The sequence below is a fragment of the Corynebacterium doosanense CAU 212 = DSM 45436 genome, from assembly GCF_000767055.1.
Classification (GTDB): domain Bacteria; phylum Actinomycetota; class Actinomycetes; order Mycobacteriales; family Mycobacteriaceae; genus Corynebacterium; species Corynebacterium doosanense.
The window spans coordinates 1066420-1181042 of sequence record NZ_CP006764.1 but is presented as its reverse complement, the minus strand read 5'-3'; the positions used below and the strand labels follow the sequence as shown (position 1 = coordinate 1181042).

General features: G+C 67.3%; 105 protein-coding genes, 1 tRNA gene and 1 riboswitch (2 of these 107 only partly in view). Of the genes, 48 read left to right on the top strand and 58 right to left on the bottom strand.

The window, feature by feature from the left end:
• The 5 genes in view from CDOO_RS05800 to rho are tightly spaced (at most 27 nt apart) and all read right to left on the bottom strand, a layout consistent with a single transcriptional unit that may run on beyond the window.
• Positions 1-552, bottom strand: partial view of an MraY family glycosyltransferase gene (locus CDOO_RS05800; protein WP_018022183.1) — the start only. The gene continues 591 nt to the left of window position 1, outside the view; only the first 552 of its 1143 coding nucleotides appear in the window; it begins with the start codon at positions 550-552; its stop codon lies off the left edge, out of view.
• On the bottom strand, positions 553-1203 hold the full coding sequence (locus CDOO_RS05795) for an L-threonylcarbamoyladenylate synthase (RefSeq protein WP_018022184.1): 651 nt from the start codon (positions 1201-1203) through the stop codon (positions 553-555).
• Positions 1204-1230: 27 nt separating this feature from the next.
• The gene (gene prmC / locus CDOO_RS05790) at positions 1231-2049 is read right to left on the bottom strand and encodes a peptide chain release factor N(5)-glutamine methyltransferase (protein ID WP_018022185.1); all 819 of its coding nucleotides are present in this window, start codon (positions 2047-2049) and stop codon (positions 1231-1233) included.
• On the bottom strand, positions 2046-3119 hold the full coding sequence (prfA, locus tag CDOO_RS05785; RefSeq protein WP_018022186.1) for a peptide chain release factor 1: 1074 nt from the start codon (positions 3117-3119) through the stop codon (positions 2046-2048). Before prfA ends, prmC begins: the two co-directional genes overlap by 4 nt.
• On the bottom strand, positions 3119-4957 hold the full coding sequence (rho, locus tag CDOO_RS05780; RefSeq protein WP_018022187.1) for a transcription termination factor Rho: 1839 nt from the start codon (positions 4955-4957) through the stop codon (positions 3119-3121). The genes prfA and rho overlap by 1 nt, the downstream gene beginning before the upstream one ends.
• Positions 4958-5242: 285 nt before the next feature.
• On the opposite strand from rho, the gene CDOO_RS05775 reads away from it, so the two are divergent.
• From CDOO_RS05775 to CDOO_RS05750, 6 genes are all read left to right on the top strand, one after another.
• The gene (locus CDOO_RS05775) at positions 5243-6949 is read left to right on the top strand and encodes a long-chain fatty-acid--CoA ligase (protein ID WP_018022188.1); all 1707 of its coding nucleotides are present in this window, start codon (positions 5243-5245) and stop codon (positions 6947-6949) included.
• Positions 6950-6956: 7 nt separating this feature from the next.
• Positions 6957-8060 (top strand): GTP 3',8-cyclase MoaA, encoded by a 1104-nt coding sequence (moaA, locus tag CDOO_RS05770; protein WP_018022189.1) that lies wholly within the window; start codon positions 6957-6959, stop codon positions 8058-8060.
• Positions 8061-8065: 5 nt separating this feature from the next.
• A complete protein-coding gene (locus tag CDOO_RS05765) occupies positions 8066-9238 on the top strand; it encodes a molybdopterin molybdotransferase MoeA (RefSeq protein WP_245616248.1) in 1173 nt (390 codons plus the stop codon).
• Between the two features lie 15 nt (positions 9239-9253).
• Complete coding sequence (gene moaC, locus CDOO_RS05760) at positions 9254-9718, top strand: cyclic pyranopterin monophosphate synthase MoaC (RefSeq protein ID WP_018022191.1); 465 nt, start codon at positions 9254-9256, stop codon at positions 9716-9718.
• Positions 9715-10275 (top strand): molybdenum cofactor guanylyltransferase, encoded by a 561-nt coding sequence (mobA, locus tag CDOO_RS05755; RefSeq protein ID WP_018022192.1) that lies wholly within the window; start codon positions 9715-9717, stop codon positions 10273-10275. The genes moaC and mobA overlap by 4 nt, the downstream gene beginning before the upstream one ends.
• Positions 10276-10351: 76 nt before the next feature.
• Positions 10352-11458 carry an HNH endonuclease signature motif containing protein gene (locus CDOO_RS05750; protein ID WP_018022193.1) on the top strand — a complete coding sequence of 369 codons (1107 nt, stop codon included), beginning with the start codon at positions 10352-10354 and terminating at the stop codon, positions 11456-11458.
• Here CDOO_RS05750 and CDOO_RS05745 read toward each other — a convergent pair.
• Positions 11455-11925, bottom strand: coding sequence for a molybdopterin-binding protein (locus CDOO_RS05745; protein WP_026159403.1), 471 nt, complete (start codon positions 11923-11925; stop codon positions 11455-11457). The two genes, CDOO_RS05750 and CDOO_RS05745, sit on opposite strands and share 4 nt — an antisense overlap.
• A 248-nt stretch (positions 11926-12173) precedes the next feature.
• Between CDOO_RS05745 and CDOO_RS05740 the strand changes: the two genes are divergently transcribed.
• The 8 genes from CDOO_RS05740 to CDOO_RS05705 all read left to right on the top strand — a co-directional run bounded on the left by CDOO_RS05740 (position 12174) and on the right by CDOO_RS05705 (position 23817).
• A complete protein-coding gene (locus CDOO_RS05740) occupies positions 12174-13511 on the top strand; it encodes an MFS transporter (RefSeq protein WP_018022195.1) in 1338 nt (445 codons plus the stop codon).
• Between the two features lie 9 nt (positions 13512-13520).
• On the top strand, positions 13521-17207 hold the full coding sequence (locus CDOO_RS05735) for a nitrate reductase subunit alpha (RefSeq protein ID WP_018022196.1): 3687 nt from the start codon (positions 13521-13523) through the stop codon (positions 17205-17207).
• Positions 17208-18818 (top strand): nitrate reductase subunit beta, encoded by a 1611-nt coding sequence (gene narH / locus CDOO_RS05730; protein ID WP_018022197.1) that lies wholly within the window; start codon positions 17208-17210, stop codon positions 18816-18818.
• A 1-nt stretch (position 18819) separates the two neighbouring features.
• The gene (gene narJ / locus CDOO_RS05725; protein WP_018022198.1) at positions 18820-19512 is read left to right on the top strand and encodes a nitrate reductase molybdenum cofactor assembly chaperone; all 693 of its coding nucleotides are present in this window, start codon (positions 18820-18822) and stop codon (positions 19510-19512) included.
• 15 nt (positions 19513-19527) lie between these two features.
• Positions 19528-20310, top strand: a complete 783-nt coding sequence (gene narI / locus CDOO_RS05720; protein ID WP_018022199.1) for a respiratory nitrate reductase subunit gamma — start codon at positions 19528-19530, stop codon at positions 20308-20310.
• A gap of 83 nt (positions 20311-20393) precedes the next feature.
• Positions 20394-21224 carry a molybdate ABC transporter substrate-binding protein gene (gene modA / locus CDOO_RS05715; protein ID WP_018022200.1) on the top strand — a complete coding sequence of 277 codons (831 nt, stop codon included), beginning with the start codon at positions 20394-20396 and terminating at the stop codon, positions 21222-21224.
• Complete coding sequence (locus CDOO_RS05710) at positions 21225-23123, top strand: ATP-binding cassette domain-containing protein (protein WP_018022201.1); 1899 nt, start codon at positions 21225-21227, stop codon at positions 23121-23123.
• A 16-nt stretch (positions 23124-23139) separates the two neighbouring features.
• Positions 23140-23817, top strand: a complete 678-nt coding sequence (locus tag CDOO_RS05705) for a helix-turn-helix transcriptional regulator (protein ID WP_018022202.1) — start codon at positions 23140-23142, stop codon at positions 23815-23817.
• Here the strand turns inward: CDOO_RS05705 and thrB are convergent.
• The 4 genes from thrB to argS form a co-directional block, all read right to left on the bottom strand.
• Positions 23814-24734: a homoserine kinase gene (gene thrB / locus CDOO_RS05700; protein ID WP_018022203.1), complete on the bottom strand. Its 921-nt coding sequence runs from the start codon at positions 24732-24734 to the stop codon at positions 23814-23816. The genes CDOO_RS05705 and thrB overlap by 4 nt on opposite strands.
• A 6-nt stretch (positions 24735-24740) precedes the next feature.
• Complete coding sequence (locus tag CDOO_RS05695; protein WP_020384637.1) at positions 24741-26069, bottom strand: homoserine dehydrogenase; 1329 nt, start codon at positions 26067-26069, stop codon at positions 24741-24743.
• Positions 26070-26151: 82 nt separating this feature from the next.
• Positions 26152-27480, bottom strand: coding sequence for a diaminopimelate decarboxylase (gene lysA / locus CDOO_RS05690; RefSeq protein WP_018022205.1), 1329 nt, complete (start codon positions 27478-27480; stop codon positions 26152-26154).
• On the bottom strand, positions 27481-29133 hold the full coding sequence (gene argS / locus CDOO_RS05685) for an arginine--tRNA ligase (RefSeq protein ID WP_018022206.1): 1653 nt from the start codon (positions 29131-29133) through the stop codon (positions 27481-27483). It lies immediately after the preceding gene.
• Between the two features lie 135 nt (positions 29134-29268).
• Here argS and CDOO_RS05680 point away from each other — a divergent pair, with 135 nt between their 5' ends.
• The 5 genes from CDOO_RS05680 to CDOO_RS05660 all read left to right on the top strand — a co-directional run bounded on the left by CDOO_RS05680 (position 29269) and on the right by CDOO_RS05660 (position 33999).
• The gene (locus CDOO_RS05680) at positions 29269-30054 is read left to right on the top strand and encodes a (Fe-S)-binding protein (RefSeq protein WP_018022207.1); all 786 of its coding nucleotides are present in this window, start codon (positions 29269-29271) and stop codon (positions 30052-30054) included.
• A complete protein-coding gene (locus CDOO_RS05675; protein WP_018022208.1) occupies positions 30051-31589 on the top strand; it encodes a LutB/LldF family L-lactate oxidation iron-sulfur protein in 1539 nt (512 codons plus the stop codon). Before CDOO_RS05680 ends, CDOO_RS05675 begins: the two co-directional genes overlap by 4 nt.
• On the top strand, positions 31589-32221 hold the full coding sequence (locus CDOO_RS05670) for a LutC/YkgG family protein (protein WP_018022209.1): 633 nt from the start codon (positions 31589-31591) through the stop codon (positions 32219-32221). Before CDOO_RS05675 ends, CDOO_RS05670 begins: the two co-directional genes overlap by 1 nt.
• A 67-nt stretch (positions 32222-32288) precedes the next feature.
• Positions 32289-33857, top strand: a complete 1569-nt coding sequence (locus CDOO_RS05665; RefSeq protein WP_018022210.1) for an alpha/beta fold hydrolase — start codon at positions 32289-32291, stop codon at positions 33855-33857.
• A 68-nt stretch (positions 33858-33925) separates the two neighbouring features.
• Positions 33926-33999 (top strand) — tRNA-Arg (locus CDOO_RS05660).
• Between the two features lie 130 nt (positions 34000-34129).
• On the opposite strand, the gene CDOO_RS05655 is transcribed toward CDOO_RS05660, so the two are convergent.
• The 3 genes from CDOO_RS05655 to CDOO_RS05645 all read right to left on the bottom strand — a co-directional run bounded on the left by CDOO_RS05655 (position 34130) and on the right by CDOO_RS05645 (position 35379).
• Positions 34130-34555, bottom strand: coding sequence for a DUF3995 domain-containing protein (locus CDOO_RS05655; protein WP_018022211.1), 426 nt, complete (start codon positions 34553-34555; stop codon positions 34130-34132).
• 12 nt (positions 34556-34567) lie between these two features.
• Positions 34568-34780 (bottom strand): PspC domain-containing protein, encoded by a 213-nt coding sequence (locus CDOO_RS05650; RefSeq protein ID WP_018022212.1) that lies wholly within the window; start codon positions 34778-34780, stop codon positions 34568-34570.
• 107 nt (positions 34781-34887) lie between these two features.
• Positions 34888-35379 (bottom strand): MarR family winged helix-turn-helix transcriptional regulator, encoded by a 492-nt coding sequence (locus tag CDOO_RS05645; RefSeq protein ID WP_018022213.1) that lies wholly within the window; start codon positions 35377-35379, stop codon positions 34888-34890.
• Between the two features lie 168 nt (positions 35380-35547).
• Between CDOO_RS05645 and CDOO_RS05640 the strand changes: the two genes are divergently transcribed.
• Entirely contained in the window at positions 35548-36066 is a 519-nt protein-coding gene (locus tag CDOO_RS05640; protein WP_018022214.1) for a YceI family protein, read from the top strand.
• A gap of 57 nt (positions 36067-36123) precedes the next feature.
• On the opposite strand, the gene CDOO_RS05635 is transcribed toward CDOO_RS05640, so the two are convergent.
• The 6 genes from CDOO_RS05635 to CDOO_RS05610 all read right to left on the bottom strand — a co-directional run bounded on the left by CDOO_RS05635 (position 36124) and on the right by CDOO_RS05610 (position 45704).
• A complete protein-coding gene (locus CDOO_RS05635) occupies positions 36124-36756 on the bottom strand; it encodes a response regulator (protein WP_018022215.1) in 633 nt (210 codons plus the stop codon).
• The gene (locus CDOO_RS13240) at positions 36744-37868 is read right to left on the bottom strand and encodes a sensor histidine kinase (protein WP_018022216.1); all 1125 of its coding nucleotides are present in this window, start codon (positions 37866-37868) and stop codon (positions 36744-36746) included. Before CDOO_RS13240 ends, CDOO_RS05635 begins: the two co-directional genes overlap by 13 nt.
• 132 nt (positions 37869-38000) lie before the next feature.
• Positions 38001-40631, bottom strand: coding sequence for an AAA family ATPase (locus CDOO_RS05625; protein ID WP_018022217.1), 2631 nt, complete (start codon positions 40629-40631; stop codon positions 38001-38003).
• Between the two features lie 4 nt (positions 40632-40635).
• Positions 40636-41766, bottom strand: a complete 1131-nt coding sequence (locus CDOO_RS05620; protein WP_018022218.1) for a metallophosphoesterase family protein — start codon at positions 41764-41766, stop codon at positions 40636-40638.
• A gap of 40 nt (positions 41767-41806) precedes the next feature.
• A complete protein-coding gene (locus CDOO_RS05615) occupies positions 41807-42613 on the bottom strand; it encodes an SWIM zinc finger family protein (protein WP_018022219.1) in 807 nt (268 codons plus the stop codon).
• 4 nt (positions 42614-42617) lie between these two features.
• Complete coding sequence (locus CDOO_RS05610; RefSeq protein ID WP_018022220.1) at positions 42618-45704, bottom strand: DEAD/DEAH box helicase; 3087 nt, start codon at positions 45702-45704, stop codon at positions 42618-42620.
• 176 nt (positions 45705-45880) lie between these two features.
• Here CDOO_RS05610 and putP point away from each other — a divergent pair, with 176 nt between their 5' ends.
• The 3 genes from putP to CDOO_RS05595 all read left to right on the top strand — a co-directional run bounded on the left by putP (position 45881) and on the right by CDOO_RS05595 (position 48657).
• A complete protein-coding gene (putP, locus tag CDOO_RS05605) occupies positions 45881-47452 on the top strand; it encodes a sodium/proline symporter PutP (protein ID WP_018022221.1) in 1572 nt (523 codons plus the stop codon).
• A 17-nt stretch (positions 47453-47469) separates the two neighbouring features.
• Entirely contained in the window at positions 47470-48102 is a 633-nt protein-coding gene (locus tag CDOO_RS05600) for an HNH endonuclease family protein (protein ID WP_018022222.1), read from the top strand.
• Between the two features lie 87 nt (positions 48103-48189).
• The gene (locus CDOO_RS05595; RefSeq protein ID WP_018022223.1) at positions 48190-48657 is read left to right on the top strand and encodes a hypothetical protein; all 468 of its coding nucleotides are present in this window, start codon (positions 48190-48192) and stop codon (positions 48655-48657) included.
• Between the two features lie 69 nt (positions 48658-48726).
• Here the strand turns inward: CDOO_RS05595 and CDOO_RS14290 are convergent, their stop codons facing one another.
• The 3 genes from CDOO_RS14290 to CDOO_RS05585 all read right to left on the bottom strand — a co-directional run bounded on the left by CDOO_RS14290 (position 48727) and on the right by CDOO_RS05585 (position 52566).
• Positions 48727-49371: a metallophosphoesterase family protein gene (locus CDOO_RS14290; protein ID WP_018022224.1), complete on the bottom strand. Its 645-nt coding sequence runs from the start codon at positions 49369-49371 to the stop codon at positions 48727-48729.
• A gap of 126 nt (positions 49372-49497) precedes the next feature.
• A complete protein-coding gene (locus CDOO_RS14285) occupies positions 49498-49995 on the bottom strand; it encodes a metallophosphoesterase (protein ID WP_018022225.1) in 498 nt (165 codons plus the stop codon).
• Positions 49996-50265: 270 nt separating this feature from the next.
• Entirely contained in the window at positions 50266-52566 is a 2301-nt protein-coding gene (locus tag CDOO_RS05585) for a DEAD/DEAH box helicase (protein ID WP_018022226.1), read from the bottom strand.
• 700 nt (positions 52567-53266) lie between these two features.
• Here CDOO_RS05585 and CDOO_RS05580 point away from each other — a divergent pair.
• Together CDOO_RS05580 and CDOO_RS05575 are read left to right on the top strand one after the other, a co-directional pair.
• Positions 53267-53878, top strand: coding sequence for a hypothetical protein (locus CDOO_RS05580; RefSeq protein ID WP_018022227.1), 612 nt, complete (start codon positions 53267-53269; stop codon positions 53876-53878).
• Positions 53879-54202: 324 nt separating this feature from the next.
• A complete protein-coding gene (locus CDOO_RS05575; RefSeq protein ID WP_155861347.1) occupies positions 54203-55051 on the top strand; it encodes a hypothetical protein in 849 nt (282 codons plus the stop codon).
• Between the two features lie 50 nt (positions 55052-55101).
• On the opposite strand, the gene CDOO_RS05570 is transcribed toward CDOO_RS05575, so the two are convergent.
• Positions 55102-55401: a hypothetical protein gene (locus tag CDOO_RS05570; RefSeq protein WP_020384640.1), complete on the bottom strand. Its 300-nt coding sequence runs from the start codon at positions 55399-55401 to the stop codon at positions 55102-55104.
• 22 nt (positions 55402-55423) lie between these two features.
• Entirely contained in the window at positions 55424-56701 is a 1278-nt protein-coding gene (locus CDOO_RS05565) for an MFS transporter (RefSeq protein ID WP_018022230.1), read from the bottom strand.
• Between the two features lie 111 nt (positions 56702-56812).
• On the opposite strand from CDOO_RS05565, the gene CDOO_RS05560 reads away from it, so the two are divergent.
• Positions 56813-57316: a hypothetical protein gene (locus tag CDOO_RS05560; protein ID WP_245616247.1), complete on the top strand. Its 504-nt coding sequence runs from the start codon at positions 56813-56815 to the stop codon at positions 57314-57316.
• Between the two features lie 40 nt (positions 57317-57356).
• Positions 57357-58169 carry a shikimate 5-dehydrogenase gene (locus CDOO_RS05555; protein ID WP_018022232.1) on the top strand — a complete coding sequence of 271 codons (813 nt, stop codon included), beginning with the start codon at positions 57357-57359 and terminating at the stop codon, positions 58167-58169.
• A gap of 48 nt (positions 58170-58217) precedes the next feature.
• Here the strand turns inward: CDOO_RS05555 and fmdA are convergent, their stop codons facing one another.
• The 4 genes from fmdA to CDOO_RS05535 all read right to left on the bottom strand — a co-directional run bounded on the left by fmdA (position 58218) and on the right by CDOO_RS05535 (position 62466).
• On the bottom strand, positions 58218-59474 hold the full coding sequence (gene fmdA, locus CDOO_RS05550; protein WP_018022233.1) for a formamidase: 1257 nt from the start codon (positions 59472-59474) through the stop codon (positions 58218-58220).
• 22 nt (positions 59475-59496) lie between these two features.
• On the bottom strand, positions 59497-59745 hold the full coding sequence (locus tag CDOO_RS14510) for a zinc ribbon domain-containing protein (protein ID WP_425389145.1): 249 nt from the start codon (positions 59743-59745) through the stop codon (positions 59497-59499).
• Positions 59746-59967: 222 nt separating this feature from the next.
• Positions 59968-60783: a hypothetical protein gene (locus CDOO_RS05540; RefSeq protein WP_018022235.1), complete on the bottom strand. Its 816-nt coding sequence runs from the start codon at positions 60781-60783 to the stop codon at positions 59968-59970.
• A 120-nt stretch (positions 60784-60903) separates the two neighbouring features.
• The gene (locus CDOO_RS05535) at positions 60904-62466 is read right to left on the bottom strand and encodes a carboxylesterase/lipase family protein (protein ID WP_018022236.1); all 1563 of its coding nucleotides are present in this window, start codon (positions 62464-62466) and stop codon (positions 60904-60906) included.
• A gap of 172 nt (positions 62467-62638) precedes the next feature.
• On the opposite strand from CDOO_RS05535, the gene CDOO_RS05530 reads away from it, so the two are divergent.
• The 3 genes from CDOO_RS05530 to CDOO_RS05520 all read left to right on the top strand — a co-directional run bounded on the left by CDOO_RS05530 (position 62639) and on the right by CDOO_RS05520 (position 71108).
• Positions 62639-63607 (top strand): hypothetical protein, encoded by a 969-nt coding sequence (locus tag CDOO_RS05530; protein ID WP_018022237.1) that lies wholly within the window; start codon positions 62639-62641, stop codon positions 63605-63607.
• A complete protein-coding gene (locus CDOO_RS05525; RefSeq protein WP_018022238.1) occupies positions 63604-67248 on the top strand; it encodes an ABC transporter ATP-binding protein in 3645 nt (1214 codons plus the stop codon). Before CDOO_RS05530 ends, CDOO_RS05525 begins: the two co-directional genes overlap by 4 nt.
• 92 nt (positions 67249-67340) lie before the next feature.
• Positions 67341-71108: a multifunctional oxoglutarate decarboxylase/oxoglutarate dehydrogenase thiamine pyrophosphate-binding subunit/dihydrolipoyllysine-residue succinyltransferase subunit gene (locus CDOO_RS05520; RefSeq protein WP_018022239.1), complete on the top strand. Its 3768-nt coding sequence runs from the start codon at positions 67341-67343 to the stop codon at positions 71106-71108.
• A gap of 160 nt (positions 71109-71268) precedes the next feature.
• Here CDOO_RS05520 and CDOO_RS05515 read toward each other — a convergent pair whose 3' ends face one another.
• Both CDOO_RS05515 and CDOO_RS05510 read right to left on the bottom strand, forming a co-directional pair.
• Positions 71269-72003 carry a type 2 periplasmic-binding domain-containing protein gene (locus CDOO_RS05515; protein WP_018022240.1) on the bottom strand — a complete coding sequence of 245 codons (735 nt, stop codon included), beginning with the start codon at positions 72001-72003 and terminating at the stop codon, positions 71269-71271.
• 64 nt (positions 72004-72067) lie between these two features.
• Positions 72068-72580 (bottom strand): general stress protein, encoded by a 513-nt coding sequence (locus CDOO_RS05510; protein WP_018022241.1) that lies wholly within the window; start codon positions 72578-72580, stop codon positions 72068-72070.
• 137 nt (positions 72581-72717) lie between these two features.
• Between CDOO_RS05510 and CDOO_RS05505 the strand changes: the two genes are divergently transcribed.
• The 3 genes from CDOO_RS05505 to CDOO_RS05495 are packed head-to-tail and all read left to right on the top strand — an operon-like array spanning position 72718 to position 75747.
• Entirely contained in the window at positions 72718-74043 is a 1326-nt protein-coding gene (locus tag CDOO_RS05505; RefSeq protein WP_018022242.1) for a magnesium transporter MgtE N-terminal domain-containing protein, read from the top strand.
• Positions 74036-74605, top strand: a complete 570-nt coding sequence (locus tag CDOO_RS05500) for a DUF1003 domain-containing protein (RefSeq protein ID WP_018022243.1) — start codon at positions 74036-74038, stop codon at positions 74603-74605. The genes CDOO_RS05505 and CDOO_RS05500 overlap by 8 nt, the downstream gene beginning before the upstream one ends.
• 14 nt (positions 74606-74619) lie before the next feature.
• On the top strand, positions 74620-75747 hold the full coding sequence (locus tag CDOO_RS05495; protein ID WP_018022244.1) for an Mrp/NBP35 family ATP-binding protein: 1128 nt from the start codon (positions 74620-74622) through the stop codon (positions 75745-75747).
• Here the strand turns inward: CDOO_RS05495 and CDOO_RS05490 are convergent.
• From CDOO_RS05490 to sigE, 3 genes are all read right to left on the bottom strand, one after another.
• A complete protein-coding gene (locus CDOO_RS05490; protein WP_018022245.1) occupies positions 75740-76273 on the bottom strand; it encodes a twin-arginine translocase TatA/TatE family subunit in 534 nt (177 codons plus the stop codon). The two genes, CDOO_RS05495 and CDOO_RS05490, sit on opposite strands and share 8 nt — an antisense overlap.
• A gap of 37 nt (positions 76274-76310) precedes the next feature.
• Entirely contained in the window at positions 76311-76739 is a 429-nt protein-coding gene (locus tag CDOO_RS14450; protein ID WP_018022246.1) for an anti-sigma factor family protein, read from the bottom strand.
• A 91-nt stretch (positions 76740-76830) separates the two neighbouring features.
• Positions 76831-77457 carry an RNA polymerase sigma factor SigE gene (gene sigE, locus CDOO_RS05480; RefSeq protein WP_051064068.1) on the bottom strand — a complete coding sequence of 209 codons (627 nt, stop codon included), beginning with the start codon at positions 77455-77457 and terminating at the stop codon, positions 76831-76833.
• Between the two features lie 160 nt (positions 77458-77617).
• On the opposite strand from sigE, the gene CDOO_RS05475 reads away from it, so the two are divergent.
• Entirely contained in the window at positions 77618-78274 is a 657-nt protein-coding gene (locus CDOO_RS05475) for an O-methyltransferase (RefSeq protein WP_018022248.1), read from the top strand.
• 66 nt (positions 78275-78340) lie between these two features.
• A complete protein-coding gene (locus tag CDOO_RS05470) occupies positions 78341-79729 on the top strand; it encodes an HNH endonuclease signature motif containing protein (protein ID WP_018022249.1) in 1389 nt (462 codons plus the stop codon).
• A gap of 70 nt (positions 79730-79799) precedes the next feature.
• Here CDOO_RS05470 and glgC read toward each other — a convergent pair whose 3' ends face one another.
• Positions 79800-81017: a glucose-1-phosphate adenylyltransferase gene (glgC, locus tag CDOO_RS05465; RefSeq protein ID WP_018022250.1), complete on the bottom strand. Its 1218-nt coding sequence runs from the start codon at positions 81015-81017 to the stop codon at positions 79800-79802.
• A gap of 124 nt (positions 81018-81141) precedes the next feature.
• Between glgC and glgA the strand changes: the two genes are divergently transcribed.
• The gene (gene glgA, locus CDOO_RS05460) at positions 81142-82314 is read left to right on the top strand and encodes a glycogen synthase (protein WP_051064070.1); all 1173 of its coding nucleotides are present in this window, start codon (positions 81142-81144) and stop codon (positions 82312-82314) included.
• A gap of 34 nt (positions 82315-82348) precedes the next feature.
• On the top strand, positions 82349-83809 hold the full coding sequence (locus CDOO_RS05455; RefSeq protein ID WP_018022252.1) for a GH32 C-terminal domain-containing protein: 1461 nt from the start codon (positions 82349-82351) through the stop codon (positions 83807-83809).
• Positions 83810-83811: 2 nt separating this feature from the next.
• Here CDOO_RS05455 and CDOO_RS05450 read toward each other — a convergent pair whose 3' ends face one another.
• Genes CDOO_RS05450 through dapE form a run of 7 tightly spaced genes read right to left on the bottom strand, consistent with a single transcriptional unit; the run spans position 83812 to position 88652 of the window.
• Positions 83812-84675 carry a methyltransferase domain-containing protein gene (locus CDOO_RS05450; RefSeq protein ID WP_018022253.1) on the bottom strand — a complete coding sequence of 288 codons (864 nt, stop codon included), beginning with the start codon at positions 84673-84675 and terminating at the stop codon, positions 83812-83814.
• A 39-nt stretch (positions 84676-84714) separates the two neighbouring features.
• The gene (locus CDOO_RS13570; RefSeq protein ID WP_081610366.1) at positions 84715-84885 is read right to left on the bottom strand and encodes a DUF3117 domain-containing protein; all 171 of its coding nucleotides are present in this window, start codon (positions 84883-84885) and stop codon (positions 84715-84717) included.
• 49 nt (positions 84886-84934) lie between these two features.
• A complete protein-coding gene (locus tag CDOO_RS05445; protein ID WP_018022255.1) occupies positions 84935-85216 on the bottom strand; it encodes a hypothetical protein in 282 nt (93 codons plus the stop codon).
• Positions 85217-85220: 4 nt separating this feature from the next.
• On the bottom strand, positions 85221-85949 hold the full coding sequence (locus CDOO_RS05440; protein WP_018022256.1) for a glucosyl-3-phosphoglycerate synthase: 729 nt from the start codon (positions 85947-85949) through the stop codon (positions 85221-85223).
• 8 nt (positions 85950-85957) lie between these two features.
• The gene (gene folP / locus CDOO_RS05435) at positions 85958-86770 is read right to left on the bottom strand and encodes a dihydropteroate synthase (protein ID WP_038573720.1); all 813 of its coding nucleotides are present in this window, start codon (positions 86768-86770) and stop codon (positions 85958-85960) included.
• A gap of 26 nt (positions 86771-86796) precedes the next feature.
• Positions 86797-87558 (bottom strand): LOG family protein, encoded by a 762-nt coding sequence (locus CDOO_RS05430; protein WP_018022258.1) that lies wholly within the window; start codon positions 87556-87558, stop codon positions 86797-86799.
• Between the two features lie 2 nt (positions 87559-87560).
• Positions 87561-88652 (bottom strand): succinyl-diaminopimelate desuccinylase, encoded by a 1092-nt coding sequence (gene dapE, locus CDOO_RS05425; RefSeq protein ID WP_018022259.1) that lies wholly within the window; start codon positions 88650-88652, stop codon positions 87561-87563.
• A gap of 89 nt (positions 88653-88741) precedes the next feature.
• On the opposite strand from dapE, the gene CDOO_RS05420 reads away from it, so the two are divergent.
• From CDOO_RS05420 to CDOO_RS13895, 8 genes are all read left to right on the top strand, one after another.
• Positions 88742-89659 (top strand): 2,3,4,5-tetrahydropyridine-2,6-dicarboxylate N-succinyltransferase, encoded by a 918-nt coding sequence (locus tag CDOO_RS05420; RefSeq protein WP_018022260.1) that lies wholly within the window; start codon positions 88742-88744, stop codon positions 89657-89659.
• A gap of 10 nt (positions 89660-89669) precedes the next feature.
• Positions 89670-91079, top strand: coding sequence for an amino acid permease (locus tag CDOO_RS05415; RefSeq protein ID WP_018022261.1), 1410 nt, complete (start codon positions 89670-89672; stop codon positions 91077-91079).
• A gap of 53 nt (positions 91080-91132) precedes the next feature.
• Positions 91133-92101, top strand: a complete 969-nt coding sequence (gene dapD, locus CDOO_RS05410) for a 2,3,4,5-tetrahydropyridine-2,6-dicarboxylate N-succinyltransferase (protein WP_018022262.1) — start codon at positions 91133-91135, stop codon at positions 92099-92101.
• A 52-nt stretch (positions 92102-92153) separates the two neighbouring features.
• Complete coding sequence (locus tag CDOO_RS05405; RefSeq protein ID WP_018022263.1) at positions 92154-92918, top strand: DUF3558 family protein; 765 nt, start codon at positions 92154-92156, stop codon at positions 92916-92918.
• Positions 92919-93238: 320 nt separating this feature from the next.
• Entirely contained in the window at positions 93239-94681 is a 1443-nt protein-coding gene (locus tag CDOO_RS05400) for a TrbL/VirB6 family protein (RefSeq protein ID WP_018022264.1), read from the top strand.
• Positions 94682-94774: 93 nt separating this feature from the next.
• A complete protein-coding gene (locus CDOO_RS05395; protein WP_018022265.1) occupies positions 94775-95026 on the top strand; it encodes a helix-turn-helix transcriptional regulator in 252 nt (83 codons plus the stop codon).
• The gene (locus tag CDOO_RS05390) at positions 95023-95499 is read left to right on the top strand and encodes a hypothetical protein (protein ID WP_018022266.1); all 477 of its coding nucleotides are present in this window, start codon (positions 95023-95025) and stop codon (positions 95497-95499) included. The genes CDOO_RS05395 and CDOO_RS05390 overlap by 4 nt, the downstream gene beginning before the upstream one ends.
• An 11-nt stretch (positions 95500-95510) precedes the next feature.
• Complete coding sequence (locus tag CDOO_RS13895; protein WP_018022267.1) at positions 95511-95675, top strand: hypothetical protein; 165 nt, start codon at positions 95511-95513, stop codon at positions 95673-95675.
• On the opposite strand, the gene CDOO_RS05385 is transcribed toward CDOO_RS13895, so the two are convergent.
• The 8 genes from CDOO_RS05385 to typA form a co-directional block, all read right to left on the bottom strand.
• The gene (locus tag CDOO_RS05385) at positions 95672-96268 is read right to left on the bottom strand and encodes a GtrA family protein (protein ID WP_245616246.1); all 597 of its coding nucleotides are present in this window, start codon (positions 96266-96268) and stop codon (positions 95672-95674) included. The two genes, CDOO_RS13895 and CDOO_RS05385, sit on opposite strands and share 4 nt — an antisense overlap.
• Positions 96269-96295: 27 nt before the next feature.
• A complete protein-coding gene (locus tag CDOO_RS05380; RefSeq protein ID WP_018022269.1) occupies positions 96296-97075 on the bottom strand; it encodes a pseudouridine synthase in 780 nt (259 codons plus the stop codon).
• 40 nt (positions 97076-97115) lie between these two features.
• The gene (dapC, locus tag CDOO_RS05375) at positions 97116-98222 is read right to left on the bottom strand and encodes a succinyldiaminopimelate transaminase (protein ID WP_018022270.1); all 1107 of its coding nucleotides are present in this window, start codon (positions 98220-98222) and stop codon (positions 97116-97118) included.
• 5 nt (positions 98223-98227) lie between these two features.
• Positions 98228-98560: a ferredoxin gene (gene fdxA / locus CDOO_RS05370; RefSeq protein ID WP_018022271.1), complete on the bottom strand. Its 333-nt coding sequence runs from the start codon at positions 98558-98560 to the stop codon at positions 98228-98230.
• A 47-nt stretch (positions 98561-98607) separates the two neighbouring features.
• Positions 98608-99000, bottom strand: coding sequence for a hypothetical protein (locus tag CDOO_RS05365; RefSeq protein ID WP_018022272.1), 393 nt, complete (start codon positions 98998-99000; stop codon positions 98608-98610).
• Positions 99001-99879, bottom strand: a complete 879-nt coding sequence (mshB, locus tag CDOO_RS05360; RefSeq protein WP_018022273.1) for an N-acetyl-1-D-myo-inositol-2-amino-2-deoxy-alpha-D-glucopyranoside deacetylase — start codon at positions 99877-99879, stop codon at positions 99001-99003.
• On the bottom strand, positions 99876-101459 hold the full coding sequence (locus CDOO_RS05355; RefSeq protein WP_018022274.1) for an ABC transporter family substrate-binding protein: 1584 nt from the start codon (positions 101457-101459) through the stop codon (positions 99876-99878). Before CDOO_RS05355 ends, mshB begins: the two co-directional genes overlap by 4 nt.
• 83 nt (positions 101460-101542) lie before the next feature.
• Positions 101543-103462 (bottom strand): translational GTPase TypA, encoded by a 1920-nt coding sequence (typA, locus tag CDOO_RS05350; protein WP_018022275.1) that lies wholly within the window; start codon positions 103460-103462, stop codon positions 101543-101545.
• Between the two features lie 314 nt (positions 103463-103776).
• Here typA and CDOO_RS05345 point away from each other — a divergent pair, with 314 nt between their 5' ends.
• Both CDOO_RS05345 and CDOO_RS05340 read left to right on the top strand, forming a co-directional pair.
• Positions 103777-104523 (top strand): Rv1157c family protein, encoded by a 747-nt coding sequence (locus CDOO_RS05345; RefSeq protein ID WP_018022276.1) that lies wholly within the window; start codon positions 103777-103779, stop codon positions 104521-104523.
• Between the two features lie 12 nt (positions 104524-104535).
• Positions 104536-105090 (top strand): ribonuclease FAU-1 family protein, encoded by a 555-nt coding sequence (locus CDOO_RS05340; protein WP_018022277.1) that lies wholly within the window; start codon positions 104536-104538, stop codon positions 105088-105090.
• 60 nt (positions 105091-105150) lie between these two features.
• On the opposite strand, the gene CDOO_RS05335 is transcribed toward CDOO_RS05340, so the two are convergent.
• From CDOO_RS05335 to CDOO_RS05295, 9 genes are all read right to left on the bottom strand, one after another.
• Positions 105151-106884, bottom strand: coding sequence for a dipeptide ABC transporter ATP-binding protein (locus CDOO_RS05335; protein WP_018022278.1), 1734 nt, complete (start codon positions 106882-106884; stop codon positions 105151-105153).
• The gene (locus tag CDOO_RS05330) at positions 106881-107864 is read right to left on the bottom strand and encodes an ABC transporter permease (RefSeq protein WP_018022279.1); all 984 of its coding nucleotides are present in this window, start codon (positions 107862-107864) and stop codon (positions 106881-106883) included. Before CDOO_RS05330 ends, CDOO_RS05335 begins: the two co-directional genes overlap by 4 nt.
• Positions 107857-108783: an ABC transporter permease gene (locus tag CDOO_RS05325; protein WP_018022280.1), complete on the bottom strand. Its 927-nt coding sequence runs from the start codon at positions 108781-108783 to the stop codon at positions 107857-107859. Before CDOO_RS05325 ends, CDOO_RS05330 begins: the two co-directional genes overlap by 8 nt.
• A gap of 106 nt (positions 108784-108889) precedes the next feature.
• The gene (locus CDOO_RS05320) at positions 108890-110491 is read right to left on the bottom strand and encodes a peptide ABC transporter substrate-binding protein (RefSeq protein WP_018022281.1); all 1602 of its coding nucleotides are present in this window, start codon (positions 110489-110491) and stop codon (positions 108890-108892) included.
• Positions 110492-110678: 187 nt separating this feature from the next.
• Positions 110679-111155: a nucleoside/nucleotide kinase family protein gene (locus CDOO_RS05315; RefSeq protein ID WP_018022282.1), complete on the bottom strand. Its 477-nt coding sequence runs from the start codon at positions 111153-111155 to the stop codon at positions 110679-110681.
• Entirely contained in the window at positions 111156-111911 is a 756-nt protein-coding gene (locus CDOO_RS05310) for an energy-coupling factor transporter transmembrane component T family protein (protein WP_018022283.1), read from the bottom strand.
• Positions 111908-113209, bottom strand: a complete 1302-nt coding sequence (locus CDOO_RS05305; protein WP_026159415.1) for an ABC transporter ATP-binding protein — start codon at positions 113207-113209, stop codon at positions 111908-111910. The genes CDOO_RS05310 and CDOO_RS05305 overlap by 4 nt, the downstream gene beginning before the upstream one ends.
• Entirely contained in the window at positions 113206-113820 is a 615-nt protein-coding gene (locus CDOO_RS05300; protein ID WP_018022285.1) for an ECF transporter S component, read from the bottom strand. The genes CDOO_RS05305 and CDOO_RS05300 overlap by 4 nt, the downstream gene beginning before the upstream one ends.
• Positions 113815-113927: riboswitch (TPP riboswitch) on the bottom strand. It overlaps the preceding gene by 6 nt.
• Before the next feature lie 10 nt (positions 113928-113937).
• Positions 113938-114285 carry a DUF2218 domain-containing protein gene (locus CDOO_RS05295; protein ID WP_018022286.1) on the bottom strand — a complete coding sequence of 116 codons (348 nt, stop codon included), beginning with the start codon at positions 114283-114285 and terminating at the stop codon, positions 113938-113940.
• 156 nt (positions 114286-114441) lie between these two features.
• On the opposite strand from CDOO_RS05295, the gene CDOO_RS05290 reads away from it, so the two are divergent.
• Positions 114442-114623 carry the 5' portion of a DUF808 domain-containing protein gene (locus tag CDOO_RS05290; RefSeq protein ID WP_018022287.1) on the top strand. Its footprint extends 805 nt past the window's final position, so 182 of the gene's 987 nt are visible here — the first part of the coding sequence; the start codon lies at positions 114442-114444; the stop codon falls past the right edge of the window.

Genomic DNA, 114623 nt, shown 5'->3' with positions numbered 1-114623 from the left:
GATCATCCCCAGGCCTGCGGCCAGGCCGTCGAGGCCGTCGACAAAGTTTATGGCGTTCATGAGCAGCACGGCGAAGACGGTGGTGACGATGGTCGACCACACCTGGTCCAGCACCAGGGTGGTGCCCTCCCCGAGGGGGACGTAGAGCAGTGTCCACGAGAGCCCCAGCAGGCTCATCACGAGCGCGGCGACGATCTGCCCGGTGAGCTTCACCACCGCGCCGAGCTCGATGAGGTCGTCGATGACCCCCACAAAGACAATCGCCGCGGCGGCCCAGAGCACGGCCGTCATCTCCGGGGTGACCGGCATGAAACCCCGGGTCAGCGCCGGAAGCTGGGAGGCCAGCAGCACGGCCGAGAGGAATCCGGCGAACATCGCCAGGCCTCCCAGCCGCGGGGTCGGCTGCGTGTGCACGTCCCGCAGCCGGATCTCCGCGACCTTCCCCGACCGCACCGCCGCGGACCTGACCATCCCGGTGACGAGATAGGTGATCGCGGCGGCGACGAGGATGGTGAGCAGCAGCTCCCGCAGGGGCAGCCCGACGGCGGCCATCTACCGCAGTTCCTGCGGATCGATCCCGAGGACCTCCCCGATACGCTCGGCGCTCAGCGCGCCCTCCCGCAGCAGTTTCGGGGTGCGTCCCGAGATGTCGATGATCGAGGAGGGCTCCCCGACGCTGGCCTCTCCCCCGTCGAGGTACACGGACACGGCTCGGCCAAGCTGGTCCCTCGCCTCGGTGACGGTCGTCGGAGCGGGCTGGCCGGAGATGTTGGCCGAGGACACGGCCATCGGCCCCACCTGGCGCAGCAGTTCGATGGCCACGGGCTGCAGCGGCATGCGCAGCATGACCGTGCCCCGGGTGTCCCCCAGGTTCCACGGCAGCGACGGCGCCTCGGGGACGACGATGGAGAGCCCGCCGGGCCAGAAGGCCTCCACGAGTGTCTGCGCGGTCGGCGTGAACTCGCGCACCAGGCCCTGGATGGTGTCCCAGGAGCCCACGAGCACCGGGACCGGCATGTCGCGGCCGCGCTGTTTGGTGGCCAGGAGGTTAGCGACGGCGTCGTTGTCGAAGGCGTCGCAACCCAGGCCGTACACCGTGTCGGTGGGCAGGACGACGAGTCGACCCGCCTTCACCGCGTCGGTGGCCTGGCGCAGCCCGGCCTCGCGGCCCTGGGCTTCGGCGCAGGAGTAGATCTTGCTCACTGGCTCATCCTTTACTCGTTGTTTCTCTCATGTCACCTTACGTGCGGTGACAAACCGGGCACGGCCACTGAGGTCGCGCAGGGGCGCCACATCCGTGAATCCCGCGTCCCGCAACGTGGCCTGGACCGCGTCGGAGGTGGTGTCGTCGTGTTCGATGCCGACGAGGCCACCCGGCTTGAGTAGCCGGTAAATCAAGGGTGTCATCTTGACTATGACCTCCATCCCGTCCTGCCCGGCAAAAACCGCCACGTGCGGGTCCGCGTAGACCTCGGGCTGCAGGCCCGCGTCCTCGGGGACGTAGGGCGGGTTGCTCACCACCAGATCCACCGTGCCGGCGAGCTCGGGAAGAATCGCCTCGGTGACATCTCCCTGCACAACAGTCACGGCAGGCGCATTGCGCCTCGCGTAGTCAAGAGCAGGGGCTTGCTTCTCGACGCCCGTCACCCGGGCCGCCGGAACCAGCGAGGCGATGTACTGGGCTATCGCTCCACTGCCGGTGCAGAGATCGACGACCACCGGGGAGGCGGCGTCGATAAGCGATAATTTTTTCACCGCCCAGTCCGCCAGCACCTCGGTCTCCGGCCGCGGGATGAACACCCCGGGGCCGACCGCGATGTCGAGGTGGCCGAAGGGGGCCGTGCCGAGCACGTGCTGCAGGGGCTCGCGGGCCTCGCGGCGGGCGAGCAGATCCCAGAAGCCTGCGGGAACGTCGCCGCGCAGGTCGAGGCCCAGCGGGCCGGTGCCGGCCAGGTGCGCGGCGATGAGCCGGGCGTCGACATCCGGGGAGTCGACGCCGGCCGCGGCGAGCCGGGCTGCGGCGTCGGCGAGTGCCTGGCGCAGCATCATTCGGACTCGAGGCGCTCCGCGCGTTCGGCCGCACGCAGCGCCGTGAGCAGTTCGTCCATCTGGCCGTTGAGCACGGCGTCGAGATTGTTGGACTTGTAGTTGATGCGGTGGTCGGAGATGCGGTTCTCCGGCCAGTTGTAGGTGCGGATGCGCTCGGAGCGGTCCATAGTGCGCACCTGGGCTGCGCGGCCCTCGGCCGCCTCCGCGTCCACCTTGTCGCGCTCCATCTGGTCCAACCGCGCCTGCAGCACCTGCATGGCACGCGCCTTGTTCTGGATCTGCGAGCGTTCGTTCTGGCAGGTCACCACCAGGCCCGTGGGCAGGTGGGTCAGGCGCACCGCGGAGTCCGTGGTGTTCACGCCCTGGCCGCCCTTGCCGGAGGAACGGTAGACGTCGACGCGGATGTCCTTCTCGTCGATGTCCACACTCTCCAGCTCGTCCGGCTCGGGGAAGACAAATACGCCGGCGGCCGAGGTCTGGATGCGTCCCTGCGACTCCGTCACGGGAACACGCTGGACCCGGTGCACGCCGCCCTCGAACTTGAACACGCTCCAGGCGCCGTCGCGGGACGGGGTCTTCGACTTGATGGACACGGTCATGTCCTTCACGCCGCCGAGATCGGACTCCGCGGCGTCGAGCACGTTCCAGGTGAAGCCGTTCTTCTCCACGAAACGCTGGTACATCCGGGCGAGATCGCCGGCGAACAGCGCGGCCTCCTCGCCGCCCGCACCGGCCTTGATCTCCATGATGATGTCCTCGCTGTCCTGCTCGTCGCGGGGGGCGAGCAGATCGGCGAGCTTCTCCTCCAGGTCCACGACCTCGACCTCGAGGCGCTTGGCCTCTTCGGCGAACTCGTAGTCCTCGTAGGCCATCTCGCGGGCGGCCTCGAGGTCACCGCGCGCCGTCTCCAGCGCGGCGTTGGCGTTGATGATCGGCTGCAGCTCCGCGTAGCGCTTGGAGAGCTTGCGGAACAGCGTCTGGTCGCCCGTGGTCTCCGGGTCGGCCATCTGGGCCTCGATGCCCTGGTACTCGGAGACGACGTCGTCGACGAGGGAAACGTCCTTGGCCATTAGCTGTACTCCTCGGTGTCCTCGTCGGCGGCCATCGGCGCGCTGGAGGCGACCTGCATGAGGAATTCACCGTTGGTCTTGGTCTTCTTCAGCTGCTTGATCAGTAGGTCGATAGCCTGCTGCGAGTCCAGCGCAGCGAGGATGCGGCGCAGCTTGTGCATGATGCGCGCCTCCTCCGGGACGATCAGCAGCTCGTCCTTACGGGTGCCCGACGGATTGACGTCGACGGCCGGGAAGACACGGCGCTCGGAGATCTTGCGGTCGAGCTTGAGCTCGGCGTTGCCGGTGCCCTTGAACTCCTCGAAGATGACCGTGTCGCCGGCGGAACCCGTCTCCACCATTGCCGTGGCGATGATGGTCAGCGAACCACCGTTCTCGATGTTGCGCGCGGCGCCGAGGAAACGTTTCGGCGGGTAGAGCGCGTTGGAGTCCACGCCACCGGAGAGGATGCGGCCGGACGCGGGCGAGGAGTTGTTGTACGCGCGGCCCAGGCGGGTGATGGAGTCGAGCAAGACGACAACGTCCTTGCCCATCTCCACCAGACGCTTGGCTCGCTCGATGGCCAACTCCGCGACGGCGGTGTGCTCGGACGGCGGGCGGTCGAACGTCGAGGCGATGACCTCGCCGTTGACGGAACGCTGCATGTCCGTGACCTCCTCGGGACGCTCGTCGACGAGCACGACCATGAGGTGGCATTCCGGGTTGTTGCGGGAGATCGCGTTGGCGATGTTCTGCATGATCGTCGTCTTACCGGCCTTCGGCGGGGAGACGATGAGCGCGCGCTGGCCCTTGCCGATGGGCATGACCAGGTCGATGACACGCGTGGTGAGGATGTTCGGCTCCGTCTCCAGGCGCAGGCGCTGGTTCGGATACAGCGGAGTGAGTTTGTGGAACTCCGGTCGACGCCTGGACTCCTCCGGGTTCATGCCGTTGATCGTGTCCACCCGGGTCAGCGCGTTGTACTTCTTGCGGTTGCGGCCGTTGCCGTGGGTCTGGGCGCCACCGTTCATCTTCACCTGGCCGGTGATGGCGTCACCGGAGCGCAGGTCGTAGCGCTTGACCAGGTTGTTGTTGACAAACAGGTCCGCCTGGCCGGCCTTGTAACCGGTCGTGCGCAGGAACGCGGCGTTGGCGTCGACCACGTCGAGGATGCCGGCGACGTCCTGGAGCTGGTCGTTCTGGTCGGCGTGCTGCTGCTGACCCTGGTTCTGGTTCTGGTGGTGGTTCTGGTTCTGTCCCTGGTTCTGGTTGTCGCCCTGGCCGTCACCACCGCGATTTCGCCGGTTGCGGCGGTTGCGTCGCCCGCGGCGCCCACCGCCACCCTGCTCGTCGTCGTCACCCTGGCGATTCTGCTGGTGGTTACGGTTGTTGCTGGTGCGGTCCCGGTCCCTGTCGCGGTCCCGGTTGTCCGAACCCTGGTCCTGGTTCTGGTTCTGCTGCTGCTGCTCAGAATCCTGGCCCCGATCCTGGTCCTGATCCCGACGTCCCTCGCCGTCCTCGTTCTGGCGGGCGCGGTTGCGCCGGGCGCGACGTGCCTGCGAGCGGGACTCGACATAACGCTCGTCGTTGTCCTCCGAGGTGGAGGGGCGGTTCTCCTGACCGGAGGGCTGTTCCGGCGCCCGCTCGGCGGAGCGCTCTGCGGGACGCTCATCCTCGGCGGCCGCGGCGGCCGCCGCAGCGGCCTCCCGGGCCTTGGCGGGGACGGATCCGGTCTGGATGGCGGTGATCAGCTCGCCCTTGCGCAGGGCGGAGACCCCCTTGAGACCTTTCTCCGCTGCAAGCTTGCGCAGTTCCGGCAGCTTGAGGGTGCTCAGGTCCCTGTTGTCCGTTTCGCTCACGGATTTCCTTTCGTTGCTTCGCCGCCGGCGATGGGTGTCAGCACAGCTCGACACGGCGTGCCTGGGTGCAGCGCGCGGGGAAGCGTTGGGTTCAATGATGTCTCTCTCCACGGGCGACACGTCACGTGTGGCGAGGGAGAAGAGGAATGCGGGCGACCGAGGGCCGGTGACGTCGACACCCGGGATTTCTTCGGGGCGTGCGACGCGGCGTCATCGTCGATCGCGGACAAGTGTAGCGCACCGGCCCCGTCGATCCGGCCCGAGGGGGAGGCTAGAGTGGGACGCATGCTTTCGACGATGCAGGACATCCCCTTGTCGATTGCCCGGATTCTCGACTACGGGGCAACCGTCCACGGCAACACGGTGGTGACCACCTGGTCCGTCGACGGCCCGCAGACCACGACGTTCCGCGAGATCGCCGCCCGCGCCGCCGCCCTGGCCCACGCACTGCGCGATGATCTGGGAATCACCGGGGACCAGCGCGTCGGCTCCTTCATGTACAACTGCGCGGAGCACCTCGAGGTGATGTTCGGGGTCAGCGCCATGGAGGCGGTGTTCACCCCGCTGAACAAGCAGCTGATGAACGACCAGATCAGCCACATCATCCGCCACGCAGAGATCGAGGTCATCGTCGCTGATCTCCGCCTCCTCGGTCAGTTGGAGCAGGTGCTGGTGGATACGCCGTCGATACGCGCCGTAGCCGTCATCGGCACCGGCGACGTCCCCGCGGAGATCGCCGGGGTTCCGGTGCACTCCTATGAGGCGCTTCTCGACGACCGTTCCACCGCCCTCGACTGGCCCGCCCAGGACGAACACGCGGCCGCCGCGATCTGCTACTCCACCGGCACGACGGGCCCGCCGAAGGGTGTCGCGTACTCGCAGCGCTCGGTGTATCTGCAGGCCATGTCGCTGCGCACGACGGACTCGCTGGCCGTGACCCACGGCGAGACCTTCCTCTGCGGCGTGCCCATCTATCACGTGCTCAGCTGGGGAATCCCCTTCGCGGCGTTTATGTCGGGCACTCCGCTCGTGCTTCCCGACGCCGACGTCTCCGCCCCCACCCTGGCCAAGATCATCGAGGCGACCCACCCGCGTGTCGCCCACGGCGTGCCCTCGCTGTGGACCCAGCTCATGGTGCACTACCTGCACGAACCACCCTCGCGCATGTCGCTCACGGAGATCTACGTGGGCGGCTCCCCGGCGTCGCCATCGCTCATCAAGATCTGGGAGGAGCGCTACGGCGTGGACATCGTGCACGTCTGGGGCATGACGGAGACCTCCACCGTGGGCACCGTTGCTCGGCCGCCCTCCGGGGCCTCGGGCGAGGCACGCATGGTCTACCGCAGCTCACAGGGCCGCTTCGCCCCCTCGCTGGAGTACCGCGTGGTGCACGACGGCGCAGTGGTCGCCTCCACCGACCGGAACCAGGGGGAAATCCAGGTGCGCGGCAACCTCGTCGCCGCCTCCTACCTGCGCTCCGACGCCGTCGACGAGTTCCGCGGCGAGAACATCCCCGACGGCTCCGGCGGGGACGAGAAGTTCACCGCCGACGGATGGCTGCGCACCGGCGACGTCGGCTCGGTCACCTCCGACGGCTTCCTGGTCATCTCTGACCGCGCGCGGGACGTCATCCGCTCGGGCGGCGAGTGGATCTACTCCGCCCAGCTGGAGAACGTCATCATGGAGGCCGACGAGGTCGTCGAATGCGCGGTGATCGGCATGCCCGACAAGAAATGGGGTGAGCGCCCCCTCGCCGTCACCGTGCTTCACGACGGCGTCCCGCCCACCGCCGAGACCGCCGAGGCGATCCGGGCAACCGTGCGCTCGCAGCTGCCCAACTGGATGGTCCCCGAGTACTGGTCGTTCGTCGACCACATCGACAAGACCTCCGTGGACAAGTTCGACAAGAAGGATCTGCGCTCGCATCTCGCCGGGGACGAACTCGAGATAGTGAAGCTCCGGGGGCCCGGAGAATCGAAGCAGCTACGATGAAGTGGCAATGAGTAAAACTGTCGTTCCCCTGACCCTGACGATGCCGGGCAGCTCCGCGCTCCCGGCCGACCTGCCCGCCGCCGCAGCGGACGGGACGAGAACCCTGGCCGACACCTACGGCCGCGTCGCCCGCGACTTGCGTGTCAGCCTCACCGACCGGTGCAACCTGCGCTGCACCTACTGCATGCCGGCCGAGGGACTCGACTGGCTGCCCACGGAACAGACACTCGACGACGACGAGACCATCCGCCTGCTCGCCATCGCCGTGGAGAAACTGGGCATCCGCCAGATCCGCTTCACCGGCGGCGAGCCCCTCCTGCGCAAGTCCCTGGAGAAGATCATCGCCGCGGCGAAGGGGCTGCGCACCGACGAGGGCAGGGCCCCCCAGCTGGCCATGACCACCAACGGCATGGGCCTCGCCCGGCGGGTGCACGCCCTGAAGGACGCGGGGCTGGACCGGGTGAACATCTCCCTGGACACCGTCGACCCTGAGCTCTACGCCCGCCTGACCCGGCGCGACCGGGTGACGGACGCCATCGCCGCCATCGACGCGGCGGTCGCCGCCGGCCTCTCCCCCGTCAAGGTCAACGCCGTGATCATGCCCGGGATCAACGACCACTCCATCGGTGACCTGGCCAGGTTCTGCCTGGAACGCGGCGCGCAGCTGCGGTTCATCGAACAGATGCCGCTCGGACCGCCCTCGCAGTGGAAACGTGCGGAGATGATCACGGCGCAGGACATTCTTGATGCTTTGGCGGAGGAATTTGAGCTCTCGCCCGTCGATAAGCCCCGCGGTTCCGCCCCCGCCGCGCTGTGGAACGTCACCGACGGCACCCGTTCCGGCGAGGTCGGCGTCATCGCCTCGGTCTCCCACCCGTTCTGCGGCGACTGCGACCGCACCCGCCTGACCACCGACGGGGCGATCCGCAGCTGCCTGTTCTCCGCCGCCGGCGACGAGGTCTCGCTGCGCGAGCTCCTGCGCTCCGGGGCCTCCGACGACGAGATCGGCGCCCTTTGGGCCGCCGCGATGTGGCGCAAGAAACCCGGCCACGGCATCGACGATCCCGGGTTCCTCCAGCCGGACCGCCCCATGTCCGCCATCGGCGGATAGTGGCCGTGCCCCGATCCATCGCCGAGCACGTGGCCTTTGTCACCTCGCTCGTCTCCCCGCTGCCCGCCCGGTCGATGCCCCCGGAAACGGGATTTGCGCTGGCCGTCGATGCCGTCGCGCGCCTGGCCGTGCCGCCCTTCGACAACTCCGCCATGGACGGTTTCCTCGCCCACCGTGCCGACCTGCCCGGTGAGCTGCGCGTGGTCGCCGATGTCCCCGCCGGCGGTCACCCCGTCCGCCTCGGACCCGGTGAGGCCGCCCGCATCATGACCGGTGCCCCGATCGGGCCCGACGGTGACTGTGTCATCCCCGTCGAGGACACCGACCACCCCGCCGGCCCCGGCCCGCTGCCCGCCACCGTCCGCGCGCCCGCGTTTTCCGGGCGCAGCCACATCCGCCCCCGCGGGGACAACTCCTCCCCCGGCGATGTTGTCCTCGCCGCCGGCTCGCCCATCGACGCCGGCGCGCTGGCCGCGCTCATCTCCGCAGGTGTCACCGAGGTACACACCCATCCCCGCCCCCGCGTCGCCGTCATCTCCTCCGGCGACGAGCTCATCCCCGCCGGCCAGCCGCTCGCCGAGGGCCATATCCCCGACTCCAACCTGCCCATGCTCGCCGCGCTGGCCCGCGCCAACGGCGCCGCCGACGTGCTGCAGCTGCACGCCTCGGACCGCGACGGCGACTTCCGCACCGTGCTCGACGAGGCCGCGACCGCCGCCGATGTGGTTGTCACCTCCGGCGGCGTATCGACGGGCGCCTTCGACGTGGTCAAGGCCGTCACCTCGGGCCATGACATGTGGTTCGGCTCCGTGGCCATGAGACCCGGCTCACCCCAGGGCGCCGGGCTGTGGAACGGTCGGCCGCTGCTCTGCCTGCCCGGCAACCCCGTCGCCGCCTTCGTCTCCTTCCACCTCTTCGTGGCGCCCGTGCTGCGGAGGCTCGCCGGGGATACCCGGCCGGTGTCGCGGGTGCGGCTGGCCGGGGGCGTCGATACGTTTCCCGCCGCGGGCGGCGTCACCCGGATCGTGCCGGTCCGGCTGACCCTCGACGGCGAGATCACCGCCGAGCCCTTCCATTCCCGCGGCTCCTCGCACCTGGTCGCCTCCCTCGCCGGTACCGACGGCCTGGCCGTGATCGCCGGCGGCGACACCATCGACATCATCCTCACCCGAAACTAGAAGGCGGTTCCCACCGTGAAATTCACCCACCTCAACGACCGCGGCTCCGCCTACATGGTCGACGTCACCGAAAAGACCCCCACCGTCCGCGCCGCCACCGCGAAGGGAGAGGTGGCCTGCTCCCCCGACATCCTCGCCGCGCTACGCGACGGCACCGTCCCCAAGGGCGACGTCCTCGCCGTCGCGCGCATCGCCGGCATCTCCGCCGCCAAACGCGTCCCCGAGCTGCTGCCGCTGGCCCACACCATCGGCGTGCACGGCGCCTCCGTCGAACTCACGCTGGCCGAGGACCACGTCGCCATCGAGGCCACCGTCCGCACCGCCGACCGCACCGGCGTGGAGATGGAGGCACTCACCGCCGTCACCGTCGCGGCGCTCGCCGTCATCGACATGGTCAAAGGCGTCGACCGCACCGCCTACATCCGCGACGCACGCATCACCGCCAAGTCCGGCGGGCGTTCCGGGGACTGGTCGCGGTGAGCGTCGACGTCATCATCCTCGCCGGCGGGCGCGGGTCCCGCATGGGCGGGCGGGACAAGGCCCAGGTCACCGTCGATGGGCGACGGCTCATCGACGTGCTCCTCGACTCCCTCGACGGGGCCGGCCGGGTCGCCGTCGTCTCCTCCCGGCCGATCACGCTGCGCCCCGGGGTGACCCTCGTCGCCGAAAATCCGCCCTTCGCCGGGCCGGTCGCCGCGATCAACGCGGGCCTCCTCGCGCTGCAGCCCGGCGCGTCGACGCACACCGCCGTCCTCGCCGTCGACGCCCCCGACTCCGCGTCCCTCATCCCCCCGCTCGTCGCCGCCCTCGACGCGTCGGTCTCCGTGGCCGCCGTCGAGGGCCAGCCCCTGTGTGCCGTGTGGAAGACCGCAGAGCTGCACCGGGTGCTGGGCAGCCTTGATTCCGTGGTGGACCGGGCGGCGAAATCCCTCTTCGACGACGTCCCGGTGGCCACAATCCCGGGCACGGGTGCGGAGCGAGACTACGACACCCTCGACGAGTTGACCGGCTACGGCGACGTCGCTGTGGACAACTAGCCGCAGCCGTCACGTTCCGCGGGTTGTCCACAGGGCTCCCTCGCTCTCTACCGGCGCGCTGGCTACCGTCTGGCCCATGAACATTGTGGACACGTGGCGCGAGAGCCAGGCCCAGGGGATAGCTTTCCTCCAGGGCCTCTCCGAGCTGTCCGTCCCCGAACTTGCCGGCACCCTCATCTCCGCCTCGACCGCGGGGCGGCTTCTCCAGACCGCGCGTGTCTACTGGGGGCCGACGAAGAACACCCGGAAGCAACGCCTCGCCCGGGACACGGCCGTCGAGTCGTCGATGCCCGTCGATGCGCTCGTCCTCATCGAGCGGCACCTGCGCAAACTCGCCGACGGCATCGACGAATGGGCCGTACGCACCGAACTCTGCGCCCTCACCGGGACCGTCGATGACATAGACCGGGCCGCCGCCGACATCGTCCGCCGGCACAACCAGGCGCAGGACTTCGACGCCCGCCCCCGTCGATCGCTCAAGGGCGGCAAGAACACCGACGCCGCAGGTTGCCGCACCATCTCCGTCACCGGCCCGGAGCGTGAGATGGTGGCGTTCCTCCGGGGGCTGGAAAAGAAGGCGTCGGCGCTGCGTGTCGACGGCATGACCTACGAGCAGGCGATGTACGACGCCCTGATGTCCGGCGACGGTACGCCGCAGGAGATCCTCACCCCGATGGTGGTCATCGGGCTTCCCGACTGGGCGAAACTGCTCCGCCACGAGGGTTCGGAATCCATCTTCGCGCTCACCGACGGCACCATCCTCACCGGCGCGGAGCTCATCGCCCGGCTCATGAGCGACCATCACCTCGTGGGCCTCTACGACCCCCTCACCGGCCCGGTGAACGCGTACCAGGCCAGCCGCCTGCCGTCCGCAAAACAGCGCCTGCTGGCCAGCGCAGAATCCATCCTCTGCGAGTGGCCGGGATGCACCACCTCCGCGGACTCCTCCAGCGACCACCACATCATCGCCTTCAAGAACGGCGGCCCCACCAATGTCGTCAACATGGCCAAACTGTGTCGGCTCCACAACGGCAGAAACGACGACGACCCGGAAAAACCAAGAAACGGCCGCATCGAGCGCATCAACGGCCTCCCCGTCTGGGTTCCGCCCGGCGGCGGCCCACCCCGACGCAGCCGTCATCCCATCAAGAAACTCTCCGCGGCCGAGCTAACCCGGCATTAAAACTTCTCGAAGATCACCGGCAGCAGCGGCACCAGAACCCCCAGGCAGTCGGCCACCCCGCCGACGCTGTGGGGGGCGTTGGCGATGAGCGTGCCCTCGCCGCCCCTCGCCGTGACCCCGACGATGCCCCTCGACAGCCCCGCGCGGGGCGTCGACTTCAGGCCCTCGATGAGGATCTGCATCTCCAAGCCGGTGAGCCGGGCGTCGATAAGCTCCATCGACACGTCGGGGGTGACGTTGTTGGTGCCGATGCCGGTCCCGCCGAGCGTGAGCACCACCTGCACCCCCTCGGCGATGGCTTCGACCAGTCGGCCGCGGAGGGGTTCCACCCCTTCGGCGATGACGAGTGGATCGGCGCAGCGGAGGCCGGCCCGTCGAAGAGTATCGACGGCGGCAGCACCCGCCGTGTCGCGTCGCTCTCCGCCGCAGACGCGGTCGGAAACGACGATTACTTGTGCTGTGTGCACCGTGTAGTCCTTTCGTGGGCTTGTTGGTGACGAGACAACCACCGTCGGGGCCTGCAACATCGTCTCACCAGCGCTTTTCGCAACATCTATGTTGCGTTATTATCTGCGGAATTACCCGGGTTTAAATGGACATTCTTGCATAGGTCCGATTAAATGAAGCTACAGCCGTTATTAATGGCCGAGGGTCTCAGGCCCTCATCACAACCGGATCCCGGCGCCCTCGGGGCGCCAGCACAAGGAGGACCACCTTGACCACGCTCGACACTTCCCAGAGAGTCCTCCACGGGTGGGATCCGGAAGATCCCGACAAGTGGGACGCCAAGATCGCCTGGAGCACCCTGGTGATCTCCACGATCACGCTCTTCCTCGGTTTCTGCACCTGGTACCTCGTCTCGGCCATTGCGCCGATGCTCAACCAGATCGGCTTCGGCCTCACGCCGGCCCAGCTCTACTGGCTCACCGCCATCCCGGGCCTGGCGACCGGACTGTTCCGCCTCGTGTTCATGTTCCTGCCGGCCATCATGGGCACCCGCAGGCTCGTCTCCCTGTCGTCGCTCCTGTTCGTCATCCCGCTGGCCGGCTGGTTCGTGGCGGTGCAGAACACGCAGACTCCGTACTGGGTCCTGCTCACACTGTCCTTCATGGCCGGTATCGGCGGCGGCGTCTTCTCCGGCTTCATGCCGTCGACGGGTTACTTCTTCCCCAAGGCGCAGGCGGGCACCGCCCTGGGTCTGCAGGCCGGCCTGTCCAACCTGGGCATGTCCTTTGTCCAGCTCACCGCCCCGTGGCTCATGGGCTTCTCGCTGCTGGGCATCGGTTTCCTGGCTCCGCAGCGCGGCGTCGACGCGGGGCAGGAGATCTTCATCTTCAACCCGGCGATCTTCTTCATCCCGTGGGCGATCCTCATGGCGGTCATTGCGTGGATCTTCCTCAAGGATGTCCCGGTGACGGCGAACTTCCGCCAGCAGATCGACATCTTCGGCAACAAGAACACCTGGATCATGACGGTGATCTACCTCGCGGGTTTCGGCGCCTTCGCCGGGTTCTCCGCGCAGCTGGGTCTGCTCATCAACAACACCTACGGCGCCAGCTCCGCCCTCGCCGCCGATACCGCGGCCGGGGATCTGGTCAAGGGCGCAACGTGGGCCTTCCTTTTCCCGCTGGTGGGCGCGGGCGTCCGTGCGCTTGCGGGCCCGCTGTGTGACAAGTTCGGTGGCGCCGTGTTCACCTTCGTCGGGCTGGTCGGCATGGCCGTGATGACCGCGGTGGCCACCTTCTTCCTCACCCCGGACAGTGTCAACCAGTTCTGGTGGTTCATGGGCACGATGCTGGTCATGGCCTTCTTCTCGGGCCTGGTCAACGCGGGCTCCTTCAAGCAGATGCCCATGATCCTGCCCAAGCGCCAGGCCGGCGGGGTGATCGGTTGGACCGGTGCGATGGGAGCGTTCGGCCCGTTCATCGTCGGCATCCTTCTGTCGATGATCACCCCCACCGTCTTCTTCTGGGGAGCCGTGGTGTTCTTCGCCGCCGCCGCCGTCCTCGCCTGGATCTACTACGCCCGTCCCAACGCCCCCTTCCCGGGTTAAGGAGTCACCATGACTAATCCCCTGTTCAAACTCGGCAACTACGTCCGCCGCGGCGAGATGACCGAAAGCGGCCAGCAGCTCTTCCTCACCGGCGGACGCGACGCCGATGTGTTCTACCGCAACCGCTGGTCCTTCGACAAGATGGTGCGCTCCACCCACGGCGTCAACTGCACCGGTTCCTGCTCGTGGAAGGTCTACGTCAAGGATGGCGTGATCACCTGGGAGTCGCAGGCCGTCGACTACCCGACGACGGGCCCGGACATGCCGGACTACGAGCCCCGCGGCTGCCCGCGTGGCGCGTCCTTCTCCTGGTACACCTACTCGCCGACCCGCATCCGCTACCCCTACGTGCGTGGTGTGCTCCTGGACATGTTCCGGGCGGCGAAGCAGGAGCACGGCGACCCGGTCCTGGCCTGGCGCTCCATCCAAGAGGACCCGGAGAAGCAGGACGCGTACGTCTCGCAGCGCGGCAAGGGTGGCCTGGTCCGTGTCAGCTACACCGAGGCGATCGAGATGGCTGCGGCGGCCCACGTCTACACCATCCGCCAGTGGGGCCCGGACCGTATCGCCGGCTTCACCGTGATCCCGGCGATGTCGCAGATCTCCTACGGCGCCGGCACCCGTTTCCTGCAGATGATCGGCGGTGTCGCTCTGTCCTTCTACGACTGGTACGCCGATCTGCCGCCCGCCTCCCCGCAGACCTTCGGTGACCAGACCGACGTCCCGGAGTCCGGCGACTGGTACAACTCCTCCTACCTCATGATGTGGGGTTCCAACATCCCCGTCACCCGCACCCCGGACGCGCACTTCATGGTCGAGGCGCGCTACAAGGGCACGAAGGTCGTCGTCGTCTCCCCCGACTTCGCCGACAACACCGTGCACGCCGACGAGTGGCTGCGCATCGACCCGGGCACCGACGCCGCGCTCGCCTTCTCCATGGGCCACGTCATCCTGTCGGAGTTCCATATCGGCAAGGCCGAGCCCTACTTCCTCAACTACATGCGCCGCTTCACGGATTCCGCGTTCCTCGTCGAGCTGGATCCGCGTGACGACGCCACCTTCACACCGGGTAAGTTCTACACCGCCTCCAACCACGACGATGAGGCCCTCGCATCGACGGAGAACGCCACCCACCGCCTGCTGGTCATGGAGGAGGACGGCCGAGTCGTCGACCCCGGAGGCACCGCCGCGGACCACTTCGGCAAGGACGGCGTCGGTAAGTGGAACCTCCGCCTCGACGGCGTTGATCCGGTGCTCTCCATCGCCGAGACCGACGGCTTCCGCACCGCCGAGGTACTCTTCCCCCGTTTCGACCTCGACGCCGTCGATAACGGTGACGGACCCATCGGCGCGGGTGTCGTGCACCGCGGCGTGCCCGTCCGTGAGGTCAACGGCCGCCTCGTCACCACCGTGTTCGACATCATGCTCGCGCACTACGGCGTCAACCGCCCGGAGCTGAACCTGCCGGGTTCGTGGCCGCGGGACTTCTTCGACGCGGAGGAGCCCGGCACCCCGGCGTGGCAGGAGGCGCTCACCGGCGTCCCGGCGAACGCGGCCATCCGCATCGCCCGCGAGTTCGCGCAGAACGCGGCGGACTCGCAGGGTCGCTCGCAGATCATCATGGGCGCTGGCGTTAACCACTATTTCCACGCCGACGCCATCTACCGCACGTTCCTCGCGCTGACGTCGATGTGTGGCACCCAGGGTGTCAACGGTGGCGGCTGGGCCCACTACGTCGGCCAGGAGAAGCTGCGGCCGATGAACGGCTGGTCTCAGTACGCCTTCGCCCTGGACTGGCAGCGCCCGGCGCGCCAGATGATCACCACCGGCTTCTACTACCTCACCACCAGTCAGTGGCGCTACGACAACACCCGGGCGTCGCGCCTGGGCTCCCCGCTGGCCAACCGTGGCGCCATCGGCGACAAGATGACCGCGGACACGCTCATCGAGTCGATGAAACGTGGCTGGATGCCGTCGTACCCGCAGTTCAACCGCAACCCGCTGCTGCTCAGCGAGCAGGCGGAGCAGGCGGGGATGGACGTCAAGGACTACATCGTCGCGGAGCTGGAGAGCGGCAACATGAAGTTCGCCGCGGAGGATCCGGATTCGCCGGAGAACTGGCCGCGCATCCTGCTCAACTGGCGCACCAACCTCATGGGTTCCTCGGCGAAGGGCACGGAGTTCTTCCTGCGTCACATGCTGGGCATCGACTCGGACGCGACGGCGAAGGAGCTCGAGCCCGGGGAGCGGCCGAAGTCGATCCGCTGGGTCGACGAGGCACCCGAGGGAAAGCTCGACCTCATGATGACCACGGACTTCCGCAACACCTCGACGACCCTGGTCTCCGACATCGTCCTGCCGGCGGCGACGTGGTACGAGAAACACGATCTGTCCACCACGGACATGCACCCCTTCATCCACTCCTTCAACGCGGCGATCAACCCGCCGTGGGAGGCGCGCACGGACTACCAGGTGTTCCGCGACCTTGCCAATGCGTTCTCGCAGATGGCGGTGCGTTGGCTGGGCACGCAGCGCGACGTCATTGCCGCTCCCCTGGGCCACGACTCGCCGGATGAGATCAACATGCCCAACGGCGTCGTCCCCGACCTCGCCGCCGAGGGCCTGCAGCCGGGTAAGAACATGGCCAAGCTCATCCCCGTCGAGCGGGACTACACCCGGGTGTTCGAGAAGTGGAACCATGTGGGTCCGCTGACGGAGAAGCTGGGCACGGGCGTGCACGGCACGCCGTACAACGTGGCCAAGCAGGTCGAGGAGCTGGGCAAGATCAACGGCCTGGGTGAGAACGGCCGCCCGCGTATCGACACGGATGTCAAGGCCATCGAGATGGTGCTGCACCTCTCGGGGGTGTCCAACGGCGAGGTTGCTGTCGAGGGCTTCCGCAACCAGGGCAACCGGGTGGGCGTCGACATGATGCCGCTGGTCGCCGGCCGGGAGTCGGACCGCATCAACTGGGACATGATCAAGGAGCGCCCGGTGGAGGTGCTCACCTCCCCGGAGTGGACCGGTGACAAGCGTGGTGGCAGGAGGTACACGGCGTTCTCCATCAACGTGGAGTTCGAGAAACCCTTCCACACGCTGTCCGGCCGCATGCACTACTACCTCGACCACGACTGGTACCTGGATTACGGCGAGGCGCTGCCGATCTACCGCCCGCCGCTGGACAAACGCCGCCTCAACGGGGAGATCAGCCCGGGTGAGTTCTACGACGGCGAGTCCCCGGAGGTGACGGTGCGGTATCTCACCACCCACAACAAGTGGTCGATCCACTCGCAGTACTTCGACAACCTGCATGTGCTGTCGATCTCGCGCGGTGGGCAGGTCATCTGGATGTCGGACAAGGACGCGGCGAAGGTCGGCGTCCGGGACAACGACTGGGTGGAGGCCTACAACCGCAACGGCGTGGTTTCGGCGAGGGCGATTGTCTCGCACCGCATTCCCGAGGGAACGGTGATCATGAACCATGCGCAGGAACGCACCGTCGGTACGCCGCTCAACGAACACACCGGCCGCCGCGGCGGAACGCACAACTCGTTGACGCAGATCATGATCAAACCCATTCATGTGGCGGGTGGCTACGGCCATCTGACCTACGGCTTCAACTACATCGGCCCGACCGGTAACAACCGCGACGAAGTGACCCGCATTCGTCGCCGCTCCCAGGAGGTGGAGTTCTAGATGAGAATCATGGCCCAGATCGGGATGATCATGAACCTGGACAAGTGCATCGGCTGCCATACGTGCTCGGTGACGTGCAAGCAGGCGTGGACCAACCGCCAGGGTATGGAGTACATCTGGTTCAACAACGTGGAGACCCGCCCCGGCGTCGGTTACCCGCGTGGCTGGGAGGACCAGGACAAGTGGGAGGGCGGCTGGGTGCGCACCGCCTCCGGCAAGCTCAAGCCCCGCGCGGGTGGCCGGGTGAAGAAGCTCATGACGCTCTTCCACAACCCCAAGCTGCCCAGCATCAACGACTACTACGAGCCGTGGACCTACGAGTACGACAAGCTGCTCTCGGCACCGAAGGGCCAGAAGACCCAGCCCACGGCGCGCCCGGTGTCGCAGCTGGACGGCCGGCCCATCGACAAGATCTCGTGGTCCTCCAACTGGGACGACAACCTCGGTGGCGCGCAGGAGACCATCGACGAGGATCCCGTGCTGCGGGCGGCGAACCTCAAGGTGCGCAAGGAGATCGAGGACGCCTTCATGTTCTACCTCCCGCGCATCTGCGAGCACTGCCTCAATCCGACGTGTGCCTCGTCGTGCCCGTCCGGGGCGATCTACAAGCGCGCGGAGGACGGCATCGTCCTCGTCGACCAGGACCGCTGCCGCGGCTGGCGCATGTGTGTCTCGGGCTGCCCGTACAAGAAGGTCTACTTCAACCACAAGTCCGGCAAGGCCGAGAAGTGCACGCTGTGTTACCCGCGTATCGAGGTCGGCCAACCCACGGTCTGCTCCGAAACCTGCGTCGGCAGGCTGCGTTACCTCGGCGTCCTGCTTTACGACGCCGACAAAGTGGCCGCGGCTGCCGCCACCGAGGACCCGCAGGACCTCTATGAGGCGCAGAAGGGTGTCTTCCTCGACCCTCACGACCCGGAGATCCAACGCCAGGCCGAGGCCGCGGGCATCCCGCCGTCCTGGATCGAGGCTGCCCAGCAGTCCCCGCTGCACGACCTCATCTTCAAGTACGAGGTCGCCCTGCCGCTGCACCCGGAGTACCGCACCCTGCCGATGGTCTGGTACATCCCGCCGCTGTCGCCGGTCGTCGATGAGGTGACCGCCTCGGGCGCGGACGGCGAGGATCACAAGGTGCTGTTCTCGGCGCTGTCGAACATGCGCATCCCCCTGGAGTACCTGGCCGGGCTGTTCACGGCCGGCGATACCGCGCCCGTCGAAAGGTCGCTGCGGCGCCTGGTGGCCATGCGCTCCTACATGCGTGACATCAACCTGGGCAACGAGCCGCAGGAGTCCATCGCCGAGGCGGTGGGCATGACCGGTCGCAAGATCGAGGAGATGTACAAGCTGCTCGCGGTGGCCAAGTACGACGACCGCTACGTCATCCCCACCGCGTCGCCGGAGACCCCGCGGGGTATCGCCACCCTAGACATGTACAACAGCCAGGACCCGGCGAAGGCCATGGACCAGTTCCCCGACCTGGGGATGGGTGCGCCGGAGGCCTGTTCCTCGGAGGGTTGCGGCTCGGGTTCCGCCGATACGGGTTCGAAGGTCTCACTGTTGAGCTGGTCGGGCGATCGCCCGGACGGCATGTTCCCGCCCAGGAGGGACTGACATGGCCAGGCGGACCCACGTGGGCGCCGTCCCGGCGCAGTTCGTTGAGCCGGTGAGTATCGACACTGAGCAGCGTCGTATCGTCGCCATGGCGGCGTCGGTGCTGCTGAGTTACCCGGACGAGCGGTTTGCGGAAAGCCGGGAGATCATCGGAGCGTCGCTGCCGGAGCTGCCGGCGGCCATCGCCGACGAGTTCCGGGCCTTCCTCGCCGCCACCGCATCGATGAGCCTGCGTGAGCTGGAGGAGCACTACGTCGAGACGTTCGACCAGCGGCGGCGCTGCTCGCTGTTCCTCTCCTACTACTCCGTGGGCGACACCCGTCAGCGTGGCACGGCGATCCTGGCGTTTCGCCAGCAGCTGCGCGGGCTGGGCATCGAGGAGCAGACGCAGGAGCTCCCCGATCACCTGTGTGTGCTGCTGGAGGCGCTCGCGCGTGTCGACGACGCCCACCACGCCGCCGCGGTCGAAATGATCGCCTCCCACCGCGAGGGCATCGAGGTCCTGCGCAGTGCGCTGGAGAACATCGGCTCCCCGTACGTCCACGTGATCGTCGCCGTCGCCAAGTCTCTTCCCCGGGTCGACGAGGCGACCGTGTTCCGCTACATCGACCTCATCAAGTCCGGTCCACCGGCGGAGATGGTCGGCATCACCCAGCTCCCCTTCCCGACCATGTCCTCCGACGTCAACAGGTAAAGGATCCTCCCCCTCATGAGCAACCTCGAAGTCTTCCTCTGGGTCGCGTTCCCCTGGCTGTGCATCGCGGCGTTTGTCGTCGGGATCATCTGGCGCTGGCGCTCCGACCAGTTCGGCTGGACCACCCACTCCTCCCAGATCTACGAGTCCCGCCTGCTGCGCATCTCCTCGCCGCTGTTCCACTGGGGCATGATGCTGGTCATCGTCGGCCACCTCATGGGCCTGGCCATCCCCAAGTCTTGGACCCGGGCGGTGGGGCTTAACGACGGCATCTACCACCTCATCGCCACCATCCCCGGCACGATCGCGGGCATCATGGTCATCCTCGGCCTCGCCGGGCTCATCTATCGACGCGTAGTCAACCGCTCCGTCTTCCTCTCCACCTCGACCTCGGACAAGACGATGTACGTCTTCCTCGCCGCGGCGATCATCTCCGGCTTCTTCGCCACCCTGTCGCTGCAAGTCTTCGGCGGCCCGCACGGTTACGACTACCGGGAGACCATCTCCCCCTGGCTGCGTCAGCTGCTCATCCTCAACGCCCAGCCGGAGCTCATGACCGACGTGCCGTGGCAGTTCAAGGTGCATGTCATCGGCGGCTTCACCCTCATGGCGGTGTGGCCGTGGACGCGCCTTGTGCACGCCTTCTCCGCCCCGGTCGGCTACGTCACCCGCCCGTACGTGGTCTACCGCTCGCGGGATTCGCGCACGTCGACCCACTTCACGGCCCGCGGCTGGGAGCCGGTGCGCTCGCACACGGAGCAGCTCGCGGACCGGGAGGCCCCGTCCCGCGGCGCGTAATTTCCGCAAATTCGCCGTGTTCCTGGAATAAGTGTGTAGAATACGGACTGATCCCGCAATTTTCCCCGCAGATCGGTTGACACATGTATCGGAAATTCACCCTCGCCACCGTCGCCACCGTCGCCCTCGTCGGCACCGCCACCCTCGTCGCGTGCTCGAACTCAGGCACTGACGAGGGCACCACGGTGACCACATCCGGATCCGCCTCGGCCGCGGACTCCGCCTCGGCAGCGGCCCCCGCCGAGGCCGTCGAGACGCAGCTTTTCGGCGCCTCCTCCACCCGTGTCATCAACGACGAGCTGACCCGCCTGGCCGGCGAGCTCGACCCACCGCAGGATGTCGCCTTGAACAACGACGGTTCCGGCACCCTGGTCACCCAGCTCAACGAGGGAGCGGATGCCGACGTCCTCATCACCGCCGACACGAAGTCCATGGACCAGGCCGAGGCTGACGGCACGGTCGGCGAGCCGCAGGAGCTGGCCGCCAATTCCATGGTCATGGTCGTCCCCGCGGGCAACCCCGTCGGCATCAGGTCCGTCGAGGACCTCGACGGCGTCGACCTCGTGCTGTGCGACCCGCAGGTGCCCTGCGGCGGCGTCTCCGAGCAGCTCGAGAAGCTCAACGACCTCGACCTGACCCCCGTCTCCCTCGAGGGCGCGGTGGGCGACGTGCTGGGCAAGGTCACCAACGGCGAGGCCGAGGCCGGATGGGTCTACCGCACCGATGCTCTTGCCGCAGGTGACGACGTCGAGGTCATCGACATTCCCCATGCCAACGAGGCCTCCACCACCCTCTGGGTCGCCACGGTGAACAACAGCCCGAACCCCGAGGCCGCGGAGGCCCTGGCGAAGCTCATCCTCTCCGACGAGGTCGCCACCAGGCTCGAGGAGGCCGGCTTCACGCCGAGCAACTAGATGGCCACGCCCCGCCCCATTCAGCCGCGCACCCCGGCGATCGTCATCGTCGCCGGGGTGTTCGCGGCCCTGTACCTCCTCTTTCCCGTCCTCGCGCTGGCGACGCGCGTGCCCTGGGCCGACCTGGGCGCGATCCTCTCCGAGCCGGACGTCCAGGAGCTCCTGCGCCTCACACTGACGGCGGCCGCGCTGTCGACGCTGATCACCATCGCCGTCGGTGTCCCCCTGGCGGTGTGGATGCAGTCGATGCGCCGCGGCTCCGGGTTCGCCCGCCTTCTCGTCCTGCTCCCCCTGGCCATGCCGCCGGTGGTCTCTGGCCTGGCGCTCAGCGCAGCAATCGGCAACAACGGACTGCTCGCCCCCGTGCTCGACGCGCTGGGCTGGCAGTTCGCCTTCGCCTTCGCCGGCGTCGTCGCGGCCCACGTCTTCATCTCCCTGCCCTTCGTCGTCGTCACGGTCGACGCGGCCCTTCGCCAGCAGGACCGCGAGGTCACGGCCTCCGCGGCGGGCATCGGCATGTCGCCGGGGCGCATCCTGCGCTCCATCACGCTGCCGACCATCGCCCCCGCCATCGCCACGGGTGCTGGCCTGGCCTTCGCCCGCTCCCTCGGCGAGTTCGGCACGACCATCACCTTCGCCGGCTCCATGCCCGGCAAGACACGCACCGTTTCGCTGGCGGTCTACCTGGAGCGCGAGGTCGACCGCGACGGCGCCTACGCGCTGGGCGCAGTGCTCATCATCCTGGCAATCCTCGTCCTCGCGCTCGCGGCGCTGCCGGGCCTGTTCAGGCGCGAGCCGCATCCGCGCCCCCGCCCCATCGCCCCGCTCGACCCCGCCCGGCTCCGGTGCCTCACTGCCCCCGAGAGCGGCGCGGAGGTCGAGGTGGAGGTCGACGGCGTATCAACGACGTTTCCCCGCGACCGCATCACCGCCGTGGTCGGCCCGAACGGCTCCGGCAAGTCCACCCTCGTGGGCATGATCGCCGGCAGGCTCACCGGCGCGCGGGTCACGGTAGGTGGACAGCGCGTCGATAAGCAGCCGGCCCATCGCCGTGGCGTGGTCCTACTGACCCAGAAACCTGGCCTGCCACGCGTGGCCAAGGTCTCCGGAGCCGTCACCATGGCCACCCGGGACCCCGCGCGCACCCGGGAGCTGCTCAATGCTGCCGGCCTATCCTCGCTTCACGACCTTCCCGTCGCCTCCCTCTCCGGCGGCCAGGCCGCCCAGGTGGCGCTCGTGCGCGCCCTGGCCACCCGCCCGCGCGTGCTCATCCTCGATGAGCCGCTCGCCGCCATCGACGTCTCCTCCGCCGCCCGGTGGCGCCAGCTGCTTCGCGCCGCCGCGGCCGACCGGACGACCCTCATGGTCACCCACGATCCCCTCGACGTGGCCGGATTGTCAGACCAGCTCGTGGCCCTGGAGGCGGGCCGGGTGAGCGCGGCCGGCGACACCGGTGAGTTGCTGCGGGTCCCGCCCAGCGACTTTATTGCGAGAATTTCCGGGTTAAACCGTCTGACCGGAGTTATTTCAGAAGTGAAGACTGATAGCGTTACAGTGTCCAATGATAATTTGACCATCACCGGGACCCTGCCCGAGGGAGTTAGCGCTTCCGTCGGGGACGGCGCGGTGGTGACGATCGCACCTGAGGCGACAGTGCTACGGTTGCCGGCGGCGACGGATCCCACGGAATCCGCGCGCAACGTCTGGCCGGGGACCGTGACGGCGCTCCAGGCCGCGGACGTGACCACCACGAGGGTCGCCGTCGATGTCGGCGACGGCGGACTCACCGTCCCCGTCACGTCGTCCTCCGCCCTGAGCATGGGGCTCGAGCCGGGAACGAAGGTCCAGTGCGTAACCAAGGCCCTGTCCGTCAGGGTCCACCCCCGGCCGACCTCGTGAAAGGAACCGCAAGCGCATGGGCGAGAACACCCCTCCCCGGCCAGCCACGGAGCTGTTCCCGGAATCGCTGAAACTCAGCCCCAAGCAGCGTGAGGTTCTGCGCACCCTGCAGCAGCTGACCGCCGGGGCGCGCGCCTCTGATGTCGCCGACGCGCTGGGCATGCACGTCAACACCGCCCGCGGCCACCTCGATGAGCTCGTCGCCCACGGCGCCGTGCGGGTGTTCCCCGCCCCGGCGCAGGGGCGCGGCCGCCCCTCGCTGATCTTCCAGGTCCGGGTACCCGACAACCGCACGGTCGCCGACGAATACGTCACGCTCATTGAGATGATGGCCGACTCCATCGACCCGGACAGCGCCCGCGACATCGGCCGCCGCTGGGCACGGCGCATGGCGGAAGAGGGCCATGAGCCCCATGACGTCGACTCCGCCGCGTCGCGCATTCACACGATGCTGCGGGACATGGGCTTCGACCCCACCCTGCCCGAACACCCGGACACCCCGGACAGCACCACGCTGACGCTGCAGTCCTGCCCCTTTGTCACCGCCACGGGCGGGCGGCCCTCCGACTTCGTGTGCCGGGTCCACGACGGGTTCCTCGCCGAGACCGTCAGCGACGGGGTGGACTCCCACGTCGAACCGATGGCTGCGGACGGCCAGTGCCTGGTCCACCTGTCCCGGCAGGCGAAGAACTAGCTGTCCACCCGGGTGGGGCCGGCGACGCTGAGCTCCAGCACCCGATGGCCGTCCTCGCGTGCCTCGCGGAGGAACCGCTCCTCCACCGGCTCCGTCGACAGCACCATAATCGTCGGCCCCGCCCCGGAGAGGTAGGCCGCGTAGCCGCGGTTGCGTAGCCGGTTGACCCACTCCGCGGTCACCGGCAGGACATCCGCACGGTAGGGCTGGTGCAGTCGGTCCCTGGTTCCCTCGGCGAGTAGCTCGGGGTAGTGCTGCAGGGCAGCCACCATGACGGCCACGCGGGAGACGTTGAAACGGGCGTCGAGATGCGTCACCTGCTCGGGCAGGACCTTGCGCACCGCGTGGGTGGACGCGTGAAAGTCGGGCACGATGGCCGTGGCGCGCATAGACTCGTGCACGGGGATGGGCACCGCGCGGTAGCGGGCCTCGCTGCGCCCATCGACGGGGATGTCCGTCCACGAGACCACAGCGCCGCCGAGCACGCTGGCCGCCGCATTGTCGGGGTGGCCCTCGAAGGCGGACGCGAGCTGGACCAGCTGGTCCGCGTCGAGCGGGCCGCCGGCCAGGGCGTTCGCCGCCACGACACCGGCCGCGGCCGCGGCGGCCGAGGAACCCAGCCCGCGGGACTGCGGAATGGCGTTGTGGCAGGTCACGTGCAGGCCGGGAGCCGTGACCCCCGCCGCGGCGAGGCCGGAGTGGATGGCACGCACCACGAGGTGGGAGCTGTCGCGCGGCAGGTCGTCCGCGCCCTCGCCGAAGATGTCGATCTCCAGGCCGGATGCGGTGACCTCGACCTCGACGACGTCGTAGATGCTCAGCGCCAGGCCGAGGGTGTCAAACCCCGGGCCGAGGTTGGCCGAGGAGCCGGGCACGGTCACCTTGACGGAGGTTCCGGGAACCAGTTCAGTGCTCATCGCGTCCTAGCCGTCCAGCCGGATGACGCTGGAGACCTTCTGCACGTCCTCGGAGGCCTCGAGCTCGGCCACCATGTCGCGCAGATCGGCCTCGCGGGCCTGGTGCGTGACCACGATGAGGCGGGCGTGGGAGTGCCGCTCCTGCTCCTCCTGGCGCACGGTGCGCAGGGAGATTCCCTTGGCGGAGAAACGCGTCGCGATGTCCGCGAGCACGCCGGTGCGGTCGTTGACCAGCATGTCGATGTGGTAGCGGGTGGGCACGTCGCCGAAGTCGGCCACGGCGAGGTTGGCGTAGGTGCTGTCGCCCGGGGCGCGGCCGCCGTGCACCTTGTTGCGCGCGGCGCCGACGAGGTCGCCGAGCACCGCGGAGGCGGTCGGGTCTCCCCCGGCCCCGTTGCCGTAGAACATCAGCGAACCCGCGGCCTCCGCGTCGACGTAGATGGCGTTGTAGGACTTGCTCACCGAGGCCAGCGGGTGGGAGCTGGGGATCAGGGTGGGGTGCACCCGGGCGGTGACCTGCTCCTCGCCGTCATCGCCGGTGATCTTTTCGCAGATGGCCAGCAGCTTGATGGTGTAGCCCACCTTGGTGGCCGCGTCGATGTCCTCGGCGGTGATCCGGGTGATGCCCTCGCAGTAGACGTCGTCGAAGTTCACCCGGGTGTGGAATCCCAGGGAGGCGAGGATGGCGGCCTTCGACGCGGCGTCGTGGCCCTCGACGTCCGCCGTGGGGTCCGCCTCCGCGTATCCCAGGCGGGTCGCCTCGGCGAGCGCGTCCTCGTAGGTCGCCCCCGTGGAGGTCATGGCATCGAGGATGAAGTTGGTGGTGCCGTTGACGATGCCGAAGATGCGCTCGATGCGGTCGCCGGCGAGCGAGCGGCGCAGCATACCCACCACGGGGATCGCCGCAGCCACGGCGGCCTCGAAGTAGAGGTCCACCCCGGCGTTGTCCGCGGCCTCGGAGAGTGCGTCGGCGTGGGCGGCGACCAGGGCCTTGTTGGCCGTGACCACGGACTTGCCGGCGTTGAGCGCGGCGAGGATGAGCTCGCGCGGGTAGTCGATGCCGCCGATGACCTCGACCACGATGTCGACGTCGTCGCGGTTGACGAGCGAGAGCGCGTCGTCGGTAAGCAGTGCCCGGTCGATGCCGGGACGGTCCTTGCCGAGGTCGGACACGGCGATGCCGCGCAGCTCGACGGGCCCGCCGATGCGGTGGGTGAAGTCGTCGGCGTTCTCGCGCAGCAGGCGCACGACCTCGGTGCCGACGGTTCCCATACCGAGAACGGCGACTCCGACTGGTTTGCCGGCGGGCTGGGTCGTGGTCTCTTGAGCCGTCATCGTGCTGTCCGTTTCTGTCTCGTGGTCTGTTCCGTGGCCTACTATAGACAAAGCTGTCTTGAACGCGACCCGGCACCCCGGCCTAAGCCTCGAGATGCAGCAGATCTTCCACGGTTTCGCGCCGCAGCATGGGGGTGACCTCCCCCGCCCGCACGGAGACCACGGCGGGGCGGGAGAAGAGGTTGTAGTTCGAGGCCATGGCGTAGCCGTAGGCGCCCGTGTTGGCGGTGGCGAAGAGGTCCCCGGTGGTGATGTCGTCCGGGTAGAGCTCGTCATTGATGAGGATGTCGCCGGACTCGCAGTGCGAACCGACGATGCGCGTCGCGGTCTCCACCCCGTCGACGAAGCGGTTGACCACGCGGCCGTCGTATTCCGCCTGGTAGAGCGCGGGGCGGATGTTGTCGCTCATGCCGCCGTCGACGGCGACATAGCGGCGGAACGCGTCGTCGCTGACGGAGATGGTTTTGGTGAAGCCGACCTCGTAGACCGTCACCGTCGAGGGCCCGACGATGGCGCGCCCCGGCTCGACGAGCACGGTGGGCGCCTCGATGCCCATCTCCTCGGCGGTCCGGGAGACCGCACTGAGCAGCTCCCCCGCCACCGAGAGCACGTCGAGGGGACGCTGATCGGCGGTGTAGGCGATTCCGTAGCCGCCGCCGAGGTCCAGCTTCGGGAGCCTGACCCCCAGCTCGTCATGGATGCGTTTGTACAGCCCCAGCACCCGCTCGGCGGCCAGGGAGAACCCGACGGCGTCGAACACCTGGGAGCCGATGTGGCAGTGCAGGCCGATGAGCTCGAGGTTCTCCGCGCGGACCGCGGCCTCGGCGGCGGCCCAGGCGGCCCCGTCGGCGAGCGAGAGGCCGAACTTCTGGTCCTCGTGCGCGGTGGCGATCATCTCGTTGGTGTGCGCCTCCACACCCGGGGTGACCCGGATGAGCACGGGCTGGGCCTTCCCGGCCCCGCGGGCGATGAGATCGAGCAGCTCCAGCTCTCCGTGGTTGTCCAGGACGACGTGACCCACCCCCTCACGGACACACGCCCGCAGGAAGGACGGGGTCTTGTTGTTGCCGTGCGCGGTGATGCGCTCGGCGGGGAACCCGGCGCGCAGGGCCACCGAGAGCTCGTTCTCGGAGGCGACGTCGAGGTTGAGTTCCTCCTCGTCGACCCATCGGGCGATCGTCCGGGTGAGAAAGGCCTTGGACGCGTAATGCACGTTCGCCGGCCCGCCGAAGGCCGCGGCCATGTCGCGGCAGCGGGTGCGGAAATCGTCCTCGTCGACGATGAACACGGGCGTGCCGTATTCCTCGGCGATGTCCGGGAGCGGCACCCCGGCGAGGGTGACCACGCCGTCCTCCTGCCGCGTGGCGTTGCGCGGCCAGACGTGTGGCGGCAGGCCGTTGAAGTCGCTCATCTACATCCTCTCGGGCGCGCTGACGCCGACGAGGCGCAGCGCGTTGGCCAGGACCTGACGCGACGCGCCGGCGAGCGCGAGGCGGCTGGCGTGGATGGGCTCGGCCTGCTCCCCCGCCTTGGGCAGGATCTGGCAGGAATCGTAGAAGCGGTGGAACACGCCGGCGAGCTCCTCGGCGTAGCGGGCCACGCGGTGCGGTTCGCGCAGCTCGGCGGCGGTGCGCACCACGGAGGGGAATTCCCCGAGGGTGCGGATGAGGTCACCCTCGCGCTCGTGGGTGAGCAGCGAGAGGTCGGCGTCGTCCGCCGTGACCCCGGCCTCGCGGGCCTTGCGGTCGATGGAGCACAGCCGGGCGTGGCCGTACTGCACGTAGTAAACGGGGTTGTCGGAACTCTGCGACTCCCACAGCGCCAGGTCGATGTCCAGGGAGGAGTCCACGGACGAGCGCACCAGGGAATACCGCGCACCGTCGATGCCGATCGCCTCGACCAGGTCGTCGAGGGTGATCACGGTGCCGGCGCGCTTGGACATGCGCACGGACTTGCCTTCGCGCAGCAGGTTGACCATCTGTCCGATGAGGACCTCGACCTGGTCGGCGTCGTAGCCCAGCGCCGCGGCGGCGGCCTTGAGGCGGGCAATGTAGCCGTGGTGGTCGGCGCCGAGCATGTAGATAGCCAGGGAGTGGCCGCGGTCGAACTTGTCCGCCACGTAGGCGATGTCGCCGGCGATGTAGGCGGCGTCGCCGTCGGACTTGATCACCACCCGGTCCTTGTCGTCGCCGTAGTCGGTGGAGCGCAGCCACCACGCGCCCTTGGATTCGTAGAGCGCGCCGTCGTTCTTCAGCTTTTCGACGGCCCGTTCCACCGCTCCGGACTCGAACAGCGAGTTCTCGTGGAAGTAGACGTCGAAGTCCACTCCGAACTCGTGCAGGGAGGTGCGGATGTGCTCGAACATCATCTCCACGCCCTCGGCGCGGAAGGTCTCCTGGGTCTCCTCGGGAGAGAGGTCGAGCACTCCCGGCTGCTGCTCCATGACGCGGGCGGCGATCTGGCCGATGTACTCCCCGCCGTATCCGTCCTCGGGGGTGGGCTCGCCCTTGGCGGCCGCGACGAGGGAGCGGGCGAAGCGGTCGATCTGCCCGCCGTGGTCGTTGAAGTAGTACTCGCGGGTGACCTCGGCGCCGTTGGCCTCGAGGACCCGGCCGAGGGAGTCGCCGACGGCGGCCCAGCGGGTTCCGCCGAGGTGGATGGGCCCGGTGGGGTTGGCGGAGACGAACTCGAGGTTCACCTTCTGCCCGGCGTAGAGGTCGGAGCCGCCGAAGTCGTCGCCTGCGGCGAGAATCTTGGCCACGATCTCGCCCTGGGCGGCGGCGGCGAGGCGGATGTTGATGAATCCGGGTCCGGCCACCGAGGCCTCATCGATGGCGTCGTCGGCGGCGAGGGTGTCTACCAGCCAGGTGGCCAGCTCGCGGGGGTTGACGCCGGCCTTCTTGGCCACCTGCATGGCGATGTTGGTGGCGTAGTCGCCGTGTTCCGGGTTGCGCGGGCGTTCGACGGTGGCGGTCTCGGGTAGGACGCTGACGTCGAGATCATGCGCGTCGAGGACGGCGTGCGCGGACTCTCGGATGAGGAAGGCTAGGTCACTGGGGGTCATAGCTCCGGGAGTTTAGCCGCCGCCGCCGATCCTGCCCGCGGGTGGGGCGACCGCGGCCACGAACCCCCATTACGCAACATTAATGTGCGCTAATACCCGCTGGCTAAGGGGCAAAAACAGCAGTAGGGTCGCAGTATGCGACTCGCACTCTTCCCTACTTGTATCGGTGACGCACTGTTCCCCGACGCCTCCAAGGCCACGGCGCTCATCCTGTCCCGCCTCGGCCACGAGGTGGTCTTCCCCGAGGGGCAGTCCTGCTGCGGCCAGATGCACATCAACTCCGGCTATCAGAAGCAGGGTTCGGACATCATCCGCACCTTCGTCGACGCGTTCTCGGACGACTCCATCGACGCCGTCGTCGCCCCCTCCGGCTCCTGCGTGACCACCGTGCGCAGGCACCAGGAGCACGTGGCCGAGCGCTACGGCAACAAGGCGCTGGTGGACGGCACCCGCCGCACCGCCGCGAAGACCTACGAACTCTCCGAGTTCCTCATCGACGTCGAAGGCGTCACCCGCCTGGGCGCCTTCTTTCCCCACCGGGTCGCCTACCACCCGTCCTGCCACGGCCTGCGCATGCTCAAGCTCGGCGACCGGCCGCTGTCCCTGCTACGCGAGGTCGAGGGCATCGAACTGCGGGAGATTCCCAAGAAGGAGGAGTGCTGCGGGTTCGGCGGCACCTTCGCCATCAAGAACGCGGACACCTCCTCGGCCATGGCCGCCGACAAGGCCCGCAACATCGTCGATACGCAGGTGGAATACGTCACCGGCGGCGACTCCTCCTGTCTGATGAACATCTCCGGAGCCCTGTCCCGCCAGCGCGCCGGCGTCCGCGCCGTACATCTGGCGGAGATCCTCGCCTCCACCAAGGACCATCCCTGGTCGCCCAATTCCGCCGCCTACTCCAAGGAGGTCATGCTGTGAGCCCCGTCAACCTGGGTCTGCCCAAACGCCCGCCCTTCGCCCCCGAGCACCCCGGCAACCTGCGCCACGGCACCCAGTCGTTCACCACGGCCGCGAAGTCGGGTCTGAACAACGCCACCCAGCGGCGCAACCTCACCCACGCCACCACCACCATCCGCGCCAAGCGGGACGGGGTGGTCGCGGAGATGGAGGACTGGCAGCAGCTTCGCGACGCCGGCTCCGCCGCCAAACAGGACGTCGCCGCCCGCATGCCCGAGCTGCTGGAGCAGTTCGAGCAGGCGGTCACCGCGCGCGGCGGGCACGTGCACTGGGCCCGCGACGCCGAGGAGGCCGGCCGGATCGTCACCGAGCTCGTTCGTGAGACCGGAGAGACCGAGGTGGTGAAGATCAAGTCGATGGCCACCCAGGAGATCGCCCTCAACGAGCAGCTCGCCGAGGCGGGCATCCATGCCTCGGAGACCGACCTGGCGGAGGTCATCGTGCAGCTCGGCGACGACTTCCCCTCCCACATCGTCGTTCCCGCCATCCACCGCAACCGCGCGGAGATCCGGGACATCTTCCGCAGCCACATGCCGGACACGGACGACTCGCTGACCTCGGATCCGGCGGATCTGGCGGAGGCCGCGCGCAAGTACCTGCGCCACAAGTTCATGACCGCCAAGGTGGCCATCTCGGGCGCGAACTTCGGCGTCGCGGACACCGGCACCATCTCCATCGTGGAGTCCGAGGGCAACGGCCGCATGTGCCTCACGCTGCCGGAGACGCTCATTACCGTCATGGGCATCGAGAAGCTCGTGCCCACCTTCGACGATCTCGAGGTGTTCCTCCAGCTGCTGCCGCGCTCGTCGACGGGCGAGCGGATGAACCCCTACACCTCTCTCTTCGCCGGGGTCACCGAGGACGACGGGCCGCAGAACTTCCACCTGATCCTGCTGGACAACGGCCGCACGGCCGCCCTGTCCAGCGAGGTCGGGCGCGAGGCACTCAAGTGCATCCGCTGCTCCGCGTGCCTCAACGTCTGCCCGGTCTACGAGCGCGCGGGCGGCCACGCCTACGGCTCCGTCTACCCGGGCCCGATCGGCGCGATCCTCACCCCGCAGCTCGCGGGCATGCACGGCGCGGACGACCTCACCGCATCGCTGCCCTTCGCGTCCTCGCTGTGCGGGCGTTGCGACGACGTCTGCCCGGTCAAGATCCCCATCACCGACGCGCTGCTGGACCTGCGACGCGCGAAGATCGAGCAGTTCTCCCCCCAGCCGGAGAAGGCCATGTTCGACGTCGTCGGCGCCGTCATGTCACACCCGAAGCAGTGGAACCGGGTCATGCACCTGGTCGCCTTCGGCCGCATCCTCGGTGGATTCAACGGTGTCATCGACGCCACCCCGCCCCCGCTCTCGGGCTGGACCAAGACCCGCGACGTCGCGGTCCCCCCGAAGAAGTCCTTCCGCCAGTGGTTCGACACCGACGAGGCCCGGGACCTGCTGGCCCATGCCCGCGAGACCGGGATCCCCTCCACCCCGAAGGAGAACAACTGATGCGCTCCGCCAAAGACGAGATCCTCGCGCGTATCCGCAATGCCCAGAAGCTCTCCCACACCCCCGACCGTGTCGAGGTGCCGCGCGAGTACGACCGCACCGGCGGGATCGAGGGCGATGAGCGGATCGCTCTCTTCGTGGAGAACGTCGTGGACTACCGGGCCGAGGTGCACGAGTGCGCGGTCGCCGACCTGCCCGAGTTGCTCGCCTCCGTGCTCCGCGATCGCGAATGCCACACCGTCACGTACGCGCCCGGGCTGGACGCCTCGCTGTTTACCCACACCGACGCCCACTGCCAGCCCGATTCCGCCGACTCCGACCCCCGCCTCCTCAGCGACGTCGACGCCGTGGTCACCGATTCCCACGTCTCCTGCGCCCTGACCGGCACGATCACCCTCGAGGCCGGCGCGCTGAGTGGGCGCCGCGCGCTGACCCTTGTGCCCGACCGCCACATCTGCCTGGTCCACGAGGACAGCATCGTCCACCGCATCCCGGAGATGATGGCGCGCATCAACCCCGACCACCCGTCGACGATGATCTCCGGCCCCTCGGCCACTTCGGACATCGAGCTCAACCGCGTCGAGGGTGTGCACGGTCCCCGCGACCTCATCGTCATCGTCGTCCGGAAGTAGGCGCTGCCGGACACTCCCGGCTGTTCTACCCTGAGGGGTAAGTCGTCGAAAACAAGAGGAGTGATCCGTGAGCGCCTTTCGTCCCACCACCGCCACGCTGGCAGTACTGATCCTCGGCGCCGGGCTACTCGGCCCTGCCCCGAGCGCCACCGCGCAGTCCGACCCTGGCGCCCCGGCGATCTCCTGGGAGCAGTGTCCCGCGCAGGTCACCGTGCCCGCTGCCGAGTGCGGGCGCATCGACGTCCCCATGGAGTACGCGGATCCCACCGGGCCAACCGTCTCGGTGGGTTTCGTGCGGATCCCCGCCGCCGGGCAGTCACGCGGAACGATCTTGGGCAATCCGGGTGGCCCGGGCGGTGACGCCTACGGGTACTTCGGCAACGACCAGGTCTTTTCCTGGCCGGACGCCCTCACCTCGGAGTGGGACCGCGTCGCCGTTCAGCCCCGTGGCCTGCCCGGCTCAACTCCCCTGCAGTGCCCGTCGACGGAGAACGCCGACCCGGTCCGTGGTCAGCTCAGCTCGGGCGCGGTCCTCCGGGAGAGCTGCGACGCCGACATGCCCGGTTACGCCGCGTCGCTGACCACCTCCAACACCGCGGAGGACTGGGAGATGGTGCGCCGCTCCCTCGGCCTGGAGCAGATCTCCATCATGGGCCTGAGCTACGGCACCTTCCTCGGCTCCCTCTACGCCTCCCGCTACCCGCAGCACACCGACCGCGTCGTGCTGGACTCCGCGATGTCACCCTCCCTCGCGTGGGCCGGGATCATGGAGTCCCAGCAGGCCGGCTACGAGCAGGCGCTGCACAATTTCCTCGCGTGGACCGCCGAGCGCAATGACACCTACGGCCTGGGCGACACTCCCCTGGCCGTGTATCAGTCCTGGTCGCGCAGGGTGGTCGAGGAATCGGGCACCAATCCCACCGTCGTCCCGCCCCCGGCCCAGATCGGCGATATTCCCCCGGGGCTCGAGTGGGCCGGGCAGTCGGGGGCACACCTGCTCACGGCCACCGGCAAGACCCGCGTCGAACTCGACGGCATCGTCTCCCGCGCGCAGAATCCCGGCGCAGTTCAGGCCACCTCCCCCACCCTCGGCATGACCCGGGCGCTGTTGCCCCGCCCGACGGCCTGGGACACCCTGGCCAAGATGATCGGCGGAGCGGACGCACCCGGGTCCCCGGAGCTGAGCGAGCAGGAACAGGCGGAGATGGCCGACGCGCAGGCCACGGCCGTTCTCATGCAGAACTCCATCATGTGCAACGAGAACACCGTCGCGGCCAACCCCGCCGACCTGCCCGTCTACGCCTGGTCCGCATTTGTCACCGGTGACCCGTTCACCGTGCCCAACGCGCTGTACACCTCCGGCGCCGGTTGCTCGGGCCTGCAGCCCAACCGCGGCCCGGAGCTTCTCGACGGCTCCTCGCTCGCCACCCGCCCCCTCCAGATCCAGGGCACCGGGGACCCGCAGACCCCCTACCAGTACTCCGGCGAACTGCACCAGCGGATGAACACCCAGCTCGTCACCGTCCATGGCCCCGGTCACGGCCACGTCGCCCTGGGCAACTCCGCGGTTGACGACATCGTGGTGGAGTACCTGCGCACAGGCGTCTCCCCGGCAACGGAAGCCCCGGGCATCTGACCAATTAGTGGCTCACGGGCGGACGGTGTTAGGATTTTGGGCGTTGAAACCGCACGGTTTCAGCTCTCGTCTCCGTAGCTCAGAGGATTAGAGCACTGGTTTCCGGTACCAGGGGTCGCTGGTTCGAATCCAGTCGGGGACACAGAATAAATGCCCTGTGATGATCGCTTCTCGACGATCACCGCAGGGCATTTTCGTGTGCCGTGGACCAGCCACTTTTCTTCTATTACGGCGAGAAAGCTACCGCCCCTGGTACCGACGTCGACGACGCATCAGCGTCCCGGCGCCTGCCGCGCACCCCGATCCGACGGGGCCATCGTCCCGGCGAACAGCGCAATCCCCCAGACCACAAACAGCGGATCCCACCACAGCAGGTGGCCCCAGAGCGCGGTGGGGTCGATTGGGCTGCCCGGCAGCCTGATCGCGGCACCGACCATGGACGCGGCACCCCAGACCACCAGCACGACCGCGCCCGCCCGGTAGATCCACCGGGCGGCCCGCGTGTCCGCAACGAGCGGCACCAGCGCAAACGCCAGCTTCGCCAGCCCCACCAGGAGGATGAGGAGCAGCGCCCCGTCAAAGGCGTCGGCGACGGACCCGACCGTGTTCAGCAGCCACGTGCCCCCGAGCCCCCAATAGACGCTGAAGCCACAGTGGATCACTCCAGCGGCGGCCGCGACGAGATATCCCGTGCGCATGTCAGTCAGCCCCTACCGCGGCATGATCACCCAGGCGGCCAGGTAGAGCAGGATCTGCGGACCGGGGAGCAGCATGGAGGCCACGAATAGCACACGCAGGAGGGTCGAGTTGATGTTGTAGGTCTCACCCACGCCGCCGAGGACGCCGGCGACCCACGTGTCGGTCTCGGAGCGGTGCAGGCGGCGTTCGAGGGCGGGCTCAGTGGAGGGGTTGTGGTAGGTCATTGTCTTCTCGGCTTCCTTCTCGGTTGGTGTTGCTTACACGCTCAATAAAAGCCGAACGGGCGTCCCCGCACATCCGGGGACGCCCTGATCTTTACCCTGAGACCAGGTCAGCTGCACCCGCTGGATCGCCCATGGGCACCCGGCACGTTGTCGGCCGCGAGGACTCCTTCGAGGTAGGTCCGCAGCGCCGACTCCTGCTCCCCCGTCATGTGGTCGAACGCCACCCGGCGCACGGATTCCACGTGTTCCGGGGCGGCGAGCTGCAGGCGTCGCATGCCGTCCTCGGTGATGCCCACCATGACCCCGCGGGCGTCGCCCTCGCTACGGTTTTTCACCACCAGCCCGCGGCGTTCCATCCGGGTGATCTGGTGGGAGGTACGGGAACGGTCCCAGTCGAGCCCGTTGCACAGGTCGCGCAGCCGCAGGCTCCCGTCCTCCGCCTCCGACAGGCTGACGAGGACGGAGAATTCCGACATGGACAGTTCACTGCCCCGCTGGAGGGTTTCGTCGATGACTCGGTCGAGCTTTCGCTGCGCGGCGAGCATGAGCCGCCACAGGGATTGTTCGTCGTCGGTCAGCCAGCGTGGTTCCTCGTTCACAAACCATGACATTACCGAGCAATATGACACATAAACAAACGGCTCATCCCCCGGCGAAGTGCGGGTATACCCCCGTCGATAATTATTTTAACTTTCAAGTTGACGTGTCACCAAAGGCGTGTAGAGTAGGTTCCAGTAACGACGACATCTACTTCACAGGAGACTTTCATGACTGACTACCAGGGCACCTACGAGATCGACCCCACCCACACCCGCATCGGCTTCATCGCCCGCCACGCCATGGTCACCAAGGTGCGCGGCAACTTCGACGAGTGGACCGCAGACGTCCAGGCCGACGGCAAGAACTCCTCCATCAAGGTCGTCATCAAGGCCGACTCCATCAACACGGGCAACGCCGACCGCGACGGCCACACCAAGGGCGAGGACTTCTTCGACGTCGCCAAGTACCCCGAGATTACCTTCGTCGCCACCGACGCCGACGTCGAGAACGGCAAGCTCACCGGCGACCTGACCATCAAGGATGTCACCAAGCCCGTCACCCTCGACGTGGAGATCTTCGGCACCGAGGAAGACCCCTTCGGCAACGTGCGCACCGGCTTCGAGGCCACCACTAAGATCAACCGCAAGGACTTCCACGTCGACTTCCAGGCTCCCCTGAACTCGGGCGGCGTGCTCGTCTCCGAGCAGATCACCATCGAGGTCGAGGGTTCCGCCATCAAGAAGTAGTCCTTCGCTTCTCGACGATCCCCTGCCCCGCCCTCGCGCGGGTCAGGGGATTTTCTGCTACCCGGAGGTGAGGTACGCGACCGCGACCTGCACCCGGTTGGTGGCGCCAAGCTTCTTCATGATGCGTGACACCAGAGTCTTCACCGTCGGCAGCGCCACAAAAATGCGCTCCGCGATCTCCTCGTTGCTCAGGCCCTCGGCGATGAGCGCGGCAACAGTGAACTCCCGATCGGACAGCGTCCCCACCGGCGAGCCCGGATCCCGGGCCACGGTCCTACCCGCCATGGAGACCAGGGTGCCCAGCACCTTCTCGCTCATCGCGGCCTGACCGCGCGCTGCGGTGAGCACCGCGTCCACCAGCTGCTCGGGCGGGGCGGACTTGAGCAGGAAGCCCTTGGCCCCGGCGTCGAACGCGGCCACCACGTCGCCCTCAGAGTCGAAGGAGGTGAGCATGAGCACGGTCGAGTCCCCGCCGATCAGCAGAGCGCCCTCGATCCCGCTGGTGCCGGGCATGCGCAGGTCCATGAGCGCCACATCGGCGCGCAGGGACCGGGCTTTCTCCGCGGCCTCCGCTCCGTCCGCGGCTTCCCCGACGACGCGAATGCCCCGGGTGCCGTCGAGAAGCAGTCGCAGCCCTGAGCGCACCAGCGCCTCGTCGTCGGCGATGACCAGCCTGATCACCTCGTCCACGGAACCTCCAGCTCGAGGGTGAAGTGCGTATCGACGCCCACCTCAAGGCGCCCGCCGGCGGCGCGCGCACGCTCTCGCAGGCCGATGAGTCCGGTGCGGGCCCCCTCGCCGGCCTCCCTGTCGTCGACGGGGTTGGTCACCGTCACCACCATGTCGTCGTCGACCTCCCGCAATTGCACCGTCACCTGCGTGCCCGGGGCGTGTTTGCTGGCGTTGAGCAGGCCTTCGCTGATCGTCCGGTTGATGGTGTGGGCGATGAGGGTGGGTTGCTTCGACACCTCGGCTGCCAGCGTCTCGGACTCCTCATCGATGAGCACGCTGATTCCGGCCCGCCGGGCCTCTGTGATGATCTCCCCTACGGGGCGTGCAGGGTCTGCGCCGGGTTCGTCGCCGTCGCGCAGGACCCGGAGGATGGAACGCAGATCGTCGTTGGCCTGGCGGGCGCTCTCCTGCAGCAGGCTGGCGGCGTTGGTCACCTCAGCGGCGGCCAGGTCGTCGCGGTACGCCAGCGCGCCAGCGTGCAGGGACATGAGGGAGAGCCGGTGAGACAGGGAATCGTGCAGGTCGCGGGCCATGCGAGCGCGTTCCTCGGCACGGACGGTGTGGATCTTGTTCTCGGCATTACGCAGACGCTCGGCAGCTGATTCCCGGTGCTCGCGGCGGCGGCCGATCCAGAGTCCCAAGGCTACACAGGCCGCCAGCACGGCCACCAACGCGAGGGCGTTTTCTCCCAGATCGTCCAGGGACGGATCCAGGGCCCAGTCCAGCGCGGTCGGCACGACCGTCAGCACGAGGGCAATGGCCGCCTCCCGCCACCGCAGCCGGGAGAGCACCCCGACGAGGGTGAGCAGCGAGGGAACGATCATCAGGGAGGAGAATCCCAGGGCCATGACGAGATAGTCGAGCACCTGGACCCGGTCCCGCCGGGTGCGGAAGACCTGGACCGCGTAGAGAATCAGCCCGATCAGCCCGCCGCTGATCTGCCATGCGAGGTAACGGTTGACCTCCGGGCTGTACTGGTCGACGGTGGTGTTCTCGAAGCCTGGGCCGAGGACGTACTCGAGGGTGGCCCCGAGGGTCACCAGACCAGCAAGGACACTGGCTGCGAGCATGAGGATGGATTGTACTGGGGTGAACCACTTCTGTGGTGTTGGCGTTGTCATGTTCCTGACGTTATGGGTCCCCGGGACGGCGAATTGTCATCCGAAAGTACCGATCTCCTTCCGGGCTGTCCTACTTTCGCCCTACCGCGCGCCCTTGAGCTGGGTGATCGAGTATTCCGTCTTGGGATTGACCCAGTCGAAGCGCTGCGGGAAACACGTCAGCACAATGACCTGGGTTTCCTTGCCCATCTGACTGAACAGCTGTCCCATCCGCTGCAGCCTCCGCGGATCCGTGGAACCCAGCGCGTCATCGACGATCACCGGCACCCCGACCTGGCCAGTACCCTCACCGGAGATCAACGAGGCGATGGCGAATCGGGTGAGGATGGCCAGCTGCTCTTTCGCGCCGCCCGACAGCGAGGCGAGCGGCACCGTCGCTCCCCCGACAGTGCGGTCACGGATGGTGAGGTTTTCCGTGAGGTCGAAGGCGACGTCCGGGCCGAACACGGTCTTGGCCAGGCTGGTGAGTTCATCCACGAACGGCTGGGCGTACCGGGCCCGGGCCTGGTCGCGGTGGCGGCGGAGGACCTCCCGCAGCCGGGCGGCGGCGTTGGCCTTGCGTTCCAGGCTGGCGAGCTGGCGCCTCATCGCCTCGTCGTCCGATCGTGCCAACTCCACTCGCTCGGCCGCGCCGGCTGCCTGGGTGATGTACCCGTCGAGACGCGCCAGCTCGACCTCGGCCTTCTTGATCCGTGCGGTGAGCGAGTCCACCCGGGCGAGGGTGGCGTCGACTGCGGCCTCCTTGCCTGACGGGTCGGCCTGCGCCACCTCGACCTCAGCGACGCGCAACTTCTCCTCGGCGGTGGCCAGCTGCTCGTCGGCCTCCTTGAGCTGGGCGGTCAGCTCTTCCTTCGGCTGACCCTCCTCCAGGGCGGCCAGCTTTCCGGCGACGATGACGGCACGCTCTGCGGTGTTGTCGTGATCGGCCTGCACACGAACGAGGTCACGCTCGGCGCCCGCGTCGCGCCACGTGCTCAACGAGCCCTCGGCCTTGTCCACTTCCTGGTCTGCGTCGTCCCGCGCAGTCTCCGCTGCGAGGACTTCGGCGCGGGCCGCACTCAGATCGCTGTCGGGGATGTCGGTGTCCTGCAACAGCTCGGCCAGGTTGGCCGCGCGGGCGCGGATGTCGTCCGCAGAGCGGCCGGCCAGCAGATCCGTGCGCTGTTCCACCAGCCGGGCCATGCCCTGCTCGGTCGAACGGGCCTCCTCACGCAGCTGTCGCACCTGATCCAGGTCCGCACAGCCCAGCTCGGCGAGCTGGTCGGCGAGCGCAGCCTCGGCGCGCTCGACCGTCTCGTCCGCGGAGGCGTCCGTCGAGTTGCCGGCGTGATACGTCGCCGTCACCTCGCCGATGGTCAGCTCGGTGCCCTCGCGCATGTCCACACGCAGGGACTGCCCGACCGTGGCCGGTTCGCCGTTGACCGAGACCGTGGCTTCTCCAGCGGAGGTCAGCTCCAGGTGGGGCACCGCCATGTCGCGGAAGCGGCGGGCCACCTCGACCTCCTGCACCGCCTGCTCTACCGCACGGACATCCCGGTCCGTGACCTGCTTACCAGCCGCCCGCGCCCGCACCGAGGCTATGTTCTCATCGAGCGCGTCCAGCTTCTCCACGACCCCGGCCAGCTCATCGCGGGCGGCAGCGTTCTCCAGAACCTCCAACATCTTCCGGGCGGCCTTCACACTGTCGACGGCTGCTGCGCGGCGCTGCTTGGCCTCCTCCCACAGCTTCCCGAGCGTGGCCACCTGCGCCGCCTGCTGCTCCGCCTTCTCCTTGGCCTGGGTCAGGCGGGTGGCCAGAGCGGCCTCGGCCGAGGAGAGCTCGGCTGCCTCCTCCTCGAGCTCGGAACGCTCAGCGAGCTGTCGCTGGGCCGCCGTCACCGCCTGCCTGACCCGCTCGACCTCCCCGCGTACGACCGCAGCGCCCGACTCCGCCTGGCGCGCTGCGACGAGAGCCGCCTCGGCTTCTTCCAGTTGCTCCCTGGCCGCCGGGAGGTCCGCTACGTCTCCGTCACGGGACTGCTCAAGGCGGTCCACCTGGTCCACGTAGGACTGCAGATCCCGAAGCTGCTTCTCGGCGTCCGCCAGTTCTTCGGCGGCCTTGTCCCGGTCCCGGCGCGAGTTGATCAGCGCCTTGTTCTCCTTGCCGGTGTTGGTGAAGAAACGGCCGTATTCCTTCTCCACGGCGGCCATGAGCGCGTCATCCTCGGTCGCGTCGACGGCTTCCTCCCCCTGCTCCCCCGCCAGCGCACGCTGCAGGGAGGGGATGCCGGCCGCCTTCACTGCCTCAGCGAAAGTGCCCTGGCGCAGGAACAGAGCCTCTATCAGGTTCTTGTCCAGGTGCTCGCCGAGGATCTCCTCCAGCTTGAGGTCCGCCTCCGCGCCGGTGTAGTTCCCCCGGCTCGGGGCGTGGACGGTGAGCTCCGCCGACTTCTTCTTCAGCCAGCGCTTGCGGATGGTCAACTCCACCGGGCCCACGCTCAACCGCGCGGTGACCTCGGGCGCCTCGTCGCGGTGCACCGGGGCGAGCTGCTTGACCTCCCCCTTGCCGGAGCTGTGCCGGTGGTTGAGGACCGCGTCCAGGGCATCCAGAATGGTGGATTTTCCCTGCTCGTTGTCGCCGTGCACGACGACCACGCCGGTGTCGGGCAGGCCCGTGATCTCCAGGTGCTCGATCGCCCGGACGTTGTCGATGGTCAGTGAGTGGATGCGCATGGTGTCAGGACTCCTTGGCCAGGCGGAACATGAGGTTCACCGCGTCGCGGGCGATGGGGTCGTCGGGGTCGTCGAAGAGCTCCGCCAGGGCACCCTGGGCAACCCCGCCGACGGAGAGGTGTTCGATCTCGTCGTCGCCGGGTTCGAGGTGCAGATCCATGAGGCGTTCACGCTCGTAGAGTGCGGCGAAGACGGGGCGGCGGGCGTCGATGCCCTGCTCGAGGTTCTGCGTGTCGGTGAGCGTGAGGGTGCCGGACAGCGCGTACTTGATCACCGTGCGTTCCTTCTCGGGGTAGGCGTCGAGGCGGGCGAGGAAGTCCTCGACATCCTCCGCGCAGTAGAGATCCGCGGACAGAGAGGCAAACATCCACTGGCCCACGGAGTGTTTCTCCACCTCCACCTCGCTGGTCAGGCCTTCCTTCACCACCGTCACCACCAGCGCATTGCCGGAATCGTTCTCCCCGCCCCCGGACTGCTCCGCGAAGTCGGTGGTCTCCGGCGCCCCGGAGAACCACACCCTGCCGGTGCTGCTCAGCGACGCCGTGGAGTGGGTGTCCCCCATCGCGAGGTAGTCGAGGGTGCCGACGGCAAGTTTCTCCTCCACGTACGCCAGGTCGATGAGCCCGGCGACGGCGTCACTCGAGCGGGATTCGATCTGCCCGTGCGCGAGCCCGATGCGGATCGCGTCGGTGGGCACAAGCGGCTCGAGCGCCACCCGCACCAGGTCGCCGACGGGGAACTTCGAGCGCCACGGGGCGCCGACGATCTCCACACCCTCGGACACCGGGACGGGCTCCGTCGACGTCACCACATGTACACCCTCGACGCCCTCGGTGCGGCGGAAGATGTTGTCCGCCACGAGCGGGTCATGGTTGCCGGGGAGCAGGTACACGGGCACGGGTAGGGCGCGCAGCGCCTCCAACGCCCGGCCGATGACCCGCTCGCTCAGGGAGTTGTGTTCGAACACGTCGCCGGCGACGACGATGAACTCGGAACCGGTCTCGGTGGCCAGCTCACCCAGGCGCCGGATGGCGGCCAGGCGGGAGTCGTCGAAGAGGGGCTGGTCCAGGCCGAGGAACCACCGGGTCATGCCTATCTGCAGGTCAGAGGTGTGGATGAATCGCACTCGTGTCATGGCTCCACTTTCTATCAGACGCCCCGGACACCCGCCCGGCTCAGCGGGTCAGGTGGTCGTACAGGTCTTCGATATCGGACACGGCCCGCAGCTGGTCGATGTTGGTGAAGGAGATGGACCGCATGGCCTTGTGCAGGATGTCCAGGTCCGAATCCTCCAACGCCGGGGCGAGCTTGGGCCGGGGCAGGTCGGGCAGCTCCCGCCCGCTCCAGAACTTGTCGCTGCCGTCCTCCGTGGACTCCGCCGAGACGATCTGCGCCTGGTCGAGCACCGCGCTCTCCAGGGAGTCCAGGGTCAGGCCACGCAGCTGGAAGGCGAGCGAGGGGTCGGCGTCGATCTTGGCGGCCAGCCGGTCGACCACGGCGATGGTGTGTTTGCAGATCAGCTGCGGGTCGGGGCAGTCGCAGCCGAAACGGATGTCGTCGGGGGCCTCGCCGAAGATGAGGTCGAGCACGCGGTCGTCGATACGCCCCAGCCGAGCGCGGGACATGCCGTTGGTGGTGCGCGCGAGGATCTCGGAGATCTCCCCGATCTCATCCGCGGTGCGGTACGGGAGGATGACGGAGACGGTGAAGGGCTCGTTCTGCGAGCCGGCCACGCGGCCGTGGGCGGCGCCGTTGCGCACCGAGAGGTCGACGACGTTGCCGGCCTGCGCGTACTGGCGCCCGCGGGTCACCCTGCCCTGATCCGTTCGCGTCGTAGCCGCGTTCCACAGCCGGTGCGCCGCCGGGGACAGTCGGGCGGCCAGGGGTCGCTCGGGGATCTCGGACGCCCGGGACACCCGCGTGCGGGCCCCGAAGTTGGCGTAGATGACGTTGTCTTCGCTCGGGCGGTTCTTCTCTGCCATGTTGTCAGCTCTCCCTCTCCCGGTAACTCATGAGCTGGGCGAGCTGCTCCGGATCGAGCTCGGTGATCCAGCCCTCCCCCTCGCCGACGACGGCACCCGCCAGCTGTGTCTTGCCGTCGAGAATGTCCTGGATGCTCTCCTCCAGTGTGCCCGCGGTGATCATCTTGTACACCGCGACGTTGCGGTGCTGCCCGATGCGGAACGCCCGGTCGGTGGCCTGATTCTCCACGGCCGGGTTCCACCACCGGTCCATGTGCACGACCATCGACGCCGCCGTGAGGTTCAGGCCCGTGCCACCCGCCTTGAGCGAGAGGATCATCGCCCGCGGCCCGTCCGTGGCCTGGAACCGGTCCACCATGGCGTCGCGATTGGTCTTGCTCACCCCGCCGTGGAGGAAGGGGATGTCCTCGCCGAGTCGTTCGGAAAGATACGGCCTGATGATGTCGCCGAACGCCCGGTACTGCGTGAAGATGAGCATGCGCTGATCGGTCTCCACGGCGACGTCGATGAGCCGCATGAGTTCCTGCACCTTGCCCGAGCGGTGTCTCCCCCGCAGAACCACACCGGAGCCGTCGCCGAGGAAGTGCGCCGGGTGGTTGCAGATCTGTTTGATGCGCGTGATGGTGGCCAGCACCAGCCCGCGCCGCGCCATCCCCTGGCGCTCCTCCAGCTCCTTCTGCACGGAATCGGTCAGCGCCTTGTACAGCGCGGCCTGCTCAGAGGTCATCTGCACGGTGATGATCTGTTCGGTCTTGTCCGGCAGGTCGTCGATGATCGAGGAGTCGGTCTTCAACCTGCGCAGGATGAACGGGGCGGTGAGCCGGCGCAGTCGTTCCGACATCTCCTCGTCCTGCTCGCGCTCGATGGCCTTGGCGAAGTGGTTGCGGAAGAAGCTCGTCGACCCGAGCACCCCCGGATTGACGAAGTCCAGGATGGACCGCATCTCACTCAGCCGGTTCTCCACCGGCGTGCCGGTGAGCGCGAGGCGATGCCGCGAACGGAGTGCACGGACGCTTTTCGACGCCCGGGTCGACGAGTTCTTGATCGCCTGCGCCTCGTCGAGCACCACATGGTCCCACAGCGTCTCCGCGAGTTCCTTGTGGTCACGACCGACCACGCCGTAGGAGGTGATCACCAGGTCGGCGTCGCCGATGGCCTCGGCGAGTTCCTCCCCGTGCAGGCGCTCCACCCCGTGCTGCACCACGGTGCGCAGGCCGGGCGTGAACTTGGCGGCCTCGCGCGCCCAGTTGCCCACCACGCTGGTGGGGGCGACCACGAGGGTGGGGCCGGTGGATTCGCCGCGGGCGTGTTCGACGGCGAGCAGAGTGAGCAGCTGCAACGTCTTGCCCAGGCCCATGTCGTCGGCGAGCACCGCACCCAGGTTGTTGCGCGACATCCAGTACAGCCAGTCCACGCCGCGCCGCTGGTAGGGGCGCAGGTCAGCGTGCACGGTGTCGGGGATGTCCAGGCGCTCGGGCGCGGGGGTCTGCGCGCCGCCGAGGAGGCTGGCGTGCCACGTCGAACCGACGAACTCGATGGGTTCCTCGGCCATGGACTCCAGCGCCAGCTCGCGCAGCTCGGCGAGCGTGACCTCGCCGAAATGGGCGAACTCGTTGTTGAACTCCTCCCGGAGGTTCTCCACCTCGGCGAGGAGCTGCTGCCACCCGGGTTCGTCGTTGGCGCGGGCGAGCTCCGCCGCCTTGGTCATCGCGTCGAGCTTCGCCCGCTGGCGCTTGCGGGAGGACTCGGTGAGCCTATCCATGTAGTTCTGGACCTTGCCCAGGGACGAGGTGTCCGCGAGCACCCACTCGCCGCGCAGGCGGATCAGGCCGGACTTGGAGGTGACCAGCTCGGCCATCTCCTCGTCCGTGAGCTCGGTGTCGCCGACGGAGAGCCGCCAGTTGTACTCCACCAGCTGGTCCATACCGATGTGCGACTGCGTGGCGGCGACCGCCGGGTCACGGGCCTCGGAGGTGACCAGCTTGGCCGAGGTCTCCGCGGTGGACCACGCCTTGGGCAGCATGACGGTGAAGCCGTTCGACCTCAGCTTCGGCGCGTCCTTGCCGATGAACGTGACGATGTCATCGGTGTTGAGGTACACGTCCCAGTCGCCCTCGTACTGGGGGTTTCCCCGCCGGTAGTTGGTCGCGCCCATGGGGTGCAGGTGATGATCCACCAGGCTGGTCAGCTCCACTGCCTTGCGCTGCTCCGCACGCAGGGTCTCGATGCTGCCGCGATCCAGTTCGGCCAGACGAACCGGTTTGGGGGCGTCCGTGCCGGAACGCACCTGCACCCGCACGGGCCAGGTGGCGTCCTGCGGGTCGGAGCTGTCCTCGTCCGCCGGGGGCTGTTCGATGATGAACACCAGCTGCAGATCCACCGCGGTGATGGACCCCCGCCACTCGTTGAGCGCGCGCAGAAGGCCCGCTCCCCCGCGCCGCAGCGGATGGCCGGTGAGCAGGGAGTCCGCAAAGTCGTGCCACGGGTACGGCCGGGGTTTGTCCCGCAGATCAGCCAGCTCGGCGGAGGCGATGAAGTGGGTGAGCGTGTCGCTGAGATCCTCGGTGAGGTTGCGGTTGTTGATACTGAGTATGCCGGGCGCGGCGGAGATCATCTCCGCCACCCAGCCGCGCTCACCGAGGCCGGTGGCCAGCTGCCACTGCGGCCACCAGGCGGAGTCCTCGTACGCCATGCGGATGGTCACCCGGCCGGCCTTGATGAACCTGCTCAGGCCGGTGTACATCCGGATGAGCCAGTAGAGGTCCGGGGCGATGGACTCGCGCTGGGAGGCGGTCGCCGCGGGCGAGGGGTTGTCTAGGAAGGAGAGGATGCTCAGCCATTCCACGGTCTTGCCCGGTGCCAGGGCCGCGGTGGGGATGGTGAGTTCCACGGCTTTGCCCTTGGGGGTCTGCAGCGTCACTCGCGCCCGGTGCCGGAACATGGAGTCCTCCAGCAGCCCCTCCACCACCGGGGGGAAGGTGCCCTTGGGTACCGCGGACGGCAGGACAATGCGGTGCCCCGCGATCTGTTCCACCCACAGGTTGAGACCGGACCCGGGCAACCAGAGTCCGTGCAGGAGGAAAGAAGGCATAGGGATAGTTCTACCATTCTCGGCGTTAATCGCCCGGCCCGCCTGTGGATAGCTGTCGGGCGGCTGCACAAAAGCACTATCCCCCGGGAATGTTCAACATTTTCAATGTGAGCTGTACCATAAGCACAGTTTGAATTGTCCGATCTCTCTCCTTAGTCTCCTTGAAGGAATTTTCCATGCAGGAATCCACGTGGTTCATCATTGCGATCGTCTTGTACCTGGGCGTCATGCTCGGCATCGGTTTGTGGAGCTACCGCAAGACCGACGGTTATGAAGACTTCTCCCTCGGCAACCGCGGCCTCCCCCCGTTCGTCGCCGCACTGTCCGCCGGCGCCTCCGACATGTCGGGCTGGCTGCTCATGGGCCTGCCCGGCGCCCTCTTCGTCGTGGGCCTGGCCGAGGCGTGGATCGCCATCGGCCTGACCATCGGTGCCTGGGCCAACTGGAAGTGGGTCGCCCCCCGCCTGCGCTCCTACTCGGAGATCGCCGGCAACTCCATCACCATCCCGAGCTTCTTCGAGAACCGTCTGAAGGACAAGTCCCACGCGCTGCGCATCGTCGCCGCCGTGATCATCATCTTCTTCTTCACCTTCTACGTCGCCTCCGGCATGGTCTCGGGCGGGCGTTACTTCGAGGCCACCTTCGAGGGCAACTACATGACCGGCATGCTCATCGTCGCCGGCGTGACCATCCTCTACACCTTCTTCGGCGGCTTCCTCGCCGTCTCCTACACCGACGTCGTCCAGGGCATGCTCATGTTCTTCGCCCTGATCATCGTGCCCACCATGGCGATCATCTCCCTGGACAATCCCATGGACATCTTCTCCTTCCCGCTGGACAACGCCTACGGCCCGCACCCCGACGGCAACCCCACGTTCTTCAACCTCATCGCCGGTGTCTCCTTCGCCGCCATCGTGGGCAACCTCGCCTGGGGCCTGGGGTACTTCGGCCAGCCGCACGTCATCGTGCGTTTCCTGGCGCTGCGCTCCCCCAAAGACGCCCGCATGGGCCGCTTCTGGGGCATCTCCTGGATGGTGCTCTCCATGATCGGCGCGGTCTTCGTGGCCATGGCCGCCACGGCCTTCTTCGCGCAGAACCCGGACATCACCATCACGGACCAGGAGAACTTCGAGACGATCTTCCTCGACATGACCCGCATTCTCTTCCACCCGCTGCTCGCCGGCATCATCCTCACCGCCGTGCTCGCCGCGATCATGTCGACCATGTCCTCGCAGATGCTCGTCGTCTCCTCCTCCCTCATCGAGGACCTCTACCGCATCTTCGCCCGTAAGGCCCCCAGCGAGCGGGCACTGCTGCTGCTCTCGCGCTTCGCCGTCCTGGGCGTCGCCATCCTCGCGCTGCTCATGTCGATCAACCCGAACGACTCGATCCTCGGACTCGTTGCCTTCGCCTGGGCCGGTTTCGGATCCGCCTTCGGCCCGCTCGTGCTCACCTCGCTGTACTGGAAGCGCCTCACCACCGCCGGCGCCCTGGCCGGCATGATCACCGGCGCGGTCGTCTCCACCGTCTGGAACCTCACAGGCCTGGGCGATGTCATCTACGAGATGGTCCCGGGCTTCCTCTCCGCCCTGGTCGCGCTCGTGGTGGTCTCGCTCATGACCAAGGAGCCGGAGGAGGCCGTGCGCATCGAGTTCGACAAGGCACGCCGTCTCTCCAACGCCGCCTCGGTCGACGAGGACGTCGACTTCCACACCGAGGCCCAGCGCATCGGAACCGCCGAGGCCTGAGCCCCGTCTAAGGCTGTGTGAGACTTCATCCCGCGCAGGTCTACGTCGCACTACTGACGCTGGCCACCCTGGTGGCCGGCGTCTTTCATGTCCTGCCCGCCCTCACCCCGGTGCGCGAGGAGGGCCTTCCCGGCTTATCGACGCTCCTTGCACACGTGGACACCCAGCCCCAGCGACGCCGCGTCCTGGGCTACGAGCGCGAGGAGTTCGGCCCCGGCTGGGGCTCCATCGGCGCCTGCACCACCCGCGAGGCCATCATGGTCTCGCATTTCGACGGCCGCGACTGCCATTCAGCCGGCTCCGCCCCCGACCTCTACACCGGCCACCCGATGAACGCCGACGACGTGGAGATCGACCACGTCATCCCCCTGTCCGCGGCCTGGGACCTCGGCGCCTACGCGTGGGACGACGCCACCCGCGTCCGCTTCGCCAACGACCCCACCAACCTCGTGGCCACCGCGAGCGCGATCAACCAGGACAAGTCCGACCAGCTGCCCTCGGCCTGGCTGCCGCCCGACGCCGGCGCGCGGTGCTGGTACTCCCGGCGAGTCGCCAGGGTCGCCGCCTCCTACGCGCTCGCGCTCCCGGAGGCCGATGTCTCCACGATGCGCAGGCAATGCAGGTTCGCCTTAGCTCGGTGGTCCGGGTAGCCGGCAGGTAACATCCGCCCTGAGCACCACCCTGAACGGGCGACGAGATTCGTGGCCCACTCAGATACCGGCGAAAGGTTTCCCCACATGTCCATTCTTCTCACCCTCCACGTCGTCACCGCGATCCTCCTCATGGGCGCGGTCATGTACGCCACCTCCGCCTTCCCCAACGCGGCCGTCCGCGCCGCCAACGGCGACGCCGGAAGCGAGGGCATCGCACGTGCCACCCACCGGGTCTCCGAGCTCTACGGTTACATCTCCCTGCTCGTGCCGCTGCTCGGCGTGACCATTCTGTTCACCCACTGGTCCACCTACAGCGACCAGTACCAGTTCCACGCCGCCATCCTGCTTGCCGCCGTGGCGTGGATCCTCCTGCTGGGCGTCATCGTGCCCAAGCAGAAGAAGATGGTCGGCGCCCTCGGTCTGCTCGCCCCCGGCGAGGAAGAGCCCGAGGACCGGGGTGCCGACACCACCAAGCTGAAGAAGCAGCTGTCCATGTTCAGCGGCATCTTCAACCTACTGTGGGTCATCACCCTGGTGCTCATGTTCGTCTAGACAGCCGCTGTTCCCGCCCCTCGCTGAGAGATCTCGGCGGGGGGTTTTCGCGTGCGCGGGCAGCCAGAGCTACGACGAACCCAGAGCCGAGGACAACCCGGACGACAGGTTCGAGGACAGTCCGGAGGGCACGCCGCCTGCCCCGATCGCCGACACGTACTTCGGGAAGGGTTCCGGAGCGGCGATCCTCTGCGCCGCCGGATCCATGTCGATGCCCAGATCCTTGGCGAACACCAGGAAGGTCCGCTCGTACACCCCCTCAGTGTTCTCGTTGAGATCAAATACCCGCGCGCCCCGCAGCGTGTGGGTGTCCAGGGTGCCGTCGTTAAGCCCGTACGTGCCGAATCCCGTGCCGGGGCCGTAACCCAGCTCGATGCCGTAGTAGTTGCCCATGTAGGTGTTGATGTGGTCGTGGCCGCAGTAGATGCCGCGGATGTCGCCGCGCCCGAAGGCGGCGGCGTAGATGCCGGAGTTGAACAGGCCGGTGTAGTTGTCCTTGTGGCGCACACCCTCGATGCCGTGGCGTCGGACCGCTTCCGCATGGCCGGCCTCATCGGGGGTGAACTGGCTGCCGAACCACATGTGGTGGTGCTCGTAGGTGGGGATGTGGAAGAACATCAGCCCGGGCACCTTGGCCCCGAAACGGGTCTCCGTCTCCTGCGAGAGGTCCTGGTACCAGCGGATCTGCTCGGGGCGCAGCCAGTCGTAACCCATGAGGCCGTCGCGCGACTGCCCCGCGGGGTTCTCGGGGGCGTAACGCCCGGAGTCGAGCAGCCAGATGGCAAACGCCGGCGCCTCACCCGTCGAGCTCTCGACCAGCAGCTGCCCGTTCGAGGAGCCCTACAGCCCGTCCGCGTCCGAGGGGTTGAGGTTGTGCTTGTACTGCCGGACGAACTCGACCATCTGCGGTTCGAAGGCGTGGGTGCCGTGTTCCTCGGTCGAGTCCTCGTCATGGTTGCCGAAGGTCACCGCCCACGGGATGCCCCGCGATTCTAAGGGCATGAACACGTTGTTGATCGCCTGGCTCACCTCCAGGTCGGTCGTGGGATCACCGTTGATGACGTCACCGTTGATAAGCGCGAAGTCGGGCTTCTGCTCGTCGAGGACCCGGCCCATGAACTCGATGGTGCGTCGGTCGGTGAGTGGGCCGTCCTGTGTGTCGTTGAACTGGACGATGCGGAATCGCCCGTCCGCGTTGAACGACAGCGGCATCCGCCGCTCCACGGGCTGTGCGGTTCCCGGCACACGCGAGGTCACGGAGCTCAGGGCGGCGGCTGCGGCGGCGACTCCCCCGCCCTGAATGAGTCGACGGCGGGAGAAGGACGGGAGGTGGGACATGGGTGGTCTCCTAGGGCAGCGGGTGTGGTTCTCCCCCGCTTATCGACGCCCGTTGTCCGCAGGTCGCCTCAGCCGGACAGGGAGGGGTTGCCCGCTCACGCTAACAACCATCCCGGGCGTTGTCGCCGCTGTTTTCCGACTCTTCACCTCCATGAACGCCACACCAGAGGGTTCGACAACCCGCCCGCGAGACAGCAGAAAACCGCCCCCGTCACGGAGAATGAACTCCGTGCCGGGGGCGGCTCTCAGTGCTGCGGGGTGCCGGGCGAACTAGTCGCGCCAGCCGCCACGTCCGCCACCACGACGGTCGTCGCGGTCATGTCCGCCGCCACGGCGATCGTCACGATCGCGTCCACCGCTGCGGCCGCCGAATCCGCCGCCACGACGGTCATCGCGGTCACGTCCGCCGCCACCGCGGGGGCCGCCCTCGTGCGGGCCGCTGTGGTCACGCTCGATGTTGATGAGCTGGCCGGAGATGCGGGTGCCGCTCAAGCGTCCGAGTACCCCGGAGTCGAGGCTCTTCGGCAGTTCGACCAGGGTGTGGTCGACTGCGATGGTGATGCGGCCGAAGTCGCGGGAGTTCAGGCCTCCCTCGTTGGCCAAGGCGCCGACGATGGCACCCGGGCGAACGTTCTGACGCTTGCCCACGGCAAGGCGGTAGGTGTCGAAGTCACCGTCCGGGCGGCGCGCGCCACCGCGGTCGCGGTCACGTCCGCCGCGCTCGTTGTCGCGGCCGCCACGACGATCGTCGCGACGGTCGTCGCGTCCACCACGGCGGTCGTCACGGTCGAAGCGGTCCTGGCGCTGAGCCGGCTGCTCCTTCATGAGGAAGTGCTCGTCGCCCTGTGCCTTGGCGGCCAGTGCTGCGGCGATGTCCTCCATGGGGACGTCCTTCTCCTGGGAGTAGGCACGAACCATGTTGCGGAAGACGTTGATCTGCTTGGATTCCATCGCCTCGGTGATGGAGTCCTGGAACTGCTCCTTGCGGGACTCGTTCACCTCGTCCACCGTCGGCAGCTCCATCTCGTACAGCGTCGCGTTGGTGGCGCGCTCGATGGCACGCAGCATGCGGCGCTCGCGCGGGGTGACGAAGAGGATCGCCTCGCCCTTGCGTCCCGCACGGCCGGTACGGCCGATGCGGTGGACGTAGCTCTCGGTGTCGTTGGGGATGTCGTAGTTCAGCACGTGGCTGATGCGGTCGACGTCCAGGCCACGGGCAGCGACGTCGGTGGCGACGAGGATGTCCAGACGACCGTCCTTGAGCTGATCGACGGTGCGCTCACGCTGGTTCTGCGCGATGTCACCGTTGATAGCGGCGGCGGAGAATCCGCGGGCACGCAGCTTCTCGGCGAGCTCCTCGGTCTCGTGCTTGGTGCGCACGAACACGATCATGCCCTCAAACTCGGTCACTTCGAGGATGCGGGTGATGGCGTCGAGTTTGTTGCGGTGAGCCGTGTAGATGTAGCTCTGCGTGATGTTCGTCGCGGTGCGGGTCTCGGTCTTTACCTGGACCTCGATGGGGTCATTGAGGTACTGGCGCGAGATCTTGCGAATGCCGTTGGGCATCGTCGCGGAGAACAGGGCGACCTGCTTGGAGTCCGGGGTGTCCTCGAGGATGCGCTCGACATCCTCCTGGAAGCCCATGTTAAGCATCTCGTCGGCCTCATCAAGCACCAGGTACTTGAGGTTGGAGATGTCCAGCGAACCCTTCTGCAGGTGATCGATGACACGACCCGGGGTACCCACGATGATCTGGGCGCCGCGGCGAAGGCCGGAGAGCTGGATGCCGTAGGCCTGGCCACCGTAGATGGGCAGGATCTGGATGCCGCCGAGGTGATCGGCGAAGGACTGGAAGGAGTCTGCGGACTGCAGAGCCAGCTCACGAGTCGGTGCGAGGACCAGTGCCTGCGGTGCGCGGACCTTGGTGTCCAGGCGGGCGAGGATCGGCAGCGCGAAGGCCGCGGTCTTGCCGGTACCGGTCTGGGCGAGGCCCACGACGTCGCGACCCTCCATGAGCAGCGGGATCGTCTGCTCCTGAATCGGCGACGGCTGTTCGAAGCCGACCTTTTTGATGGCCTTGAGCACGTCGGCCGGGAGGCCGAGGTTGTCGAAGCCGCTGACGGGCTCCTCTTCCTTTGCAGCCTTAGCGGGCTCTGCGGGCTCGGACTTCTTCTCTTTGGCCGGCTCAGCCTCGGGGGCGGCCTGGGCGAAGACGGGGGTGTCCTGCTGGTCGTTCAGCTGGGCCAGGTTGATGGCACCGCCGACCATGTCGTCCGGGTTGCTGATGGCGGCTGCATCGGCGTCGCGGGTGATGGCGGGGTTGTTGCCCACCTGATCCGTGGTGCCGGCGTTGTCGTTCTGGTTGTTCACGTTGTTGTCGATGTCCAAGTTGTTGTTCTCGGAGTCGGCGTTCTCAGTTCCGCTCGCATCCCTGGTGCTCGAGTCCACCACGAATTTCTCCGTGACGGGTGCAGCCTGCGCTGCGTCACCCTGCGAGTTGTTCTGAATATCCGACGTATAGTTGTCGTCCGGCCTGTTTTCGCCGCCGGCGGCGTTCTCAATATCACTCATTGTCCGCCCAGCGTACGACAAAATACGACTAATAGCCATTTGGCCTGGATCGAACCCTGCAGGTCGGGGGCGCAAACTTGTCTCGGAGGCAAACACAGAGCATCGCCAGTAGATGGGGCAACGCTTATCGGCGCTACCCTCCGGCCGCCTCCCCCGCCCGGCCGATTGTGCCCCTTTACGTTCCGGCGGGAAAGCATGATCGGAAAGAGCTCGCGGGAGAACCTCACCCACGGGCGGTCAACGCTAATTCACCCAAGAAGTAAACTTCTGCGATGTGGAAATAGCTGCCTTCCCCCAGCGGTGACCCCTAAGAAAGCCTAAACCGATTCTCCCAGAATTCCCCGGATTAATACCCGTTTGTACGCTAGCCTGCTCGTATGTTTTCAAAGATCCGCGTTTCTGCGGCCTTGGCTGTCGCCGCCCTGCTCCCCACACTTATTGCCTGCGGTGACTCTTCCGAATCGGCCCCGGAAATGACGAGCATCTCGGCTGCCTCTCCGACTTCACAATCCACAAACAACACGCCTCAACAATTTCCGCGACCACCGAGACGATTACCAGCTCGACAACGGCGGAGACCGACAAGCCCACCGGTGAACGCGATCCGGCGGATTTCGCGTCTCCCGTCAGCACCGGCGGCTTCTATGTCGAATCAGCGGACGCTTACACGCACTGCCGCGTCGTCGGCACCCCGACCCACATGGAGGACGTGTCCTACTGCGATTTCAGTTCGCCCAGCCTGCCCATGCTCTCCACGGGTTCGATCGATATCCGCGCCAATACCCTGGGTGATGACCCCGCCCTGGGCATGTATCCGACTATCGATATGACCCGCGATCCTTTCGGCGAAATGAAGTTCTACCCCCAGAACCAGCTCCAACCCGGCGAGCGGGTCACCATTGGCGACACCACATTCACCCAGACCGACGCGTCAATTTTCCAGATCTCCCGCGGCGGCTCGGTGGCGACCATGACCGACGGTGTGCTCACTACCGACATGGAAAAGGCCGACGGAGTCGCTAGCTCGGGGCAGAAGTGCGGCGAGGTGGAGACCTATACAGGGCCCGCTAATGTAGTCGTCTCGCAGGACGGGACGGACTGCGCCGTCGCCCAGCAGGTCATGACCGACTATTTCGCCCCGGGCGCCAAGACGGGAGGGAGCGCCGCCATCTTCATGTCCGAACAGGGCTGGGAGTGTTCCCGCGGCCCGGTGCTCTCCGGCTGGGAAGAGATCGGCGCCAATCAACTTGGGCAGTGCACGGATCGCCGTGGCGGAACGGGAACTGTCGTCGCTGTGCCCTCGGCCTGGTAGTCCACTGACGCTTCTCGACGGCCGTTCCAAGCCCCTCGCCAAGCAGAATCGGAGTGTTCACACCTCGGCGATTTCAGGGTATTGACCCCCATGAATCCCGCTGCTTGCGGTCCTTGGTTTTACGTTTGTCATGTCGCACTTTTCAGCTCTCTCGATGGGACACCCACCTTGCCTACATTTCGGAACTCAGTCTTTACGGTCGCACTAGTGGCACCCCTGCTCCTCGCAGGCTGTTCCGTCGACCCTGCACCAACTCCCCCGCAGCCGACACCGGTGAACAGCTCGACTTCCTCGACCTCCGCGGCCCCGTCGGCCCCTTCGGGTGTGGCCGAGATGCCCGCCGAGGCGTTCCGCGACGACAACTCCGACGGCTACACCGTCACGTTCTCGGACGGCACGACCTGCGCTGCGTGGATAGGAAACGAAGGGCCACTAATTGATTGCCCCTTTAAGTTCCCGGAGACGACACTTGTGCAGGCGGAAATCCCGCCCATGGCCACGCATCCCGGTAACAAGGCGGTGGCGAATGTCATCCGCTACGAGGCGGGAGAGGGGTTCGCACCCAAGGCTTTGTATACCGAAAGGCCGATAGAGCCCGGTAGGAAACTCATCCCCGGAGAGAAGGTGACCCTCGCGGGATTCACCTTTGAGCAAATATCCGGGTCCTCATTTTCAGGGAGTAGAGACGGCTATTCCTTCACAGTTACCGACGGCAAGTTCACGTCGAACGACAGTGAGCCAGTTCCGAACTCGTCTACTGGACCAGATTCAAACCGCTCCGCCGAAGAATTCCTCCTGCCAGGCACATCTGTCAAAACATACAGCGTGATCTTTGACGAGGATCAGAACAACTGCTTCATCAACCTGTCATCCTCTGAGGTCTATTTCTCCTGCGGTGTCCCGCTAGATCCCCCGGTTATCATTCACAATGAGGCCATAGGCAAGGACGTACCAGCGGACATTGTGGTTTTCGACAACGAATCGCGAAAATTCAGGCTCAGCCAAGACCTATCGGGAGGCACGCACTATCAGCCTAAAAGTGTCCTCAATCCCGGGGAGTCCGTAACCATCGCGGACTTCGAGATTCGACGAGAAACCGGTGGCGCACTGTCGGTGGAGTCCGGCGACTCGAGCTTCACGTATCTCAACGGTAAAACCACATTTTCCCCATGAGTCCTTTCGTTCCTGCGCCGTTTTCGCACGGTCTCTAACAGGAGATCCGCCTACAGCCGATCCACCGCCTGCTTCGCTTCCGCAAGCCCTGCCGAAGGGTGCTGTTGGCGAACGAGTTTGATGAATTTAACGTCATTGGGGCCCTCGTCGTCGCGAAGCTTCCTCAGTACCGCGGTCTCTGCGCGATCAAGCCGCAGGGGTGTCGTGTTTCGGGTTCGGTACGAGTGAACGACACCGAAAATCGCGACCATGGCCGCGAGGAAATAGCCGATGGCCTGGAACCACCACGGGCCCTCCGCGTGTGCGGTGAGGTAAACCCCGGCGGCCGCGAACAGCAACGCAATGATCATGCCGCCCACCGTAACAACGGCCCTACCGCGTGTCAGTCCGCCGAACCCGCATCCCCCGGATCCACTGCGGCCGCGCCTCCCGCGTTCCCAGTGTCTCGCGCCCGAACACCCACGCGATGATTCCGACGAGGGTGACCAGACCGCAGGAGGCGAAGGCGATGCGGAAGCCGAAGGCGTCGGCAAGCGTGCCGATGAGGATGGGGCCGATGATCTGCCCCAGGTCCATGGCCATCTGATAGGTGGAGAGCACCTTGCCGCCGGAGCGGTCGTTGCCGATGACATCGGCAAGCACGGCCTGCTGCGAGGGATTGAGCAGGCCCGCGGCGGCGCCGGCGAGGACAGACAGGATCATGAGCGTCGGGATGGTGACGGCGAATCCCATGACCGAGATGAACACGCCGCTGCCGATGAGACCCGCGACGATGAGCGGCCTGCGCCCGTAGGTGTCCGCGAATTTTCCGGAGAACTGCAGCACCAGCGCGTTGCCGGCCGCGAACGCGGCGAGCGCAAACCCGGCAATGGCCGCGCCCTCCGCGTGGAAGACCGCCGCAGCGAAGAGCGGCAGGATGGAGACCCGCACACCCATATTCACCCAGCCGTGGGCGACGTTAGAGATCAGCGCGGCCCGGTAGGCGGAGTCGGAGAGGGCGTCGCGAAGCTGCATCGGGGGTTTGTTCACCTGTGCCAGCGGTTTCCCGGCGGCGTCTAGGCGTCGGGGCATCCGCCACCACACCACAAACGCGGCCAGAACGACGCCCGTCCCGTAGATGACAAAGGGCCAGCGGAACCCGAGGAAACTCATGCCCGCTCCAGCGACCGGGCCGATGACGTTGCCCAGCAGAAACGCCGTGCCGTAGACCGCAGAGGCGCGGCCACGCGAGTCCGGTGGGGCGAGTTTGACGATCAACCCCATCGCCGACACCGTGAACATCGTCGATCCCACACCCGCCGCGGCCCGAAGCGCCACGATGTGCCAGTACTCGCTGGCCACGGAGATGAGGCCCGTCGTCACCGCCACCGTCAGCAGGCCGGTGAGATAGACCTTGCGCGAGCCGATCCTGTCGATCAGCGAACCCGACACCGGCGCAAACAACAGTCGCGAGAGGGAGAACACAGAGACGACCAGTCCGGCTGCGGCCATGGACACGTCGAAGGACAGCACAAATTGCGGCAGCAGCGGTGCAATGAGGCCGTAGCCCAGCGCAATGATGAAGGCGGCCGCGACCAGCACCCAGATTTCGGCGGGCAGCTTCGATCGGTGTGCGGGCAGGTGTTCTGCGGCAGGAGGTTGCGAGGTCATGTTGCCACCCACCTTAGACCCCCGGGTCAAACCGGCAGGCTCATGCATAAACAAACATCTGTTCGAATCATTCGAACACCGGTGTCCATACCGTCTCCTATTGTTCGGGGCATGAAAACCATGAGGAAGAACTCCATATCCGCAGTACTCGACACCACCCCGGCCGAGCTCGCCGAGCGTCTCGTCCGCCTCCATCCCCGCACGCTCGGAATGCTGTCCACCGTGATCCGCCACCCGCGCTCACTCGCCCGGCCCATGGCGTCCTGGCGCCCGCCGTCCGTCGATCTCCCCCGCGTCGACGGGCACTTCCAGCTGACGGCCACCCTCACCCGGCACCGGGTCGGCCCACGAGCCCGGGCACGGGTCCTGGGTTATGGCGAGGACCGCGAACCCGCCTACGTCATCTCGGTGCGTATCACCGATCCCGGCGGCGCCGACGTCTCCCCCTCACACGCCGAGTCCTGGATCCGCGCCCTCATCGGCAACGACAGCATCGACGCCGTGCACGAGATCTCCCACGAGGTCAGCCCCACGTTTGTCTGGCTTGTCGACGGATCCTTCCAGCCCCTCCGCTCCCCCGCCTCACTCTTCGCCGGCTTCCGCGACGCCGCCTGAGCTTCCCCGGTATCCCACGGATTCGTCTAACCTCAGTCCCATGGTTAACAAAGTCAACAAAGACACCACCCTGTGCATCTCGCTGGCCGCGCGCCCGTCAAACCACGGGGTCCGCTTCCACAACTGGCTCTTCGCCGAGCTCGACCTGAACTACCTGTACAAGGCCGTCGCCCCTGTCAACATCACGCAGGCCATCGCCGGAATCCGTGGCCTGGGTATCCGCGGTGCCGCGGTCTCCATGCCGTACAAGCAGGAGGTCATCGAGCTGATCGACGGTCTTGACCCCTCCGCCGAGCGCATCCACTCCGTCAACACCATCGTCAACGAGGACGGCGTACTCACCGGCTACAACACCGACTACTCCGCCGTGAAGTCGCTGCTGGCCAGCCACGAGATCGACCCCGGCCTCAAGGCCGCGGTCAAGGGCTCAGGTGGCATGGCCAACGCCGTGGTCGCCGCGCTCGCCGACCACGGGATCTCCGGGACGATCGTCGCCCGCAACGCAGAGACCGGTACCGCGCTGGCGGAGCGCTACGGATGGGAGTACGCCGCAGACGTCCCCGCCGACGCGGAGCTGCTGGTCAACGTCACCCCGCTGGGCATGTTCGGCTCGGACGCGGACGCCATGGCCTTCACGCACCAGGAGATCGAGAACGCGTCCGTGATCTTCGATGTGGTGGCCAATCCCGTCGATACGCCGCTGATCAAGGCCGCCCGCACCGCAACGAAGGCCACCATCGATGGCGGAGAGGTCGTCGCTCTGCAGGCCGCCGAGCAGTTCACTCTCTACACCGGCGTTGTCCCGACCGATGAGCAGGTCCAGGCCGCTGAGGACTTCTCCCAGCTGGGATAGAAAAACGGTGCGGCGAATCACCTTCGCCGCACCGCCAGTCAGGACAGATCAGCCGTTGAACGACGAGTGCGGGGCACCGATGCCCGCGTCAATCTGCGGCGGATCGCCCGCGCCCGGACGGATGTCAATGTTGAAGACGTCCGTGGGCAGGTAGACCGTGGCACACGCGTTGGGGATGTCCACCACGCCGGAGAAACGGCCCTCGATCGGCGCCGCACCGAGCAGCAGGTAAGCCTGCTCCGGGGACCAGCCGAACGTGGTGAGGTACTCGATCGCGTGCAGGCAGGCGCGCTGGTACGCCAGGTGCGAATCCAGGTAACGCTGCTCGCCGTCGAGGGTGACGGAGGTTCCCGAGAAGGCCAGCCACTGGCTGTGGCGCGGCTCGACGTTGCCCGGCATGAAGATCGCGTTCTCTTTCACGCCGTACTTCTCCATGCCGCCCTTGATGACGTCGACATGGAAGTCGATGAAGCCGCCCATCTCGATGCCGCCACAGAAGGTGATCTCGCCGTCGCCCTGGGAGAAGTGCAGGTCGCCGACGGAGAAGTTCGCGCCGTCGACAAACACGGGGTAGAACACGCGGGTGCCCTTGGACAGGTTCTTGATGTCCTGGTTGCCGCCGTTCTCACGCGGCGGGGCCGTGCGGGCACCCTCGGAGGCGACGCGGTCGAAGTCCTGCTCGGAGACCCCGCCGAGGATCGCCCCGTTCGGCTCCGGGGGAAGCGCCAGCGGCGGGACGCGGTCGGGATCGGTGGCGATGAGCGCGGCCTCGCGCTGGTTCCACGTCTTGAGCAGCGACGGCGACGGTGCCGTGCCCATCAGACCCGGGTGGATGATTCCGGTGAACTCCACGCCCGGAATGTGGCGCGACGTGGCCTTCTGGCCGTTGAAGTCCCACACGGCCTTGTAAGCGTCGGGGAACTGGTCGGTGAGGAAGCTGCCGCCGTTCTTCTTGGCGAAGATGCCGGTGTAGCCCCAGCCCTGACCCGCCAGCGGTCCCTCTTCCTGGGGGATCGGGCCGACGTCGAGGATGTCGACGACGAGCAGGTCACCGGGCCTGGCGCCCTCGATGCGGAACGGGCCGGACAGGGTGTGGACTTTGTGCAGCGGCGCGTCGCGGATGTCGTCCGCGCTGTCGTCGTTCTTGATGGCTCCGTCGAACCACTCGCGGCAGTCCACGCGGAAGGTATCTCCGGGCTTGACGGTGTACACCGGCGGGATGTCGGGGTGCCAGCGGTTGTGGCCGAGCTTCTCCTGCTCGGCGAAGCTCTTGGCGGAATCCAGCGGGAAAATGTTCTGCGGCATGATGCCTCCTGGGTGGGGTGGATCAGGGTCTGGGAAGATGAGCGTGCTGCGGGTTGTGCGACACGGGGGTCGCCCGTGTGTTACCTGACTGCGGGAGAGAATTCACCACGGCCGGGGCGTGCGCGGAGTTCTCGGCGTCCGAGATAGCGCTGCTGATCACCGACGAGCGGGCGGAATTCATCTTCGGGGCACTGGTCACGCTGATGCGTCGGGTCGCGACGTCCCCGCAGGTGGGGCATTCGATTTCCCTTGTCTCACTGGACATGGGCATACGTTCTTCCTTCGTATGTCCTGCATCGCATCTGAACTCGTACCACGGCATGGGGGAAAGCTCCTTCTGGGATCTCCGATTTGAACACCTGGGTAGAGAAATTGCGGGCCGCCATTGCTGGTGCAAGTGCGGCCCGCAATACCATCCAGGGTAAACCTATTTTTCGGCGGGGGTTGACCTATTTAGGTGGGAGCTACCTGAGACTGCCGTGTCCGGTCAGTTCTAGTCGGTGTCGAGAGAGTCGTCAGAATCCTCGTCCTCGGTGTCTTCGTCGTCAAAGTCCTCGTCGTCCCCGTCGTCCCCGTCATCCTCGCCGAAGATGTCGTAGACATCTGGCTCATCGAAGTCCTCGGCATCGAAGGGATCGAGCTGCTCCTCCCAGTCCTCGGCCTGGTCGGCGGCGAGGGAGAGCACGTCGAAGAGCTTGTCGAAGTCCGTGAACGCGCCCAGGCTGAGGATCTCGTCGGTGTCGTCGGACTGCAGGTCGGCGAAGAGGCGCTGGCGGTCCTCGTCGCTGAGCTCGGCGTCTCCGTCGGATTCCCAGAGCTCGTCGATGGCCTGGTCGAGCAGGCCGTCGGCGCTGGTTCCCAGCACGGTGAACTGCACGACGGCGCTGGGGGCGCCGTCGATAATTTCCACGAGCACCTGGATCTCGGAGTTCTCCCCGACCTCTGCCCGGACGAGGTTGGCGTTGCTCGAGTCCTGGAAGAACTCCAGGTCCCCGATGCGCTCGTCGGTGCCCTCGAGCAGGTCCCGGAGCACGGTGACCACTTGGTCGCTGGCCACGTTGCGGGCGACGGTCTCCACCGCGTCCTCCACGGAGAAGACCACGGACACGAGCACGGCCTCGAAGTCCTCGTCGTCCTCGTCGACGTCCGCGGCGGCGATGTAGACGTTCGCGGCCGGGATGATCGGATCGATCTCAACAAACTGGATCTCCAGCTCCGAGGTGATGGGCACGAACATGGTGTCGTCGTTGACTCGGGATTCGATGCCCTCGGCGTCGAGCGCTGCGGCGATGTCCTCAAAGAAGCTCATGGTGGGGCAGGGTCCTTCCCTAAAGACGCAAGTGTCAAAACCGCCGGCGCATAGGTGTCTCCGACGATCCCAGACAAGCTTAGTCCTCCGATGCGGTACCCGCCCGGAATGCGCGGACCGTCACTCGAGCCCCTCGACCACTTCCAGGCCGAGTTCCGCCGTCAGCTCCGGCCGGCCCATCCCCCAGGAGGTCATGTGGAACTTCTCCCAGGCGCGCCGCTTCTCCGCCTTGGGGTCCGACTCGAGGCTGGGTTCGGAGTCGAACACCATCGTCTGCCGCCCGTCCTGCCGGTACCGCGGCCAGCTGTCCAGGGGCTGGCCGTCATGGAGGAAGGACTTCCAGTGGGACTGCATGAATTCGGCCACCTCGGTGAAGCCGTTCATCCCGCCGAAGCGCGAGAGTGTTCCGGCGCGAGAGGCGTGAGGTTCGCCGAAGACGGCGGAGAGCTCGACGGTGTGCATGGCACCCAGGCCGAGCATCTTCAGGGCCTGCGGGGCGTAGTCGAAGCGGTACATCCACGTGGGGGCGATCGTGCTGTGCGCCGAGGCAGCGCGCACGGTGGGCGCCCAGAAGATGGCGTCGGCGAGCAGGCTGGCGAACTCCTCCCGCGAGGTCGCGGAGTCGTAGGCGGCGAGCACGGCCTCGGCCCCGGCGGGGTCGTAGACGCTGAGGAACCGCCCGGAGGCCCGGGTGCGCCGGGACATGCGCTGGTAGATGAATTTGCCGAAGCTCGCCTCGTCCGCGTTGGTGCCGATGATCAGCGGCACCGGGTGCTCGTCGCCGCGCTCGAAGGCGGTGAGCGGATGAGACTGGAGCAGTTCGCCGTCGACGGTGGGTGCGAAACAGGAGTTGAGCTGGAGCAGCTCGCCGCCGCGCCACATCATCGACTGCCCGGCGCGGACGAGATCCGCGGCGTCGAGCTCCCTGATCTCACTGAGCTCCGCGTGTCGCGAGAGCGCGAGGTGGTGGAGCAGCTTGCGGGTCCACATCATGGACTGCGCCCGGGAGTGGATCTGCGCGAGCGGCGGCGACTGGGCGACGGCCCCGTGGAACAGCCCCTGCGTGCCCGCGGCGGTCATCAGCGTGAGCACGGCTCCCCCGCCGGCGGATTCGCCCATGATGGTGACCTTTCCCGGGTCCCCACCGAAGGCCGCGATGTTGTCCTGCACCCAGTGCAGGGCCAGCAGCTGGTCGTGCAGCGCCGGGGTGGCCACCGCGTCGTCGCCGATCGACCTCATGTCCAGATAACCCAGCACACCCAGGCGGAAGTTGACGGAGACGTAGACCACCCCGAGCTCCCGGGCGAAATTGGTGCCGCGCAGGACCGGCTCGAAGGAGGAACCCACCACGAAGGACCCGCCGTGGAAGTAGACCACCGCGGGAAGGTCCGCGTCCTCGTTGTCCGGGCGCACGATGTCCAGGTGCAGGCAGTCCTCGTCACCGAGGATCCGGTCGGTCCACGAGTACGTCGGCTGGGGCGCGGGTTCGCCGTAGTGCACACATTCCCGGATCCCCGTCCAGGGATCGGCCGGCCGCGGAGCGTGGAAGCGCAACGCACCCGACGTGTCGGCGCCGAACGGAACGCCGCGCCAGCTGCGGATTCCCAGCTCCTCGTCGATGAGGCCACTGACCCATCCGGCGGTGGTCTGTACCGTAGGTGCCTGTGCGCTGGGGTTTGTCATGGGCTCCAACCTAGAACGAGAACGTGGACATTGCCTGTCAGTCCCGGGGCCGGTTCTGCCGGCACGGCGTACTTCCGCCTAGAATTGCCGGACGAGAATTACCGCAGACAATATTTATTTATGCGGCCCGCCGCTACCACCCACAGCGTCGGCCACACGACAAAGGAGAATCATGTCAGATTCGCAGACCCCCCAGAACACCCAGACCCAGGATGAACTGATGAACAACCTGGGCGAGAGCACCCAGGGCCTGGAGAAGAACCTCGGCGTGGTGGGCAAGTCCTTCATCTCCACGCTCGACCGCGCGGTCTCCATGCAGTCCTCCACCATCGAGAGCTACGTCGGACGCCTGCGCCGGAAGAACCCGAAGGCCTCGCCGGAGGAGATCCAGCGGCTGATCGACAAGCACTTCATCCGCCTGGCCAGCGGCTCCGGCGCCTCCGCCGGTGCTGCCGCCGCGGTCCCGGGCATCGGCCTGGCCACCGGCACGGCGGCCATTGCCGGGGAGTCCGTGCTCTTCCTCGACGCCGCCGCCTTTTACACCATGGCCAGCGCTCACCTGCGCGGCGTGGACATCCGCAACCCCGAGCGTCGTCGTGCGCTGGTGCTGCTCACCCTGCTGGGATCCAAGGGTGTGGCGGTCATCGAGGCCATGGTCGGTGACATCACCCAGCCCGGCTCGGCCGGCTCCTTCTCCCCCGGCACCATCCTGGGCAAGTTCTCCGCCCCGACCCTGAGCAACGCCAACAGCCGCCTCACCAAGATGGCGCTGAAGCAGGTCTCCAAGCGCATGATGCGCAGCTGGGTCGGCAAGATCATGCCGCTGGGCATCGGCGCCGTGCTGGGTGGTCTCGCTAACCGACGCCTCGCCAGCGACCTCATCGAAAACTCCACCACCTCCCTCGGTGCGGTTCCCGCGCAGTTCGCCGCGCCCGCCCCGGCCGGCGACACGAAGGACGAGCCGAAGAACCCCTCCGAGAAGAGGAACGGGCTGGCCAGCCTGGTCAACCGCTTCCGCAAGGACGACGAGCCCGACGACAAGTCCCTGACCGGCGACGTGAAGGAGGACGAGGAGCTTGACCGCCTCGCCCTCTCCGCGATGACCGAGGGTTCAAAGGTCCACGAATCCGACGCTAAGTGAGTCGCGGCACAGGACTCATCCTCTCCGCGCTGAAGCAGCGCCGCTGGATCACCGCCGCCGCCGTGCTCACGGCGGTGGCGGCCGTCGCTCTGCAGACAGCGGTTCCCCTGCTCACCGGCTCGGCCATCGACGTCGCCACCGGTGCCCGCGACGGATCGGTGAGCAGGGTCGTCGTCACGCTCATCGGCGTCGCACTGGCGGAGTACGCTTTCCAGTTCGTCCGGCGCTACTGCGCGTCGCGACTGTCGGTGGACACGCAGCACGACATCCGAGTGCGACTGCTGGCCACGCTCCAGCGTCTCGACGGCCCCGGCCAGGACAACATCATCACCGGCCAGGTCGTCTCCCGCGCGATCAGTGACCTCGGCGGCCTCCAGACCGTCATCTCCCAGGGCCCGCTGCTCATCTCCCGGGTGGTGCAGCTCGCCTTGGTCCTGGTCATCATGGCGGGGATCTCGCCCGTGCTGACGCTGGTGGCCCTGGCCGTCGTGCCCCTGCTCATCCTGCTCGCCGGGCGCTCGCGGAAGTCGCTGTACGCGGCGACATGGACTGCCCAGCAGGCCACCGCCGACGTGGCCACCCACGTGGAGCAGACGGTCTCCGGCGTGCGTGTGGTCAAGGCCTTCGCGCAGGAGGACCGGGAGACCCATCGCCTGGACTCCCTGTCTCGCGCGCTCTTCGCCATCAAAATGCGCACGGCGAAACTCACAGCCCGGTTCCAACCGCTGCTCACGGAGCTCCCGCGCATCGCGCTCATCATCACCATCGTCCTCGGCGCGCTGCTCACCCGGCAGGGTGAGCTCACCGTGGGAACGTTCTTCGCCTTCACCGCGTACCTCATGACACTGACCTCGACGGTGTCCCTGCTCACCTCGATGTACATCACCATCCAGCTGGGCATGAGCTCGGTGGAGCGTATCGACGACGTCCTCGCCCTCACGCCCGAGCACACCGATCCGCCCTCCCCCGTCGCTCTGCCGGACGGCCCGCTCGGCCTCGAGCTGGATGACGTGCACTTCCGCGGCATCCTCAACGGGCTGACACTCACCGCCGAACCGGGTTCGGTGCTCGCGCTCATCGGCCCGCCCGGGGCGGGCAAGACGATGGCGGTGCAGCTGGCCGGTGGTTTCTACTGCCCCGACGCGGGCGAGTTCCGACTCTCGGGCCCCGGGGGCAGCGCGGCCTTCACCGAGCTGCGCGACGCCGACATCCGCTCCCGGGTCACCTGCGTCTTCGACGACGCGCTGCTCATCTCCGCGTCAATCCGCGAGAACCTCACCATGGGAGCGCACTACTCCGACGAGGAGGTCGCCCGGGCCGCGGACATCGCCCAGGCCTCGGAGTTCATCGCGCGCCTCGACGACGGCATGGACACCGTGGTCGGCGAACGGGGCCTCACCCTCTCCGGCGGGCAGCGCCAGCGGGTCGCCCTCGCCCGCGCGATCCTCGCGCGCCCGGAGGTTCTCATCCTGGACGACGCCACCAGCGCCATCGACGCCGGCAATGAACGCCTCATCCTCGACGCCCTGCGCGCCGAGCTGGGCGACACGGCGATCCTCATGGTGGCGCACCGCCGCTCCTCGCTCGTGCTCGCCGACCGGGTCGCCGTCATCGACCACGGCCGCACGGTCGCCGTCGGCCCGCTGTCGGAGGTCGAGCACTCCGAGCCGTTCCGCCGGTTCATGGAGCCCCGCGCCTCCGAGATCGTCCTGGATGACTCTCCCCGCGAGACGGGTGATCTCTGGCCGGAGGTCGACGACACTTTCCACGAGCACATCATTGTCGGGCCCACCGGCGGGCGGGGTCGTTCCATCGCCGCCACGCCGGAGCTGCTGGCGGACGTGGACAGGCTTCCTCCCGCCGTGGAGGAACCCGGGCTGGACACCGCGGTGCTGCGCTCGGACCGCGAGCGTTTCCAGGTCCGCGATCTCTTTGCCGCCGTGCGCTGGCTCATCACCGCCTCCATCGCGCTGATGATCATCGGTGTGCTGGCGTCGCTGGCCTTCCCCCTGCTCATGCGCACGGCCATTGACCGGGGCATCGGCGAGGGACGCACCGACGTGCTGTGGATCGTCGCGGTTGCCGGCATCGCCGTGGTCGTGCTCGCGTGGCTGGCCAGCGTTGTGCAGACCGTGATCACCTCCCGCTCGGGAGAACGGCTGCTCTACGGCCTGCGGCTGCGCAGCTATGCGCACCTACAGCGGCTCTCTATGGCGTACTACGACCGGACCCGCTCGGGATCGATCATGACCCGCATGACCACGGACATCGACACCCTCTCGTCCTTCCTGCAGACCGGGCTCGCCCAGGCCGTGGTCTCCCTGGGCACACTCGTCGGCGTGCTGGGCATGCTCATCGCCACCGACTTCTCGCTCGCCGCCGTCGCGGCGGTGGCCATCCCCATCATCGCCGTGCTCACCGCCGTCTTCCGCCGGGTGCAGAAACGCCTGTACTCCGAGGCCCGCGAGCAGGTCTCCCGGGTCAACGCCACCTTCCAGGAATCGGTCACCGCGCTGCGGGTGATCCAGATGCACGGCGTGACCGGACCCGCCCTGAGCACGTTCCACGACCAGTCCGAGCGTTACCGCCGGCTGCGCATGCGTGCCCAGACCGCCGTGGGTGTCTTCTTCCCCGGCATCCAGGCGATCTCGCAGATCACCTCCGCGCTGGTGCTCGGCTACGGCGCCACCCGCGTCGCCGACGACACCCTCTCCGCCGGGGTGCTCGTCGCCTTTGTCATGTACCTCTCGCAGCTCTACGGCCCGATCCAGCAGCTGGGCATGGTCTTCGACTCCTGGCAGCGCGCCCAGGTCTCCTTCACCCGCATCACCGACCTCCTCGCGAGCCGGCCGGATGTGACCGACTCCGGAACCCGCCCGAACGCCCGCGAGCATGCCCGCGGCACTCTCGCGCTCGACGACGTCAGCTTCGCCTACTCCGACCAGTCACCCACGGTGGCCGAACACCTCGACCTGCGGATCAACCCCCGGGAATCCGTGGCGGTCGTCGGCCCGACGGGTGCGGGGAAATCGACCGTCGTCAAGCTTCTGGCACGGTTCTATGACCCCACCGCGGGTGCCGTGCGGGCATCAGGCACGGACATCCGGGAGTTTCCGCTCCCCGACTGGCGGCGCACCATGGTGCAGGTGCCGCAGGAGGCGCACCTGTTCATGGGCAGCGTCGCCGACAACATCCGCTACGGGCGCCCGGACGCCACCGACGCCGAGGTCGAGGAGGCCGTGCGTCGGATCGGCGCGCTCGGGGTCATCGCCACGATCGACGGTGGTTTCCACCACCCCGTCGGCGAGCGCGGGCGCGGGCTGTCCTCCGGGCAGCGGCAGATCATCGCCCTCGCCCGGGCCGAGCTCACCGATCCGGACGTCCTGCTTCTCGACGAAGCCACAGCCACCCTGGATCCCGCCACCGAATCCGCCTTTCTCGACGCCTCCGACCGCTCGGCCGAGGGCCGCACCACGGTGATCGTCGCCCACCGACTCGCCACCGCGCAGCGCGCCGACCGCATCATCGTCATCGAGGGCGGCACGGTCGTGGAGGACGGCTCCCACGAGGCCCTCCTGACCCAGGGCGGACTGTACGCACACCTGTGGTCCATGCAGCAGGACCCAAGCGATCTCGACTGACCCCGGGCGGCTTCGTCCTTCCCGTCATTACGCTATGGTGGTTCACCACGTAGCACTACAACGCCAACAATTTATCGAGGAGTGCCCCTGCCGTGAGCAGCGCTAATTCTTTCGGCCAAAACACCTGGCTGGTCGACGACATGTATCAGCAGTTCAAGAAGGATCCGCAGTCGGTCGACAAGGAGTGGCGCGAGCTCTTCGAGAAGAACGGCGCGCCCAACACCGCCGCCGACTCCCAGACCTCCGGCACCCCGGCGGAGAACCCCACTCAGCCCGCTCCGAAGGGTGCGCGCGAGGAGCAGAAGAAGGACGCCAAGGCACCGGCCACCACCGCGGGGCCGCGCCAGACCACGAAGGCCACCGGCGAGCACGTCGGCAAGGCCGTCCAGGAGGAGAAGGCCGCCAAGGCAGAGAAGCCCGCCCGCAAGGCGCCGGTCTCCCCCATGGACAAGGCGAAGGACGCCCCCGAGGCCGGAGCCAAGCAGCTCAAGGGCATGTTCAAGGCGATCGCCAAGAACATGGACGAGTCCCTCGAGGTTCCCACCGCCACCACCGTGCGTGACATGCCCGTCAAGCTCATGTGGGAGAACCGCTCGATGGTCAACGACCATCTCAAGCGCACCATCGGCGGCAAGATCTCCTTCACCCACATCGTCGGTTACGCCATCGTCCGCGCGGTAATGAACCACCCGGACATGAACCTGCGCTACGAGCTCGACGAGAGCGGCAAGCCGCAGTCCGTCACCCCGGAGCACATCAACCTGGGCCTGGCCATCGACCTTCCGCAGAAGGACGGCTCCCGCGCGCTCGTCGTCGCCGCCATCAAGGAAGCCGAAAAGATGAACTTCTCGGAGTTCATCGAGGCATACGACGACATCGTCAACCGCTCCCAGGCCGGCAAGCTCAAACTCGACGACTACCAGGGCATCACCATCTCCCTGACCAACCCGGGCGGCATCGGCACCCGCCACTCCATCCCGCGCCTGACCAAGGGCCAGGGCACCATCATCGGCATGGGCTCGATGGATTTCCCGGCCGAGTTCGCGGGCACCGCCCCCGACCGCCTCGCCGACATGGGTATCGGCCGCCTGCTCACGCTGACCTCCACCTACGACCACCGCGTCATCCAGGGTGCGGAGTCCGGCGAGTTCCTGCGCACCATCTCCCAGCTGCTGGTGGACAACAAGTTCTGGGACCACATCTTCCGCTGCATGGGTGTCCCCTACGCCCCCGTCCGCTGGGCTCAGGATCTGCCCGACGCCGGCACCGACAAGAACACCCGCGTCATGCAGCTCATCGAGGCCTACCGCTCGCGCGGCCACCTCGTCGCCGACACCAACCCGCTGCACTGGGTCCAGCCCGGTCTGCCGGTCCCGGACCACCGCGACCTCGACCCCGCCACCCACGGCCTCACCCTGTGGGACCTCGACCGCACCTTCAACGTCGGCGGTTTCGCCGGCCGCGAGTCCATGACGCTGCGCGAGGTCATGAGCACCCTGCGCCGCGCCTACACCCTGAAGGTCGGCTCCGAGTACACCCACATCCTCGACCGCGACGAGCGCGAGTGGCTGCGCGACCGGCTCGAGGCCGGCATGCCCAAGCCCACCAACGCCGAGCAGAAGTACATCCTGCAGAAGCTCAACGCCGCCGAGGCCTTCGAGAACTTCCTGCAGACCAAGTACGTCGGCCAGAAGCGCTTCTCCCTCGAGGGCTCCGAGACGCTCATCCCGATGATGGACTCCATCATCGACACCGCCGCGGGCCAGGGCCTCGACGAGGTCGTCATCGGCATGCCCCACCGTGGACGCCTCAACGTCCTGTTCAACATCGTGGGCAAGCCGCTGGCGAACATCTTCAACGAGTTCGAGGGTCGCATGACCGGCGGACAGGCCGGCGGCTCGGGCGACGTGAAGTACCACCTCGGCTCCGAGGGCGAGCACATCCAGATGTTCGGCGACGGCGAGATCAAGGTCACCCTGGCTGCCAACCCGTCCCACCTCGAGGCCGTCGACCCGGTCGTGGTGGGCATGGCGCGCGCCAAACAGGACATCCTGGACAAGGGTGAGGAGGGCTACACCGTGGTCCCCCTCTTGCTGCACGGCGACGCCTCCTTCGCCGGCCTCGGCGTGGTGCAGGAGACCATCAACCTCTCCCAGCTGCGCGGTTACACCGTCGGCGGCACCATCCACATCGTCGTCAACAACCAGGTCGGCTTCACCACCACCCCGGACTCCGGGCGTTCGACCTACTACTCCACCGACCTGGCCAAGGGCTTCGACTCCCCGGTCTTCCACGTCAACGGCGAGGATCCCGAGGCAGTCGTCTGGGTGGCCCAGCTGGCCACCGAGTACCGCCGTCGCTTCGGCAAGGACGTCTTCATCGACCTCATCTCCTACCGCCTGCGCGGTCACAACGAGGCCGATGACCCGACCATGACGCAGCCGGAGATGTACGAGCGCATCACCGACCGCAAGAGCGTGCGCACCAAGTACACCGAGGAGCTCATCGGCCGCGGCGAGCTCTCCGAGAAGGACGCCGAGGCCGCCGAGCGCGACTTCACCGACCAGATGGACTCCGTGTTCCACGAGGTCAAGGAGTCCGGCAACGAGAGCCCGAAGAAGCAGATGGGCATCACCGATTCCCAGACGCTCTCCACCGGCCTGGACACCTCCGTCTCCCAGGAGATCCTCGACGCACTGGGCAACTCCTACATCAACCCGCCCGAGGGTTTCACCATGCACAAGCGTGTGAAGCCGCTGGCCAAGAAGCGCGCACAGTCCGTCACCGAGGGTGGCATCGACTGGGCCTGGGCCGAGCTGCTCGCCTTCGGCTCCCTCGCCGCGGAGGGCAAGCTCGTCCGCCTGGCCGGCGAGGATTCCCGCCGAGGCACCTTCACCCAGCGCCACGCCGTCACCATCGACCAAGAGACCGGCGCGGAGTACAATCCGCTGCAGTCCGTGGCTGATGGGGCCGGCAACGGCGGCAAGTTCCTCGTCTACAACTCGGCGCTGACCGAGTTCGCGGGCCTCGGCTTCGAGTACGGCTACTCCGTGGGCAACCTCGACTCCGTGGTCGCCTGGGAGGCGCAGTTCGGCGACTTCGTCAACGGCGGCCAGACCATCATCGACCAGTACATCTCCTCCGGTGAGGCCAAGTGGGGCCAGCTCTCCAACCTCATCATGCTGCTCCCCCACGGCTACGAAGGCCAGGGCCCGGACCACTCCTCCGCCCGCATCGAGCGTTTCCTGCAGCTCGCCGCGGAGGGTTCCTACACGGTGGCTCAGCCGACCGCGCCGGCGAACTACTTCCACCTGCTGCGTCGCCACGCGCTGGGCACCATGCGTCGCCCGCTGGTCGTCTTCACCCCGAAGTCGATGCTGCGCAACAAGGACGCCGTCTCGGCTCCGGAGGATTTCACCAAGGTCACCAGCTTCCAGTCGGTCATCAACGACACCCGCCTCGTCGACGCCGAGGGCAAGGCTGTCGGCGACGTGGACAAGGTCAAGACCGTCCTGCTCTGCTCGGGCAAGATCTACTACGAGCTGGAGAAGAAGCGTGCGGAGCTCGGCCGCGAAGACGTCGCCATCGTGCGCCTGGAGATGATCCACCCGATCCCCTTCAACCGCCTCAAGGAAGCGTTCGGCGCGTACCCGAACCTGGAGCAGATCCGCTTCGTCCAGGACGAGCCCGCCAACCAGGGCCCGTGGCCGTTCCTGCACGAGCACCTGCCGGAGCTCATCCCGGACATGCCGCGCATGACGCGTGTCTCCCGACGCGCCCAGTCGTCCACGGCGACCGGCATCGCCAAGGTCCACCAGCTCGAGCAGGCCAACCTGCTCGAGGAGGCCTTCCAGGACTAAGGTCCCGGTAGCACGGCAACTGCCCACCGCCCGGTTTCACCGAGGGGTGGGCAGTTCGCCGTCTCCGCTTGGGTCGGGCGCGTGGCCTCAGCGCAAGGTTGAACCGGCGGCAGGGGTAGTTGAACGCGAAGGGGTGGGAGGAGCGTCGAGAAGCGGTCTTCTACCAGCGCTCGGCGTAACCGAGGCCGATGCCGTTGTCGGGGCCTGTCTCCACCTCGCCCGAGAGCTCGGCCTCGGACATCCACTGCGCCACGGCCTCGCTGACGGAGCCGGACTCGCGGGCGTTGTCCACCAGCTCGGTGAGCAGCTCGGTGGTGATGAATTTGGTGTAGCTGTCGAAGATCTTGCGCTCTGCGCCGTCAAAGACCGTCTTGGTGAACACCGGGACGATGTTCTGCGGGAGCTCCGGCGCCTCCGAGTCGGCGCAGCCCTGGGCACCGGACGGGTCCGTCGCCGTCACCTGGGCGGGCAGGGACGCCATGAGTGCGTCGTAGACCTCGGTGTTGATGGACACGTCATTGGGATTCGCGGAATCCGAGGCCTTCTCCGCGATCTCGTCAGCGGTGACGGGGGCCGTCTGCGCGAGCAGATCGCCGGTGCAGCCGATGATGAGGTCGGAATCTTCTTCGACCAGCTCGTCCACCTGACCGGTGGGCCCTGCCGCGGAGAAGACGGTGATGGAGGCGGATCGGCCCCTGTTGACGAGCGCCTGCGCGTAGATCTCCGCGAGCACCTTCTGCTCCACCGAATTCTGGGACACCCCGATGTTGACGGGTTTCACGCGGTCCGGGTTGATGTCCCGGTGCGGCTCCGCGCTGCTGCAGGAGGCCACCGCCACCGACGCCAACGCCACCGCCGCGACGGCGAGAACGTGCTGTCGGTGGCGGGTAGTCATGAAGATCAGAAGGCTCCTGCGTGAGAGGTCAACGCGGAGTACCCGCGTTCTCCCGGGGAGTCTACTACTGTCCGGCGCTGGTGCTGCCACCCGCCGAGCCGTCGGCCAGGCTCATCTGGGCGATCTGGTCGCGTGCGGCGGTGGCATGCTCGGGGGCGCTGATGACGTCGTACCGCCCGGCGACGATCTGGGTGGCGGAGGTGAAGTCGCGTTGGCCACCGGTGACGCCGTAGGAGATCGCGCCGAAGACCATGCCGAAGATGGCACCGACAATGACACCCCAGAGGATGGCCGGGAGGACCGGGCCACCGAGGATGCTGAACAGCAGACCAAAGAACAGACCCATCCAGGCACCCGACGCCGCGCCGCCGGCGAGCACGCGGCCCCAGGTGAGTCGCCCGGTGACCTTCTCCACCTGCACGAGGTCGACGCCGACGATGGAGAGGTGCTCGACGGGGAACTTGTTGTCGCTGAGCGTATCGACGGCCCGCTGGGCCTCCTGGTAGGTGCTGAAGCTGCCGACGGGCCAGCCGGCCGGGAGTTCGCGGGGCTGCGGGATGTTGTTGACGGTGGCCATGAGTGCGGTACCGGTCCTTTCGTAGAAGTCCTCTTTTGTAGTATCAACGAAGGTCACGGCCGATTTGTTCCCGGAGCAGCTCGGCGCTGATATCCGGAATCAGTGAAAATGGACCCCAGCGTCTAGGCTTTCCCACCATGAGTGGAGTCACCCGTGTATACGCCGGCAGGCTCGTCGGCCTCCAGGTCCGCGGCCCGGATTTTGAGATCATCGGTCGTGTCCGCGATGTGGTCATCAACGTCCGCCCCGGCGCCACCTCCCGGGCGATGGGCCTGGTCATCGAGCTGGTGAACAAACGCCGCATCTTCGTCCCCATGCTGCGCATCTCCGAGATCGAACCCGGTGACGTCACCCTCAACACCGGGTCAGTCTCCATGCGTGCCTTCTCCCCGCGCTCCGCCGAGCTCACCGTCATGGGTGACCTGGTGGGCTCCAAGGTCTCCACCGACGATCCCGACCACGCCGACCTGCACGGCGTAGGGCTGGAGATCGCGGACCTGGAACTCGAGCGCACCCGCACCCGTGATTGGGTGATCACCAAGGTCGCCGTCTTCACCGGCCGCACCCGCTTCGGCCGCTCCCCCAAGCTGCGCACCCTGCCGTGGCTGAGCATCGACGGCGTCGCGGGCTCCGTGGTCGAGTCGAACTCCTCGGTGTCCGACACGGTGGCCACCTACGAGGACATGCGCCCGGCTGACGCGGCCACGTCCTTCCAGGAGCTCAGCTCCGCCCGCCGCTCCCAGGTCGCGCGGGAGCTGTCCGACGAGCTGCTCGCCGACATCCTCGCCGAGCTGCCCGATGATCACCAGGCCCACCTGTTGGAGACCCTCGACATCGAACGCGCCGCGGACGTCCTTGAGGAGATGGACCCCGACGACGCCGCCGACGTCCTCCAGGAGCTCTCCAACGCCAAGGCCGAGGTGCTGCTCGGGCTCATGGACCCGGAGGAGTCCGCTCCCGTGCGCCGCATGATGAGCTTCGCCGACGACACCGTGGGCGCCCTGATGACCCCCGAGCCGCTCGTGCTGACCCCGCAGACCACGGTCGCCGAGGCACTGGCCCTGGCGCGCGACCCGGAACTGCCCACCTCGCTGGCCTCGCTGATCTTCGTCGTCCGTCCCCCCACGGCGACGCCGACCGGACCCTACCTTGGCTGCGTCCACCTGCAGAAACTCCTGCGGGAACCACCCTCCGAGCTCATCGGCGGGCTACTCGACGACGACCTGCCCATCCTCTACGCCACCGACTCCGAGGAGACGGCCGCGCGGTATTTCGCCACCTACAACCTCGTGTGCGGCCCGGTGCTCGACGACGACGGCCACCTGCTCGGCGCGGTCGCCGTCGATGACCTCATCGACCACCTGCTCCCCGAGGACTGGCGCGAGACCGGACTGCGCCCCGAGACCCGCGCAACGTCCAGTGCTTCCGGCCTGAACCCCACCCCGGAGGTGAACAATGGCTGATTACAAAGGCTCTGACCTGGATAAGCCGCTCAACGCCAAACGACGCAGTCTCTTCAACGTCAGCGACGACGCGGTCGGCGCCGGCGCGGAGGCGGTGGCCCGGTTCTTCGGCACCGGAACCTACCTCATGTGGCAGACGGTGTTTGTGGTCATCTGGATCGCCCTCAACGCCGGCGCCTGGTGGTGGGCGTGGGACCCGTACCCGTTCATCCTGCTCAACCTGGCCTTCTCCACCCAGGCCGCCTACTCGGCGCCCCTGATTCTGCTGGCCCAGAACCGGCAGGAGGACCGCAACAAGGTCCAGCTCGCCGCCGACCGCCGCCGCGACGACCTCACCAAGGCCGACACGGAGTTCCTCGCCCGCGAGGTCGCCAGCGTGCGCCAGTCCCTCGGCGAGACCGTGTCCCGCGACTACCTGCGCCGGGAGCTTGACGACGTCAAGTCGCTCCTCGAACGCATCGAGGCAAAACTCGACGACGCCGCCGCCGACGACAACGAGTCCGCCGCCGATCTGCACGAGCCGATCCAGGGCGATCTAGAAGAACGCTGGCGCCGCGGCTAAGATCAGCAGGCGATATGACTATTACTGAATCTGCTGTAGAAAGCGCGCTCTCCCGGGTCGACGACCCGGAGATCGGCAAACCCATCACCGAGCTGGGGATGGTGAAGTCCATCGAGGTCACCGGCGACGACGTCGCCGTCGAGCTCTACCTCACTATCGCCGGCTGCCCGATGAAGAGCACCATCGAGTCCAACACCCGGGCCGCACTCGAGGAGATCGAGGGCGTCGGCACCGTCTCCGTCGCCATGGACGTCATGAGCGACGAGCAGCGCAGGGAACTGCGCCGCTCCCTGCGCGGCGACTCCCCCGAGCCGGTGATCCAGTTCTCCCAGCCCGACTCCACCACGCGTGTGTACGCGGTGGCCTCGGGCAAGGGCGGCGTGGGCAAGTCGTCCATGACCGTCAACCTCGCGCTCGCTCTCGCGGCGAAGGGCCTCAGCGTCGGCGTGCTCGACGCCGACATCTACGGCCACAGCGTGCCGGGCCTGCTCGGTTCCACCCAGGGCCCGAGCGTGGTGGACGACATGATCCTCCCGCCCATCGCGCACGGCATCAAACACATCTCCATCGGCCACTTCGTCGAGGGCAACGCTCCCATCGTCTGGCGCGGTCCGATGCTGCACCGCGCGATCCAGCAGTTCCTCGGCGACGTGTACTGGGGCGACCTCGACGTCCTGCTCATGGACCTGCCCCCGGGCACCGGTGACGTGGCGTTGTCCGTGGCCCAGCTGCTCCCGAATGCCGAGCTGCTCATCGTCACCACCCCGCAGGCCGCGGCCGCCGAGGTCGCGGAGCGTGCCGGTTCCATCGTCCAGCAGACCCGCCAGCGCGTCGCCGGCGTGATCGAGAACATGTCCGCCATGGTGCTCCCGGACGGCACGGTCATGGACGTCTTCGGCTCCGGCGGCGGCCAGACCGTGGCGGATCGCCTCACCACGCTGACCGGCACCGATGTCGCGCTGATGGGTCAGATTCCGCTGGACCCGCAGCTGCGGATTCACGGCGACGACGGTCAGCCCGTGGTCGTCTCCGAGCCCGACTCCCCCGCGGCTAAGGCCGTGCGGGAGATCGCCGACCAGCTCGCGGTCCGCCGGGAATCCCTCGCGGGCAAGCGCCTCGGCCTGGGTGTGACCACTAAGTAATATCCGCCCAGGAGAACCCGCCCCCGGTCTCGAAATTGCCTTTGTTCCGCGGCTTATCGACGCCCTGCTCACGGGGCTGAGGCTGCGCCGCGGGCTGGGTTTGCTGCTGAGATTGCTGGGCCTGCTGGGCCGCGCGGGATTCCAGGGCATCGGCCTCCCGGCGGAGCCGGCGCGCAGCCTGCGCGGGTGTCTCCGTGGTCGGGTTGACCCCGGTCGAGGAGATGATGCGACGAGGGTCGAAGTCATCGAGGGCCTGGTCATCGCCGTCGAAAAGCGCCTTAGTGATGGCCCGGCGGGGTCCCATCCGGCCCCATTCCGCCGCCTGGGAGATCGGGGCGCGCAGTTCGCTGAACTCCTCGCCGAATTCGCCGTCAAGTTCGGCGCGGGCGTTGGCGATGGCTCGGCGCGCCGCGAAAATGGCGGCGCGAACGTCCTTGATCACGCCGGGCAGCCGCTCCGGGCCGATGATGATCAGCGCGAGTACGAGGAGCGCGGCAATCTCGCCCCAGCCGATATTGTCAAACACATCTACACCCTAGTACCCGGGTCGGAGCGCGGAGGAGTCAGCGCTGGCCCTTGCCCTGCATCTTGCGGATTGTCCTGATCATCGTCTCCACCCGGTCCATGAAGTCCTCGGGGCGGGCAACCGGGGTGGCATCGGCGTCCGGGCCGGGGCCGAGATTGGCATTGGCGATGCCCGCGAGCCTGGCCAGCAGATCCTCCGGGGCGCGGACGTGCGCGGAGAGGTTGCATCCGCGCAGCATTTCCGAGGCACCCCGCTGTCCGTGCACCTCGGCTCGGCATTCGGGGCACTGCACCACGTGAACCCGGGCCCGGTGCGCCGCAGACGGGGTGAGTTCCCCGTCGACGAATGCAGCCACGGCTTCGTGGCTGAGGTGCTCGACCGAGGAGAACTTCTTCGGCCGATTCCTCGTGGGTCGGCGCTGGCCGCCGATGACGGACGTCCGCCTGCCTTCGATGGGCGAGACCATGGTGTCAGATACCTCCTTGCGAGCAACGTCGGACTTTCGTCCCAATTTGCCTACGCCCGTCAGCCTACAAAATTCACCGACGGCATGCCGCTCACCTCGTCGGGAGCAGGATCTTTGCTTCGTCGTCGCGCTCGGCGGCGGCTTCGATGTAGGCGCGCAGCTGGCTCCGGCCACGGTGAATGCGGGAGCGCACCGTGCCCATCTTCACGCCGAGGGTGTCGGCGATCTCGTCGTAGCTCATGCCCACCACGTCACAGAGCACCACGGCGACACGGAACTCGGGGCTGAGTTCGTCGATCGCCGCCTGCAGGGTGGGGTCGAGTCGGGAGACCGTGAACTGCTGTTCCGGGGTCATGTCGGTCCCGGCGACGCGCTCGTAGTCCTCGGACAGCGTCTCCATGCGGATCTTCGCGCGGTGGCGCACCATGTCGAGGAAGAGGTTGGTGGTGATGCGGTGCAGCCACCCCTCGAACGTTCCAGGCTGGTACTTCTTCAGCGAGCGGAACACCCGCATGAAGGTCTCCTGGGTGAGATCCTCTGCGTCGTGTTTGTTGCCCGACAGGCGGAAGGCCAGGCGGTACACGCTGTCCGCGTGTTCCGTGACGAGCTCGCCCCACGACGGCATTGTTCCCAAACCGGCGTCGAACGCCGCGGTCCCGGACAGCTCATCGGCGGTCCCGTAATCGCTTGCGGCAGCAGGCTCGGTCGGTACATCCATGGGTTCTATTGTGGACCATAACGTGGACAAAAACCAGACGGGCGACTGTGCATCCACTGTGAACATTCGCCCAATGAACTACATGCACTTGTGCACCATCTGCCCCACTCCGCCACGCCTTCCCGGGAGCGCCTCCCCCCGGCCCCTACACTGACGCATTGTGACTGATACGGCGAACGCGGCCACCGCCGCACAGACGGAATACATCCTCGCGACCACACTCCCCGACGAGGTGATGCGCGAGACGCGCGATGACGCGACCGAGTTCGGGCTGGAAGCTCCCGACGAGATCACCGGCCAGCTCATCTCCACCCTCGCGGCGGTGGGCAGCGCCTCCAAGAGCTCTGGCGCCGTCCTCATCACCCCTGCGGCCGGAGTCGTGGGTCTCTACGCGCTCCGTGGCCTGGGCGAGCGGCAGACGGTGACGTGCATCGACCCCGAAGCCGAGCACCAGACCCATGCCAAGGAGGCCTTCCGGTCCGCGGGATTCAGCCCCTCCCGCGCACGCCTGCTCCCGTCCCGCCCCCTCGACGTCCTGGGCAGGCTCGCCGGTGGCTCCTACCACCTCGTCTACGTCGATGTCTCCCCGCTGGACCTGCCGGCCGCGCTCGAGGCAGCGGTTCCCCTGCTCACCGTCGGCGGGTCCATCATGGTGGTGAATTCGCTTCTCGACGGCACCATCGCCGACTCGACGCGACGCGACCGCGACACCGCCGGCGCGCGCGAGGCCGATGAGCTGGCCCTTTCCCTGGAGAACATGGTGGTCTCCCGGCTGCCCCTCGGCGGCGGCGTGACACTGCTGACCCGGGGGGCCTGAGTTTGTTCGAATCTTTGTTCGAATAAACGGTCGTTGGTGTCCCGCGTGTAGTTTATTATCGAACGCGTGAACGACACCAGGATCTCCCTCCTCGTTGACCAGATAGACACCGCGCTGCGCGAGCTCGCGGACGTCATGACCGATCCCACGTCCCTCCATTTCGAGACCGACCACCCGCAGTTCGAACGGCTTGAACGATCCCTCGAGCAGAAATCCGGCATCGATGCCGCCTTCGCTTGGGCGGCCGACATGCATCACGCCGGCGGCAAGGTCGGATCCTCCCGCTCCACGGACTATCTCGTCCAGCGTCTGGGCCTTTCCCGCAGCGAGGCGCTGACCCGCCTCCAGCGCGGCAGAGCCCTGTTCGACCCTCCTTCGGGATCTCCTCCCCCGCCCGCCGCCGACGAGACCGAGCAGCGCGCGGCCGCCGCCCGGGCACGCCGAGAGAAGAAGGCCCAGGCGGAGGCCCGACGCAAGCAGGCGTCCGCCGAGAAACGCCGGATCATCGACTCAGCCCTCGAGGTTCTACACGAGGACGCCGACCCCGGCTATCACGAACTGCTCAACAAAGCCCTCACCTATTCCGAATTCCACGCCGTAGACCACCTGCGCGACTGGATCCGGGAACAGGTCCGCCTGGCCAACCTCGCGGTGGACCGACTGATCCGACACAACATCGCCTTCGACAAACGCCGGATCTCCTTCAGCAATCCCGACGCCAACGGAGGCATCCACGTGCACATGTACCTGCCCTCGGACGCCGCAGCCGTGCTCTCCGAAGCCATCAACCCCGCTCGCAGCCAGCTCCTCGAGGGATCAGACCTTCAGGTCGACGATCCGTTGACCTGGAATCAGCGGATGGTCAACCTCCTCGTCGCCATGTGTCGGGATTTTCTCAACACCAAGACCCCGAACCTCAAGGGCGTGGGATCCATCGTCGTGTCCATGACCATGGCGGAGCTGGAGAACATGTCTCCCGGCGACGTGTTTCCCACCAACACCGGGCACCTGGTGGACCCCTTCGCCCTGATCCGGCTCGGGGAGGCCACCTCCGACTTCTTTGTCGTGCACGGCAGCGGAGGCGAGCCCCTCCACGCGGACACGGGCAAACGCACCACGAGCCTGCGTCAGCGGATCGCGCTCTTCGCCAGCGAGCTGGTCTGTTCCGCAGAGGGTTGTGAACGGCCCATGAACCAGTGCCAGGTCCACCACATCCTGCCCCATGCCCAATCGGGACCGACCGACATCGCCAACCTCACCCAGCTGTGCTGGGGGCACCACCGGGACAACAACGACCTGCGCAACCCGCTCTCCCCCTTCGGCTGGGCCGACCGCGACCCACATTCCGGACGGGTCGGAACCAGGCGCGACGCCTCGTCACCGGTGCACGTGAACGACTCCCCCGCTGCGGCCAGGTCGGGCGGCGCGAAGATCCGTGCCCGTTACCCGGCATAACTCGGCGGGGCCAATGCAACGACAACACCCGCCGTCCCGGGGAGGGACGACGGGCGCGGGGCTGAGGAGATCAGACGACCTGGTTCTTGCCCACCACGACAACGCCGCCGTCAGAGACCTTGAAGCGAGCCTCGTCGCGGGAGGGATCCATGCCCACGATCTCGCCCTCGCTGACGACCACGTTCTTGTCCAGAATGGCGTGGCGCACGACCGCGTTCTTGCACACCCGCACACCCGGGAGCAGCACGGAGCCCTCCACGGAGGCGCCCTCCTCGATGATGACGCCGGTGGCCAGCACCGAGTTGCGGACCGTGCCACCGGAGATGATCGAACCAGGCGCCACCATCGACGACTGCGCGATACCGCCCTGGACGAACTTCGCGGGGGGCAGGTTGGAGTCGTCCGTGGCGTGGATCGGCCAGCGGTTGTTGTAGAGGTTGAAGATCGGGTGCACCGAGATGAGGTCCATGTGGGCCTCGTAGTAGCTGTCGATGGTGCCGACGTCGCGCCAGTAGCCGGCGTCGCGGCTCGTCGACCCGGGGATCTGGTTGGCGGAGAAGTCGTAGACGTGCGCGTCATTCAGCCCGACGAAGTAGGGAATGATGTCGCCGCCCATGTCGTGCTTGGAGTCCTCGTTCGACTCGTCGCGCAACAGCGCGTCGACCAGCGCCTGGGTGGTGAAGATGTAGTTGCCCATCGACGCGTAGGCCTCGTCCGGGTTGTCCGGGGTGCCCGGTGGGTCCGACGGCTTCTCCAGGAACTCGGTGATGTCCCCCTCGTCGTTGGCCTGGATGACACCGAACGCGGTGGCGTCCTCGCGCGGGACGCGAATGCCGGCGACGGACGCGGACTTGCCGGATGCGATGTGCTCCTCAAGCATCTGCGAGGGGTCCATCCGGTAGACGTGGTCTGCGCCGAAGACGATGACGTAGTCCGGCTTCTCGTCGTAGATCAGGTTGAGCGACTGCACGATGGCGTCGGCCGAGCCGGTGTACCAGCGCTTGCCGCGGCGCTGCTGCGCGGGAACGGAGGCGATGTACGACGAGACCGGGCCGGAGATCGACCACGACTGGGAGATGTGGCGGTCGAGGGAGTGGGACTTGTACTGAGTCAGCACCGCGATCTTGGTGAATCCGGCGTTGACGAGGTTCGACAGGACAAAGTCGACGAGGCGGTAGGTTCCACCGAACGGAACGGCGGGTTTTGCGCGGTCCTCGGTGAGGGGAAAGAGGCGCTTTCCCTCGCCGCCGGCAAGGACGATGGCAAGTACATTCGGCTGAGTCTTCACGCCCCCAACTTAAACCCGTTCGATTTCTTTTGCACGGGATATCGCCAACGCACGGTTTCCCTCGCCCCGCGCTACCCCCGCAGGCGCCGACACTCGGCCGGATTCGTCATTACGCTCGGAGGGCATGAGAGCCGGAATGATGACCAGAGAATATCCGCCCGAGGTCTACGGCGGCGCCGGGGTCCATGTCACCGAGCTGACACGATTCCTCAGGAAGCTCGACGACGTCGAGGTTGACGTCCACTGCATGGGTGCACCCCGCTCCGAGGAGAACGTCTACGTCCACGGGGTCGATCCCGAGCTCGCCGATGCCAACGGCGCCATCAAGACCCTCTCCACCGGCCTCCGGATGGCTGACGCGGCCACCGGACTGGATGTCGTGCACTCGCACACCTGGTACGCGGGGCTGGGTGGTCACCTCACCGGCCGGCTGTACGGCATCCCCCACATCGCCACAGCCCACTCGCTCGAGCCCCACCGCCCCTGGAAACGAGAGCAGCTGGGTGGCGGGTACGACGTCTCGTCCTGGTCCGAGCGCAACGCCATGGAGTACGCCGACGGCGTCATCGCTGTCTCCGCGGGCATGAAGGACGCGATCCTGAATGCTTACCCGGCAATCGCCGAAGACAAGGTCCACGTCATCCTCAACGGCATCGACACCGAGTTGTGGACACCCCAGCAGACCTTCACGGACGAATCCTACCTGACTTCGGTCGGCGTCAACCCGGACCGCCCGATCGCCGCCTTCGTCGGCCGCATCACCCGCCAGAAGGGCGTGGAGCACCTCATCAAGGCCGCGATGGACTTCGACGAGGACGTCCAGCTCGTGCTCTGCGCCGGTGCCCCGGACACGCCTGAGATCGCCGCCCGCACGGAGGCCCTGGTTGAGGAGCTGCGCGCGACCCGCGACGGTGTGTTCTGGATCAAGGATCACCTGCCCCCGGAGCAGATCAAGGAGATCTACACGGCCGCCGACGTGTTTGTGTGCCCGTCGATCTACGAGCCGCTGGGAATCGTCAACCTCGAGGCCATGGCCTGCGAGACCGCCGTGGTCGCCTCGGGCGTGGGAGGCATCCCCGAGGTCGTCGCCGACGGGGAGACCGGAACACTCGTCCACTACGACGAGAATGACGCCGTGACCTTTGAGAAAGACCTCGCCGAGGCGGTTAACGCTATGGTGGCCGATCGTGACCGCGCCGCGCGCTTCGGCGTGGCCGGAAGGCAGCGGGCCGTGGATCAGTTCTCCTGGGAGACCATCGCCCAGCAGACCGCCGACCTGTACCGCTCACTCATCTGAGACCCCGAGACGTCGAAAGTACGAGATTTTTCTTATGCCAGTCCAGTACCGACCCGAGCTCCACGTCACCGCCGAAACGGGAGTGCTCAACGCACCCGCCGGGGTGCTTCGCGACGGCGATTCGTGGCACGTCTTCTACCAGTTCCAGCCGAAACTGAATTCCCCGCAGCGCTGGGGGCACGTCATCAGTCAGAACGGCCCCTTCGACTGGGACGAGTGCGACGACGTGCTCGCCCCCGCAGGCGGGGAAACCGACCTGCGTGCGGGATCGGTGGTCACCAATGACGGCGGGGCCGACCTCTACTTCACCTCGGTCACCGCGGCCGGCACGAGCATCCAGCTGGCCCACATGGGTCTCGTCGAGGACATGTGCGACGTCTCGGACGATCCCTCCAGCCTGGACGCGACCGTCAACCGGGTGTCCCGCGCGGTCAACGACCAGAGCGGGTTCAGCAACTTCCGCTCCCCCTGCGTCGTCCGCGACTGGTGCTCCGACGACGACCGCGGCCAGGGCCACGACGGGTGGCTGATGCTGGCCGTCTCGGGCTCGACGGAGGATCCCCGACTGGTCACCCTGACCAGCCCGGACGGGAGGGACTGGTCCCTGACTGGGCCGCTGCAGTTCCGCGGCGACCACGGGATGGACTCGTTGACAAACATCGTTTCCCCCCGCATCATCCGCCTGCGCGACGAGGTGGCCGGAGAGATCTACGACGTCCTCCTGCTCACCATGGAGCGCGACGGGGTCGACCACTCGGGTTACCTGGTGGGCGAGCTGACCGGCGGAGAGTTCGCCGTGACCACCCCGTTCACCCGCCTGGACCACGGCTACGACTTCACCCGGCCGCGCAACACCAACTACGCTCCCGGCACCATCGCCGCGGAGAAGCTCTACGATCAGTCGGTCATCTTCGGCCTGCTCAATGGCGTGGGCCGACAGGACGAGTCCGCGGAGCACCTGTCCATCCAGCACAGCGACTGGGCCAACGTGCTGTCGCTGCCCCGCGTGCTCACCCTGCAGGGCGGGCAGATCTTCCAGACTCCCTACCGCGGCACCCTCGATGCCGTGGCCTCCTCGAACCGGGCGCAGTCGTGGGTCGCCACCGGCGAGATCCCCGAGGGATCCTCCCTCACCCTCGACCTGAAGGACGCGGACGGCAACGTCGCGTTCCGCGTCACCCACAGCGGGGACCGCCTATCCGTGGATCGCTCGATGAACGAGTTCCATTCCGGGGACGAGCCCATGAGTGTCGACCTGCGCGAGGGAGACTCGGACACCCTCACCGTCATCGTCGACGGCTCCACCGTGGAGGTGTTTGCCGACGGCGGCCAGGTGGCTCTCGCCTCTCGTGTATACATCAAGGGCGGGAAGGCCGAGTTTGTGGTCCGCACCGAGGGCGACGCAGTGATCCACCGCTCCTTCACCAACGTCTCGTCAGCCGGCCGGGAAGATCTCCTGGCCGACATCGAGGACCACGAGGCCTACGGCGAGTAGCGCTACTCGGCCTTCTTCAACCGCGTGAGGTGGGCGCGCGCGGTCACGGTCATCGTCTCTGAGAGCTCGGCCACCCGCTCGTCCAGATCGGTGATGTGCCGGGCCGAGGGGCTCATGCCCACCTGTGCGGCGATTGCGTACTTGTCCAGCGTCATGGCAAATTCCAGGGGCTGCGGCGATCCGACGATCTCCAGGTGGCCCTCGGCCTGTTCCTTCAGCCGGGTGAGTTTGCCCTCCTCGACGCCGATGATGCCCAGGGGCTCGCGGAGCTCATCGAGGTGGCCTGCGGCCGGGGTGAGCACGACCACCTGGCCGCCGGGCTTGAGCAGCCGGGCGAATTCCGCCGGGTTGCGCGGGGCGAAGACCACGGAGATGACGTCGCAGGAGGCGTCGCGCAGCGGGATGGACTCCCAGGCGTCGGCTACCACGCAGCCGAGGCGCGGGTGGGCCTTGGCCAGCGACTTGGCGGCGGACGTCGACACGTCCAGCCCCACTCCCCGGGCGCCGCGGACGGCGTCGAGGGTGTGGGAGAGGTAGTAGCCCGTGCCGGCGCCGACCTCGAGGATGACCGGGGAGGCGTCGTCGGGGACGTGGGCGTCGTCCAGCACGTCGAGTACCGCGGAGGAGACCGCCTCCACGAAGGGTGCAAAATGACCGCCAGCGAGGAACGCCTCGCGGGCGGCGATCATGTCGGCAGAGTCGCCCTCGTGCCGGAGGCCGCGGCCGCCGACCAGGGTGACGTACCCCTGTCGGGCGATGTCATAGCTGTGCCCGGTTTCGGAGATCAGCCGGGTCTTGTCGTCCGATTCAGAGAGGGCGGAGCCGTCCGCGGGGTCGGCGAGCACATTCACGATGTCCGAAAGCATGCGCTTAAGCCTACCCAGCGACCCCGCCGGCGAGGGAATCTACTCCCCGGCGGCCTCGACGAGCAGCTTGCCCAGCTCGCCAGCCTCTTCCTTGGACATCTCCACCACCAGGCGCCCGCCCCCATCGGCCGGAATGCGGGTGACAATCTTGCGGCTTTCCTCGACGGCTTCCATCGGGCCACTGCCGGTACGCGGCTTCATTGCTGCCATGAGTAGGTGCTCCTTGTTTGTCCGGAAAATTTGTCTAGCCCGTCCTAGTTTAGACCTTTTTGCCGGCTTCCTGGTTCGCCTGCGCCAACTTCCATGTCAGGTGAGCGATGACATCGTCGACCTGTTCCGGACGATAACCCCTGGGTACGAGCTCGAACTGGATGTCGTCGACCTCTCCCCGGCCGACGGCGCGGCGGTTGTCCTCCCGCACGGTGTCGGTGTCGTCGATGGGCGGCAGGACCTCGCCACGCCCGAGGACGGCGCCCCAGAACCACGTGCCCACGATGATGAGCGCGAGCAGGACGACGATCAGCAGGATCCAGGACAACATGGGATCAGATCCTATCGGACAGTGGCGGGCGCTCGCCCGGAAAACCCGCGTGTGTGAGGCCCGCACGCTGCAGCAGCACCGCCGCCACGGTCTCGGCCATGGGGGAAAGCTCGCTGAGCGGGCGGTTGCGGTGGCGTCGCGGTGGCAGCTGGGCCTCGCTAATCGACGCCCTCCCCCACCTCCCGCTGACGTTCACGAGCAGCCCCGCCTCCACTCCGTATCCCGCCACAAACGGCAGTCGCAGGGCCGAGCTGCGCCTGATCGCGTATTCTCCGGCGAGCGGCTGGTCGATGTCCGCCAGCTCCGGGTGCAGCAGCCTGATCAGGGGTTTCGCAGTGAGCTCGGTGACCCGGCCACCGCCGGCGGAATCGTCTCCGAGCAGGCGGGCGTAGGAGGCCTTGACCAGGTGGATGTCCGGGTCGGTGAACGGGGCGGCGAGGGTGTGGATCATGCCGGCGGGTGGGTCCACCAGGTCGGCGTCGACAAAGACGACCACGTCACCGCTCGCCGCGGCCACCCCGCGCCACAGGGACTCGCCCTTGCCGGGGATCGGCTGGAGCTCAGGGAACACGTCGCGCCAGTTCACCACCCGGGCACCGGCGCGGGCGGCCACCGCGGCGGTGTTGTCCGTCGAATCAGCGTCGATGACGATGACCTCGAAAGGGGCGTCGATAAGCACGGTGCGCACCACGCCCGCGACCGTGGCCTCCTCGTTGAGCGCCGGAATGACCACCGACACCCTCACGCGAGGCCCCGCACGGTGTTGAGCGGGGCGTGGGTGCCGGCAATGGCGGCGGTCATGCGGAGGACATCGACGGTCTCGCGCACCTCGTGGACGCGGAAGGCGGCGACCCCGCGGGCGGCCGACCAGGCCGTGGCCGCGAGGGTGCCGGGCAGGCGCTCGCCGACGGGGCGGTCGGTGGTCTCGCCGATGAAGTCCTTGTTGCTCAGGGCCATGAGCACGGGCCAGCCGGTGGCGACGATCTCGTCGATGCGGCGCAGCAGTTCCAGGCCGTGGAAGGTGTTTTTGCCGAAGTCGTGGGTCGGGTCGATGAAGACGCGGGCCTCGGGAACTCCGCAGGACACCGCGCGCTCGGCCAGCGTGGTGGTCTCGGCGATGACGGAGGCGACCACGTCGTCGTAGTGCACCCGGTGCGGGCGGGTCCGGGGGACGGCGCCGCCGGTGTGGGAGCACACGTAACCCACCCGGAACTGGCCGGCGACCTCGACGAGCTCGGGGTCGTAACCCGCCCAGGTGTCGTTGATCAGGCCGGCACCCGCGGCGATGGCCTCCTCGGCCACGGACGCACGCCAAGTGTCCACCGAGATGGTCACGCCGGGGTGGCGCTCGGCGACAGCGCGGATGACCGGCAGGACTCGGTCCGCCTCCTCGGACGCAGAGACCTCGGAACCCGGACCGGCCTTGACCCCACCGACGTCGACGATGCTCGCGCCCTGCTCGACCACCTCGTCGCAGCGCTGGAGCGCCTCGTCGATGCCGAAGGTCACGCCCCTGTCATAGAAGGAGTCGGGGGTCCGGTTGACGATCCCCATCACCTGGGCCAGGGGCACCTCAGCACTCAATCGCGCAGCCGCCCGTCGGTCATCGTCTGGTGTTTGTCCACGATGTAGCGCACCGTCTCCTCCGGGGAGTCGGTGACCAGGAAGAGGTCCAGGTCGCCGTCGGAGATGAGCCCCATGGCCAGCATGCGCTCGCGCATCCAGTCCACCAGCCCGCCCCAGAACTCGGTGCCGACCAGGACGATGGGGAAATTGGTGATCTTGCCGGTTTGCACCATGCACAGCACCTCGAATAGCTCGTCCATCGTGCCGAAGCCACCCGGCAGTGCGACAAACGCCTGCGAGTACTTGAGGAACATGGTCTTGCGCGCGAAGAAGTACCGGAAGTTGATGCCCAGGTCGACCCAGGTGTTGAGGCTCTGCTCGTGCGGCAGCTCGATGCCCAGGCCCACCGACAGGCCGTCGGCCTCGGACGCGCCGCGGTTGCCTGCCTCCATGAGGCCCGGTCCGCCGCCGGTGATGACGGCGTATCCGGCCTCGGTGAGCCCCTTGCCCACCGCCACTCCCTGGCCGTACTCGGGCGTGCCCTCGTTCAGACGCGCGGAGCCGAAGACGGTGACGGCCTTGGGCAGGCTGGACAGCGCGTCGAATCCGGAGACAAATTCGCTCTGGATGCGCAGGATGCGCCACGGGTCGGCGTGCTGCCAGTCGTGGTCGGATCCGAGTTCGAGCAGGCGCTGGTCATAGGTGGAGTCCTGCTGGCCGCCGTCGTTACGCACGAGGACGGGCCCGCGCAGTGTGCGATTCTTGTCGGTGGCCATGATTATCCTTCGTTGCTCGAGGTCAGGAATGTCCGCAGTACGTCCGCCACGTGGGTGATCTGGTCGACGGGACACTGTTCGTCCGGCTTGTGGGCATAGCCCGGGTCGCCGGGGCCGAAGTTCACGGCCGGAATGCCCAGGGTAGAGAAGCGGGAGACGTCCGTCCATCCGAACTTGGCACGAAATTCTCCGCCGACGGCGGCTACCAGTTCGGCCGCGGCGGGCTGGGAAAGGCCGGGTAGCGCCGCTGCGGCGACGTCGTCGACCTCGACGCTTATCGACGCCTGCTCGCCCAGTACCTCGTTGAGGTGCGCCATCGCGTCCTCCACGGAGCGGTCGGGGGCGAAGCGGAAGTTCACCAGCATCTCCGCGGAGTCGGGGATGGTGTTCGTGGCCACGAAGGAGTCGAGTTTGACCACGTTGATGCCCTCGCGGTACTCGCACCCGTCGATGGTGACCCGGCGCGGCTCGTACTCATTGATGCGGGTGAGCACCGGGGCGAGGAGGTGCGCGGCGTTCTCCCCCAGCCAGGCGCGGGCCGAGTGCGCGCGGGTGCCGTGGGCGGTGACCCGGACGCGGATGGTGCCCTGGCAGCCGGCCTCGATGATGCCGCCGGAGGGCTCACCAAGCAGGGCCACATCGCCGGTGAGCCAGTCGGGCAGCTCAGATTCGACGAAACCCAGCCCGTTGTACTCCGTGGACACCTCCTCTCCCTCGTAACAGACCAGGGTGATGTCGCGGGTGAGGTCCTCGGAGGCCGCGAGGGTGGCGAAGGCGTTGAGGTACACTGCCAGGCCCGTCTTCATGTCCACGGCGCCGCAGCCGTGGAGGATCCCGTCGCTCAGCCGGTGCGGGGTGTTGTCCGCCAGCGGCACGGTGTCGATGTGCCCGGCGAGGATCACCCGGGATCCCAGTCCCCGGTTGGTCCTGGCCAGCACCGTGTTCTTGATCCGTGCGGTCTCGGCGCCGTCGATACGCGAGAGTGCGTCGAAGATCGCATCGGCGATCTCCTGCTCATGGTGGGAAGGGCTCTCGATGTCGATGAGATCCGCGGAGAGCTGGACCGGGGACGAGGTGAGGTTGAGGGAAGTCACAGTCACCCACGTTAGGGCACGGGGCCGTTGCCAGTATCTTGGACTCCATGCCAATGGGTGCGGTCGCCGAAGGAATTGCCAGTATCGCCATGGACGGGAGCGTCCTGGACACGTGGTACCCGTCCCCGGAAGTGGTGGACGTCTCCGGGCTCGCCCCGGGAACCCGCAGGCTGGGGGCCGCCGACATCCCCACGCGCCTGCTGCGGCTGGTCTACCGCGACGACGACCGCCAGGTCGAACAGGTCGCCGTACGCACTGTCATCTCCGACCTGGCGGCCCAGCCCGTCGATGCCCACGACGTGTACCTGCGCCTGCACCTGCTCTCCCACCGGCTGGTGCGCCCGCTGGAGATCAACCTCGACCAGGCGATGCACCTGCTCACCACCGTCGTGTGGACCAACAAAGGCCCGTGCCTGCCGGACAACTTCGAGGCGCTGCGCACCAGCCTGCGTTCGCGCGGGATCATCCACGTCTACGGGATCGAGAAGCTGCCGCGGATGGTGGACTACGTCGTGCCGTCGGGGGTCATCATCGCCGAGGCCGAGCGGGTGCGACTGGGTGCGTATCTCGCGCCGGGCACGCGCGTGCTGCGGGAGGGTTACGTCTCCTACAACTCGGGTTCCCTGGGCGCGGCGCGGATCGAGGGGCGCCTGGCGTCCTCCGCCGTGGTCGGGGAAGGGTGCGACATTGGCCTGTCCTCCGTGGTCATCTCCACCCGCCGGCCCTCCGGGGCACGTTTCCCCATCGAGGTCGGCCGGGACTGCCACATCGGCGTCAGCGCGGGTGTCAACGGCATCAGCCCCGGCGAGGCCTGCTCGATCGGGCCGTCCATCATCATCGATCCGGGCACCCACCTCTACGACGTCTCCCTCGGGCAGGTGGTCACGGGGCGCGCCCTCGACGGCCAGTCCAACTGGCACGTGCGCCGCGAGGCCGGCTTCGACGTCCCCACCGTGCGCTGGTCCAAACCCTGGCCTCAGTCCCGGGCGGGCGAAACGGCAGGATAATCTCAGGTTCATGAGTTCACCCATCTCCCCCGAAGCTCCAGGACGCGCCGAGCCGGACACCAACAGTCTGGGCAGCGGCCTCAAGACACGTCACCTGACCATGATGGGCCTCGGCTCCGCGATCGGCGCCGGCCTCTTCCTCGGCACCGGCGTGGGCATCGAGACCGCCGGCCCCGCCATCCTGCTCGCCTACATCATTGCGGGCATCCTCGTCGTCCTCGTCATGACCATGCTCGGCGAGATGGCCGCGGCCCGCCCGTCCTCGGGAAGCTTCTCGACGTACGCCCGCCAGGCCTTCGGTCACTCCTCCGGCTTCCTCCTCGGCTGGCTGTACTGGTTCATGCTGGTCATGGTCATGGGCACCGAGCTCACCGGCGCCTCCGCCATGATGGGCGGGTGGTTCGGGGTCGATCCGTGGATCCCCGCCCTGGTGTGCGTGGTGTTCTTCACCATCGTCAACTTCGCCGCGGTCAAGGGCTTCGGCGAGTTCGAGTTCTGGTTCGCCTTCATCAAGATCGCCGTGATCGTCGCGTTCCTCGTCATCGGCGTCCTCCTCTGGCTGGGCGTACTGCCGGGCCACTCCTTCGTGGGCCTCTCCAACGTCGACGGGGTCGGATTCGCCCCCAACGGCATCCCGGGAATCGCCGCCGGCCTCCTCGCCGTCGCCTTCGCCTTCGGCGGCATCGAGCTGGTCACAATCGCCGCCGCCGAGTCCGAGAACCCTGCCGAGTCCATCGCCACCGCGGTGCGCTCGATCATCGTCCGCATCTCCCTCTTCTACCTCGGCTCCGTGGCCGTCATCGTGCTGCTACTGCCCTACGAGACCATCTCCGACGCCGAGACCGCCGCCGAGTCCCCCTTCACCCGCGTGCTCGCGCTGGCCAACATCCCTGGCATCGTCGGCTTCATGGAGGCCGTCATCGTCCTGGCCCTGCTGTCGGCCTTCAACGCGCAGATCTACGCCACCTCACGCCTGATCCACAACCTCTCCGAGCAGCGCGACGCGCCCGCCATCTTCCGACGCACCAACGCCGAGGGTGTCCCCCGCAACGCCGTGGTCCTGTCCATCATCTTCGCCTTCCTCTCCGTCGCGCTGATGTGGTGGAACCCGCCCGGGCTCCTGGGCTTCCTGCTCAACGCCGTCGGCGGCTGCCTCATCGTCATCTGGATCATGATCACCCTGAGCTACCTCAAGCTCCACCCCGAGCTCGAGGCCAACGGTGAACTGTCGACGGTGCGTTTCGCCGGATACCCGTGGCTCGGCTGGCTCACGCTCGCCGGTCTCCTCGGCCTGACGGCGCTCATGCTCTTCGACCCCTCCGCCCGCGGACAGATCGTCTCCGTGGTGGCCATCGTCACCGTGCTCCTGCTGCTCTCCCTCCTGACCCGCGGCAAGGCTGCCGAGGTAACGCAGCATTAGGCCCTAGACTCCCACGTGTTTCCTGTAGTCGAACGAACGGACCCCGATCCAGCATGACCACTGCTTTCGCCCGAGGACTCGCCACCGTCACCCACGACGGGACCGTCCTGGATGTCTGGTACCCCGCCCCCAAACTCAACGAGGCGGTCACCGCCACCGGAACCGAGCGCCTGACGGAAACCCCGCAGCAGTTCGCGGCCCTGGTCGGGCCCGACGAGGACCGCGGCGTTGCCCGCGTCGCCGTGGAGACCTCCATCGCCTCCCTGGATGAGGCGCCCGTCGACGCCTACGACGCCTACCTGCGCCTGCACCTGCTCTCCCACCGGCTGGTCAAACCCCACGGCCAGAACCTCGACGGCATCTTCGGCCTGCTCACCAACGTGGTGTGGACCAACTACGGCCCCTGCTCCGTGACCGACTTCCAGATGGTCCGCGGACACCTCGCCGGACGCGGCCCCGTCACCGTCTACTCCGTGGACAAGTTCCCCCGCATGGTCGACTACGTCGTCCCCACCGGCGTGCGCATCGGCGATGCCGACCGCGTCCGCCTCGGTGCCCACCTCGCCGAGGGCACCACGGTGATGCACGAGGGCTTCGTGAACTTCAACGCCGGCACCCTGGGCAACTCCATGGTCGAGGGCCGCATCTCCGCGGGCGTCGTCGTGGGCTCGGGTTCCGACGTGGGCGGCGGCGCCTCCATCATGGGCACCCTCTCCGGCGGCGGCAAAGAAACCATCTCCATCGGCAAAGGCTGCCTGCTCGGCGCCAACTCCGGCATCGGCATCTCCCTCGGCGACAACTGCGTCGTCGAGGCCGGCCTCTACCTCACCGCAGGCACCAAGCTCTCCGTCTTCGGCGCGGTGGCCGAGGCACTTGACGTGTCCAACGGCGACTCCGTCAAGGCCGCGCTGCTCTCCGGCGCGTCCGGGGTGCTCTACCGACGCAACTCCGTCTCGGGTGCCGTCGAGGCCTCCCCACGCACCGGCTCCGTCGAGCTCAACGAGGCACTGCACGCGAACTAGCTTTCCGCGCCGGCCCTCGCAGCCCCTTCCGCCTGTTGGCGGGAGGGGCTTTTTGCCAGCTATCGACGCACATTTCAATGGGCACGCTCACAAGGAAACCTTTTCGACGTTCCGGCAGTCTAAGTATTTGAAGCTGATCAACAGCAGCTTCAGGCGGCACAAAAATCGGGGGATTGTCGTGGACGGATGGAAGCGCGCGTGGGCCACTGCGCTGCTCGTTCTCATCGGGGGGCTGACCGCGTGCTCAGGGGGCACGCCACTCAGCGGGACATCCGACACCACGGCTGAGGTTTCGGGGGAAACCAGCGAAGAACCTGTACCGGCGGACCTCCCGCCCGGGTTCTTCCTCAGCGGGGAATTCGTGGAGTTACGGCCCTACGACGTCAACGATCCAAACGTGAAATGGATCAAACCATGCACCGAAATTCCGGAAGAGGTTCTCGGGGGGACCGGGTTGGATCTGGAGTTTTCGGTGGATGACGGGTTTGCGGATATGTGGACTTGTAGTGCTGAAGTTGAGGGCCTGGATAACTGGGGAACTTCCATATCGATTACGACTGGACCTACGCCAGTCAGCCAGTTCGTGGATGCGGGGCTCGCTGTGGATGGGATCAGTTCTACGTTGGTGCCGCAAGCGGTGGCGCATCAGATCTTTGGCGGCGGCGAGGCCCTTTGTTCTGTTTCGGTGGATACTGCGCGCGGATACTTCTCAATCAGCGCGCTTGATTACGACGAGACCAAACCATTCTTGCCCAAATGCGAACTTGCAAAGGCGCAGTTCGAATCTATTTATAGCCAGCTTCGGGGGAAGCAATGACACAACTTTCTGTCCAGTATGACTCTTTGTTTGACGCAGCATCCAGCATCGCTCGATTACAAGAATTCGCCAGCAACGGCTTAAGGATCGCCGGTGGAGCACCCATGGGGGCAAACTATTCGCCGGCCGCAGGATTCACCCAATTGGGATCCATCCACGGTCTTTCCCTAAAGTCAGCCCCAGGATCCGCATCCGATGTGTTCAAAACACTAGGCAGCGAACTCGGAACAGTCAGTCAAAACCTTCGGACCACCGGCGGTGCCTTCGCCGCCCAAGACTCCACCGCCTCGGTCGCATTCGACTTAGCTGACACCGGCGGCATGGTGCAGCGCAGCGTCGAGAAGCTTTCTGCGCGTGACACGACCGGAACGAGCCCGCTCCACAAGGAACCCGTGCTCGTCGCGCCGGATATTTCCGTGACCACCCTCCTGGGAAAGCTGACTGCCAGCAATAGTGGCGCGGCCGTCGCTTCGCAGGGAATCTGGAACGAGCTCGCACTCCGGACCGCTGACATCGCGGAGGGGATGTACGGCCTGGCGAACTACATCGGCGGCAGTAATTCTGGCGCAGCCCCCGATGCGATCGGGGCTCGGCTTCGCAATGTCGCGGCGCGGACCAGGGTGATCTCGGGAAACTCGGGGATTTTCCAGAACAACCTCGGGGCTCTGGAGTCCTTCCGGACGGAACGCACCGCCAACGTCGCAACGGCGAAGGCGTCCCTGGACGCGATGCGCGCGACCGGCCCAGAGGGGATGGCCGCAGCGGAGGTTGCGGAGAAGATGTTCCTGCTGCAGTACGCCGCAACCACGCAGGCGTCGTTGACCGGGCTGATCCCCCCGGTCGTCAATCTCACCACGCCTGATCTGGCCAACCCTGGACAATCCCTCGACATCGGGATGAACGAAGTCCCTGGCACGGGAATGCGCTACTCCACCAACGGGGTCGTGGTTCCCCAGGCTCTCGCGGACCAGGTCCTGGACTACGCCGCGAAGAACCCGGGGAGTTTCGAAGCGATCAACAGCGTCACCCGCGACATGGCTTCACACGCGGGAGGCGACCTCGATCAGGGGCTGTTCAGCCCGCAGGGAATAGGTACCGAGGCGGCCACGACCACGGGCGGCTTCCCGCCTGCTCCCACGCTCGGGGGCGCAGGTCCTGCTTCGACGGGTCTGACCCCGTCACTCGCCGCCTCCCCATCGGGCGTGAGCAATCCCGGGTTGGCAGCCCTCAACGGCGCGGGAGCCGGGCTCACACCCCTCTCCGCTCCGGGTGTTGGTGTCACTGGAACCCGCTCGTCCACGGCTCACCAGCCCGCGGTCGGAACCGGGGGTGTCGCAGGCCAGCGGGGAGGCGCAGGAATCGAGGCACTGCCCGGAAATGCCCGGTCGCTGAACTCTTCCCTGCGCTCCGGCCCCATCGGCGGCTCGGCCTTCGGCGCCGGCCAGGGATCCGCGGCAGCACCCAATGGTGAAGGTGAAGCAGCACGTCGCTCACCCGGCCCGGCCACTGCGTCCAACTCGCCGTCGGCGTCCGGCAACTCCGCGCAGCAGGGACGAGCAACCGGAGGCTCCTCCCCCGCCATGGCCAACAGTGGGCGCGGTGCAGCGAAAGAGAACAAACGGAGCAAGGTCCGCTCGGTGGTCTCGCAGGTCGAGCGGGAAGGTAACCTCCGGGATCTTCTCGGCCAGAAGAAAGCGGTCGTGCCCGGAGTCATCGGCGACTGGGTAAGGGAGGATCCCGCGCTCGCCGGCCAGGAGCGATAGCGGGCACTGTTGTTCGGATGGCGGGGTTGACAACTATCCTTTACACTTGAGCGTGGAAAGTCGACATTCCACGCACGAAGGATTCCACCCGCCATGACCACAGCACCTCCCACCTCCCCGCAGAGATCCGAACGCGGTGACCAGCCCAACATGGTGCGCAAGTACCGCCGCTGGGCCGAGCTGTCCCAGGCCACGCTCGCTGAAAAGGCGGGGGTCTCACGTCAGACCATCGCCAACATCGAGAAGGGCAACTACTCCCCCTCGGTGCACCTCGCGCTGAACATCTGCCGGGAGCTGGGAAAGACCGTCGAAGAAGTATTCGGCGACGAACAGGAGAACCGATGACCTACACCGACCAGCTCATTGATCGATACGACCAGACCGTCGACGACGAATACGAGCGCCTGGTGCTGCACCGCGCATCATCCGTGTCTGTCCGAGCCATCTATTTTGTCACCCTGATCCTCATGGCCGTGCTGGCCTGGGTTCTCCCCGGCCTCCATTCGCTGTGGGCGTTCACCCTGTTGCTGCCGCTGGCGGTAGGCGAGTTTGTCGCTCAACGGTGGATGTCCACACGAACCGCCCGCCCGCGGGCCCTGGAGCCCGCACCGGGTGAGATCGTCTTCATCGCCGTGACCCTCATGATCGCGATCTTCGGCTACGGGCATGGAGCGGGGATGCTCACACCCGGATTTATCGCCGGCGCACTGGTCGGCGGAGCCATCGGCATGATGGGCGGAATTCTGGCGGTGCGAAAGCGTATGAGCCAGCGCCGCGAAAAGGACACCGCCCGCCTCAACGCGGACCTCGACGACTAAACTCCGAAACCATGAACCGCACCATCGCACTGATCATCGTTGCCGTCATGGCGCTCGCCGTCATCGGCAATGTCGTTCTCCACGGGCCGAACTGGGTGGCCCTTATCTTCATCGCCATCGCCGGCGCCGCGGTGGCTTTCAGCCGGAACGACCAGGGAGAGCCGGAAGCCGCCTAGTGCGGGGGCACCTCGACGATCGCCTGGACAGGCGCGCGTCGGAAAGCCCACACCTTGTTGATGAGGAAGTTCACCGGCATCGCCGCCAGGATGGAGATGGCCGAGGCCCAGTAGAACTTCGTCCGCAGCCCGCTGGAGTCGTCGAAGATGTCGGAGGGCAGAGCGATGGGTGAGGTCGGGTTCATCAGCAGCGTGACCATGACCTGGCTGATCGCCAGAGAGACCAGGCCGGTGGTGAGGAACGGGAAGAAGCCGCGCAGCCAGGACTTCTTGGAGATCCCCTTGAAGGTCCACATCCGGTTGAGCTGGTAGTTCCACGTGTTGGCCACGAGGAACGCCACGAACATGAAGACGTGGTACCAGCGGATGTTCCACTGGGTGCCGAAGAGGTTGGCAAACACGTCGTGCTCGGAAAAGCCCCCCGCCCCGGCGAGTTTGGTCACCAGGTAGATCACCGCGAGGTTGACCACCGTGCCGGAGCCGCCGACGATGCCGAACATGACAAACTGCCGCATTCCGTTCATCAATCGCACAGTCGAGCTGCGTCGAACTGCGGAGCTGCCGTCGTCGGGCATGGGGGTGCTGTCGGTCATGAGCCTCGTCCTATGAATTACCTAAAGTCATTCGATTCTATCGGGCAATGACCGCAAACTACGAAAGGCGCGGGGCTCGCCGGACAACGGATCGTTAAAAGCCAGCTCCCTAGCCAGCAGATGCAGCGGCGAGGAGAAATCTCGAAGGTTCAGGCCCCGGTCAATCGGATACGTGTCGTCCCCGAGAATCGGTGCGCCGAGGTGGTTTGCCACCACCCGTAACTGATGGGTGAATCCGGTCAGCGGCTCCAGCTCGACAAATGAACCGCGGTTGCGCACGAGCGTCACGGTCTCGGTCCCTCGCGTATCGACGACCACCTGCCTGCTCCCCTTCCGCTTGAGCAGGGGCAGTCGCACTTCCCCATCGGCAACCGGACCGCTGAGGTGGGCCTCGTAGCGTTTGAACACCCGTCGAGAAGCGAAGAGCTGCTGGTAGCGGCCCCGAGTCGTGGGGTCGACGGAACAGAGCATCACCCCGGCGGTGAGCCGGTCGAGGCGGTGCAGCACCGTCACCTGCTCGCCGAGATCGCGGCGCAGGCGGGTCTGCAGCGTCTCGCGCTGGATGCGCCCGTTGGCGGTGGTGGGCAGGAAATGCGGTTTGTCCACCACGAGCAGGTGCTCATCGCGGTAGAGCACGGTGTAGTCGAACGGGATCGGCTCCTCGTCCGGGACGGCGGGGAAGGTCCACGCGGGCACGGCGTGCGGCAACGCCGAGCCGGGAGGAAGCAGGGTGCCCGGGGCAAAGGGCGAGTCCCCGGCCCGCGCGGCCCAGTACTCCCCCTCCGGAACCGTCCCGGAGAGCGTCACTTTGCGGGCGGTGAGGCCCTCACGCGCGGGAGGACGGCCGTCAGGACTGGGCAAGTCGGGCGGCGGCGGCGTCGATACGCTCGTCGCTTCCGGTCAGCGCCATGCGGATGTGCTGCCGCCCGCGCGGGCCGTAGAAGTCGCCGGGGGCGACGAGGATGCCGCGCTCGGCGAGCCAGTCGACGGTGGCCCGGCAGTCCTCGCCGCGGGTGGCCCAGAGGTAGAGCCCGGCCTCGGACTCGTCGACCTGGAAACCGGCACGCAGCAGCGCGGGCAGCAGGACTGCGCGGCGGCGGGCGTAGCGCAGGCGCTGGAGCTGTTCCTGATCGTCGTCCTGCAGAGCGGCGGTCATGGCGCCCTGGATCGGGCCCGGCACCATGAGCCCGGCGTGCTTGCGCACCTCGAGCAGCTCGGAGATGAGCGCCTGGTCGCCGGCGAGGAAACCCACGCGGTACGAGGCCAGGTTGGAGGACTTGGACAGGGAGTGGATGGCGATGAGGTTGGTGTTGTCGCCGTCGGTGACCCGGGGGTCCAGGATGGACAGGGGCGGGTTGTCGTCGTTCCAGCCGAGGCCGAGGTAACACTCGTCAGAGGCGATGATGACGTCGCGGGAGCGGGCGAACTCCACCACCTTGCGCAGGTGGTCAAGTCCCAGCACCTTACCGGTGGGGTTGGAGGGAGAGTTGATGAAGATGAGGTCCGGCCGCCCCGGCCCGATGCGCATGAGCGAATCCGAGCGCAGCACACTCGCCCCGGCCAGCAGGGCGCCGACCTCGTAGGTCGGGTACGCGACCTCAGGGATGACCACCTGGCCGTTCGCACCCAGCAGGGTCGGAAGCCAGGCGATGGCCTCCTTGGTGCCGATCACCGGCAGCACCGCATCCGCGGTCAGGGTGTCGATGCTGTAGCGCCGCGCCAGCCACGACACGATCGCCTCGCGCAGCTCCGGCGTTCCCACCGTCTGCGGGTACCCAGACAGCGAGGCCGACTCAGCCAGCGCCAGCTGGATGGACGGCGCGACCTCGTCCACGGGCGTACCCACGGAGAGGTTGACGATGCCGTCGGGATGCGCCGACGCCGTGGCCTTCGCGTCCGCGAGGCTGTCCCAGGGGAAATCCGGGAGCCGCTGTCCGAGGGGGGTGCGTGCCATCCGAGTTAACCCTCGTAGTCCTGGTTCTGCGGCGGGAGCTTGGCGATCATCGGGTGGTCGAAGTCCTGGGGGCCGAGCTTCGCGGCGCCACCGGGCGAGCCGAGGTCGTCGAAGAAGGCGACGTTGGCCTCGTTGTAGTCCCACCACTCCTCGGGGACGTCGTCCTCGTAGAAGATCGCCTCGACCGGGCAGGCCGGCTCGCAGGCGCCGCAGTCGACGCACTCATCCGGGTGGATGTAGAGCATGCGCTTGCCCTCGTAGATGCAGTCCACCGGGCATTCTTCGACGCAGGCGCGGTCGAGCACGTCGACGCAGGGCTGGGCGATGGTGTAGGTCATCGGTTCTCCGAAACTCCTCTAAATCAAACAGTCAGGGTGCAAGTATGTCATTTTGTCCGGGTCAATGGCCAAAGCCCGCCGCCGATCCCGGCAAAGAGCAGGGCAATCGTGCGCATATTATTTCCCAGGAGCTGATCCCCCGACAGCGCGGGCAGGGCCAGAAACACCAGGAATCCCAGGCACCATACCCCGAGCGGCACGAGTGCCACCCAGGTTTGTGTCGACCACAGTCTAGCCGTCCGGGTGAACACCGCGTTCATCAGCACGGCCGCCGCAATCGTCCACGGCAGCGCCATGCTCACTCCACCGGGCAGGGTGACCCGGGTGCCCAGATAGACGATCTCCAGGATGAGCGAGATCAGCGCGCCGACCGACAGCCACGCCAGCCCGCCGATCTGCTCGCCGCGGGAGAAGCTGTCGCGGATGACCGAGTCGGACATCTACAGGCCCTCGAGCAGGTCGGAGGTCCGCGACGAGAAGGCCGGGCCGTGTCCCAGCCGGTAGTGCTCACGTTTCATCAGCGGCTGGGCGATGAGGTTCGACAGCGCAAAAACAGTGTGCCCGTCGCTGGTACTGGCGAGCGCGGCGTGCGGGTTCGTAGGGTTGACGGAGTCGTCGGCGATCCACAGCTGGGTGGCGTGCGCGCGCATGGCCTCGCGTTTGGCGTGGTGGTCCGCCTCGCTCAGCTCCACGACGGTGTCGTAGCTGTCCACGGCCGCGAGCTCGCCCGGGCCCGGGGCGCTCCAACCCTCGGGAACCCGCTCGATAGCGGCAGCCGCCCGGTCGATCTCCGCGCGGTCGGCCACGGCCCACACGATGCGCGGGATCTCCACCCGCTCGGCCGCGGCATGGGTGATTTCGTGTGCCCGGATGTGGTCGGGATGGCCGTAACCCCCCTCGGGGCCGTAGGTGATCACCAGGTGCGGCGACAGCTCCCCCAGTCGTGCGGCGAGCGTATCGACGCTCTCCTCCCACCCGTTGACGAAGGCCCGCGGATTCGTGTGTGCGGGCGATCCCGCCATGCCGGAGTCGCGGAAACGTCCGGCCCCGCCGAGGAATTCTCCGCGCACCCCGAGCTCGCGCAACGCCTGCTCCCGCTCGGCGATGCGGTAGCCGCCGAGCTGATCCGCGGCGTCGTTGACCAGGCCGGCGTAGGTCTCCCCGATCACCTCCCCCTCTTCGCCGAGGGTGCAGGTGATCACCGTGACGTCGGCGCCGCGGCGGGCGAGCTGGGCGAGGGTGCCACCGGTGGCGATGGATTCGTCGTCGGGATGCGCGTGGACGGCGACGACGCGGTAGCCGGTCAGGTCTCTGGTCACTGGGGTTCCTTTGCTGCGGGCTTCCAGGTCGCGGCCGTGGAGAGGCCACCGGTCCACCTGGAGAAATCACTGTCCGGCCCGACGATACCGTCGCCGAGGACGATGGCCCGCCGCTCCCCCAGGAGCGCAATGCTCAGGTGCTCGCGGGCGTTGAGGTCGGCGACGGCGGCGCGGGCCTCGTAGGTGCCGAGGGCGCCGGAGAGGATGTCCCGGGAGAGCCGGGTGAAGTCCTCGCCGCAGTACCCGGAGAGGTTGGCGTCGCGGAGGGAGTCTTCCTCGGGCGGGCAGAGGAAGCGGCTGGCCAGGTCGGCGCGGGAGTTGTCCTCCCGCGCCCGGGTCACCACCGCGTCGAGGTCACCACGGGGAAGCAGGGTGCCGGCGGCGTCGGGAATGTCGGTGGAGACGATCTCGGTGGTGATGCCGTAGGCGGCGAGTGCGTCGGCGATGGTGCGCACGGCCGCCGAGGCCTGGTCGTCGGCGGGGTCAGCGGCGATGCGCAGGGGCCGCTCCGCGGTGGCGGCGGGCAGGATCTGTGGCTCGAGCGCGTCAGCGGGGCGGGGTTCGTGCTCAGGGATGTTGAGGTCGGAGGACCGTCCGGCTGCCTGGCGGGCGACGAGGGGGACGTCGATGAGCGATTCCAGCTCGGCCCGGGCCGCGACGTCGGTGAAGAGCGTCGAGGTGGCGTTGAGGTCCAGCTGGAGCTGGCGGGGGCCGTCGATGAGCCGGGTCTGCGTGTCGGGCACGAGCTGGTAGGCCTGCACGGAGGTCTCCTCCGGGGTGCGGTCGAGGAAACTCACCTGGCCGGAGCGCAGCAGGTCCACACCCTGGGTGACCGAGGTGATGTAGCGCAGCCGCAGGATGTCCACCTGCGCGGGGTTCTCGCCCCAGTAGCGGTCGTTGCGGTGGAGGATGATCTGGCCGCGGGCCCGGTCCACCGAGTCGACGAGGTAGGCGCCGCCGGCGGCGGGCAGGTCCGCGTAGAAGGCGGTGGCAAAGTCCGCGCCGCCGGGCTGGGCCAGGTGGCTGGGCAGCAGGTTGGTGAAAAGGTCCTGCCAGTCGTCGACCCGGGTGGAGAAATCCACCTCGACCGTCTTACCCGCGTCGAGGGTGCGGACCGCGGAGATCGCGCGGTACCCCGCGGGTTCGATGACCCCGGGATTGCCGGTCAGCGACTCCCAGAGGTAGACGAAGTCGGCGCCGGTGATGGGGGTGCCGTCGGACCACTGCGCCTCGGGGTTGATGACGTAACGCACGGTCTGGACCGGGGCGGGATCCGCCGCGGTGGCTGCGGCCGTCGGTGGGGCTGCCGTCTCCCCCGGGGCGACCTCACCGGCCTGGACCAGCAGGTCATGGTCCATGTTGCCGTCCCGGAACGCCGAGGGCAGCACGAGGGACGCGACGGAGTCGACGATGCCCGAGGTGTCCGCCAGCAGATGCGGGTTGAAGCCGTTACGCACCGGGTCGACGCCGACGGAGATCTCCGAACGTGTCGATGCCGGGCGGGTGGTGGTGCCCGTCGTCGAGGTGGCCGTCGGTTCGTCCGCCGGGTCGACAATGGGTGCCGGTCCGGGGTTGGCCACGCAGGAAACGAGCAGAGCCGCGCTGGCGAGAATGCCCAGCGCGGCTGATGCGCGCCGTCGATAAGCTATCAACGGCCCGCCACTTACTTGTTGCGGTTCTTATCGCGCGAGCGGACACGGCCGCGCTCGCCGGCGTCGAGAACCTGCTTGCGCACGCGGAGGATGTCCGGGGTGACCTCGACGCACTCGTCGCCGTCACAGAACTCCAGGGCCTCGTCGAGGGAGAGGACACGTGCCTTGGAGAGGGTCACCGTGGTGTCGGCCGAGGCCGCACGCATGTTGGTGAGCTTCTTCTCCTTAGTGATGTTGACGTCCATGTCCTCGTCGCGGTTGTTCTGGCCCACGACCATGCCCTCGTAGGCCTCGGTGCCGGGCTCGACGAAGAAGGAACCACGGTCCGAGAGGGACTGCAGCGCGAAGGCCGTGATCTGGCCGGAACGGTCGGCGACCAGGGAACCGGAGGCACGTCCCTTGATCTCGCCGACCCAGGGGCGGGGATCGATGGAGTAGGAGTTGGCGATACCGGCACCGCGGGTCTCCGTGAGGAAGGTGGTGCGGAAGCCGATGAGGCCACGCGAGGGCACGTCGAACTCCATCCGCACCCAGTCGCCGGCGGCGTTGGCCATGGCGGTCATCTGGCCCTTGCGGTTGGCCAGCAGCTGGGTGACGTTGCCCTGGAACTCGGCCGGGGTGTCGATGATCATGTGGTCGAACGGCTCGTGCAGCTTGCCGTCGATCTCGGAGGTGACCACCTGGGGCTTGCCCACGGTGAGCTCGAAACCCTCGCGGCGCATGGTCTCGATGAGGATGGACAGCGCCATCTCACCACGGCCCTGGACCTCCCAGGCGTCGGGGCGCTCGGTGGGCAGGACACGCAGGGAGACGTTACCGATGAGCTCCTGGTCGAGGCGGGCCTTGATGACACGGGCGGTGAGCTTGTCGCCGCCACCGCGACCGGCCAGCGGGGAGGTGTTCACGCCGATGGTCATGGAGATGGCGGGCTCGTCCACGGTGATGCGCGGCAGTGCCTCGGGGTTCTCGGGGTCGGCGAGGGTGTCGCCGATCATGATCTCGTCGATGCCGGAGATGGCGCAGATGTCGCCGGCGATGATCTCCTCGTCGGTGGACTGGCGCTCCATGCCCACGGTCTTGAGCAGTTCGGCGATCTTGACGGTCTTGGTGTGCTGCTCGCCCTCCTCGTCGTAGTGGATCCACGCGACCTGCTGGCCCTTCTTGATGCTGCCCTTGTGGACACGGATCAGGCCGATGCGGCCGAGGAAGGACGAGGAGTCGAGGTTGGTGACGTGCGCCTGGAGCGGGCCGGTGACGTCCGCGGAGGGCTCGGGCAGGACGTTGTAGATGACGTCGAACAGGGCCTGGAGGTCCTCGGCGTCGGGGGCGTTGCCGTCACCGGGGTTCTCGGTGGAGGCCTTGCCCTCGCGGCCGGAGGTGTAGATGACGGGGAGGTCGAGCAGCTGCTCGGCGGCCTCGGCGGCCTCCGGGTCCTCGATGGCGGAGGCGAGCTCGAGGAGCAGGTCCTGGGACTCGGCGACAACCTCCTCGATGCGGGCATCGGGGCGGTCGGTCTTGTTCACGGCGATGATGACGGGCATCTTCGCGGCGAGTGCCTTGGTGAGCACGAAGCGGGTCTGGGGCAGCGGGCCCTCGGACGCGTCGACGAGCAGGACGACGCCGTCGACCATGGACAGGCCGCGCTCGACCTCGCCACCGAAGTCGGCGTGGCCCGGGGTGTCGATGACGTTGATGACCAGGTCGGTGCCGTTACGGCCCTTGCCCTTACGGCGAACGGAGGTGTTCTTCGCCAGGATGGTGATGCCCTTTTCCTTTTCCAGGTCACCGGAGTCCATGGCGCGATCGGTGACGCCGGCGTGCTCGCCGAAGGCGCCGGACTGCTCGAGCATGGCATTGACGAGGGTGGTCTTGCCGTGGTCGACGTGCGCGACGATGGCGACGTTACGGAACTCGGGGTGGGACTGACTCACGAAAGGGGCTCCTAGATAAGAGGAAAGGGACAGCAGGAGCGCTGCAACGACGGTTCAGCGTACTCGACCCGCTTCTCCACCGCACGCGGGGCATGCCTAACACCCGAGGAGACGCGTATCGACGCCGCCTTTCGTACCCATTGTGACGCAACCGTAACTTATTGCGGGCCGCCTCCGACAGAATGAGTGAGGGCACGTCGGGCCACCCGGCTTGACCGTGGGCCGGAAATCACTAATGTTACGCAAGAGAAAATTGTTACTCGTGCGACACGAGTGACTTTAGGCAGTTTTTTATCGTCCCCCGAAAGGCACCTGTGTCCCGTCTCCATCTGCATCGTCGCCCCGGCCGCACCGGCCGGTCCGTCGTGTCTCGGGCCACCCTGGCCGCCCTCACCGCCCTCGCCGCCACAGCCCTCGCCGCGGGTGCCGCGCCCGCCGCCCACGCGCAGCCGGTCCCGGGCGTCCCCGTCACGGGCCAGGCCCCGGGTTCCTCGATGTTCGTCGACGAGATCGGCCGCCCCACTCCCCTGGTCCAGCAGAACGTGCGGGACTTCGCCGGGCAGCCCTGGGTCCCCGAGTCCCTGGCCAACGTCCTGCTCTCCGCGCTGGCGTTCACCGCAGAGTCGACCCCCGGCGAGGGTGTCCCGCTGCCGGAGAACTCGCCCACGTTCACGCAGTTCTACTGGCCCACCGTCTCCGGCGACTGCATCGGCGGGGTCAGCGACGCCGTGGGCTCCGCACTCGCCGTACCCGGCCCCGCGCAGATCCCCGCCCCCGGGGCCGGCGACGGTCAGACCACCTTCCTCTTCACCGCGCTGGGCACCTCCGCCGCGGCCGCGGAGCAGGGTGGCATGACCGTGCACTGGGTCAACGTCAACACCCTGGCCACCGGCCAGACCTCGCTGGGCAACCACGGGATCAACCCGGAGGGCCCCGCCACCATCTCCGGTGTCGCCGACACCGGCAAGGGCACCATCATCGCCGTCCTCGGCGGTGACATCCGTACGCAGGAGTCCACGTGCTCCTTCATCCCCACCGCAGCCGTCATTGATGCCCGGTAGGTGAACGCCGACATGACCACACCCCCGCAGCCTGATCTTCACCCGATCAAGCAGGAGACCTTCGACACCGCCGAGGCGGTCAACGTCGACCCCAAGGGACATCTCCGGGAGGTGGACACCTACAAGGTGACGGACTTCGGCCTCTACATGGCCCGCGGCGCCAACCACCCGCGGTTCGGCTACCTCGAGTCGTGGCTGCTGCCGGGGCTCGGGCTGCGCGCCAATGTCTTCCACTTCCGCGAGGGCGTGGACGTGCGCCAGGACTTCTACATCGACATCGCGGCGATTGACGCCGATCCCGACCGCAAGGTCTGGCGCACCCGCGACCTGTACGTCGACCTGGTCTCCGTCACGGGCGAGCCCGTCGACGTCCTGGACATCGACGAACTGGCCGCGGCCTGCTCCGCCGGGCTGATCTCCGCGGAGGAGGCGGAGCGCGCGATCGAGACGACCCTGCGCGCGGTCGAGGGCATCACACGCCACGGGGATGACCCGATGACGTGGCTGCGCTCGCTCGGCATCGATCTGACCTGGGCGGACGAGGTCGAACTTACCCCCGCCGCCTGACGGACGCGCGGAAAACCGGCGTCGAGAAGCTCCCTTCCGGGGCTCTCGACGCCGGTTTTTCTAGGCCCGGGTCACCTCGAAACCGAGGTTGTCGCCGGTGCCGAGCTCGATGTTGAGGCCCGGAACCGAGTCAATGAGGTTGCGGGTGTAGTCCTCGCGCGGAGCGGAGAAGATCTGGTCCGCCGGGCCCTGCTCCACCACGGCACCCTTGCGCATGACCACGATGTCGTCCGCGGACTGCCGGACCACGGCCAAGTCGTGGGTGATGAACAGGTAGGACAACCCCAGCTCACCCTGGAGGTTGGCCAGCAGCTGGAGAATCTGGTCCTGGACCAGCACGTCCAGCGCGGAGACCGCCTCATCGAGCACGAGAACATCGGGGTTCAGGGCCATGGCACGCGCGATGGCGATGCGCTGACGCTGACCTCCCGAGAGCTCGTTGGGGTAACGGCGCATCGTCGACCGCGGCATGGAGACCATGTCCAGCAGCTCCGCGACCCGCTGCTCGCGTTCCTTTTTGGACCCCACCTTGTGCAGCGTCAGCGGCTCCTCGATGCAGCGGTAGATGGAGTACATCGGGTCGAGGGAACCGTAGGGGTTCTGGAAGACGACCTGCATCTTGCGACGCATGTCAAACAGTTCCTTCCCCTTGAGCTGCGCGATGTCCCGGCCCTCGTAGAACACCGAACCACTCGTGGGCTCCAGGAGGCTGAGCACCATGTTGGCCACGGTCGACTTGCCGGAGCCGGACTCCCCCACCAGCGCGGTGGTGGTGCCGCGGCGGATGCTGAAGGAGACGTCGTCGACCGCGCGCAGGTGCTTCTTGTCGCCGCGCTGGCCACGGACGTCGAACTCCTTGACCAGGTTCTCGACCCGGATGACGTCGTCGGCACGATCGTCCACGCCGGCGGTGCGCAGCTCCTCGGTCTCCAGGCCGCGGGCCTTCGCCGACTGGATGCGCGCCGAGGCGAGCGACGGCGCGGCCTTGACCAGGCGCTGGGTGTAGGGGTGCTGCGGGTCGCGGAGGATCTGCAGGCTGGGCCCCGACTCGACGATGCGCCCGCGGTGCATGACCACCAGGTGCTGCGCACGTTCCGCGGCCAGGCCGAGGTCGTGGGTGATGAACAGCACCGCGGTACCCAGGTCGTTGGTGAGGGTCTCCAGGTGGTCGAGGATGGTCTTCTGCACCGTGACGTCCAGGGCGGAGGTCGGCTCGTCAGCGATGAGCAGTTTCGGCCGGGCGGCCAGACCCATGGCGATGAGCGCACGCTGGCGCATACCGCCGGAGAACTCGTGCGGGTACTGGGTCGCGCGGCGTTCGGCATCGGGCAGGCCGGCCTCCTCGAGCAGCTCCGTGACACGCTTCTTGCGCGCGGAGCCCTCGACGATGTTGTTGGCCTTGAGGGACTCCTCCACCTGGGTGCCGATGCGCCACACCGGGTTGAGGTTGCTCATCGGGTCCTGCGGGACCAGGCCGATCTCTGAGCCGCGCAGCTTCTGCCACTGCTTCTCGGAGTAGTCGGTGACGTCCTCGCCGTCGAAGACGATGCGCCCGCCGGTGACCTTGCCGGTCCCGGGCAGCAGGCCCAGAATCGACATGGCGGTGGTGGACTTGCCCGAGCCGGACTCGCCGACGATGGCGACGGACTGGCCGGGGTAGATGGTGAGGTTCGCGCCACGCACGGCATCGACGGTGCCGGTGGAGGACTGGAAGGAGATCTTCACGTCCGTCATCTCCAGCAGCGGCCGGTTGTCGGTGGTGTCAGGGGTTTCCTGCGAGATCGGGGTGCTCATCGGGTCCTCGCCTTCGGGTCGAGGGCGTCGCGCACGACGTCGCCCATGAGGATGAAACTTAGGACGGTCAGCGCCAGCGCGATTGCGGGGTAGAACAGCACCATCGGCTGGGTGCGCAGCGACGCCTGTGCCGCGGAGATGTCCCCGCCCCAGGAGACGACGGAGGGCGGCAGGCCGATGCCCAGGAAGGACAGCGTGGCCTCGGCGACGATGAACGTACCGAGGGCGACGGTGGCGTAGACGATGATCGGCGCCGAGGAGTTGGGCAGGATGTGGCTGGTGAGGATGCGCAGCTTGGACGCACCCAGGGCCTTCGCCGCGGTGACGTACTCCTCGTTCTTCACGCTCATGACCGCGCCGCGGGTGATACGCGCGATCTGGGTCCAGCCGAAGATGGAGAGGACCACGACGACGGTGATCACCGTGCGGTGTTCCTTGAACATCTGCATGACCACGATGGCGGCGAGCACCAGCGGGATGGCGAAGAAGATGTCGGTGATGCGGGAAAGGACGGAGTCCAGGAATCCGCCGAAGTAGCCGGCGATCGATCCGAAGACGGTGCCAATGATGACCACGACCAGGGTGGTGAGCACGCCGACGGTCACCGAGGCACGCGCCCCGTAGATGGTGCGCGCGTAGATGTCGCAGCCCTGCCGGTCGAAGCCGAACGGGTGGCCCGAGGTGGGCCCGTCGAGCGAGTTGCCCAGCACGCAGGACCGCGGGTCGGTCGAGGTGAACAGGGACGGGAACAGGGCCATGGCCACCGCGAGCAGGATGAGCGCGGAGGCGAGCCAGAACATGGGGCGCTTGCGCAGGTGCTGCCAGGCCTCGCCCCACTGGGAGCGGGGGGCGGACTCGTCGGAGACGGCGTCGACGGCGCCGAGTCCGATCTCGTCCGTGTCGGCGATGAAGTAGTTCTGCCCCTTGAGCAGGCGGGTGTTGGCGGAGTTGTCCGGTGAGACGTTCAGGTTCTCAGGCATAACGGATCCTCGGGTCGAGCACGGCGTAGAGAAGATCGACGAGCAGGTTGGCAACGATGTAGACGACCACGAGCACCGTGGTGAAGGAGACGACGGTGGTGGGCTCACCCTTGATGATGGCCTGGTAGATCGAGCCACCGACGCCGTTGATTCCGAAGATGCCCTCGGTTACGATGGCTCCGCCCATGAGCGAACCCAGGTCTGCACCGAGGAAGGTGACCACGGGGATCAGCGAGTTACGCAGGACGTGGCGGCTCATCACGGTGCCCCCGCTGAGGCCCTTGGCCCGGGCGGTGCGCACGTAGTCGGCGCGGAGGTTCTCGCTCACGGACTGCCGTGTCAGGCGCAGCACGTAGGCGAAGGACAGCGCGCCGAGCACGACGGCCGGCATGAGCAGGTTGATGAAGTCCTCGTTCCTGCCCACGGTCGGTGGGAGCAACCCCCACTTCACGCCGAGGAGGAACTGGAGCACGAAGCCGATGACAAACGACGGCACGGCGATGACCAGCAGGGACAGCACCAGCACGGTGGAGTCGAAGATGCCGCCGCGGCGGATGCCGGCGATGAACCCGAATCCGATACCGAGCACGGCCTCGAAGATCAGGGCCATGATGGCGAGCTTGATGGTCACCGGGAACGCGTTGGCCATCACCTGGGTCACGGGCTGGCCGGAGAAGGTGGTGCCGAAGTCGAGGGTGAAGATTCCCTTGAGGTAGAGCAGGTACTGGATGATGAATGGCTGGTCGAGGTTGTACTCGGCCTCGATGCGTTGGCGGGCCGCCTCGGTGAGGCCGCGGTCGCCGCCGAGGGCCTCGACGGGGTCTCCCGGCATGAGGAAGACGAGGGCATAGAGCAGCAGTGTGGCCCCGAGAAACACGGGGATCATCTGCAGTGCCCGGCGCCCGATGTAGCGCAGCATAGGTTTTCTCCTATCGTTGCCGTCGGTTCACGTGGGAAAACCCCGATCCGGCCCCGTGCGGGGGCAGGTCGGGGTTCACCAGGTGTTTCTCCGACGACGCCGGGTACTAGTTCTTGGTGATCTCGGTGTAGACGGGCTGGGACTTCCAGTTGAAGTCGACGTTCTCCACGTTCTCTCCCCAGCCGCCGGTGACGTTGGAGTACCAGAGGGGGATGGCCGGGAGGTCGGTGAGCAGAATCTCCTGCGCATCGTTGTAGATCGGGCCAGCGGTCTCAACGTCCGGTGCCGCGGCGGCGTCATCCAGCAGCTTGTCGAACTCGGGGTTGGAGTAGCCACCGTCGTTGGAGCTGGCGCCGGTGCGGTAGAGCGGGGTGAGGAAGTTGCTCAGCAGCGGGAAGTCACCCTGCCAGCCGGTGCGGAACGCGCCGTCGATGGTCTCGTTGGTGATGTCGTCGCGCAGGGACTTGAAGTCGGGGTACGGGTTGCCCACGGCCTCGATGCCCAGGGTGTTGCGGATGCCGTTGGTGGTCGCGTCGACCCAGGACTGGTGTCCGCCGTCGGCGTTGTAGGAGATGGTGAACTCGCCCTCCCACGGGGAGATGGCGTCGGCCTTGGCCCACAGTTCCTTGGCCTTCTCCGGGTTGTACTCCAGGACATCCGCGCCCTCGAGGGAGTCGGAGTGGCCCGGGATGACCGGCGAGGTGAAGTCGGTGGCCGGGGTGCGGGTGCCCTCGAAGATCGTGTCGGTGATCTCCTCGCGGTTGACGGACAGCGACAGCGCCTGACGACGCAGCGCGCCCTCCTCACCGGAGAAGTGCTCGATCCGCTCGGGGATGGTGAAGGACTGGAAGACGGCGGCCGGGTCGTTGGCCCAGCGATCGCCCAGCTCGTCCTGGTAGGAGGCGAAGGCGCTGTCCGGGATGGTGTCCAGGACGTCGAGGTTGCCGGAGAGAAGGTCGGCGTAGGCCGCATCGGTCTCGGCGTAGAAGACGAAGTCGATGCCGTCGTTCTTCGGCGCCCGCTCACCCGAGTACTCCGGGTTCGGCGTGATGATGGCGTTCTCGTTGTGGTTCCACTCTTCGAGCTGGTACGGGCCGTTGCTGATGGGCTTCTCGCCGTAGGCGTCGATGTCGTCGTAGGCGGACTCGTGCATCGGGTAGAAGGCGCTGTAGCCGAGCTGCTCCGGGAAGTCGGCCATGGGGGCGGCGAGCTCGATGGTGAAGGTCTTGTCGTCGACGACCTTGAGGCCCTCGAGGGATTCCGCTCCCTCCTCGTAACCGAGGATCGGCTCCATGAAGGAGGCGGACATGAGCGACTCCTTGACGGCGTAGTTCCACGCGTCGACGAAGTTGGCGGAAGTCACGGGTGATCCGTCGGAGAACTTCTGGTCGTCCTTCAGGGTCACGCGGAAGGTCTTCTCGCCCTCGAGCTCGATGGACTCGGCGAGTTCGTTGTGGGACTTGCCCTCGGCGTCGTAGTAGACCAGGCCCGAGTAGATGCTCTCGATGATGCGGCCGCCGCCGGTTTCGTTGGTGTCTGCGGGGATGAGCGGGTTCTGCGGTTCGCTACCCCAGGCGGAGACGTAGTTGTCCCCACCCTCTCCGCCGCCGGCGTTGTTGCCGTCGTCTTCGGAGGAGTTGCTGCAGGCGGCGAGGCTGACGGACAGTACACCCGCCGTGAGGATGGCGGCGGATTTTCTCAGATGCATAAACGTGACCCTTTGCTACTCAACTGGACAGTGTTATCTAGATCATAGGATCTGCCGGTCATATCCAGAAGCAGTTTCGGTAGGGAACTTTTAGTTGGATAGCTGTCCATTCAATTAACGTGCCGTTAACCTGTGAGAACGGGCGTAGGTGCAGTAGTTTCGGGGGTGATAGCTCACTCCCCCCATGTCACGAGCGGATGACCTCGTCCGCCTCGACCGCCCCCGGCCCGGCGTAGTACCGGTCCTCCTGCTCAGCCCAGACCTGCCACCAGCGCGCGAAACCGGGATCCCGGGCCAGTGCGCGGCGCTTGCGTTCCCCGGCATCCGCCTCGATGCGGAAGGTGCGCACATCCCCGAGCGCGCGGGCAGCGGCGATGTTGCGGGAGGTCACCGCGCCAACCCCCTCGATGATGTAGCTGGCGTCGGGGTCCAGCGCGACCCACTCCCCCGGTTCGTTCTTCTCCCAGTCCCAGCGCCGAAAGCCGGGGCGCGAGGGATGGAGCACATCCTCGGCGACCATCTTCGAGGCCGCCAGTAGCCCGTACCAGCCCGGGTAGAAGTCGTCGAGGTGCACGACCGTGAGCCCGGTTTCCCGGGAGAGCTCCCCGGCGAAGGTGGTCTTGCCGGAGCCGGAGGGCCCGTCGATGAGGACAAACCGGCGCATTCAGCCCACCCCCAGGAAACGGAAGTGGCCGGTCCACACTGCCACGGCGATCGCCCCCACGCCCAGCAGGGCCGACACGACCAGCAGCGCCCCGTCCCGGGGATGCAGGCGCGACTCACGCGCCCACGTGCGCTCCGTCGCCCCAAAGCCGCGGGCCTCCATCGCGGTGGAGAGTTTGCCCGCGCGCCGCAGGGCGGAGACCAGCAAGCCGAAGGCCAGGGAGAACAGGTAGCGCGGTCCGGTGCGGTCGGCCAGACCCCGGGCGCGGCGGGCCCGGCGCAGCCCGGCAAGGTCATCGCGCAGCAGACCGATGAGGCGCACCGCGGCGATCGTGGCCACGACGAAACGCGCGGGCAGGCGCAGGACCTGGGCGAGGCCGTCGCCAAGCTCGGTGGGGTCGATGTCCACCATGAGCACCACCACCGGAACGCCGATGGCGAGCACACGCACGAGGATCGCGGCGGCGAGGCTGAGGGAGTTGTCGGTGACGTGGAAGAGTCCGAACTGGAGGTAGGACTCGCCGCGGGGGTTGCCGAACAGCGCCATGGACACCGCGGCCAGCGGGGCGGCGATGAGCAGCGGCCACGCGCGTCGGAGCAGGCGCAGCGGTCCGACCCCGCACAGCGGAGCGAGGACAACGGTGGCCACGAGCACTACCGCGGCGGAGACCACGTCGACACTGAGCAGCAGCGGGGTGGTCAGCAGCGCGAGCGCGAGCACCCGGGACACGGGATTGACCCCGGAGAGCAGGTTCATGTCAGCTCCACCTCCACGTCTCCCAGGGCGCGGCGGAACAGCTCGTCGTGGGTGACAGAGACGACCGTGCGCCCGGCCTCGGTGAGCTCGCGGAACAGCGCGATCATCTCGAGGAAGCCGGCGTCGTCCTGCCCGAAGGTGGGTTCGTCGCAGATGAGCAACGCGGGCTCGGTGATGAGCGCGGTGGCCACGGACAGCCGCCGCTTCTCCCCGCCGGAGAGCGTGAAGGGATTGGCCGCCGCGAGATGAGCCAGGCGCAGGCGTTCCAGCAGCGTATCGACGCTCGTTGCCGACGCCCCCGTCGCCGCCAGCTCCTCGCGCACCGAGCGGAAGGCGAACTGATGCTCGGGATCCTGGAACACCTGGCCGATGCGCGCGGCGAGCGCACTCGAACGCCACTTGTGACTCGGCCCCTTCTGGCCACGTCGGATGCTCTCGGCGTAGTCGAGCTCGCCGGAGCGCGGGGCGATGAGCCCGCCGAGCGTGGCGGCGAAGGTGGACTTGCCCGTGCCGTTGGCCCCGGTGATGACCGTGGACGCGGCCCCGGGAATGGACACGGCGCGCGGCGGGCCCCACTGGGTGAGCAGGTCCCTGGCCCAGGCGACCGGGGCGTTGGTGGTGCCCGGCGCGAGCGGGACCTCGGGGGGATCGGGCAGCCGCTCCAGGCGCTGTATCCCTCCGGGGCTGAGCCGGTAGAGCGTGGGGTTGAGGGCCAGCCAGTGGTGCGCCCGGTGCTCGGCGATGATGACCGTGGCCCCGGTGTCGCGGGCGAGCACGCCCACGGCGTCGACCACGGCCTGTCGTCCGGCGGGGTCGAGGTTGGCGGTGGGTTCGTCGAGCAGGATGACCCGCGCGCCCATGGCCAGCACGCCAGCCAGAGCGAGGCGCTGCTTCTGTCCCCCGGAGAGTTGCGCGGTCGGGTGATCGAACGGCAGGTCCAGTCCCACCTGCGCTAACGCTCGTTCGACCCGCGGCCAGATCTCTTCGCGGGGTACCCGGAGGTTCTCCGCTCCGAACGCGACGTCGTCGCCGACCCGGGCCGAGATGACCTGGGAGTCGGGGTCCTGCAGGACCATGCCCACGGGCCCGTCGACGGCGATCTCCCCGGTGAGATGGCCGTCCTCCTCATCGCCCAGTACGCCCGCGACGGCGTGGAGCAGGGTCGACTTGCCCGAGCCGGAGTCCCCGGTGAGCAGGACAATCTCCCCCTCCTGGGCGGTGAGGTCGACCCCGGAGAGCGCGTCGGTGGAGCGGGAGGCGTGGCGGTAGCCCACGCCGGTCAAGGTCAGGGCACTCATTCGGCGCGGCGGGGCTCCCGGAGATCACCGGCATTGCGCAGCTCTCGGCCCGGGCCGAAGCGGTCGAGCACCCCGGTGCGCGCCAGCGCCGAGACCAGTGCGTGACCGAGGAATCCGGCCAGCACCAGGCCGGACACACAAACGCAGGCGAGGTAGATGAGGTTGAACTCCAGGGAGCGGGCGAGGTTGCCGCTGAGGAAGAGCTCGAGGATGACGGCGCCCACTCCGGAAGCCAGGCCGGCGAGGCCGGCGATGGGGAGGGAGAAACGTCGATACGCGAAGACCGCAAAGACAAGCTCCGCGCCGAGCCCCTGCGCGATGCCGGAGTAGAGGGTGGTGATGCCCCACTGGTTGCCCAGCACGGCGGAGGTGATGGCCGCGATGACCTCGACAAGCAGCGCCGCGCCCGGCTTGCGGATGATCAGCCCGCCGAGCACGCCGCCGAGCAGCCAGATTCCTACGACCAGCCCGCCGAAGCCGGGGGTGAAGGTGTCCAGGGCGGTGAAACCGGCGTAGCCGATGATGTTCCACACCCAGAAGATGAGTCCGCAGGCGATGCCGAGGACAGCTGCGGTGACGATGTCGATGACACGCCAGGATTTATTGGACATGAAAAAAGACCCTTCCTATCGCCGGTATTAACCGGATCAGGTTCAACGGTTCATCTGTGCAGACATCTCAGCGCCGGAGTTTCACCGGGGCACCCGTGGTGATGTGTGAGGGGAAGTTTATACGCCGGAGTTATCGCTACGCCAACGGGTCCCCTCGGTTCCCCCCTGGCGCTTCCACTCGACGGTGAGTTCGTCGTGGGCGCCGAAGCGCACGAGGTGCGTGCCCACGACCTCCTCCAGCCGGTCGAGGCGTTCCTCCCGGGTCTCCAGCTGCAGCAGCAGCACGTTCTCGCCGGCGATCATCTCCAGCTCACCCCAGCCGAGCTCCTCGGGGAACGTCACCGCGCCGCGGCCTTCCTCGCCGTCCCAGCGCGCCTCGGCCTTCCGGGAGAAATGGGACGCCAGCTGCTTGCCGTAGCGCGCCGGGCGGGACGTGGACACGCGGGCGGTGGAGGAGGTGGTCATTCCTGCCAGCCTAGGACCGCAGGAGACGGAAGGCCAAAGTGTGCCGCCGCGTGTCGACGCCCGTTTGCTCCTCTCATCGCGATCGTCATGGGCTCCGGCTCTGGCCGTGGGCTAGTCTCGGGGGCGTTCACTCCCCCTCACCCGGAAGGTCCCCCTATGGCTGGCGGTCTGCTTGCCCTGCTTGACGACGTAGCGCTCATCGCCCGAACCGCCGCAGCGAGCACCGATGACGTGGGTGCCCTGGTGGGCAAGACCACGGCAAAGTCCGCCGGCGTGGTCATCGACGACGCCGCCGTCACCCCGGGTTACCTCGAGGGTGCAAAACCGGCCCGCGAGCT

Bases quoted from the DNA above. Each gene is read 5' to 3' on its own strand.
- CDOO_RS05340 (WP_018022277.1), top strand. From the start codon at position 104,536: ATGACCACACCCCCGCAGCCTGATCTTCACCCGATCAAGCAGGAGACC.
- CDOO_RS05420 (WP_018022260.1), top strand. From the start codon at position 88,742: ATGGACGGGAGCGTCCTGGACACGTGGTACCCGTCCCCGGAAGTGGTG.
- CDOO_RS05365 (WP_018022272.1), bottom strand. From the start codon at position 99,000: ATGTCCGACTCGGTCATCCGCGACAGCTTCTCCCGCGGCGAGCAGATC.
- CDOO_RS05295 (WP_018022286.1), bottom strand. From the start codon at position 114,285: ATGACCACCTCCTCCACCGCCCGCGTGTCCACGTCCCGCCCGGCGCGC.
- CDOO_RS05620 (WP_018022218.1), bottom strand. From the start codon at position 41,766: ATGACACGAGTGCGATTCATCCACACCTCTGACCTGCAGATAGGCATG.
- CDOO_RS05610 (WP_018022220.1), bottom strand. From the start codon at position 45,704: ATGCCTTCTTTCCTCCTGCACGGACTCTGGTTGCCCGGGTCCGGTCTC.
- prfA (WP_018022186.1), bottom strand. From the start codon at position 3,119: ATGGCCAAGGACGTTTCCCTCGTCGACGACGTCGTCTCCGAGTACCAG.
- narJ (WP_018022198.1), top strand. From the start codon at position 18,820: ATGGCCAGGCGGACCCACGTGGGCGCCGTCCCGGCGCAGTTCGTTGAG.
- CDOO_RS05595 (WP_018022223.1), top strand. From the start codon at position 48,190: ATGTCCATTCTTCTCACCCTCCACGTCGTCACCGCGATCCTCCTCATG.
- dapC (WP_018022270.1), bottom strand. From the start codon at position 98,222: ATGGCACGCACCCCCCTCGGACAGCGGCTCCCGGATTTCCCCTGGGAC.
- CDOO_RS05650 (WP_018022212.1), bottom strand. From the start codon at position 34,780: ATGACCTACCACAACCCCTCCACTGAGCCCGCCCTCGAACGCCGCCTG.
- CDOO_RS05695 (WP_020384637.1), bottom strand. From the start codon at position 26,069: ATGACGGCTCAAGAGACCACGACCCAGCCCGCCGGCAAACCAGTCGGA.
- CDOO_RS05305 (WP_026159415.1), bottom strand. From the start codon at position 113,209: ATGAGTGCCCTGACCTTGACCGGCGTGGGCTACCGCCACGCCTCCCGC.
- CDOO_RS05555 (WP_018022232.1), top strand. From the start codon at position 57,357: ATGGTTAACAAAGTCAACAAAGACACCACCCTGTGCATCTCGCTGGCC.
- CDOO_RS13895 (WP_018022267.1), top strand. From the start codon at position 95,511: ATGAACCGCACCATCGCACTGATCATCGTTGCCGTCATGGCGCTCGCC.
- CDOO_RS14290 (WP_018022224.1), bottom strand. From the start codon at position 49,371: ATGGGTTACGACTGGCTGCGCCCCGAGCAGATCCGCTGGTACCAGGAC.
- CDOO_RS05585 (WP_018022226.1), bottom strand. From the start codon at position 52,566: ATGAGTGATATTGAGAACGCCGCCGGCGGCGAAAACAGGCCGGACGAC.
- CDOO_RS05500 (WP_018022243.1), top strand. From the start codon at position 74,036: ATGGCTGATTACAAAGGCTCTGACCTGGATAAGCCGCTCAACGCCAAA.
- dapD (WP_018022262.1), top strand. From the start codon at position 91,133: ATGACCACTGCTTTCGCCCGAGGACTCGCCACCGTCACCCACGACGGG.
- CDOO_RS05775 (WP_018022188.1), top strand. From the start codon at position 5,243: ATGCTTTCGACGATGCAGGACATCCCCTTGTCGATTGCCCGGATTCTC.
- CDOO_RS05320 (WP_018022281.1), bottom strand. From the start codon at position 110,491: ATGCATCTGAGAAAATCCGCCGCCATCCTCACGGCGGGTGTACTGTCC.
- CDOO_RS05750 (WP_018022193.1), top strand. From the start codon at position 10,352: ATGAACATTGTGGACACGTGGCGCGAGAGCCAGGCCCAGGGGATAGCT.
- lysA (WP_018022205.1), bottom strand. From the start codon at position 27,480: ATGAGCGACTTCAACGGCCTGCCGCCACACGTCTGGCCGCGCAACGCC.
- CDOO_RS05325 (WP_018022280.1), bottom strand. From the start codon at position 108,783: ATGCTGCGCTACATCGGGCGCCGGGCACTGCAGATGATCCCCGTGTTT.
- narI (WP_018022199.1), top strand. From the start codon at position 19,528: ATGAGCAACCTCGAAGTCTTCCTCTGGGTCGCGTTCCCCTGGCTGTGC.
- CDOO_RS05680 (WP_018022207.1), top strand. From the start codon at position 29,269: ATGCGACTCGCACTCTTCCCTACTTGTATCGGTGACGCACTGTTCCCC.
- putP (WP_018022221.1), top strand. From the start codon at position 45,881: ATGCAGGAATCCACGTGGTTCATCATTGCGATCGTCTTGTACCTGGGC.
- CDOO_RS05670 (WP_018022209.1), top strand. From the start codon at position 31,589: ATGCGCTCCGCCAAAGACGAGATCCTCGCGCGTATCCGCAATGCCCAG.
- CDOO_RS05300 (WP_018022285.1), bottom strand. From the start codon at position 113,820: ATGTCCAATAAATCCTGGCGTGTCATCGACATCGTCACCGCAGCTGTC.
- argS (WP_018022206.1), bottom strand. From the start codon at position 29,133: ATGACCCCCAGTGACCTAGCCTTCCTCATCCGAGAGTCCGCGCACGCC.
- thrB (WP_018022203.1), bottom strand. From the start codon at position 24,734: ATGAGCACTGAACTGGTTCCCGGAACCTCCGTCAAGGTGACCGTGCCC.
- CDOO_RS05510 (WP_018022241.1), bottom strand. From the start codon at position 72,580: ATGGCCACCGTCAACAACATCCCGCAGCCCCGCGAACTCCCGGCCGGC.
- CDOO_RS05495 (WP_018022244.1), top strand. From the start codon at position 74,620: ATGACTATTACTGAATCTGCTGTAGAAAGCGCGCTCTCCCGGGTCGAC.
- CDOO_RS05390 (WP_018022266.1), top strand. From the start codon at position 95,023: ATGACCTACACCGACCAGCTCATTGATCGATACGACCAGACCGTCGAC.
- CDOO_RS05710 (WP_018022201.1), top strand. From the start codon at position 21,225: ATGGCCACGCCCCGCCCCATTCAGCCGCGCACCCCGGCGATCGTCATC.
- CDOO_RS05430 (WP_018022258.1), bottom strand. From the start codon at position 87,558: ATGGCCACCGACAAGAATCGCACACTGCGCGGGCCCGTCCTCGTGCGT.
- CDOO_RS14510 (WP_425389145.1), bottom strand. From the start codon at position 59,745: ATGCCCATGTCCAGTGAGACAAGGGAAATCGAATGCCCCACCTGCGGG.
- CDOO_RS05580 (WP_018022227.1), top strand. From the start codon at position 53,267: ATGGAGGACGTGTCCTACTGCGATTTCAGTTCGCCCAGCCTGCCCATG.
- CDOO_RS05315 (WP_018022282.1), bottom strand. From the start codon at position 111,155: ATGCGCCGGTTTGTCCTCATCGACGGGCCCTCCGGCTCCGGCAAGACC.
- moaA (WP_018022189.1), top strand. From the start codon at position 6,957: ATGAGTAAAACTGTCGTTCCCCTGACCCTGACGATGCCGGGCAGCTCC.
- fdxA (WP_018022271.1), bottom strand. From the start codon at position 98,560: ATGACCTACACCATCGCCCAGCCCTGCGTCGACGTGCTCGACCGCGCC.
- CDOO_RS05655 (WP_018022211.1), bottom strand. From the start codon at position 34,555: ATGCGCACGGGATATCTCGTCGCGGCCGCCGCTGGAGTGATCCACTGT.
- CDOO_RS05640 (WP_018022214.1), top strand. From the start codon at position 35,548: ATGACTGACTACCAGGGCACCTACGAGATCGACCCCACCCACACCCGC.
- CDOO_RS05540 (WP_018022235.1), bottom strand. From the start codon at position 60,783: ATGAGCTTCTTTGAGGACATCGCCGCAGCGCTCGACGCCGAGGGCATC.
- CDOO_RS05615 (WP_018022219.1), bottom strand. From the start codon at position 42,613: ATGGCAGAGAAGAACCGCCCGAGCGAAGACAACGTCATCTACGCCAAC.
- CDOO_RS05335 (WP_018022278.1), bottom strand. From the start codon at position 106,884: ATGAGCACCCCGATCTCGCAGGAAACCCCTGACACCACCGACAACCGG.
- CDOO_RS14285 (WP_018022225.1), bottom strand. From the start codon at position 49,995: ATGTCCCACCTCCCGTCCTTCTCCCGCCGTCGACTCATTCAGGGCGGG.
- CDOO_RS05450 (WP_018022253.1), bottom strand. From the start codon at position 84,675: ATGCTTTCGGACATCGTGAATGTGCTCGCCGACCCCGCGGACGGCTCC.
- CDOO_RS05445 (WP_018022255.1), bottom strand. From the start codon at position 85,216: ATGTTGTCCTGGATCCTGCTGATCGTCGTCCTGCTCGCGCTCATCATC.
- CDOO_RS05505 (WP_018022242.1), top strand. From the start codon at position 72,718: ATGAGTGGAGTCACCCGTGTATACGCCGGCAGGCTCGTCGGCCTCCAG.
- CDOO_RS14450 (WP_018022246.1), bottom strand. From the start codon at position 76,739: ATGGTCTCGCCCATCGAAGGCAGGCGGACGTCCGTCATCGGCGGCCAG.
- CDOO_RS05735 (WP_018022196.1), top strand. From the start codon at position 13,521: ATGACTAATCCCCTGTTCAAACTCGGCAACTACGTCCGCCGCGGCGAG.
- CDOO_RS05515 (WP_018022240.1), bottom strand. From the start codon at position 72,003: ATGACTACCCGCCACCGACAGCACGTTCTCGCCGTCGCGGCGGTGGCG.
- CDOO_RS13240 (WP_018022216.1), bottom strand. From the start codon at position 37,868: ATGCTCGCAGCCAGTGTCCTTGCTGGTCTGGTGACCCTCGGGGCCACC.
- CDOO_RS13570 (WP_081610366.1), bottom strand. From the start codon at position 84,885: ATGGCAGCAATGAAGCCGCGTACCGGCAGTGGCCCGATGGAAGCCGTC.
- sigE (WP_051064068.1), bottom strand. From the start codon at position 77,457: ATGGATGTACCGACCGAGCCTGCTGCCGCAAGCGATTACGGGACCGCC.
- CDOO_RS05560 (WP_245616247.1), top strand. From the start codon at position 56,813: ATGAAAACCATGAGGAAGAACTCCATATCCGCAGTACTCGACACCACC.
- CDOO_RS05330 (WP_018022279.1), bottom strand. From the start codon at position 107,864: ATGCCTGAGAACCTGAACGTCTCACCGGACAACTCCGCCAACACCCGC.
- glgA (WP_051064070.1), top strand. From the start codon at position 81,142: ATGAGAGCCGGAATGATGACCAGAGAATATCCGCCCGAGGTCTACGGC.
- CDOO_RS05310 (WP_018022283.1), bottom strand. From the start codon at position 111,911: ATGAACCTGCTCTCCGGGGTCAATCCCGTGTCCCGGGTGCTCGCGCTC.
- narH (WP_018022197.1), top strand. From the start codon at position 17,208: ATGAGAATCATGGCCCAGATCGGGATGATCATGAACCTGGACAAGTGC.
- CDOO_RS05395 (WP_018022265.1), top strand. From the start codon at position 94,775: ATGACCACAGCACCTCCCACCTCCCCGCAGAGATCCGAACGCGGTGAC.
- CDOO_RS05455 (WP_018022252.1), top strand. From the start codon at position 82,349: ATGCCAGTCCAGTACCGACCCGAGCTCCACGTCACCGCCGAAACGGGA.
- CDOO_RS05400 (WP_018022264.1), top strand. From the start codon at position 93,239: ATGGTGCAGCGCAGCGTCGAGAAGCTTTCTGCGCGTGACACGACCGGA.
- CDOO_RS05625 (WP_018022217.1), bottom strand. From the start codon at position 40,631: ATGCGCATCCACTCACTGACCATCGACAACGTCCGGGCGATCGAGCAC.
- modA (WP_018022200.1), top strand. From the start codon at position 20,394: ATGTATCGGAAATTCACCCTCGCCACCGTCGCCACCGTCGCCCTCGTC.
- prmC (WP_018022185.1), bottom strand. From the start codon at position 2,049: ATGATGCTGCGCCAGGCACTCGCCGACGCCGCAGCCCGGCTCGCCGCG.
- CDOO_RS05535 (WP_018022236.1), bottom strand. From the start codon at position 62,466: ATGACAAACCCCAGCGCACAGGCACCTACGGTACAGACCACCGCCGGA.
- fmdA (WP_018022233.1), bottom strand. From the start codon at position 59,474: ATGCCGCAGAACATTTTCCCGCTGGATTCCGCCAAGAGCTTCGCCGAG.
- CDOO_RS05415 (WP_018022261.1), top strand. From the start codon at position 89,670: ATGAGTTCACCCATCTCCCCCGAAGCTCCAGGACGCGCCGAGCCGGAC.
- CDOO_RS05530 (WP_018022237.1), top strand. From the start codon at position 62,639: ATGTCAGATTCGCAGACCCCCCAGAACACCCAGACCCAGGATGAACTG.
- folP (WP_038573720.1), bottom strand. From the start codon at position 86,770: ATGGGGATCGTCAACCGGACCCCCGACTCCTTCTATGACAGGGGCGTG.
- CDOO_RS05705 (WP_018022202.1), top strand. From the start codon at position 23,140: ATGGGCGAGAACACCCCTCCCCGGCCAGCCACGGAGCTGTTCCCGGAA.
- CDOO_RS05385 (WP_245616246.1), bottom strand. From the start codon at position 96,268: ATGACCGACAGCACCCCCATGCCCGACGACGGCAGCTCCGCAGTTCGA.
- CDOO_RS05570 (WP_020384640.1), bottom strand. From the start codon at position 55,401: ATGATCATTGCGTTGCTGTTCGCGGCCGCCGGGGTTTACCTCACCGCA.
- CDOO_RS05565 (WP_018022230.1), bottom strand. From the start codon at position 56,701: ATGACCTCGCAACCTCCTGCCGCAGAACACCTGCCCGCACACCGATCG.